Source organism: endosymbiont of Ridgeia piscesae (assembly GCF_001443665.1).
Lineage (GTDB): Bacteria > Pseudomonadota > Gammaproteobacteria > Chromatiales > Chromatiaceae > Endoriftia > Endoriftia persephonae.
Window position 1 is genome coordinate 1 of record NZ_KQ557115.1, and the last position, 110,660, is coordinate 110,660.

The following is a 110,660-nucleotide window of genomic DNA, read 5'->3' on the forward strand; positions in this document are numbered from 1 at the left end:
CTCCACTACATCTTTCCTTTTCTGATCACGCTGTTCTTTTATCGTAGCCATGGAAAGCAGTATACACTGCCAATACTTTCGGAACGATTAATATCTGTCGGCGCAGACCTTCGCTGAGACCCGTGATTACGCCGTTGAGGCTGGCGACGGCCCAGTACCAGTGACCCTGCTGCTGGATGAGGCGGACGAGGTGATCGACTACCGCATCGCCGAGCGGATCTTTCGTGGCAGTGCCGATCTGCATATCTACCCGGGCGGCGATCACGCCTTCCAACACATGGATGAGGCGGTGGCGATCATCGCCAGGCTGCACGCCGGGATTGCTGAGCGCAAGCGTGTTGCCGGATAGCAGCGTCGCGGCCTGGCGGCTGTTCAGTCGTCGCTCTTGTGCAGCACTTCGCCTGCCTGATTGACTACCTCCACCCCTACCGGGATGCCTTCGCGGATGCTGGCAGTGACCACGCAGAAGTCCTCGAACAGGTCCATGCAGCGCTCGAGTTTCTTTGTTTGCAGCAGTTCGTCACCGGCGGTGATGCGCACATCCATGCGACCGACCCGCAGGCGTCGCTTCTCGTTGCGCACCATGGTGCAGGTGACCTCGGTCTGCACGTTGCGGTCGGGTACCTCCTCCTTCGCCAGGCAGAACATCAGGCTGGCGCTGAGGCAGTTGGCGGCAGCTGCCGCCAGCATGCGCGAGGCGTTGGGGCCGTTGCGTTCGCCGAGTGGCGGAGGCTCGTCCATCAGCACATCCTCGGCCTTTTTAATGTCGAACTTGACGCGGAAAGCGTAGTCCTCTTCCTGCTCCAGGTGGATGGTAAATTTGCCAACTTCCGACATGGTTCTATCCTCGTTTGGTTATTTGGTTGCCGAGTGGCCCTTCAGCGGGGGCGCGTCGGGATTGAGTGATTATCGATGAGCTGTTGCCAGGCTGGGTGGCGGTGGATCAGTTCCAGTGCATCGTTGAGCAGCTGTTTGCCAGGCTCGGTGCGGTGCCAGGTGGAGGCACCGGAGGGGTGCGGCAGGGGGATCAGATCAGCCGGGCTGTCATTGAGATCGATCGAGTGGCACTGGCCGATCACCTCGGTGAGTCTATTGAAGTGGCAAAATTGCTCGATCGCCAGCTTGCCGACCGGGATTAGCAGGCGTGGCTGCAGCAGTTCGAACTCGCTCCGCATCCAGTCGGCGCAGTGGGCGATTTCCTGCTTGTTTGGCACTCGGTCGCCTCCCTTTGGCTTTTTGCCTGGAAAACAGCGGCAGACCGCCGCCATGTAGACCTGGCTGCGAAACTGCGCCTCACCCATGCCGATCTGCTGAAACCATTTGAACAGGGTCTTGCCTGCGGTCCAGGCGAAGGGGTGACCGGCCGGGCCCTCCCGGTCGCCGGGGGCCTGGCCGATCAGCATCACCGCTGAGAGTGCCGGCTGGCCTGTGACCACCGGGCCGATCATCTGCGGACAGCGCTGGCAGGCGCGAAGCTGCTGTTGATGGTGTTGCAGGGCTTGAAGCGTGCTCATACGGAGAGTAGTTTTCGCTTTTTGGTTCTGGTGAATCGAGAGTGATACAGACCTTGCTTGGTTTCGGGCTTGCTGCTCTGTTCGGGGCGCTGTTTATCTGGCTATTGCCCATTGTACTGATCCTGCGCTCAGACAAAACGGCTGGTGTAGAGAAGCTGCTGTGGCTGCTGGTTGTGCTGTTTGTCTCCTGGTTTGCCTGGATTCTGTATGCGCTGTTTGCCCCGCTTGGGCCGATCGACAAAAGGAGAGTGTGAATGAAAGCGGTAGTGATGCCTGCACCTGGTGGTCCTGAGGTGCTGTTGTATGAGGATATCCAAGAGCCGGAGCTGGAGTCACCGAGCCAGGTCAAGGTGCAGATCCGGGCGGCCGGGGTCAATCCGGTGGACACTAAGATACGCAGCCGCGGGGTATTTATGGCCGACGGCCTGCAAGCAGTGCTGGGCTGCGATGCGGCTGGGGTGGTGGTCGAGGCGGGCGAGGCTGTGCAGCACCTTGAGGTTGGCGATGAGGTCTGGTTCTGCAACGGTGGTCTGGGGGGCAGCCACGGCAACTACGCGGAGTTTGCGGTGCTCGATGCCTGTCTGGTGCGCAAGAAGCCAACTACCTTCAACTTCGAGCAAGCCGGTGCGGCGCCGCTGGTGTTGATCACCGCCTGGGAGGCCCTGTTTGATCGGGGGCGTCTGGCTGAGGGGCAGACAGTGCTGATCCATGCCGGAGCTGGTGGGGTGGGCCATGTGGCGATCCAACTGGCCAAGTCGGTTGGGGCGCGTGTGCTGACCACGGTCAGTTCGGTGGAGAAGGCTGACTTTGTGAAGTCTCTGGGGGTGGATGAGGCAATCCTCTACACGCAAGAGGATTTTGTCGAGGCAGTGGACCGTCTCACCAAAGGGCGGGGCGCCGATCTGGTGCTCGATACGGTGGGGCCAGATGTGTTCGCCAAGTCGATTCCGACGGTGGCCCACTACGGAGATCTGGTGACCCTGCTCGATCCGGGTGGTGAGCAGGTCTGGAAAGAGGCGCGCAACCGCAACATCCGCGTCGGATTTACCCTGATGCTGACGCCGATGCTGCGTGATCTGCCTGAGGCACGAGACCATCACGGCGAGATATTGGAGCAATGCGCCGAGCTTGCGGATAGCGGCAAGCTGGATCTGCGGGTTAACCGGGTGATGCCGTTGGGGGAGGCGGCTGAAGCTCATCGCCTGGTCGAGGCGGGGCATACCCGGGGCAAAATTGTATTGATTCCTTGAGTGTTTCGACGCTAAAAAGTCGCTGTTTTTCTCTCTTCGCGTCTCCTGTGTCGCTGAGAAAGTGAGCTGAGGAGAGGCGTTTTTTCGCGATAATTGCCAGGCTTGAGCGCACAGTTTGAGTGCCAGGAACGAAATTCTTATAGATTTCGCTGAGAATCCGGGTAGAATTGTATATAAATAAAAGCTAATACTCTTACACTGGTTCTTGGTTTTGGCTTGTCTCCTGTGGGGCTGGGAGGCAGGCCATCGGGTCGGGCCGTCGTGTGTGGCGCATCGCAGTTTGACGATACAGCAACAGGGAAGCATCAAAGTCGTAATTTAGTTTAGTTGCCGAACAGTTAATTGTGACCGAACCCGAACCCGAACCCGAACGGAGACGATGATCATGGCAGGCAATCTCGACCCGATAGATCGGGTACGCATAATTCGACAGGAGCTGACCAAGATGGCAGCTGGCGGGACGATGGAGATGACGTCTGATTCATCCTGCGCGCTTCTGCGTAACTACTTCGACTTCCTCGAACAGCAGTTGTCAGATGCCGGAGCGATTCCTGATGTAAGCCAGATCCAGGAGATGCTGCTGGAGGTCTCGGAGTTTATTCGTTCCGGGAAGACGGGCTACTACTCTGACGAATACGGTCGGATTCTCAAGCGACTAGTCAGTATCTATGCCGGTGGCTTCAGCTCCAGTAGCAGCAGCGCCTTCACGCTGACCTCGGCAAACTATGCCGATGTGGTGGAGGCGATCAGTAACCGCTTTCCCGGTTACGACTACACCGAGGCGATGGGACAGTTGCTTGCCTATATGGAGCAGCTTTTCGCCAACCGCAAGTCAGACTGGAAGACCATCTACGAGCACATCATTTCCATGCCCGAATCGGTTGAAGCCAAGCGCCTGATCAAGGCTGCGCGCTTTGAGGAGATCCGGCAGTGGGCGGAGGAGGGGGCGGGAAACCTGTTTGGTATCCGTGCGGATCTGCTGGAGGTGATCGGGCAGCTGAGCGCAGAGATCGATCAGTTGAACGCCGATATCGAGCACCTCGGGCGGGCTTGGCGAACCGGCCGGGTGGTAAGTCTGGCGGCCCGGCGCAAGGCGAATAAAGTGCCGGCCCTGATCGAGGCGAGGGAGCGTGTGATTCATCAGCGAATGGATAAACAGAACCTGGTTGAGCTGATCGAGTCGAATATCGAGGAGTTCGAGATGCTGCTTCGGGGTGCCCGCCGGGCGTTCTTTTTTCACATCGTTTAGGGGCGTCTGGGTGGGGTGTTTGGAAACTGCCCCAGATAGTCGGCCCGCCACCAGTTGCCGCTCTCCAGCCGCTCCTGACCGCTGGTGAAGCGGTACCGATAGACCAATACCCGCAAATAGCGCGGAGGCCTATCGGAAAAGGGATTATGCGCCAGCAACCCAGTCACTTCCGGTGTGTTCTTCCACAGCCGCAACATCAGCCTGTCAAACCAATAGAGCATCTCCGGTGCCTGGGTCGGTACAAACCAGACCATCCAGTCGAGCCGTGGTTGATGCGGAATGATGAAGGCCGGCTGCCGATCGAGAGGCCCCGGCTTGTAGCGAAAGCGATAGGCGTGCCACTCGATTCCATCCTGACTTCCTTCGATCCGCAGTTCATGGCGTTCCCGCTGCATGGTTGGAAAGACGTGGTAGACGTTGCCCAGACCAAACTGATGGCCGGTAAGCGCGATACTGGCGAGTGGTTCCGGCAGACTCCGGCCTGAGATCATCTGGTATCCGAGACTCAGGCTGACCAGTAGGATGAAGCCGGCGGTCAGGCCGCTTATCAACGGCACGAAGCGACTGTGACCTGAATGCTGAGGCAGAGGGGGTGAAGCCGTGCGCCACTTCGCCGGTAACAGGCGCCGGACAAAATGGTCATCTAGCAGGAACAGGCAGAGCAGGATCGTCAGCAGGTTGATGAAATTATGGTTGCTGGTGGCGATGATGCCGATCTGCACCAGGATGGTAGACAGCGCGGCAAAGATGCGAAAAGGTCGTGGCAGGAAGATGAAGAACGGCAGCAACAGCTCCGAGAAGAGCACCAGCGCAGTGGCCGTCATCAGCAACCCCTCCGGTAGCTGGTGGGCGTACCAGGCACCGATATGGGGAAGCGGCTGGGTCTCGAAATAGTATTCCAGGGTGGTCAGGCTACCCCAGCTGGGATCGCCGCTGAGGATTTTGGAGAGGCCGGAGAGCAGGCGCAGGCGGAACAGCAGCCAGTGGAACAGAAAGATTACCAGCCGGGTTGGCCGATCGACCAGGAAGATTGACAGGAAGCCCACCTCCAGCAGTAAATAGTCCCACTGGAAGTTGAGGAAAAACTGCCCTGCTTGGGTCAGGGAGAGATAGATAACGAACAGCAAAACCAGCATGGCGCGTGGCCGGATGCCGGCAAGCAGCAGCAGAGCACAGAGTGAACCGGCCCAGCTGGCAGCCTGCAGCGCCCCGTCGTGGCTGGAGAGCCAGAAAATATTGGGGATCTGCCACCAAGCGGCATAGCCTTGTGCGGCGAAGCTGTTCCGCAGCAGTTCCTGGAATGGCAGGATACCGTTGCTTCCCACCAGGCCGACGATCTGGCCCGACAATGAGTAGAAGGCAGCGAGATAGATCAGCGCCAGCAGCTTGATGAAGAGGCGCGAAATCAGCCGATAGTCATCGTCTACCTGAAAGATGCGTTGCATGGGCGCGTTCATTGCTGACTCGGCCTTGTCTTACTCTGAGTTTTGGTTGTCGTGGTCTAATCGTTACAATCGCCCCCTCTCCAGTTTAGATCGCCGTGCAGGCGGCAAGGTGATAAAGAGTGTCTCAGCCGCTGCTCTACTCGATCATTGAATCTCCCACACACCCGGATTTCGCTCCCCTTTACCAGCGTTTGGGGCTGGAAGTGCTCAGCTTCAAATCCATGCGCAAGGCGATCAGCCAGTTGAAGGGGCGAGCGCCAGATATTGTTGTCTGTGAGTTCTTCTATGGTTATGGCAACAACTACGCCGGGGTGAATATCAGCAATCTCGACGTGTTTCTCTTCAGCCTGCAGAAGTATGCCCCGCAGGCTCAGGTGATCGTGATGGTTGAGCCGGCCGAGCGGCACTATGTGGATAAACTCAATGAGATCTTACCGCTGCATGAGGTGCTGAAGCACCCGGTTGACAAGCCGCGGATGGAGGCGCTGGTGCGGTCGCTTATTTGATCGGCAGGGGAAGCAGAGTCGCGACCTGTGGCAGATTATTCAACAATTCTGCTGGCTGCCGATAGCCTGATTGTCCCATCCATCGACAGAGGTGTAGGCATGATCGACTCCATTGGCGCCGCCCAGCAGGCGGCTCGGCCGCAGCAGGGTGACACAAACTCCCAGCTGGTGACGGCGATGCTGAAAAAGCAGAAACAGGTGACTGAGGAGCAGGGTCAGATGGCGATAGAACTGCTTAACTCGGTCCCTAAACCGCACGGTGCCCTTGGGCAGAATGTGGACGTCAAGGTCTGAACCGCTGCCGATAAAATTCGGTTTCAGCTGGCCGCTCAGCGGGTCTGCTCCACTAACAGCACCACGCCATCCACGCCGATGACCTTGATCTGGCTGCCGCCCGGGCAGTCGTTGCCGCGGATCTTCCAGGTGGTGTCGTCGACGCGGATCTTGCCTTCCCCGTTGATGATCGGATCTTCCAGGGTAAAACTCCTCCCCAGATATTGCTCGCCACGCCGGTTAAGGGTCGGCTGATCAGTCTGGATCGGATGGCGTAGCAGAAAGCTGCGGGCGGCGAGGATGCTGGCGACGCTGAACAGGGCGAACCCCAGCAGCTGGTAGTGCCAGCCGAGTTCGGGGAAGGCGAGCAGCAGCAGCCCGACCAGACCGGCGGCGAGCCCCATCCAGATCAGAAACACTCCAGGCGAGAAGATCTCCAGGATTACCAGCAGCACGCCGAGGATCAGCCAGTGCCAGTAGTCGAGTTGCTGTAGCAACGCCATCAGGCATCTCCCCGCTTGCCCAGCGCCTGCTTCACCAGTTCGCTGATGCCGCCGATTGAGCCGATCAGGCTGGAGGCCTCCAGTGGCATCATGATCACCTTCTGGTTTTCTGCCGAGGCGATACTCTGCAGCGCCTCGGTGTACTTCTGTGCGACAAAGTAGTTGATCGCGTTGATGTCACCCTTGGCGATCGCCTGGGAGACCATCGCGGTGGCGCGAGCCTCCGCCTCGGCGAGTCGCTCGCGGGCCTCCGCCTCGCGGAAGGCCGCCTCCTTTTCGCCTTCGGCCTTGAGGATCGCTGCCCGTTTTTCGCCCTCGGCACGCAGGATCTCCGCCTGGCGGGTGCCCTCCGCCTCGAGAATCTGGGCGCGCTTATCGCGTTCCGCCTTCATCTGTCGCCCCATCGACTCCACCAGATCCTGCGGCGGGGCGATGTCCTTGATCTCGATGCGCGTCACCTTGATGCCCCAGGGGGTGGTGGCATCGTCCACCACGGTGAGCAGCTGAGCGTTGATCGTGTCGCGCTGGGAGAGCAGTTCATCCAGATCCATCGAGCCCATCACGGTACGGATATTGGTCATGGTCAGGTTGAGGATCGCGCGTAAGAGGTCGTTCACCTCGTAGGAGGCCTTCGCGGCGTCGAGCACCTGGAAGAAGACCACGCCGTCCACCCTGACCATCGCGTTGTCCTTGGTGATCACCTCTTGGGAGGCCACGTCGAGCACCTGCTCCATCATGTTCTGCTTGTTACCGACCTGGTCGATCACCGGCACGATCAGGTTGAGGCCTGGGCGCAGGGTCTTTGTATAGCGGCCAAACCGCTCCACCGTGTACTCCATCCCCTGGGGCACCCGTTTGGCGCCAAGCACCAGCAGAGCGATGGCCAATGCGAGTACTGCCAATACAAATACATCCATGCTGTTCTCTCCGTTGGTTGAAGCCGAGTCATCAAGATGGGGGATTTTGCGGTGAAATACAATGGTCGAATTGGTTTCGGCGACGACCGTCCTGCGGGTGTAGAATTGCCAGCTATGAGTGACTATGCCAAACCACCCAAGTCCCTGCTGCGCAAGGTCGGCCGGGCGATTGCTGACTACGAGATGATCCGTGAGGGTGACCGCATCCTGCTCGGGGTTTCCGGCGGCAAAGACTCGCTGTCGCTGCTGCAGATCCTCAGTCATCTGCAAACCTACGCGCCGGTGAAGTTCGAGTTGGGGGTGATCACCGTCGACCCGGAGGTTGAGGGGTTCGATCCCGCGCCGCTCAAAGCCTACTACGATCGGCTGGGTGTGCCCTGGTTCTACCGTGAACAACCGATCATGGAGGACGCCAAGAAGAGCATGGACGGTGACTCTTTCTGCTCCTACTGCGCGCGCATGAAGCGCGGCATCATGTACTCCACCTGCCGCCAGCAGGGCTACAATGTGTTGGCACTGGCGCAGCATCTCGACGACCTGGCGGAGAGCCTGCTGATGTCGATCTTCCACGGCGGCCAGCTGCGCACCATGAAGGCGCACTATCGGAATGACGCAGGCGATATCCGCATCATCCGTCCGCTGGTGTACTGTCGTGAGAGTATGACCGGCGCGTTCGCCCGGGATGCGGGGCTGCCGATCATCCCCGACAGCTGTCCCGCCTGTTTTACCGCCCCCTCCCAGCGTGCCCAGATGAAACAGCTGCTGGCGATGCAGGAGCGGCAGAACAAGCATCTCTTTCCCAACATTCTGCACGCGATGCGGCCACTGATGGATGAGACGCCATGAACCTTGCCAAGATCCTTATCAAGACCGGCGTGGTGCGTTCCGGCATGAGCTTTGGTGATGCGCTGCAGGAGTGTGTGGACAAGGATGTGCCGGGCATCCCCTATGTGGATGCGGAGGGCCGCATCGCCGGTCGTTTCTCGGTGCGCCACGCATTTCGCGAATGCTGCGTGCCGCGTGATCTGATCCTCGGTGGTCATCTGCTGGGGGATGACATTGACCACATGAATCTGCCCGAGGTGCACGCCGAGGAGGTACTCTCCGCGCCGGTTGAGAACTACCTGCTGGAGGATGCGATCCGCCTGCACTGCGACTCCCATGCGGTGCGGGCACTGGCGTTGATGGAGCAGTTCAACACCGGCTATCTATTTGTCACCGATGCGGATGATAACTACCGGGGCGTGATCACCCGCATGGGCATAGCCAAACTCCTCACTAGCCGCGAGTGCAGCGACATATGAACGAGTCGGCGACACTGTTTACCGGAGAGATGCAGTTCTCCGCTGCGATCCTGCTGTTGGCCTATGTGCTGATCTTCTCCGAATGGATGCACCGCACCCACGCGGCGATCCTCGGCGCGGTGGTGATGATCGGCGTTGGCATGGGGCTCGGCTTCTACTCCCAGGAGGCAGCGCTACAGGCAATCGATGCCAATACCATCTTCCTGCTGGCGGGGATGATGATGCTGGTTTCGATGCTGCGCCCCACCGGCGCCTTCGACTATGCTGCGGTGCGTATCACCCGCCTCGCCCAAGGTGATCCCCGGCTGTTACTGATCTACCTCTCGCTGTCGGTGAGCCTGATCAGCATGATCCTCGACAACGTTACCACGGTGATTGTGTTCGCCCCGCTGACGGTGCTGATCTGCCGCCTGCTGAAGCTCAACCCGATGCCCTACCTGATGGCCGAGGCGATGCTCTCCAATATTGGTGGCGCCTCGACCCTGGTGGGTGATCCGCCCAACATCATGATCGGCAGTGCCGGTGGGCTCAACTTCAGCCAGTTTCTGCTGCACATGGGGCCGCCGATTCTGTTTGTTTGGCTCGGCACGGTGGGGCTGCTGCTGTTTCTGTTCCGCGAACAGCTGCGTCCCGGCGGGATCCAGGCGCGTGAGCTGGTAGAGACCCACGCGATCAAAGACCCCCTGGCGCTGAAGAAGATCCTATCGGTGTTGGCGCTGGTGATCCTGCTCTTCTTCGTCCACCATCACTTCCACTTCTACCCCGCCTATGTTGCCTTCATCGGCCTGGCGCTGGCGCTGCTGCTGTTGGCCCCGGAGCCAGAGGCGCTGTTCGGTGAGGTCAACTGGTCGGTGCTGATCTTCTTCTGCGGGCTCTTCATCATCGTTGGCGGGGTTGAGGCCTCCGGCCTGCTCGACCTGCTGGGTAGCCGGCTGGCCGGCCTCGCCAGCCAGCCGGGCAGGCTGCTGCTGGCCGGGTTGCTACTGATGTGGGCAGCGGCAGCGCTGAGCGCGGTGGTGGACAACATCCCCTTCACCGTCACCATGATCCCGATCATCCTTGGTTTGGAGAGCCACGGTGTCAACATCACCCCGCTTTGGTGGGCGTTGGCGATCGGCGTCGGTCTGGGCGGCAACGGCACCCACATCGGCGCCACTGCCAACCTGATTGCGGTCAGCGAATCGGAGAAGTGCGGCATCGACAGCGCCCGTATCTCCCCCGTCCAGTGGATGCGCATCGGCATCCCTATCACCCTCTTTAGCCTGCTGCTGGCAAGCGTCTTCTACACGCTCTTTTTCGAGCTTTTTGAGGGTTAATCGCGCGTTTCTCCAGCCGGGTAGATCCAACCCACACTTTCTCCGGAACAATTATGTCGCCATTATTCTTGATTAAATTGCTTGGTTATCTATACCTAAGTAGTAACGATACGAGGATGATAATTATGCATATTCGAACCACCACAGATCCAATTACTCTGCATGAGGTGCGCAACCCTGAGATGCACCCCTGTGTCTATGAGGGGGATGGCGACAATGGCCTAGAGATCTATTTCGAGACAGAGGCCAACAAGCGTACCTATCTGGCAATGGAGCTGGAGGATCGCAAGGTAGTGCAGGGCAATGACAGCGATGACTATGTAGCTGAAGGTTAGGCCTGGGGAGGCAGTGATGTTAAGACGAGTCTATCTGTTGTTTCCGGGGCGTAAGTTTGCTGAACGGGCGGTGGTCGATCTGACCGGGATGGGAGTGGCGAGGCGTCATATCCACACCATCGCCCGTCAGGATGTGGATATCGAAGGGCTGCCCGAGGCGAGCGTGCGCCAGCGCAGTGACTTTGCGGCCACGCTGGAGCAGTGGTTTTGGGATCTTAATCTGCTGCTCTTCTTTGCCGCGTTGCTGGTGCTTATTGTCGCAGCCTTTAGCGGCAGTGTTGGCGTGACCCTGGCGGCGCTACTGGTGATGGGGTTGACCTATCTGGCGGGCCGCCACTTTGTGCGCCATCTGCCCCACGCCCATCTCGATGAGTGCCGTACGGCAATCCGCCATGGCGAGATCCTGCTGCTGGTGGATCTGCCCCGCGAACGGGTTGCTGAGGTTGAATGCAGCATGCGCAAGCGCCATCCTGAGGTGGAGGTCGGCGGCGTCGGTTGGACCCTGGATGCGCTGCAGATCTGAGCAAGCAGGAGATGGTTGGCGGGTATTTGGTTGTTGATGACGTCGCTCTCCTCCAGGAGGTAAGTAGTGGGAATCACGCATGGGGACGGTTCTGCTACGGAACCTTCCTGGGGAGAGCGCTATGGCAATCAAAAAGCTGCTGCTGTGTTATGGGGTTCTGGCGATAAGCCTGACGGCTGAGGCGGGGCAAGAGGTAGAGCCAGCCTACGAACCGCCCAAGGCGGTCTACGACTTCTATCTGGACGATCCGGCAAAGATGGGCAGTGCGCTCTACTGGGTCCGCTCACTGATCAACCCGCTGATGGACTCCCCCTACGACATGGCGCCGGAATTCATGGAGATCAAGGTGGTGGCGCATGGCACCGAGATCGTTACCCTGGCGAAAAAGAACTACGAGCGTTACCGGACAGAGGTAGAGCGGATGCGCTACTACGCCTTGCTGGGTGTTGAGTTCAAGGTCTGTGGTATGGCTGCCAGCGACTATGGCTATAGCGTCGAGGAGTTCCACGATTTTGTTGAGGTGGTCCCCTCCGCCTTCGCCGAACTGCTGCACTGGCAGCGACAGGGGTATGGGCTGATTACGCCGCGGGTCTATATCCGCCAGCAGAGCCTGGAAGAGATTCGTTGATCATCAGCGCCCCGCCTGCCATCGGTGCTCGGCCAGCGTGCTGTGCCACACTGGCCGCGTTGGCAGGCAGGGTGTTACCTTATGCTGCACTTGTTCCAGTCGACAGGGAAAAAGGATGCAGAGAGTAAAGCTTGTCTCGTTGCTGCTGCTATTGCTGGGCATGCAGGGATGTGCCGCAGTGGTGGTTACTGGCGTCGTGGTCGGTGCTGCCGTTGAGGTGGCCGAGATTCCGTTCGAGGTAGGCGGTGCGGTGATCGACATGGCGACCGACGATGACGATGATGACTAAGGAGCCTCTGAACAAGTCATGAACTCGTACCTTGCATCCAGAATATTCAGCTTTTTCGTTGCAAATCTCGGCAACGGCTCCTTGCGTTGCTCTACCTCCTGCATCCATGCAGTCGTTCGCAATAGCCAGTTATCCCCTATATTCCTGTAGGAGGGGAGCGTGAGCAGGGAGCGGTAGCTTTACGTGCAATTTGCGCCTCTGAACATCCTGAATTGCGATCCACTTCGTTCAGACTTATTCAGAGGCTCCTAATGCCGAGCTATCCACCCCCCACTGCTCTGATTCTCCGGCTTTATTCCGCTGTTATGCCGCTATGTCGCAATAGTGCATCGATCTGCGGCTCCCGCCCGCGGAAGGCGGTGAACAGCTCCATCGCCTGCTTCGAGCCGCCCTGCTCCAGAATCTCCTGCAGGAAGGCCCGCCCTGTCTCGGCGTCGAAGGTGCCCCGCTCTTCGAATAGGGAGAAGGCGTCGGCGGAGAGCACCTCTGCCCACTTGTAGCTGTAGTAGCCTGCCGCGTAGCCGCCGGCGAAGATGTGGGAGAAGCCGTGGGCGAAGCGGTTCCAGGTCGGCGGGATGACCACCGAGACCTGCTGCCTCACCTCATCGAGGATCTCATAGATGCGTCCGCCGTGGGCCGGCTCGTACTCCCGGTGGATGCGGAAGTCGAAGATCGAGAACTCGAGCTGGCGCACCATCTGCATCGCCGACTGGAAATTCTTCGCCGCCTTCATGCGTTGGTAGAGGTCGTCGGGGATCGGTTCCCCCGTCTCCCAGTGGCCGGAGATCAGGTTAAGCGCCTCGCGTTCCCAGCAGAAGTTCTCCATGAACTGGCTCGGCAGTTCCACCGCGTCCCTGGCGACGCCGTTGATGCCGGCCACCGCCGGGTAGTCGATGCGGGTCAGCAGATGGTGCAGGCCGTGGCCGAACTCGTGGAACAGGGTCTCAACCTCGTCGTGGGTGAACAGCGCTGGCTGCTCGCCCACTGGCGGTGAGAAGTTGCAGGTGAGGTAGGCCACCGGGGTCTGATCGAGCTGGTCGGTGAAGAAGCGGCTGGCGCAATCGTCCATCCAGGCGCCGCCGCGCTTTTTCGGTCGCGCGTAGAGGTCGAGATAGAACTGGCCGCGTAGCTGGCCGTCGGCGTCGCGAATCTCGAAGAAGCGCACATCCGGGTGCCAACTGTCGACCCCCTCGATCGCCTTGATCTGGATGCCGTAGAGCTGCTCCACCACTGCGAACATACCGGGCACTACCTTGGTCTCGGGGAAGTAGGGCTTGAGCTCCTCCTGGCTGATGTTGTGGCGGTGTTGGCGCAGCTTCTCGCTGTAGTAGCCAATGTCCCAGGCCTGCAGCTCCAGAATGCCATGTTCCTCACGGGCGAACAGGCGCAGCTCTTCGAGCTCGCGCTGGGCCTGGGGGCGGGAGCGCTCGGCTAGGTCGTGAAGAAATGCCATCACCGCATCGGTTGAGCGGGCCATCTTGCGCGCCAGGGAGCGCTCGGCGTAGTTGGCGAAGCCGAGCAGCTGGGCCTGCTCATGGCGCAGCGCCAGGATCTGCTCCATCAACTCGCTGTTGTCGAACGCCTTGTCATGGGGCCCCTGGTCGGAGGCGCGAGTGGCGAAGGCCTCATAGACCTCGCGGCGTAACTCGCGGTCATCGGCGTAGCTCATCACCGGCAGATAGGAGGGGAACTCCAGGGTCAGTAGCCAGCCGCTCGTGCCGCGCTGTTCGGCGGTCTGCTTGGCCAGCGCCAGAGCCGACTCGGGCAGGCCGGCCAGGGCCTCGGGGTCGTCGATCCGCTTGCTCCAGGCGTTGGTGGCATCGAGCAGGTTCTCCTCATATTTGCTGGTGAGCTGGGAGAGCTGCTGGCTGATCGCCTTGAAGCGTGATTTTTCGGCCTCGGGCAGATCGACGCCGGAGAGGTGAAAATCCTTGAGCGCGTTGTCGAGCAGCTTGCGCTGTACCGGATCGAGGCTGGTGTCTTCCTCCGCGACCGCTTTGTAGGCGGCGCAGAGTTTGGCGTTCTGCCCCATCTCGGTGCCATATTCGCTCAGTTTTGGCAGGCAGGCGTTGTAGGCGGCGCGCAGCGCATCGTTATTGACCACCGAGTTCATGTGGCTGACCGGTGACCAGGCGCGGCTGAGTTGGTCATCGAGGATCTCCAGCGGCTCGATCAGGTTGCCCCAGGTGAAAGGTTTGGGCTGGCGCAATAGGCGTTCGGTCTCGGCCCGGTTGTGGGCCAGCAGCTGGTCGATGGCGGGCTCGACCAGATCAGGGGTGATGCGGGAGAAGGCGGGCAGGCCTTCCATCTCGAGCAGGGCGTTGGACATTCGGTAGGCTCCGTAAGGGATCTGTCAGCGGGGCACAGGCCCCGTGGGAAATCTGCGGCGATTCTATAGCTTTTTGGCTGCCTGGTCCCCGTGGGGATTCGCGGGTTTAGCCGACCGTTAGTCGTCGATGAAGCTGGGGCGTTCCTGCAGCGACTGGTTGCTCTGCATGGCGTGGAGGGTCTGCTCGGGGGTGAAGGGGAGGCCGGTGAGGATGTCACACAAGTAGTGGCTGTAGAGCGGGTTGCGGAAGTTACCGTAGCCGCTCTTCATCACCCGCTTCCATTTCGCTATCTTGACCGCCTTGAGGCCTTTTTTACCGCCATAGGCGTAGACCTTGTAGCGGCGTTCGCCGCAGTGGAAGCCTTCGAAGGAGGTGTTGATGGCGCCGCTGGCGGAGCGGATCACAATCAGGGTGCGAGTCACGCCATCCTTGCCCAGTTGCAGGGCGCTGCGGTCGATGAAGTAGCGAAAGCGGCTGTTGGGGTCATCGACCTGGAACTCCACCAGGTTCTCTGCCTTGGGCAGTTCGGGTAGCTTGGTCGCCTGCTCCTTCCAGACGGTCTCCTCCAGATCGGGCCGGGCCTGGGGATCGGCCTCATCGATGAAGGGGCGATCCTTGGCCTGCAGGGGCAGCGCCAGGCTGGCGAGGATGAGGGTCTGGATCAGGATCGGGTGGCGCATGGTTCGATCAGCTCTGGAGATTGTTTGAGTGTGACAGTGGTGGGACGCTGGAGTTCGGCCGATTCTAGCAAAGTTCAGCTGAGCAGTCGGACGCCGAGCATCCAGCTGGCGATGCCGCCGGCAAGAAAAAAACTGCTGATGGCGGCGAAGGCGATGCGCTTGTAACGGGTGACGAGCTTGAATTCGGCGTGGCTGGAGATGATGAAGGGGCGGCGGCTGGCACCGGTGTTGCTCAGGGTGTGTAGGTTCTGGCGGTTGGCGGCGGCCTCCTCCCGGGTTGCCTGGCGATGGGCCTGGCGGCGCGCCTGATCCCACTCATCCAGGTCGATGCGACTGTCACCGTTGCGGTCGAAACGCGCTAGCAACTCGGGATGATCCTGCTTCCACTGGCGCAGCAGGTCGCTGGCGTGCGCCTTGATCAGCGCCTGGCGGTCGGTCTCGTCAAAGGATTTAAACAGGCCGATGGCATAGAGCGGATCGCCGGGGTAGATGGTCTCTTCGGTGTAGCGGTAGTGCTCACCCAGATGGCCCTGTTCACTCAGCGAGAGGGCGGCGCTGAACAGGCCGGCGAGGCTGGAGCCGCCGCCGCTACGGGCCGGCATGGCGGTGGCGAAGCTGGAGCCACCGTACCAGACCTGCCGCTCGCTGGGGGTGATTTGCGCCCCGTCGGGGTCGATGATGCACTGGCCGGTGGGATCTTTGATCAGGAACAGGCCATCGCTGCTGCCCTGCTGGGAGGTGCGCCAGCCTTTTTCGTGGCGGCGTTCGATGCGGTAGCGATACCAGCAGCAGGGGACGTGGGTCAGTGGGGTGAGGATCGGCTCCCCCTGCATCGCTGCGGCAGTGCCGTTCAGCTCCACATAGCCCTGGTGGGCGGAGCGGATCAATGAGGTGGGGGTGTCTTCGATGATGCGCGCGCGGGAGAGGTTGCGGAAGGCGAACCAGAGAGCGGCGAGACAGAGCAGCGCTAAGCTGTTCACCCAGATCCAGAACGTCAGTTCCGGCATGGTGAGGATGTCGTGGTGCATGGTGCTAGCTAAACAGTGCGCCCATATTCACGTCCTGCTTCTCTGCCCCGCTGAACTCTAGTAGTTCGGCCGGTTTGAAATGGAACATGCCGGCGATGATTACATCGGGGAACTGTTCGATGCGAACGTTGCTGTTATTGACGCTCTCGTTGTAGAACTCACGCCGGTCGGCGATGGTGTTCTCCAGTCCGGTGATGCGTGACTGCAGGTGCAGGAAGGAGTCGTTAGCCTTCAGATCCGGGTAGTTCTCCGCTACTGCGAAGAGATTGCCGAGGCCGATGCGCAGTTCGCTCTCAGCAGCGCCAACTGCCCCCACGTCGCCTTTTTCCCGGGCCTTGAACACCGCAGCGCGCGCCAGCATCACTTTTTCCAGGGTTTCCTGCTCAAATTTCATGTACTGTTTGCAGGTCTCGACCAGTTTTGGTAGCTCGTCGTGGCGCTGTTTCAAGAGGATGTCGATGTTTGACCAGGCCTTGCTGACGCCGTGTTTGAGTCGAACCAGGTTGTTGTAGATCATGATCCCGTAGAGTACGGCAGCGATGGTCATGCCGATCAAGACGAACAGTACAATCTCCATTGTGTTCCCCCAGCTGAAAGAGTTCTATGCCTAATAATATCCGCTCGTTCGAATCCCGCACCCCCCAGATCGACGACGACGCCTGGGTGGATGAGACCGCAGTGATCATCGGTGATGTGAGTGTCGGTCCGCAATCGTCGATCTGGCCGATGAGTGTGCTCCGTGGCGATGTGCACCGTATCACTGTTGGCGCCGCAAGCAACATCCAGGATGGTTCGGTGCTGCATGTCTCCCACGACAGCGCCTATCTGCCGGGTGGGCTGCCGCTGTTGATCGGCGACCGGGTGACGGTGGGGCATCAGGCGATCCTGCATGCCTGCACGATTGGCGATGGCTGCTTTATCGGCATGGGGGCGAGAATCCTTGATGGCGCGGTGCTCGACCCCGGTGCCATGGTTGGTGCAGGCTCGCTGGTGCCGCCAGGCAAGCACCTCGAAGGAGGCTATCTGTGGGTCGGTTCGCCCGCCCGCCGGGTGCGGGTGCTGAGCGAACAGGAGCGGGAGTTTCTGGACTACTCCGCGCAACACTATGTGCGGCTGGCCGGGCGGCATCGGCTGGGTAAGCCGTAGGAATGCCGCTGAGAGGCTTCCTAGCCTCTCAGCTGGGCGATCACCGATTTGGTGTGGGGCAAGATGCCGCGCCACAGGCGGAACGATTCGGCGGCCTGCTCCACCAACATGCCGAGTCCATCCAGGGCGCGGCTCGCCTTGTGGTCGTAACCCCACTGCTGGAAAGCTGTGACCTGGTCGCTGTAGAGCATGTCGTAGCACCAGCCGCCTTTTGCCAGCACGCTATCGGGGATCTGTGGCACTGAACCCTGCAGCCCGGCGGCGGTGCCGTTGATGATCAGGTCAAACTCCATTCCCTCCAGCTCGTCCAAGCCGCAGCCGGCCACCCGCCCCAGTTCGGCGACACCTGTGGCGAGGGAGTAGGCCTTAGCGGCGGTGCGGTTGGCGATGATCAGGCGCTTCGGTTTGGCTTCCAGCAGTGGCCGCAGTACCCCGCGCACTGCACCGCCGGCACCGAGGATCAGCACCCGGCTGTCCGCCAGTTCAAAGCTGTGGTTGTGACTCAGATCGCGCACCAGGCCGACACCGTCGGTGTTGTCGCCACGCAGCTGGTTGTTCTCCAGGCGGATCAGCGTGTTGACCGCGCCGGCGGTGTGGGCGCGCTGGCTCAGTTCGTCGGCCATGCGCCAGGCCTGCTCTTTGAACGGTACGGTGACGTTGAGCCCCTTCCCACCCTCGGTAAAAAAGCGCTTCGCATCACCTTCGAAATCATCCAGCCTGCCGAGCAGGCGGCCATATTCGATCGCTTCACCGGTCTGTCTGGCGAAGGCGGCGTGGATTAGCGGTGACTTGCTGTGTTCGATGGGGTTGCCGATGACGGCGTAGCGGTCGCTCATGTTGATCTGCTCAAGCGTTGAGCCACTCGGCCGCCTGTCTGGCGAAGTAGGTGAGGATGCCGTCGGCGCCGGCGCGTTTGATGCAGAGCAGCGATTCCATCACCACCGCCTGTTCGTCGAGCCAGCCGTTCTGCGCGGCGGCCTTGAGCATCGCGTATTCGCCGCTCACCTGATAGGCGAAGGTGGGTACCATGAACTCATCCTTGATACGTCGGACGATGTCGAGATAGGGCATGCCTGGCTTCACCATCACCATGTCGGCGCCCTCCTGCAGGTCGAGGGCGACCTCGTGCAGCGCTTCGTCGCTGTTGGCCGGATCCTGCTGATAACTGTATTTGTTGCCGCCGCCAAGGTTAGCGGCGGAGCCGACTGCATCGCGGAACGGGCCGTAGAAGCTGGAGGCATATTTGGCGGAGTAGGCGAGGATGCGGGTGTGGATGTGACCGTCACTCTCGAGAGCGGTGCGGATATCGCCGATGCGTCCGTCCATCATGTCGGAGGGGGCGACCACGTCGGCACCGGCGGCGGCGTGGGAGAGGGCCTGCTTTACCAGCACCTCCTTAGTCTCGTCGTTGAGTACGTAGCCGGTGGCATCGATCAGGCCGTCCTGACCGTGGGTGGTGAAGGGGTCGAGCGCCACGTCGGTGATGATGCCGAGATCGGGTACGGCATCCTTGAGTGCGCGCACGGCCCGTTGTGCCAGGCCATCCGGGTTGAAGGCCTCGCGGGCATCCTCGGTCTTTACCTGCATAGGGGTGACAGGGAACAGAGCCATCGCGGGCACGCCCAACCCATAGATGGTCTTTGCCTCTTCGATCAGCAGCTCAACGCTCATCCGTTCCACACCGGGCATGGAGGGCACCGCCTCCCGCTGGCCCTGGCCTTCGAGCACGAATACCGGATAGATGAAGTCGTCGGGGCTCAAGCGGCTCTCGCGCATTATGCGGCGGGAGAAGTCGCTGCGGCGCATGCGGCGCATGCGGGTGGCGGGAAAGGGCGAACGGCTACTTGAGTTCGGCATGGATTCGGTCCCCTGACGGTTTGGGTAAACCCCATAAGATACCCTATGATGCGCGCTTTTAACCAATTCTGAGGCATTGAAGGGCATGCAGAAGTCGCACAGATCTCCCTACATTTATGATGTCGAAGAGGCCACCTTTGAGCAGAAGGTGATCGATGCCTCCAATCAGCAACCGGTGATGGTCGATTTCTGGGCTGAGTGGTGTGCCCCCTGTATCTCGCTGGCACCGGCGCTGGAGCGGGTCATCGATGAGCTCGAAGGCGTGGTGCGCCTTGGCAAGGTGGAGGTGGATGACAATATGCGCCTGGCGGGCCGCTTTCGTCTGCGGGGTTTTCCGACGGTGATTTTGTTCCACCACGGGGAAGAGTTGGGGCGCTTTCACGGTTCACGGGCGAGTCACTGGCTGCGACAGTGGATTGAGGAGCATTTGGGCGACTATCTGGCGCAGCGCAGCGCCTGATTGGCTGGTCGAGATAGGGTGAGGAGAGAGGAAAAATCTGCGGGAGTAGGGGAATTTAAATCACAAATGATTGTCTCATGAAAGTGTGGGCTCTTTTATGAGGTTGTTGGTTGTTCAGTTATTTCTTTGTTAACAATTAGTTACGAGTTCGTGGCTGGTTTTTGCGGGGGTGTGAATTTTTTTTTCGCACAGGCTAAAGGTTTATTGATGGGCGCCGATCAATAAGGGCAACAGACAGACATTGAATGTGATCCTCCTCCAGCGCAAATATTGCGCTACTCTAAGGTCCAACTCCTCCCCGGTTGGGCCTTTTTTTGTCCGTTTTCCAGCGTCCCTGATGCAGCGGGGGAGTCTCGAGGAGTGACTTCTTGTGGCCCTCTGGGTTGAATATTTGGTGGGGTTGCAATGCAAGAAGAGGTAAGGCGGCAACCACTTCAGATGCTTGAGTCTTTCCCCTGATTTCCTCGAAAAATATCGAAAAAGTGCGGATTGTTCCTCTATTTTGGGGAGAAGCGAGTGGTATTCTGCATATCCGATAAATGATCAGTGCTGGCTGGGAAGGCAAGTTGTACTGACATAGAGGAGAGCCTTAGGCTTGACTGACTCAAGATCTCAGGATGATTCCGGTCAGTGCGTCACGGATTGATGTGGGCTGGGCGAGCCCCTGGGTGGCGCCATGTAGAATCATGTCGATCTCCCCGCCACAGCACAGACGCACCTGTAGCGCATTGCGTGCAGGTGGATGGTTACTGCGATTGGCGCTGGTCGAGACGAGTGGACGACCGCTGGCACGGCAGAGAGCCGCCGCCAACGGATGGTTGGTTACCCGCACCGCGATGCCCGAGTGATCGCCGCGCAGCCAGAATGGCAGTGTCGGGGCCGCAGGCAACACCCAGGTGTGGGGGCCGGGCCAGCTCTGTACTACCGGCTCTAGTTGTTGCGATGGCAGTTGGTCGATGAAGGGCTGCAGTTGATTGAAGTCGGAGGCGATGAGTATCAGCCCCTTGCTGACTGGCCGCTGCTTCAGGCGTAGCAAGCGGAATACCGCCTGGGGATTGAGCGGGTCGCAGCCGAGTCCGAAAACCGATTCGGTTGGATAGGCGAGAATACCGCCACCAAGGATCACCCTGGCGGCTTGACGTAACCGCCAGGGATGGATGGATGGATTAGCGGGCAAGGTCGGCTTGGAGTTTGGCATCCTTTTCGATCACGCCTTTGGCGTTGGCTTCGCGTTCGGCACGAATGCGTGTTGCCAGCTCGGTATCGCCCAGCGCCATGATCTGAGAGGCGAGATAGGCAGCATTTTTTGCGCCGGCCTTGCCTATGGCAACGGTTGCGACGGGGATTCCACCGGGCATCTGCACGGTGGAGAGTAGTGAATCCATGCCCTTTAGCGGACCAGCGTCGAGCGGGACGCCAATGACCGGTTTCAGGGTTGCGGCGGAAACCGCACCCGCGAGATGGGCGGCGAGGCCAGCGGCGGCGATGAACACGGCGCAGCCGCGCTGATCGGCGTTCTTCACGTAAGTGTGGGTGGTATCGGGGGTGCGGTGTGCGGAGGTGATCTTCACTTCATAGGGGATCGCCAGGGCGCGAAGCACGTCCAGGGTGGATTGCATAACGGGCAGGTCCGAATCGGATCCCATTAGTACGGCTACAAAGGGCTTGTTCATTGGATCAGGTTTTTTATCTGTTGGAAGGCGGGAGAAGATACCCGAAAGCCTATTTTATGACCAGTGTGAACTGCTTTGTGAAGCACTGGGTTGATTGTTGGACGCGAAAAAATTGTTGTTCCACGCATAGCCTGGCTAGCTTGGGCTAAAGCGCTGCCGGAACTTTTGGAGAAGATCGATGGTACATTTTCGGCGCATGCTGGGGGGCTTCATTCTCGTCATGAGTGTCATGGCAGAGGTGATGGCGTCTGGAGTCGAGTACAGCAAGGAAGAGATGGCGTGGCTGAAAGCACACCCTCAGTTGCGGGTCGGCATCATCAATACTAACTCGCCTATCCTTTACCTTGGTGAGGCTAACCAGCCGCGGGGCGTGGCGGCAGACTATCTTCGCTTTGTCGCCGAGAAGGCGGGGGCTGGGCTGAAGGTGGTGCGCTTCAATGAGGTTTCGGCGATGGAGCGCGCACTCAAGGATGGAGAGATCGACATGGTCGGAGCCACCACCTGGTCGGTGGATAGGGCGTCGAGCATGCGCTTCACCCAACCCTATCTCTCGATTCCGGGAGCGATCTATACCAGAAAAAACGGCCCACTACTGACCCCTACTGAGATGGATGGGCGTGCGGTGGCCGTTGTTCGCGGCGGTTTTTGGAGTCGTTGGGTCAATGAGCGCTACCCCAATATCCGGCGGGTTGAGGTATCTGGTGCTCTGGCTGGCTTGCAGAGCGTCAACAATGGTTTGGTCGACGCTTATCTCGGAGATATCGCCTCGTCGCGCTATCATCTCAAGCGTCAGGGGATTGACCGGCTGCAGGAGTATGGCGCGATCGGTGGTCTGTTGAATCTGGTGATGGCGGTCGACAGCAACCAGGCCCTGGTGGCTTCGATTCTCGAGAAAAGCATTGCGCTGATCACGCCAGAAGAGCACGGCAGCATCCGTCGGCGCTGGTCCAACATCGGCGAGGCGCCAAGCCTCACAGATAACGAAACGGTGCGGGGCGCATTGATTATTGTTCTGCTGCTCGGCTGGTTTGTCGGGTGGTATCTGGCGTTTCGCTGGTTGGTCAAGCGCAAGGTTTCGCGGCGCACCAAATCGATGAAGAGCTCGCTGCTGCGTCGACGCAAGATCGAAAAGGAGATGAAGCATGAGCGTGAGCAGCTGAAGACCTTGATTCGGCGCGCAAAACGGAAGATTCGGTCGATTCAGGGGCGGTTGAACCTGCTCTCTGAAGCGCTGCCTTTCGGCTTCTGGGAGTGGGACCTGAAACGCAATCGCTATCGCTGGGACAAGGGTATGTGCCGGCTTGCAGGGGAGCTGCCGGGTACCTTCGGCGGCACCCCCCACGAAGTCATCTCCAAAATTCATCCTGATGACCGAGATCGAGTGGTGGATCGGTTGACCCGGGCGATGTCGAAAAACGCAGTGAGTAGTCTTGAATATCGGCTGCTGCGTTCTGATGGTAGCGTGATCTGGGTCGTTAACCACTACCGCACAATCCGCAACTCACGGGGGTGCGTGGTGAAACAGGCCGGTGTGACCTATCAGCTCTCTGAGCACCTCCAGACCAAGCTGGAGCCCCAGCCCGAGCCGTCAGAACAGGTCAAGCCTGACGACCTGCAGCCAAAGGTCGGGCCGCGGCCGACGCAGAAACCGCAGCTGGTCAAGGATGAGCCTGTCACCAGTCAAGAAGAGGGGCAGGCGCCGGAAGGCACTACGAACGCTGGTGTGGGTTCTGCCTATCAGGGGCTTTAGGGGCTCCCAGAATGAATTTGGGCGAGCAGAATTAGGAGGCCAAATTTTCTGCTGCAAGAAGAAAATCGCAGGTAATAGCTGGCCTATTGCCAAGATTTCCCACGCAGCAGTAGGAAATTTGGGCCGCAAGGCTGCCGTCCATGATTTGTTCAGGAGCCTCTTAACTCACTCCCCAACCATCTTTCTCATATCGCCAATCATGGATAGCAGGGTTTTTCCTGCTATCTTTTGAATCGGCTTCACTTCCTTTCCTTGTTGGGGGATTAAGAGGATGAGGTGGACACTCTACTCTCTGCTGTTTCTGTTAATCACGGTATCGGCGTCTGCTGAGGAAGGGATCTCACCCACTGAACGGGTAACACTCTCCATGGATGCGGTGATGCAGGTGCTGAATAACCCGAATCTCAACCGCGAGCAGCGGCGCTTGGCAGTGCGTGACGTCGTGCGCAGCCATTTCGACTATCGGGTAATGTCGAGAATCATTCTGGCGATCAACTGGCGCAAGGCCACTGACGAACAGCGGGATCGGTTTGAACGCTATTTCAGGGAGCTGATGGAAAATACCTACTTCTCAGCGATCGATAACTATAGTGGGGAAGAGGTGCGCATCGGGCGGGAAAAACGCCAAGGAAAGCGTGCGGTGGTGCAGACTATGCTGATCACAAAATCAAAGCAGATCCCCATCGATTTTAAGCTGCTATCCAAAAGCAATGATTGGGCTGTCTATGATGTGGTCATCGAGGGGGTCAGCCTGATCAGCAACTATCGTGTCGAGTATCGGGGGCTGGTGAAACGAGAGGGCATGGAAGGGCTCCTCTACAAGCTTGAACGCAAAGCACTTCAGCTAAAAAAGGGCGCAAAGACTGACACCGTCGAGCCCGCCTCATGATGCTAGACTGAAAGGCGTGTTGAGCTGTAAAGGTTGATTGATCTGCTGAAGCTCAAGCGATAGATTGACCTGCCGGATCGATTACGTCTTTGTTCCAGAAAGCTTTTGCTGGCCTGGATCTGTATATCAATGGAGATGCCGTATGCTGAAGAAAACCACCCTCTCTGTCGCCCTCTCTCTGCTTTGGTCTTTGTCTGCCGGCACTATCGCGGCAGAAGAGGTTGCTGAACCTGCATCTACAGTGGGCGAGATGTCGCAGGTGCAAACGAATGCCACGGCTGATGATGCGAGTGAGGCAGCTGTAACTCCGCCGGTGACCGACAATTGGGAAGCGCGTTGGGAAGCGCGGACGAAGCGTTATGAAATGTTGCGCAAACGTGCGCTGGAGTCTGGTGTGATGCTGCCGAATCGGCCGCCTTGGGAAGAGCATCGGGGCATGATGCCGGAGTGGACCTCCATGGAAGAGCGCATGCAACGCATGGAGAAGCTACGCGATATGTCTCCTGAAGAGCGGGATGCATACCGCAATGAGCGTTACCAGGAGATGCGAGAGCGTGCCGCAGCTATGGGGCGAGAGATGCCAGAGACACCACCCTGGAAGGCAAGAGAAGATGCGTGGGCTGCCGCAGAGGCGGAGTGGAAAAAGCATCAGGAGGTCATTGATGGGATGACCCCGGAACAGCAGGCGGCCTGCCGTGCCATGAAACGCCGTCACATGCGAGGTGGCCGGGGCGGTTGGGGGCCTATGATGCATGGGCCCGGCATGGGGCGTGGCAATCCGCAGGGTTTTGGGCCGGGGCCGTATGGCGCCATAAACAATTTCTGGAGCCCTGACTACTGACTTGACAGCACCCGGGTACGCCCGGGTGACCCGCTCTATTTCTGGGCTTTTTTCGCCAGGAATGCGGCCTCGCCTTTTTGCAGATACTTCCATGGCAGAGGCAGCAGCGAAGGCACCTTTGCACAATAGCTTCGATAAACATCACCATGAAAGGCGATGAGCTTCTGCTCCTCCAGTCTGGATCCCAGCACAAAGTAGAGTGTTATCAGGATCGCTGAGAGCAGATAGGCGCCATTCATCGACTGGGACCACACAATCACCAGCCCAAGGCTGTACCAGGGATGCCGAACAAAGCGGTGCAGAGGCGATATCGTGAATGCTTCCTGATCGATCTGAGTGCCGCTTCTCCTGTCCGACAGCTGTCGCAGACCGATGAACTCCTTGCTGTCGTAATAGCGTAGTGACCAGAAAAAACCCGCGATTGCCGCCAGTGATGTGCCGCCACTCAGCCAGCGACCGATGCCCTGCCACTGCCAGAGCATCTCGTCAGACCAGCTGTAGAGTAGCGCCAGTGGTGGAATTAGCAGCAGCACTGCCAGCAGGTTGAAGAGTAGCCGATACCAGGCTGCCAAGGCGGGCCAGCTGCCGATTACCCTCTGTTTGAAGCCAAGTGAGGCGAACAGGGAGTGCAGTGCAAAATAGGCCAACCAGGCCAGCGCAAGCATGGTGAGGTGTTCCGTTGGCTGCATTGCGCTACCGGGTGTTGCCTAGTCTGGCTAAATGAGATGCGGTAGTGCAGCTATCCAACAAACTTGCCGCTTTGCAGGCGTTGTGCCTCCATCAATTCCAGTTCTCGGGAGCCGGAGATGACGATCTCGTGGTCCGGCACAAAGTCGAGTTCCGGATCGAGCCGCTGATAAGGCACAGCGTTGAGGATCACCTTCATGGCGTTGATGCGGGCTTGGTGCTTGTCGTTGGAGCGGATGATGGTCCAGGGTGCGTGAGTGGTGTTGGTGCGGCGCAGCATCTCATACTTCTGATTGGTGAAGTCATCCCAACGATCCTGCGCCTGTACGTCGATCTCAGAAAGCTTCCACTGCCGTAAAGGATCGCTCTTGCGCCGTTCAAAACGCCGCGCCTGCTCCTCCTTGGTGACCGAAAAATAGAGCTTGACCAGGATCGTACCCTGGCGCACCAGATCCTTCTCAAAACCGGGGCAGCCGATCATGAAATGTTCGTACTCTTCTTGGGTGCAGAAGCCAAAGATTGGCTCCACTACGGCGCGGTTGTACCAACTGCGATCGAACAGTACCACCTCGCCGCCGGATGGACATTCGCGCACATACTTCTGGAAGAACCATTGGGTACGCTGCTCTTCGGTGGGTTTGCCCAGCGCCACCACTCGGTAGTGTTTTTCGTTCATATAACGGGTGACGCGGCGGATGGTACCGCCCTTGCCGGCGGCATCGCGTCCCTCGAAGAGGATGATCATGCGGGTGCCGGTCCGCTCCAGATACTGTTGCATCTGTATCAGTTCAGCCTGATAGGGTTTGAGCGCCTCCTCCCGTTCGAAGCGCCGAATCGCCTTTTTCTGATTCTTCTTCTGCCTGGCTACCTCGTCCCGTAACTGCTTCTGTTCATGCAGGAGTTCTGAAAGCCTGATCGGTTGATCATTGTAGAGGACAAACTCGGGATTCTGGATTTCATCATACATGATACTGCTCCTGCTCAGGGACGATACGTGGGCGCGTAAACTAGGGCGACCCAAACGATTAAGTATAGCCTTTTTTTATTTGTACCCCAGTGTCGATAGCTGAGATTAGACTCGATACGCCGATTCAATCTGCTCCCGGGTCAGCACGCCGAGAATCCGCTGGCCGCCCCCTTTTTTACGTCGCGCGACATAGAGTGCCTCGGCGCCGCTTGAGTCGAGCCGTTCCACCGCCTCCTGCAGGGTTGCCTGCAGGGAGATATCGGCGAGCTGCAGGCGGCGCGCGGGAATCTCCATCAGATCGATCTCCTCCTCCATGGCCTCTTCGGCATAACGGGCCAGATCAGCGGCGTAGATCAGATCGGAGGGGGTTCCGTCGGTCTCAACAAGAAACCACTCGGGTGCTTCTGCCAAGAGGGAGATCAGTGCCTCGCGATGATTTCGGGAGCGGCAGTGGACCAGCTTCTGGCTCATTACCGATGCGACACCGATGCGGCGCAGGGATTGCATCACTGGATCGGTGCGGTAGTTGAGGCCGCTCGATTCAAGGATCGCAATGAACAGAGATTTCTTCTGAAATATTTCACCACTGGTAAGACCGGCAATGACGATGGCGAGCATGCCAGGCATCACCACCTGAGGGCTGTTGGTGAGCTCGATGATCGCGGTTAGCGCCGCCAGCGGCGCCTGCAGGCTGGCGCCCATCATCGCCCCCATGCCGATCAGGGCATAGAAACCGGGGTCTGCGGTTGGAGTATTGAACAAAAGTGTCGGCAGCTCGGCAACAATCCCACCGATCGCCGCGCCGATGAAGAGTGCAGGGCCGATGATGCCGCCGGGGATACCCATGCCAATGCTGGCGGAGGTGGCAAAAATCTTGGCCAGTACCAACAGGATTAGCAGCTCCATGCCCAGTTCGCCGAGTAGGATGCTCTGTGCCGTGTCGTAGCCAATACCGAGGACCTGTGGCAGAAACAGGCCGATGCCGCCAACCAGGGCCCCGGCAGTGGTGGTTCTGACCCAGAAGGGCCAGGGTTTGCTGATCGCCGATGTTTTCTGTACCAGCTGAATAAACAGGGCCGAGGCGCTGCCGGCAACAATGCCGAGCAACGCCACCACGCCCAGCTCGCCAATCGAACTGAGCTGGAAATGCGGCATGGAGAAGGCACTGTCGCTGCCAAGAAAATAGACCGCCACGCCATTGGCGCCCACCGCCGCAAGGATGATCGGGATAAAGCTGCTCGGTGTGTACTCCATCATCACCACCTCGAGTGCGAAGATCACACCGGCCAGAGGGGTGTTAAAAGAGGCCGCGATGCCGGCGGCGGTGCCGCAGCCCACCATGGTACGGATGCTATTGTTGGGCAGAGAGAAGTGCTGGCCGAGCAGTGAACCGGCTGCTGCGCCAAGGAATACATGCGGTCCCTCCCGCCCTACCGAGTGGCCGGAACCGATGGCAACCGCGGCACCAAAGAACTGCAGCAGAAACTCTCGCAGCCCCAGGTGTCCCTGATGATAGGCGAGACGCTCGATCAGCCGGGCGATCCCCAACACGTGTAAGCCGCGGGCAAAGTGGTGGAAGATCAAACCGATCAGCAGTCCGCCCGCCACCGGCAGCAAAAATCGCAGCAGCGCGGGAAGGCCCTCATAGTTTTCCGCCAGATTGCCTGGCAGCAGGCTGCCCTGGGTACTCTCGACAAGTATTCGAAAGACGACGATCACAGCGCCGGCAATGACCCCGGTGATCAGCCCCAGCAATGCTAGCAGGAGCAGCGCATCCGGGCGCGCCAGATGCAGGCGAGTATGGTGGAGCCAGTCGTTGAGCGGTTGTCGCATCTGCTTCTGCATCTCTGATGTATCATGCCGCAGTCAGGCAGCAGTCGGTAGTAACCTTAACGGAGGGGCGGGAAGTTGTCAGCCAAGCAGAAGATGAGATTGAATGATTCGCAGGCCTATCAGACCAGCACAGAAATAGATTTCATGGAGCGGCTGTTGCCGTTGCATGGAGCGCGCGTACTGGAGTTGGGGTGTGGTGCGGCCTGGACGCTTCGAAAACTGGCAGAATGCTATTCCGATTCCCAGTTTATCGGTACCGAAGTGGATGAGATACAACACCAGAAAAATCTTTCGCATGCAACGGTGAACCTCGAGTTTCGCCTCGAGGGTGCGCAGGCGATCAGCGAGCCGGAGCAGAGCATCGATCTGGTCTGCATGCTGAAGTCCCTCCACCATGTGCCGATTCAGCTACAGCTGCCGGCGATGCAGGAGATCCATCGGGTACTCAAGCCGGGTGGCATGGCCTGGATCTGCGAGCCGGTCTACAGTGGCGCGTTCAATGCGATCATGAGCCTGATTCATGATGAAAAGCAAGTTCGTGAACAGGCCTTCGATACACTGCGTCAGGTGGTGCAGAACGGCCTGTTTGAGCTGCACGCCGAGCACTTCTTCAATGTGCCCGGCAGCTACAGCTGGGCGGAATTCGAGCAGCGCTTCCTCAATGTCACTCACACAAAGATCGACCTCAGTGACGGACGACTTGAGCGGGTGCGGGACGAATTTGCACGCCACCTGGAGGGCGAGCGGGCCGCCTTTCTCAAGCCTCACCGGGTCGATCTGTTGCGCAAACCGCTGGGCTGATTGGTCAGAGATGTCTTGGCTTGCAGCAGTGATACAGATCACCAATAGCGATGGCTGATTGATCTGGGTCAATACTGGATCATTAAAATTTTAGGTATATCTAATATTATTTGCTGATGGCGGCCCTTCTCTGCTATAAATGAGAATCATTATTGTTATTGATGTTTTTTACAATGGTGCTTCTGATGGTTGAGAGAGTGTGTGACAATCAATCGATTAGCCTAGTCTCGCTGCCGGTGGGGGCGCGTGCCAGGATCAAGCGTGTCGAGGGAGGCCGGCAACTGTTGCGTCGCCTGATCAGCCTGGGTCTGCCGTTGGGCGCCGAGATATCGGTATTACAGCAACGTGGGCGGGGTGTCGTGGTGGCAAATGGGGGTATCCGGGTGGCGCTGGGAAGCGGCATCGCCGATAAGCTGATGATGGCGCCTCTGGATGCCGACTGAGAAGGGCTGGAACTGAGCGATGGGCTGTAGTGAATGTGGTGACGGGCGGAGCAAACCCCGCTCTGGGGGCGAGTCTCGGTTGACTATCGCGTTGGCGGGCAATCCCAACTGCGGCAAATCAGCCCTCTTCAACGCCCTGACCGGAATCCGTCAGAAGACCGGCAATTGGCCCGGCGTGACGGTGGATCGTAAAGAGGGGCGCTTCAGTCTCGATGGCGAGGAGGTCAGCGTCATCGACCTGCCAGGCATCTATTCGCTGGACGCCACCACCCTGGATGAACAGGTCACGCGGGACTACCTGCTGTCTGGCGATGCCGACCTGATCGTCAATATCATCGACGCCTCCAACCTGGAGCGTAACCTCTACTTCACCGTGCAGATGCTCGAGATGGGCGTGCCGGTGCTGATTGCGCTCAACATGATGGATGTGGCGCGCAAGCGCGGTATCTGCATCGATACCGAAAAGTTGAGTGAAGAGACCGGCTGCCCAGTGATACCGATCGTTGCGGTCAGCGGTGAAGGTCTGGAGCAGCTCAAGCAGGGGGTGACACAGCTACGCCGGGGCGAGCTGAGTGGTGGTTTTGCGCTGGCTCATGATGAGGCAGTGGAGCAGGCGCTGAGTGATCTTGATCCCCTGATGCACGGCCAACATAAGACCGCCAAGCGGCGCTGGCTGCTGCTGAAGATGCTGGAAGGAGACAGCTTCGCCCTCGATCAGGCGGATGATGCACTGAAACAAAAAGTCGCCGAATGGCAGCAGGCGATTGAGCAGCGCGCCGGTGAAGAGACCGACATCCATATTGCCGACAGCCGTTACGGTCATGCCCACGCACTGTCGCAGACGGTATTGAAGGAGCAAGGGCGGGTCGGCAAGACTCTGAGTGATCGCATCGACCGGGTCGTTTTGAGCCGCATCCTGGGCATCCCGGTTTTTCTTGCGGTGATGTACCTGATGTTCCTCTTCGCGATCAACATCGGCGGGGCCTTTATCGATTTCTTCGATGGCATTGCCGGTGCCATCTTCGTCGATGGCCTGGGCCACTGGTTGAGCCAGCTCGGGCTGCCCGAGTGGCTGGTGGTGGTGCTCGCCGATGGCGCTGGCGGCGGCATCCAAGTGGTGGCAACCTTTATTCCGATCATCGCCGCCCTCTACCTGTTCCTTTCGGTGGTGGAGGATACCGGCTACATGGCGCGCGCTGCGTTTGTCATGGATCGTTTCATGCGTTCCATCGGCCTGCCGGGCAAGGCCTTTGTGCCGCTAATCGTCGGCTTTGGCTGCAATGTGCCGGCGGTGATGGCAACCCGCACCCTGGAGAACGAGCGCGAGCGCAAGCTCACCATCCTGATGAATCCCTTCATGTCCTGTGGCGCACGGCTACCGGTCTATGTGCTGTTCGCCACCGCCTTTTTCCCGGCCAACGGCCAGAATCTGGTGTTCGGCCTCTATCTGATCGGCATAGTTGTTGCGATTCTCACCGGTCTGATCATGAAGAAGACCCTGCTCTCCGGTGAGAGCACTGGCTTTATGATGGAGTTGCCCCCCTACCATCTGCCGACCCTCAAGGGTGTGGCGCTCCGCACCTGGGATCGGGTACGTCTCTTCATCAAAGAGGCGGGGCGGGTGATTGTGCTGATGGTGCTGGCGATCAATGTGCTCAATTCCCTGGGCACCGATGGTTCATTTGGCAACGAGGATAGTGAGCACTCTGCCCTCTCAGCAGTCAGCAAGACGCTCACCCCGCTGTTTTCACCAATGGGGATCGAACAGGAGAACTGGCCCGCCACGGTGGGTATATTCACCGGCGTGCTGGCGAAGGAGGCGGTGGTGGGCACCCTCGACTCGATCTACACTAGCCTGGCTCGGCAGGAGGCGGGGGATACTGGCGGCGGGGAGCCGTTCGACTTCTGGGCGGCGATCGCTGAGGCCGCCGCCACAGTGCCGGAGAACCTGGGCGAGGTAAAGAATCAGCTGCTCGATCCGCTCGGCCTGCAAGTGGGCGACCTGAGCGATGCCCGTAGAGCAGCGCAGAAGCAGGAGGTGGAGGTGGATGTATTCGGTGCGATGGCGGCCCGCTTCGATGGCCAGGCTGGAGCCTTCGCCTATCTGCTGTTCATTTTGCTCTACTTTCCCTGCGTGGCGACTATCGGCGCGATCGTGCGCGAGGCGGGCAGTGCCTGGGCCGCCTTTGTTGCGGCCTGGACCACGGGTGTCGCCTATGTCAGTGCCAGCCTCTTCTATCAGATCGCCAGCTATTCGCTGCACCCTGCCAGTTCGACCGCCTGGATCAGCTCACTGTTGTTGCTGGTGGCGATGGTGATTGTCGGTCTGCGGATCTGGGCGCGACGGGATCTGAGGGCGCTGTTGCGGCGGGTACGGGCATGATCCTCGCCGAGATTAAAACCTATCTGAAGCAGCGTCGGCAGGCGAGCCTGGCCGACATTGCGCTGCATTTCGATATTGAGCCGGGTGCGGCGCGTGGCATGCTGGAGCAGTGGATTCGCAAGGGCAAGGTGGAACGGCTTAGCGCGCAGGCGGCCTGCGGTTCGAGCTGCAGCAAGTGTGATCCGGCTACCACTGAGCTCTATCTCTGGAAGGATGCGGCGGATCGGCCGGCCGCCGATCCGATCCGTTTCAATCCAGGTTGCCCTTCACAATGAGGTGCCTGCGTCGCCCGCGGCGCAGCGCTAACGTTTCAGCTTGATTATCAGGGTCTTGATCTGATTCTGTCGCGCCAGCGCCAGGTCGTGATTGAGCGCCTGACGGTTCGGGTAGGGGCGACTGCGCACCCGGTGGTAGGTCTGATTGTTGTTGATGCTGACCCGCTGGATCTCTGCCTCGATGCCGATCAGCGCCAGTCGTGCTTTCATCCGGTCGGCGTCGGCGAACTTGCGAAATGAACCCATCTGCAGGATGTAGGCGCTTTTGTCTTTTGCCACTGGGCGCGTTTCAACATGCGCCTTCTGCACTGGGGGTGGTATGGCCGCAGGTGGTGCGGGCTCCGGAGTGTTGATCTCCTCCTCCGGGATCAACACCTCCATCTCCGGCAGGATGGTGTAGAAATCGAAGTGGGGCTTGGGTGTCTCTGGCGGCTTCGCTGGTGCTGATCTGGGCTCGGCGACCGGTTGCTTGCTAACCCCAGGGATCTGCCCGGCCGCCATCTGCGGACCATACTGCAGCCATACCAGCCCCATCACGAAGGCGCCACTGATCAGGCCGGAGAAAAACCAGAGTCCACAGCTTCGCTCTGACCTTTTCCGCTCCTTGGGAGTGGCCCGATGCTTGAAGTCCGCCATCGTCTACATGCTCTCTGGAGCCGAGACTCCCAGCAGGTTGAGTCCGTTGCGCAGTACCTGGCGTGCCGCCAGGATTAGCTTGATACGGGCGTCGCGCAGTGCCTCGTCCTCGATCAGGAACTTGTGGGCGTTGTAGTAGGTGTGGAAATCGTTGGCCAGCTCCCGCAGATAGTGGGTCAGTAGGTGAGGCTCCTCGTTGAGAGCCGCCGTCTCCACCACCTCCGGGTAGCGGGAGAGGCTGCTGAGCAGGGCCTGCTCGTGAGCCTCGCTGAGCCGCTCCAGGTTCTCGGTGCCGGCGCTGGGCTCGACTGAGATCTCCTTGTCGGCTGCCTGCTTCAGTACACTGCAGACCCGGGCATGGGCATACTGCACATAGTAGACCGGGTTGTCGCTAGACTGGGACTTGGCCAGATCCAGGTCGAAGTCGAGGTGCTGCTCGCACTTGCGCATTACATAGAAGAAGCGGGCGGCGTCGGCCCCTACCTCTTTGCGCAGCTCGCGCAGGGTGACGAACTCGCCGGAGCGGGTCGACATCTGTACCTTCTCGCCGCCCCGGTAGAGGATGGCGAACTGCACCAGCAGCACGTCGAGCTTGCTGGGGTCGTCCCCCACTGCCTGCATCGCTGCCTTCACTCGCGGCACATAGCCGTGGTGGTCAGCGCCCCAGATATCGATTACCCGCTCGAAGCCGCGCTCCAGCTTGTCCATGTGGTAGGCGATGTCGGAGGCGAAGTAGGTGGTCTGGCCGTTGTCCCGCACCACCACCCGGTCCTTTTCGTCGCCGTAGTCGGTGGATTTGAACCAGAGTGCGCCGTTCTTTTCATAGACGTGACCGGAACCACGCAGGCGCTCGATTGCCTTATTCACTGCGCCGGACTCGGTAAGGCTGCGCTCGGAGTACCACTCGTCGTAGTTGACGCCGAACAGCGAGAGGTCGTCACGGATGTCGTTAAGGATGGTGTTGAGCCCCAGTTCGAAGACGAAGCGGTAGCGGTTGTCGCCCAACAGCTGTTTGGCGCGGGCGATCAGGGCATCGATATGCGTTTCTTTGTCGCCGCCATCGGGTTCGTCGGCGGGGATATCGGCAAACACGTCGTCGGCGCTCTGCTTGTATGTCTCGCCGTGATCCCGGTGCAGGGTGGCTGCGATGTCCCAGACGTAGTCGCCTTTGTAACCATTCGAGGGAAAGGTCAGCCGCTCATCGCAGAGCTCCAGATAGCGCAGCCAGACCGAGGTGCCGAGGATATCCATCTGCCGGCCGGCATCGTTGACATAGTATTCGCGATGTACGTCGAAGCCGACTGCAGCGAGCAGATCCGCTACCACTGAGCCGTAGGCGGCGCCGCGGCCGTGGCCGACGTGTAGTGGGCCGGTTGGGTTGGCGGAGACGAATTCCACCTGCACCCTCTTGCCCTGGCCCAAGTTGCTGCGACCGTAATCCGGTCCCTGCTCCAGGATTGCCGGGACCAGGGCGTGATAGGCGTCGGCGCTGAGGTAAAAGTTAATGAAGCCGGGCCCGGCGATCTCGGTCTTTTCGATCATTGCCGAGGCGGGCAGGGCGGCCATCAGCTTCTCCGCCAGATCCCGGGGCTTACTGCGGGCGGGCTTGGCCAGCACCAGCGCGACGTTGGTGGCGAAGTCGCCATGGCGGGGATCGCGCGCGCGCTCGATGGTGGGGGAGGGCACTGCGTCGGCGGGGATCACGCCATGGTTGGCGAGTTGTGCCAAGGCGGTGGAGACCAACTGCTGGATCTGGTGCTTCATCTTCTTCCTGTTTGTATGAAAGGGGTCGGAGTCGACCCGGGGACGGAGCGGTGGAGGGGGGTGACAGACCTACGTTTTGTCGGCCCCCTCGTGGAGTCGATCACGGCTCCGAACCCTTTGAGATCAAACGATCAATAATAGCAGGAATGAGGTGTGGCGGGGCGACGCAAAATCGGATTGTGGTGGCCGGCGATATTACCGGCCACCGCCGTGTCTCGGTCAAAGTTTGAAATGGTTGGTCAGTTCTTTCAGCTGATCGGTCAGCTGGTGCAGTGTATTCACCTCGGCGTCGACCTGGCAGGCGTTTTTAGCCGAGGTCTGGGACAATTGACTGATCCCGGTGAGGCTCCGGTTGACCGCGCCCACCATCTGGCCCTGCTGTTCGGAGGCGGCAGCGACCTGGGTGTTCAGGCTGTTGATGGTTTCCACCGATTCCGTGATATGGGTCAGGTGATCGGCAACTTCGCCGGCCAGGGCAAGTGTGGCGTCAGCGCTGGAACGGCTCTTGTCCATAGCCTGTACCGTGGCGCCGGTCGTCTCCTGCAGACGGGTAGTCATCTGCTGGATCTCCTCTGTGGACTCCTGGGTGCGGCCGGCCAGGGTCCGCACCTCGTCCGCCACCACTGCAAAACCCCGGCCCTGGTCGCCGGCCCGTGCCGCTTCGATAGCAGCGTTCAGGGCCAGTAGATTGGTCTGTTCGGCAATACTGCGAATGACTGCCAGCACACTACCGATCTCTTTACTGTCGGCCGTCAGTTGGTAGAGTGCTTCGGTCGCTTGCTGAACCTCTTGTGACAATTGTTGCGTTACCTGCATGTTTTTCTGCATCAGATCCTGCCCGGCTCGGGTCGTATTAAGCGTGTCGTCTGTTGCATCGGCGGCGCTGGTAGCACTGCGGGCAATTTCCTGGGTGGCCATGGACATCTGCTCAACTGCATTGGCTACCTGGACCGTTTCCTGTTCCTGTTGTGCCAAGGTGGCGCTGCTGGTCCGGCTGACATCTGCCAACTGCTGCGCGCTGCCGGTAAGCTGGTCGCCGAGAGAGCTGATGTTGCCGACGGTGTGCTGCAGCTTTTCCACAAAGAGATTGAATGCCTGCCCGATGCGAGCCGTTTCGTGTTCACCTTCGGTGTCGAGTCGTTGGCTCAGATCGCCATCACCGGCGGCGATCTCCTGCAATGCGTCGATTACGGCTTCGAGCTTGTTGCCGATGGTGGCGCGATATACCAAGTAGAGGGTGCCGAGCATAACCGTGGCCAGCAGGAGCAGTGTGAGCGTCAGGTAGTTGCTAATGCGGGCGCCGTTGGCGAGTTGCTCGTCGATGGGCATCTCGATCTCGAGCACGCCGCGGACATCGCCTTTGCGCCAGTCGTTTTTCGGGGTGTCCGGATGGGAGTTGTGGCAGGCAACACAGATGTCGGCAACCATGAGATCGGCGATGCCGACCCGGACGAATGTACTGTCGCCCCGCTGTTCGGTGCGTGTGACCGGTGTGTCAGGGGTTTTGATCAAGCGCTCCCAGGCATCCCGTTGGAAGCTATCCAGGGTGCGGCTCTTCCGGTTGGGAAAGGGGAAAGCCGAGTAGAGTTTGATTTGGGTGCCCTGGTCTTTCAGCAGGGCGCTGAGGTCGTGGATCATGGTGGCGGGCAGGGGAATGCTATCGGACTCGCTGTGGTGATTGATGGAGGCATTGAGTCCGCCCTTGCCCACTACCTTTCCGATTACGTTGCGGGTGTAGTAGCTGCGCAGGCTCTTGAACTGGTTGACCATGGTCTTGGCCACCGCCAGGGCTTCCATTTCGGCATTCTGTTTTACCAATATCGGGGTGTACCAAGTGATCAGTGCCAGTCCAATGGCGAAGACACCTAGAATCGGAAAAAAGAGTCCCCAAAACAGGCTTTTTCTCATGGCAACGCTCCTCCCCGCCCCACAGGTTTATGCACCTCATACGCTCGGCAGCGGCAGCGAATTCTTAAACTGGTCGGGTGCGAATGGATAAAAAAGGGTGCAGTGAAGCGTCGCCAGTTTGCTGTCCAGACTTGATCAGAGGCTCCCTAAGCTACTCACACCCAGATGAGATGGAAAAAGAAAAGGTGGCCCGCACCTCGCACTGCACCGCCTATTTGCAACAGCGTAGAGTGATCGAGGTGGGTGAGATCGAACAGATCTTCACCCAGCGCTAGGATCTGCAAGAAGAGCCGCGAGGCGATGACGGGCAGATCCATAACGCCAGATGAGGCGGTGGATTTAGGTCCTGAAGTTTGTCGTCAGGGTCTCGAGCCGTTGCGCCACCCCTACCAATCCTGCGCCAGAGCGGGCGGTCTCCTGAGCAATGCGCGCGCTCTGTTCGGCCACCTGATTGATGGAGCTGATGTGTTGGTGGATCTCGTTGGTCGCAATGCTCTGCTGTTCGGCACTGGTGGCGATCTGGTTGTTCATCTCGGTTATCGAGTGGACCGAGTCGGCGATCGCTGTCAGGGATTCGCCGGTGCGGGCGGCCTGATCGACGCTCTGTTCTGCTCTTTCACGGCTCTCTTCCATGACTCGTACTGCCTCGCTGGTGCCGTTCTGCAGTTGTTCGATCATCGCCTGGATCTCGCTGGTGGACTCCTGCGTGCGTCCCGCTAGGGTGCGCACCTCATCTGCCACCACCGCAAAGCCCCGTCCCTGCTCGCCTGCCCGAGCCGCTTCGATAGCGGCATTCAGGGCCAGCAGGTTGGTCTGTTCAGCAATTCCCTTGATCACGTCGAGCACAGAGCCAATATTGCCTGCATCCGTTTCCAGTCGGTGGATTACTGCAGAGGCAGATTCAACTTCGGAGGCGAGTCCACTGATGCATTGGATGGATTTCTCGACAACATTTCTGCCTTCGTCGACGGCACTGTTGGCCTGACGTGCCGCCTCGGCTGCGTTGACGGCGCTGGTCGCAACCTGCTGCACACTGACCGCCATCTGATCCATCGCCTGGGCGACCTGGGCGGTTTTCGCCTGCTGACGTTGCATGCCCTCGCCAGACTCACGGGTGGCTTGAGAGAGTTGGCTAGCAGAGTCAGAGAGTTCGCCGATGGAGCTGTGGACCTGGCTAATCAGATTTCCCATCTGCGTGCGCAACTCGGACGCGGAGGTTGCCAGATCGCCAAACTCGTCGTCACGCGGCTCGATGGTGACGGGGGTGAAGTCGCCACTGGCAAAACGTTGCAGACAGGTAGAGAGCTGCCGGGTTGGTCTGACGACGGTCTGCTGGATGATCAGGAGCATTGCAATCGCGACCATAGCGGTTGTGATTCCAGACAAAATCAGGCTCCAGACCATGGCCGACTCTCCATCCGCCTTGAGCGTCTGGGTCTTGTCCTGTGCGTCGGCTGCGATCAGTTTGGCGGCCTTTGTCAGTCGGTTGGTAGGAGGCCTGTCTACTCCCTTGACCGCCATGTCGCCCGCCTTGGGGTCGAAGCCAGTTGCCTTGAATTGTGCAAGGCCATCTCGATAGGTGGAGCGGAGGGCTTGATGGTCTTCAATAAAGGCCTGGATCAGGCGTTGGGCCTGTGGATTCTGCAGCGATTTGGCGAGCTTGTAGGCGCGTTCGCTGATCTGTTTCTCCAATGCCTCAAAACGGCCCCAGTATTTACTCATGGAGTCGGACTGGTGGCCGCGCAGCAGTACGTTTTTCCACTCCTGCACCTGTTTTTTGAAATCGGACTGCAGAAGCAGTGCCTCACGTTCATTTCTGAACTGCACACTGATGGCGTGATCGTAGGCGTTGAGCACATGTGAAAGGGTAAAAAAACCGTACGTTGTCGCCACTCCGATAAGCATAGCGCCGAGGCTTAGCAACAGGATCATGCGGGTTTTCAGGCTATGGAGATTGAATGGCATCAGGAGGCCCCGTTTTCGCTGGAGATGAAGCAGAAGTTGCCAACCATTGGCGTCTGATGCGGCTTTTTCTTGAGTGGTACCCTTGAATGGTGTTTGAGATGTGCGCTTGGTGGGTGGTCAGAGCATCTCCTGCGGATCCACATCGATCGACCAGCGTACCCGCCTGGCTTCGGGGAGATCGCGGAGCTGCTTTAGCCAGCCGCTCAGCCACCCCTGCAGCAGACGACGCTCGCCCGCCTGGATCAGCAGCTGGGCGCGAGTGCGGCCGGCGCGCCGCTCCATCGGTGCGGGTACCGGCCCCCACAGCTCGATGCCTCGGCTCTGTGCTGCCTGTCGCCCCAGTTCGGCCGCACGCTGTAGAAAAGCGAGCGGCAGCTCGGCCTGATTCGCCTCAGCGCGTAGCAGTGCCTGGTGGCTGAACGGCGGTAGCTGTGCCAGCTGGCGCTCCTGCAGCGCCTCCCGGGCAAACGCGGCATAGCCTTGCTGCACCAGCGTCTGCAGCAGCGGATGGTCCGGGTAACGGGTCTGGATCAACACCCGTCCTGGGTGGTCGCCGCGACCGGCGCGGCCCGCGACCTGGATGATCAGCTGGGCGGTGCGCTCGGGAGCACGATAGTCGGCGCTGAACAGCCCCTGGTCCACATCAATGATCCCGACTAGTGCGACGTTCGGAAAGTGGTGCCCTTTAGCCAACATCTGGGTGCCGATCAGCAACGGATAGTCACCCCGCCGGATCGCCTTGAGATAGTGCTCCAGGCTGCCCTTGCGGCGGGTCGAGTCGCGGTCGATGCGCGCCAGTGCAACCTCGGGAAAACGTCTCTGCAGGAGATCTTCGATGCGCTCTGTGCCCTGCCCCAGTGGGCGTAGCTCACTGCTGCCGCAGTCGGGGCAGTGGGCCGGCTGGCGACGTTGATGACCGCAGTGGTGACACCAGAGCAGGTTGGATGACTTGTGTAGGGTCATGCGGGCATCACAGCGCGGACAATCGGAGATCCAGCCACAGGCATGGCAGGTGATCACCGGGGCGAAGCCACGCCGATTGAGAAACAGCATCGCCTGATTGCCCTGTTCAAGTGTCGCTGCGATCTGCTCGATCAGCTGGGGCGAGAGGCCGGCCTCGAGCCTTATGCGGCTGGTGTCGAGCAGGCGGATCTCGGGCAACTGCGCGCTGCCGGCGCGGGTCGGCAGTGACAGCTGTTGATAGCGTCCCAGCTCGACATTTTGCAGGCTCTCCAGGGAGGGGGTGGCGGATCCCAGCAGCAGCGGACAGTTGTTCTGCTGAGCCCGTACTACGGCCAGATCCCGGGCGGAGTAGCGGAACCCCTCCTGCTGCTTGAGCGAAAGATCGTGCTCCTCGTCGACGATGATCAGGCGCAGCCGGGGCAGCGGGACGAAGATCGCCGAGCGGGTGCCGATGATCAGCTGGCTCTCGCCGAGCCGTGCGGCGTGCCAGCCCTCCTCCCGCTCGCCCTCGGAGAGAGCGGAGTGGAGGCGGGTGATGTGACATCCAAGGCGTTGCTCGAAGCGGCGTGTCAGCTGCGGCGTGAGGCCGATCTCTGGTACCAGCACCAGCACCTGGCCATCCCCGGTGAGCAGCTGTTCGATCAGTTTGAGATAGACCTCTGTCTTGCCGCTGCCGGTGACCCCGTCGAGCAGAAAGGCCTGAAACCCCCCGAAGGCGCTGCTGACCCTCTCCACTGCCTGCTGCTGATAGGAGGTGAGCGTTGGGCCGCTGACTGGAGTGTCTGGCGGCTGCGTGGAGTGTAGGGTGCAGGGTTCGATCCAGGCCTTCTGCTGCAGGCTGCGCAATGCCGAGAGCGTCTCACCGAACTGCCGCTTCAGCTGCTCTCTGCTAAGCCCTGCGGGATGTGTAGCAAACAGCTTCAGCAGTTGCCGCTGACGCGGTGCCCGAGTGAGTGAGTCGGGATCCTGCTGCTCTCCCAGTGCAGAAATTCGCCAACCCTCCGGCCGAGCGCGTTGGATACTGCGGCCGCTGCGCAAGCGGCTTGGCAGGGCGTGAAAGATCACGTCGCCCAATGGGTGCTGGTAGTAGCTGGCGGCCCAGCGCAGCAGCTTGAGATCAGCCTCCAGCAGCAGGGGGCTCTCGTCAAGCTGTTGCAGGGCGGGCTTCAGCCGTGAGTGGTCGACCGCCGATTCGCTGCTGTTCTCAAGCAGGATGGCGCAGCGCTTTTGGCGGCCAAATGGCACCAGAAGACGCACTCCAGGTTGCGCCTGGAAGGGGGCAGGGTCTGGCGGGAGATAGTCGAAGCTCTGATCGAGCGGACCGGGCAGGACGACGCGGAGAAAGCGCTGAGGTTGCATGAGGCGGAGCCTAGCATGGCCTGTTGTTTTTTCGCCAAAAAACCTTGCTACGCTTGAGTGTCGAGAGGACGCTTATCCACACTTCCTGTGGATAAAGTTGTGGATTTTCTCTGTGAAAAACTCCTAAGGTCGCGAAAACAAAGGCTTTCGGGAAATTGCCCGATTATTGGTCAAAAGTGTTAAATCCATAAATATCAATGAGATAGGTCTGCTAATCGCTGTATGCGCCAATCTATTGACAAATGCGAGGCTGTTGTGGAATGGCGTGTGAATAAACACCCTCATCCGATCCTCAAGGCGTATTCGGCTGCGTTCCCTATCTTGTTGTTGTTAGACAACTTATGACCCCTGTGGGAATATGCTTCGCTGCCAGCGAGGAGCACAAAAAGTGCTCCGTGGTGGTTTTTTCATCTTTATCCGCACTTTTGAGGTGATTGATGTCAGCCTGGCAGCAGATTGCAGAACAGATCGCCCAGGTCACAGGTGAAGCCTTTGATCCGCTGCCGCCGAATGGTATCGGCGGAGGCTGTATCAACACTACGCAACGGCTACGCGATAGCGAGCGCAGCTTTTTTCTCAAACTCAATAGCGCCTCCCTGATCGCCATGTTCGAGGCGGAGGCTGATGGTCTGCAGGCGCTGGCAGCCAGCGGTACGCTTCGGGTGCCGCGCCCGATCTGTCACGGCGTCGCGTCCGGGCAGGCTTATCTGGTGTTGGAATATATCGAGATGGGCCATGCCGGCGGCAGTAGTGCCGCCCTAGCCGGGCGTCAGCTGGCGCAGATGCATCGCTGCAGCGATGCCCGCTTCGGCTGGATCAGGGACAACACCATCGGCTCCACCCCGCAGCAGAATGCCCCGCACCACGACTGGATCCATTTCTGGCGGGCGCAGCGCCTCGGCTTTCAACTTCAGCTGGCGGAGCAGAACGGCTACGGTTGGGTCCTGCAGCCGCTGGGCGAGCGTCTGCTGGAGCAGTTTCCGGCGCTGATCGAGCATGCCCCGGTCCCCTCGCTGCTGCATGGCGACCTGTGGGGCGGCAACCTCGCCTACGATCAGGCAGGTAATCCGGTGATCTTCGATCCAGCGGTCTACTACGGTGATCGTGAGGCGGATCTGGCGATGACCGAGCTGTTTGGCGGGTTCAGCCTGGATTTCTACGCCGCCTATCAGGAGGCCTGGCCCCTCGATCCAGGCTATCCGGTGCGCAAGCGCCTCTACAACCTCTACCACATCCTCAACCATCTCAACATGTTTGGTGGCGGTTATCTGGGACAGGCGGCGGGGATGATGGAGGGCCTGCTGGCTGAGATCGGCTAGCCCCAAAGTTGCGTCTGGTGCCGGCAGCGTCCCTGCTATTTCAAGGTTTCGGGGCGGAAAATGGATAAAAACCCCGGATCAAAGCGAGCAACTCCAATAGAATAGGGCCCGCCATGAATATTTATCTGATTGCTGTGGGTAACCGCATGCCCCGTTGGGTGGATGAGGGTTACCAGGAGTATGCTCGCCGCCTGCCGGGCGAGTGTGCGCTCAAACTGGTAGAGATCGCCCCAGGCCACCGCGGCAAGGGGGCGGATATTCGCCGCACCTTGAGAGATGAGGGTGAGCGCATGCTGAAGGCGATCCCCAAGGGGTGCAGGGTAGTGGCGTTGGAAGTGGGGGGGCGCAGCTGGAGCACCGAGGCGCTGTCGCAGCAGATGGAGAGTTGGATGGCCGATGGCCGGGATCTGGCGCTGCTGGTGGGTGGTCCGGAGGGGTTGGCGCCGGCGTGTCAGGCGTGTGCCGAGCAACGCTGGTCGCTCTCCGCCCTGACCCTGCCCCATCCGTTGGTGCGGGTGCTGCTGGCAGAGCAGCTCTACCGCGGCTGGAGCCTGTTGCGCAACCACCCCTACCACCGGGCTTGATTAGGGCCTGTCCACACTAAGAAAATCGTCGCGTTGCCGCCTGAAATCAGGCCAGGCAAGGCGCAAGGAGAGAAGTTTAGTGAGACTAAATAAGCGACGAGCAATGCCTGGCCTGATTTCAGGCACAATCCGAAGGGACGGGGCCATTTTTCCGCAATCCGGCATTACCGCTCATTTGTGCAGACTAACCACACGGCATTCGCGGTGCTTTGTCTTGCGAAAAAATGGCCACCGTCGCGGTGATTTTCTTAGTGTGAATAGGCCCTAGGATGGCGGCAGCGCAGATCATTCTCGCCTCCCGCTCACCACGGCGCGCGGAACTGCTGCGGCAGATCGGCGTCGATTTTGAACAGATCGATGTGGAGGTCGACGAGACACCGTTGGCCGGCGAGGCCCCGCAAGCGTATGTGTTGCGTCTGGCGCGGCAGAAGGCGGCTGCGGCGCGCCGCGCCCAGGGCCAGCAGCTGGAGCTGCCGGTATTGGCCGCCGACACGGCAGTGATCGTCGATGGGCAGATCCTTGGCAAGCCGACTGACCGGGCCGATGGCATCGCCATGTTGCAGCAGCTCTCGGCGCGCAGTCACCTGGTCCTCAGCGGAGTGGCGTTGGCCGATGCGCGGGGCGAACAGGCGATGCTCAGCCAGAGCCGGGTGACCTTCCGCGCGTTGGCGTTGTCAGAGATTGAGGCCTATTGGGAGACCGGCGAGCCGCTGGACAAGGCCGGGGCCTACGGGATCCAGGGCCTGGCCGCACTGTTTATCACCGAGCTGCAGGGTAGCTACTCCGGGGTGATGGGGCTACCGCTCCACGAGACCGGTGAGCTGCTGCGGCAAGCAGCGCTGCCTCTGTTGGGCAACAATAATAGTAACGGGTAGTGTCTGAATATGAGTGAAGAGATCCTGATCAATGTGACGCCCCCTGAGACCCGCGTGGCGGTGATCGAAAACGGCGTGGTGCAGGAAATCATCATCGAGCGCACCGGCAATCGGGGGTTGGTCGGCAACATCTATAAAGGCAAGGTGTGCCGAGTGCTGCCGGGCATGCAGGCGGCGTTTGTTGATATCGGCCTAGAGCGCGCCGCCTTTCTGCACGCCTCCGACATTAACCATGCCAATGGTGGCAGAGGCAATGGTAACGGCGAGTCGCGTTATGAGTCGATCAGCGAGCTGCTGCGGGAGGGGCAGCCGGTCATCGTGCAGGTGCTAAAGGACCCACTTGGTACCAAGGGCGCGCGCCTCACCACCAACATCTCGATCCCATCCCGCTATCTGGTCTTCATGCCCTCACTGGGCACTGTTGGCATCTCACAGAAGATCGAGGATGAGGCGGAGCGCGCCCGCTTGCGCGAGCAGCTCAGCGCCTTGCCGGACGAGGAACGGGTCGGCGGCTTCATTGCCCGCACCGCAGCGGAGGGGGCTTCCAGCGAGGCGTTGCAGGCCGACATGCGTTTTCTCTCGCGGCTGTGGGCCTCGATCCAGGAGCGGGTGCGCAACGCCCAGGGCGTCGAACTGGTGCATGAGGATCTGCCGCTGGCGCTGCGCTCGCTGCGTGATCTGGTCGGGCCCGATGTGGAGAAGGTGCGCATCGACTCCCGCTCGACGCACGGCAAGGCGATCGAGTTTGTGCAGCAGTTCATCCCAGAGATCAAGCGGCAGGTCGAATACTATCCCGGCGAGCGCCCGGTGTTCGAGCTCTACGGCGTGGAGGATGAGATCCAGAAGGCGCTGGAGCGTAAGGTGCAGCTCAAGTCGGGCGGGCATCTAGTGATCGACCAGACCGAGGCGATGACCACCATCGACGTCAATACCGGCGCCTTTGTCGGCCATCGCAACCTCGAGGAGACCATCTTCAAGACCAACCTGGAGGCGGCCCAGGCGATCTGCCGCCAGCTACGGCTGCGCAACTTGGGCGGCATCATCATCATCGACTTTATCGACATGACCGACCCGGAGCATCGCCGTCAGGTACTGCGGGCGTTGGAACGCTGCCTCTCCCACGATCATGCGCGTACCCACATCACCGAGGTCTCCTCCCTGGGGCTGGTGGAGATGACCCGTAAGCGCACCCGTGAGTCCCTCGAGCACATCCTCTGCCAGCCCTGCCCCTGCTGTGCCGGACGTGGTTCGACCAAGACCGCGGAGACGATCTGTTACGAGATCTTTCGCGAGATTCTGCGCGAGGCGCGGCAGTTCGATGTGGAGTCGCTACTGGTGCTCGCCTCTCAGGAGGTGATCGACCGGCTGCTCGACGAGGAGGCGAGCCATCTGGCGGAGCTGGAGCAGTTCATTGGACGACCGATCAGACTACAGGCGGAAGTACTCTATGGCCAGGAACACTTCGATGTGGTCCTGATCTGACGCCTGTGCGATGTCCAAGCGCCTAAAAATCCTCGCCTCTCCCATCTCTTATCTCGGCTGCAGCGTGATCATCGCGCTGGCGATCCTGCTTAGTCTGCTGCGCCTGATCCTGCCGCAGCTCGACCTGGAGCCCCTACGGGAGGATATCCAGGTGCTGGTGAGTGAGACGGCCGGGGTGCCGGTGCAGTTCGAGCAGGTCAACGTGAAGATCCTTGGTCCCCATCTTGCACTGGTTCTCAGGCAGGTCGATCTGATGGATGAGCAGGGGCGCGAGACCCTGCTGCGGGTTGGTGAGGTGCGGGTCGACCTCGATCTGGTCGGCAGTCTGCTGGCAGGTGAGATACGCCTCGGCCATGTGGAGCTGCGCGACACCCGCCTGCTGCTGGTGGAGCGATCGGATGGCCGGATTGAGCTGCAGGGTGGGCTCACATCTTCGGCGTCTGGGCAGGGCGATCTGAGGTTGCCGTTTCTGCGCCACAGCAGCCTGCGCCTGCTGGAGTCAGAATTCTACTGGGTCAAGGAGAGCGGTTCAGTCCCGCCGCTGCGCATCTACGATATCGATATGGAGCTGCGTAACCGGGGCAGGGAGCACCAGTTCATCCTCAGGGCCGGGCTCGATAGCAAGAGCCAGGGTGAGATCCGCCTGATCGCCGATCTGCATGAGCGGGGCGGAAAGCAGCTCCTCCTGGATGGCCAGATCTACCTGTTAGCAGAGGGGTTGAACTTGGCGCATCTGCCGGCTGCGCTGCAGCCGGCTGGTCACCAGGTGGGGGATGGGGCGCTGCGACTGCAGTTGTGGGGCGATGTGGAGCAGAGCCGGCTGCAGCAGGTGACGGGTGACTGGGAGCTGCGGGATCTGCTGATCTCCGGAGGAGAGCCAATTCAGCATCTGGGGCTGGAAAACCTCTCGGCCAAAATCGACTGGCGGAAGTTGCCGCAGGGCTGGCGCCTCGACCTGAATCATTTGACCCTGGTGCGCAACAGTCGGCTCTGGCCGCCGGGTCGGTATAGTCTTGAGTGGGTACGCGACCGGCAAGCGGTGCGATTGCGCGCCGGAGCCGACTATCTCTCTGTAAAAGATGTGTCGGAGTTTGCTGCGCTGTTTCTGGCGCCCGATGCCGAGGCATTCAAGGTGCTGCTTGGGCTCTCTCCACAGGGTGATATGAGCCGCTTCCGCTTTGCGCTGGACCTGCCCGATCAGGGCCCACCACGTTGGCAGACCCGAGGCCGCCTGACTAGCTACAGACATACTGCCTGGCAGCAGATACCGGGGCTGGAGGGGCTGCGGCTGGAGTTCGCTGGTGGTGACCAAGGTGGCAGGGTGTGGCTGGAGTCGGACCAGTTTAGCGCCGATTTCGGTGACCTGTTCCGCACCCCGCTGCAGGCGAGCCGACTCAAGGGCGAACTGGAATGGCACCTCCGCCCCGGTGAGATGCTGCGCCTCAGCAGCTCCCATCTTTACATGAAAACCCCTCATGTTGAGACACTCTCTCGACTCGATATTCAGGTGCCCTTGGCGGGCGGTGTGCCGCTGCTCGATATGCAGACCGACTTCTGGAATGGTGATGGGGCGGAGAAGAGTCGCTACCTGCCGACCCGGATCATGCCGCCGGAACTGACCGACTGGCTCGACCGGGCCATCGTCGGCGGTCAGGTGACTGCCGGCTCGTTTCTGCTCTATGGGCCGCTCGATCGCTTCCCTTTTACCGGCCAGGAGGGGCGCTTCGAGGTGCTGTTCGGTGTTGAACAGGCGGTGCTGGACTATATGCCGGAGTGGCCGCGCATCGAAGAGGCCACTGCCGAGGTCCACTTCCTCAACAATAGCCTGAAGATTCGACTCTATGAGGGGCGTCTGCTCGACAGCCAGCTCACCACCGGCCGGGTGGTGATCGATGAGCTGGATCGGGCCGACGAGGTGCAGATTCGCGTGAGCCTGGAGGGGCCCTTCAACGATGCCGCCAGGGTGTTGGGCGAAACTCCTCTGAAGGCTCATTTCGAGCGATTTCTCAAGCAGCTGAAGCTGGGCGGAGAGTGTCGTTTGAGCCTCAATTTCAACGTGCCGCTGCTGGAGAGCAAACCGTTTCGTTTCAACGGCGTGGTCGATCTGGAAAACGCCAGGCTGGGTGTGGAACAGTGGGATCTGGCGCTGGAGTCGGTCGAGGGGCGCCTGGTCATCGATCAGCACAAGCTACAGGGGCAGGATATCCAGGCGCGGCTGTTTGGCGAGTCGGTACAGGTCAACGTGTTGCCACAGACGGATGCAGATGGGCCGCGCAGCCGTGTCGAGATCGCCCTGCCACTGCGGGTGGAACAATTGCAACGACAGTTTCCGCAGCTGGCGGACTACCCACTCACAGGTAGCAGCGAGGCTCGTCTGGTGCTCGATATCGCCCACGCCGAGGCTGCCGAAACGCCACTGCGCCTGTCGCTTGAGTCGGAACTGCGAGGCCTGGCTGTCGATCAGCCGCAGCCGCTGGGTAAGCAGGCTGGAGAGCGTCGCCCGCTCAAGTTGTTGTTTGAGTTTCAGGCCGATGAACGGTTTGAACTGCAGGCGGAGTATGGTCCCAAACTGAAGGCGCATCTGGCGGGGCGGGCGGAGGGGCGGATCGAGCGCGGCGAGATCGTCGTGGGTGGTGCAGCGCCACGCCTGCCAGCACAGCCGGGGCTGCAGGTGCGAGGCCAGCTCAACGAGCTTGATCTCGATCAGTGGGTGCGGCAACTGTCGTCCCACTGGCAGAGTCCTGGGCATCAGGAAGGCCTGCTCGAATCCCTCGACCTGCAGGTCGAGCAGCTCAAGCTGGCGGGGGTCGAACAGCGCGATGCCCATCTGCAGATCACACAGATGGATGATGCCTGGTGGTTGCAGCTGCAGTCGGACAAGATGGATGGCGGCCTGCGCATCCCAACGGTGCTTGAGAGCGAGCCACTGTATGGGCGATTCAAGCTGTGGAGCCTCGAGACCTCGCACTGGTTTGCTGATGAGCCGGAGGCAGAGCAGGTGTCGGTGGTGCCCTCTGCAGTGGTTGACCCGCGACAATTGCCGGGGCTCAATCTGGAGGTGGAGCAGCTGCAGATCAACGGACGAGCGTTTGGTCGGGTAGAGATGAAGTGGAGTAAGACCCCGGATGGGCTGCAGCTTGATCGCTTTGCGCTGAACGGTGAGCGCCTGGAACTGCTCGCCACCGGCCACTGGTCGAGACGCGGCAGCGGAGACAGCAGCGCCTATCAGGTGACGGGGAATGCCGCCAATTTGGGGCAGCTGCTATCGGATCTGGGGATCAGTGCCACCATCGAGAAAGCCTCGCTGGCACTGCAGGCCAATCTGTGGGCAGAACGGTCACCGCTGGACCTTTCGTTGGCGGATCTGGAGGGTGAGTTTTCCCTGAATGTGGGACCAGGCTCGGTGCCTGATGTGGACCCTGGCATGGGAGGGGTGATTGTGCTGTTCAGTCTGCGCGGCCTGATCAACCGTCTGACTCTCGATTTCAGTGACATCACACCTGGGGGCTTTATCTTCGAGGGTATCAGCGGCCAGTTCGATCTGAAACAGGGCAATGCCTATACTGAAAACCTGCGGCTGGAGAGCCCGGTGGCGCGTATCGACATCAGCGGTCGTACCGGATTGAAGGCACAGGACTATGAGCAGCTGGTGAGGGTCACGCCGCGGGTCAGTTCGACCCTGCCGCTGTTCGGGGCGCTGGCACTCAATCCGTCGGTGGGGATCGCCCTGATGATTGCGCAGCCGCTGATCGGCGAGGGGGTCGACAGGATTGCCCGGGTGGAGTACCGGGTCAGCGGCAGCTGGGACAAGCCTCGTTTCGAGAAGATCGAACGTACTCCGGTAGCGGAATTTGATGAGACAGAGCTGCCATAGGGGGCCGGTAGCCTCTAATCTGCCATCGGTCTGGGCCTGTGCTGGTTCGCCTCAAGCCAATGATGCTATCCTGCGAGCTTTTCGGGGAGACCCGCAACATGACCAGAGATAATCTGGTCTGCCGGCCCGGCCACTGGACAACCGCCTGTCTGCCGGGGCACGGCAGGAGAGAGCGTTTCACAGGTAGTTTATGAGTCAGAACAGAAGCAAGATCGCCGCCATCCAGATGGCAACCAGCCCAAATGTCAGCGCCAACCTGCTGGAGGCTGAGCGCCTGATCGCAGAGGCGGCAGAGAGTGGTGCCGGTCTGGTTGTGTTGCCGGAGAACTTTGCCTTCATGGGCGAGCACGACCGGGATATGTGCACCCTTGCTGAGGCGCAGGGTGACGGTCCACTGCAGGAATTTCTCAGCCAGATGGCGAGCCGCTATGGGGTCTGGATCGTCGGCGGCACCATCCCGATGCGCGCTGAGGTGGCCTCCAAGGTGCGCGCCGCCTGTATCGTCTTCAACAGCGCGGGCCAGCAGGTGGCGCGCTACGATAAGATTCACCTGTTTGATGTGGACCTGCTGGAGGCAGACGAGCACTATCAGGAGTCGGCCACCATTGAGGCCGGTGAGCGGGCGGTGGTGGTAGATAGCCCATTTGGCCGGCTCGGCGTGGCGGTCTGCTACGACCTGCGCTTTCCCGAACTGTTCCGCCGTCTGCTTGAACTGGGGGCGGAGGTATTTGTCATCCCCTCCGCCTTCACCGCGATCACCGGCAAGGCCCACTGGCAGACCCTGGTGCGCGCCCGCGCCATCGAAAACCTCGCATTTGTAGTAGCCGCGGCCCAGGGCGGATACCATGTAAATGGCCGAGAGACCCACGGCCACAGCATGATCGTCGATCCCTGGGGCACGATTCTGGCCCAGGTGCCGCGCGGCACCGGCTCGGTGAGCTGCGTGCTCGACCGGGACTATCAGGATACAATCCGCCGCAGCTTTCCGACCATCAAACACCGTCGCGACGAGATCGTTTGAGCTGCCGCCCCACCTCTCTCTTTCACTACAGCTTGAGTGCCTCGGCGATGCGTCGCAGGCCGTTGGAGAAGCATGTCTGAACTGATTCAAATCGCCAACCAGTCGATCCTCGAACCTGCCGGCCTAGCCGAGCGGGATCTCGAACGGATGCTGGCAGAGCTGAACGGCAGCGGCGTGGATGCCGCTGACATCTACTTTCAGTCGAGCCGACTGGAGTCCTGGGTGCTGGAGGATGGGCTGATCAAGGAGGGCGCCCACAACATCTCCCAGGGTGCCGGCATCCGCGCCATCAGCGGTGAGAAGACCGGCTTTGCCTACTCCGATGAGCTGCAGTTTCCGGCTCTGATTAATGCCGCCAAGGCGGCCCGGGCGATCGTGCGCAGCGGCACCGAGGGCTCAGTGAAGGTCAGCAGTGTGCCGGGGTCGCGACAGCTCTATGCGCCGATCAATCCGCTGCCGAGCCTCAGCGAGGCAGAGAAGATCGAGCTGCTGCGGCGGGTCGATGCCGAGGCGAGGAAGCAGGATCCGCGAGTCAAGCAGGTGATCGTCAGCCTGGTGGGGGCCCACGACGTGGTGATGGTGGCCGATCTCGAGGGTCGCCTGAACGCAGACGTACGGCCGCTGGTTAGGCTCAACGTGCACGTCATCGTCGAGCAGGGCGAGCGTCGCGAGCAGGGCTCCAGCGGTGGCGGCGCCCGCGGTAGCTTTCAGTTCCTGCTCGATGAGGAGCGCGCGCTTGGTTACGCTCGTGAGGCGGTGCGCCAGGCGCTGGTTAACCTGGAGGCGGTGGCCGCGCCGGCCGGCGTCCTGCCGGTGGTGCTCGGTCCTGGCTGGCCCGGGGTGTTGCTGCACGAGGCAGTGGGCCACGGTCTGGAGGGGGATTTCAATCGCAAGGGCACCTCCGCCTTCAGCGGTCGACTTGGCGAACAGGTCGCCTCCAGCTGTTGCACGGTTGTGGACGATGGCACCCTGCCGGGGCGGCGCGGCTCGCTCTCCATCGACGACGAGGGGGTGGAGAGCCAGGACACGGTGCTGATCGAAAACGGTATCCTCAAGGGCTATATGCAGGATCGCCACAACGCCCGCCTGATGGGGGTGGAATCGACCGGCAACGGCCGACGCGAATCCTACGCCCATCTGCCGATGCCGCGCATGACCAACACCTATATGCTGCCTGGTGAGCACGATCCGCAGGAGATCATCGCCTCGGTGGAGCGGGGGCTGTATGCGGTCAACTTCGGTGGTGGCCAGGTGGACATCACCTCAGGGCGCTTTGTGTTCTCCGCCAGCGAGGCCTACCTGATCGAAAACGGCAAGGTGACCGCGCCAGTGAAGGGCGCCACCCTGATCGGCAATGGCCCGGAGGCGATGACTCGGATCAGCATGGTCGGCAACGACCTAGAGCTCGATCCAGGCATCGGAGTCTGCGGCAAAGAGGGGCAGAGTGTGCCGGTGGGCGTTGGCCAGCCGACCCTCAAGCTGGATGAGCTGACCGTGGGCGGGACCGGTACCTGAATGCAGTGCCAGCACTTGCCGATCCTATCGAAACAGACAGAATCAGATCTAAGCAGATGAATGATATTGAACAACGTCAGCAGCGCCTGGAAGCCACCGTCCAGGAGGTATTGGCCGAGGCCAAACGCCAGGGGGCCAGCGCCGCCGAGGCGGGTGTCAGCAGCGACGCGGGGCTCTCCCTGACGGTGCGCCTGGGTGAGCCGGAGACCATCGAGCACACCCGCGACAACGGCATGGGGGTGACCGTCTATTTCGGCCAGCGCAAGGGCTCCGCCAGTACCTCGGACATGAGCCCGGCGGCACTGCGCGAGACGGTCAGTGCCGCCTGCAACTTCGCCCGCTACACCTCGAAGGATGAGTGCGCCGGTCTGGCCGATGCCGAGCTGATGGCCAGCGAGCTGCCCGAGCTGGATCTCTGCCACCCTTGGGAGCTGCCGGTGGAGCAGGCGATCGAGATTGCCTTGGCCTGCGAGAATGCCGCCCGCCAGCGTGACCCGCGCATCAGCAACTCCGAGGGGGCGAGCCTCGACAGCCAGCTGGGGGTGCAAGTCTACGGCAACAGCCATGGCTTTATCGGCGGCTACGCCGGCACCCGCCACAGCCTCAGCTGCGCGGTGGTGGGGGAGCAGGATGGCGAGATGCAGCGCAACTACTGGTACACCCTGGCCCGCGATGCCACCCAGCTTGATTCCCCCCAGCAGGTCGGCGAGGCAGCCGCCGATCGCACCCTGGCGCGACTTGGGGCGCGGCGTATCCCGACCCAGCAGGCTGCGGTGCTGTTTCAGGCCGACGTGGCGGTGGGGCTGCTGCGCAGCTTTATCGGCGCGATCCGCGGCTCGGCGCTCTATCGCAAGGCGAGTTTCCTGCTCGATCATCTCGATCGCCAGATCTTTCCAGAGAATATCCGTATCCATGAACTGCCCCGGTTGCGTGGCGGTCTCGCCAGCAGCGCCTTCGACAACGAGGGCGTCGCTACCCGCGAGCGGGACTTCGTCAGCGATGGCATCCTGCGCAGCTACGTGCTCGACAGCTACGCGGCGTGCAAGCTGGGGATGCAGACTACCGGCAATGCCGGCGGCGTGCGCAACCTGCGCATTAGCAGCGGTAGCCTGGATCGACAGGGACTGCTGCAGAAGATGGATACGGGCCTGCTGGTCACCGAGCTGATGGGCCAGGGTGTCAACACCGTTACCGGCGACTACTCGCGCGGTGCTGCCGGCTTCTGGGTCGAGGGCGGAGTGATCCAATACCCGGTAGAGGAGATCACCATCGCCGGCAACCTGCGGGAGATGTTCATGGGGTTGCTGGAGGTGGGTACCGATGTAGAGACCCGCACCTCGGTACAGAGCGGCTCCTGGCTGATTGAGCGGATGATGATCGCCGGCGAATAGCAAAGGCGATAATCAAATAGGCCAGTTTGGGATACTGGATTGCCGGGTTGGTTGGGATGGATTGAGCTGCTGCCTGCCCGATAACGGATCAGGAAAGATCACAGGAGGACAGGGATGTTCGAATCAGTCCTCGAGATCGTGATTTATCGATCAGGGCTGTACCTCAGCTCTTACATCTTTCGCAGTCTACTGCCGGGACCGGGCGATGGCGTGTTGTCACGGGGTTTGATTGCCTTTTCAGTGATGCTGGCGCTGGTCCTCTTCAAGGGCCGCTATCTGTAGAGTGGTTTGTCAGAGACCACACTCCGCTGTTCCCCGTTCGGTTGGCTGTCTCCCGCTCAGACCAGATAGATTGTCGCCAACCCGAGAAACGCCAGGAATCCCACCACATCGGTGACGGTGGTGAGTAGTACGCCGCCGGCCAGCGCTGGGTCGATGCCGAGTTTCTCCAGAGCAATCGGCAGTACCGCCCCGGCCAGGGCGGCGAAGATCAGGTTGATGGTCATCGCCGCAGCAATCAGCAGCGCGATACTGCTGTCATTAAACCAGAGGCCGGCGGCTACCCCCACCACCACCGCCCAGATGGCGCTGTTGATGGTGCCCACCGCCAGCTCCTTGGCCAGCAGCCAGCGGGCGTTTTTATGGGAGAGCTGCCCCAGCGCCAGGCCACGGATCGCCAGGGTCAGGGTCTGGGTGCCGGCAATGCCGCCCATGCTGGCGACGATCGGCATCAGCACCGCCAACGCCACGATCTGGTCGAGGGTCGCCTCGAACTGACTGATCACCCAAGAGGCGAGGAAGGCGGTAAGCAGGTTGACGCCGAGCCACAGCGCGCGGCGCTTGGCGCTGACCATCACCGGTGCAAACATATCCTCGTCTTCAGAGAGACCGGCCTGGCCCATGAACTGGTGCTCCCCCTCCTCACGGATCACGTCGACCACGTCGTCGATAGTGATACGGCCGAGCAGTCGGCCGTTCTCGTCCACCACCGGCGCCGAGATCAGGTCGTGCTGTTCAAAGCGGTTGGCCACCTCGCGTTTGCTCCAGTGGGCCGGGATCGGCTGCATGTCGAGGGACATCACCTCGGCCACGCTGTCGTCCAGATCGTGGGTGAGGATAGTGGAGAGGTGCAAAACGCCGAGATAACGATGGTCGCGATTGACCACGAATACTTTGTCGGTGTCCCGCGGTACATGCTCGCCGATGTGGCGCAGGTAGCGCTGCACCACGTCGAGGGTGACCTCGGCGCGTACCGTCACGGTATCGACGTTCATCAGGCCGCCAGCGCTCTCTTCAGGGTAGGCGAGTACCGTCTCGAGACGTTCCCGGTGCTGCTGATCGAGGGAGTCGAGCACCTCCCAGGTGATGTGGCGCGGCAGTTCCTTGACCAGGTCGGCCAGATCGTCGGTGTCGAGGCCAGCGGTGGCGGCCACCAGCTCAGCGGAGTTCATGCGGCTGATCAGATCGTCGCGAACCTCATCGGTGACCTGTAGCAGGATCTCGCCATCGGTGGTGTCATCGAGCAGCTCCCAGACGATCTCGCGTTGTGGCAGCGGCAGCGACTCCAGCAGGTGTGCCACCTCGGCGGGACGCAACGCATTCAGCATGCGCGCTGCCTGCTGTAGCGCGCCACTATCGAGCACGTCCTGCAGGAACAGCAGGCGGTTGTTGTCTGAGTTGTTCTGCAGGCTTGGTGGCATGAGGACGTCAGCTCGGGCTGGAAGCTAGATCAATCCGGATGATCCGGAAGGCCGGGGCGCAGTTTAACAAGGGCCGCTGCGGGGTGAAACCTTACAAATAGAAAGTGTATCTGGGCTAGTGAAACAGTTCCGCGAAGAGGGTGGCTGCCGGCTTGTTGTGCATCTGCTGCAGAAATGCCTGGGCCTGGCGGGTGAGGCGCGGCAGATCGCTGGCGCGGACGACCTGGCGGGTCTCCAGCAGGGCGCCGGGTTGCATGCTCAGCTCGCGCAGTCCCATGCCGAGCAGTAGCTGGGTGAACAGCGGGTCGCCAGCCATCTCGCCGCACATACTGATCGGGATGCCAGCGTTATTGGCGGCGTGGATGGTCATCTGGATCAGTTGCAGCACCGATGGGTGGAGCGGGTCGAACAGGTAGTTGACCGACTCATCCATGCGGTCCACCGCCAGGGTGTACTGGATCAGATCGTTGGTGCCGATGGAGAGGAAATCGAGCTGGCGAGCGAAGCTGGCGGCGGCAATGGCCGCGGCGGGGATTTCGATCATGCCGCCGACCGGCATTGTCGCGTTGAACCGCAAGCCCTCGCGGCTCAGCTCCTGCTTGGTCTGTTCGAGCAGCGCCAGGGTCTCCTGCAGCTCGGCGATGCAGGAGAGCATCGGGATCATCAGCCGCACCTGCCCCTCGGCGGAGGCGCGCAGGATTGCCCGCAGCTGCGGTAGAAACAGATCGGGCTCCTTCAGGCAGAGGCGGATGGCGCGCAGGCCGAGGGCCGGATTGTTGGAGGGTGGACAGTTGGGGTCGCTGCACTCGATGGTCTTGTCGGCGCCCAGGTCGAGGGTGCGGATGGTGAGGGGAGCGCCGTTGAGGCCACGCACCGCGCTCAGATAGGTTTCGAGCTGCTCCTCCTCGCTGGGCGGGGTGGTGCGGTTCATGTAGAGGAATTCAGTGCGGAACAGGCCGACGCCATCGGCGCGGTTGGCGAGGGTGGCGGTGATATCTTCCGGCAGCTCGATATTGGCCAGCAGCAGGATGCGCTGGCCGTCGCGGGTGATCGCGGGCAGATCGAGGTTGCGCCGCAGTTCAGCCTCGCGGGCCGCCTGGGCGATGATGCGCTGCTGGTAGTGTTGCAGGATCTCCCGGGTGGGGTCAGCAAGTACCACGCCGGCCTCGCCGTCGACGATCAGGGTTTCGCCGGCGCGCAGCAGTTGACTGGCGTGGTGCACGCCGAGCACTGCGGCGATGCCGAGGCTGCGGGCGAGGATTGCGGTGTGTGACAGTGGTCCGCCATACTCGGTGACAAAGGCGATCACGCCGCGGTTTTTCAGCATGATGATGTCGGCCGGGGTCAGATCCCGCGCCACCACGATGTGGTTGGTCAGGTCGCTCGGCGCCTCATCCCGTCCGGTACCCTGCTGCAAGGCGATCTGGATCTGTCCCACTACATGCTCGACATCGTCCCTGCGGGTGCGCAGGTAGGGGTCGTCCATCTCGTCAAAGACCCGCACCAGCTCGTTGCGGCGGCGCTGCAGCGCCCACTCGGCGGCGTACTGGTGAGTGCGGATCAGCTCGATCGGGGCCTGGCTGATGGCGCTGTCGTCGAGCATCAGTAGATGGGTGTCGATAAATGAGGAGATGTCCTCGGCGGTGCCGATGGGGAGGTGCTGGCGCACGGCGCGCAGTCGGTCACGGGCGGTATTGAGTGCCTTGCGGAAGCGTTCTACCTCGGCTTCGACCATCTCCTCGGGGATTAGTCGCGGTGCGATATCGAGTGGCCCGCGCTGCAGCAGGAAGGCGGCGCCTATGGCCACCTGGCGGGTGGTGCTGATGCCGATGCCGTGACTGGAGAAGGTCACTCACTCTCCCCGAACCGCTCATTGATCAGTAACTCCAGAGCGGCTATCGCCTCTGTCTCGTCCTCGCCGTTGACCTCGACCTCCAGCGCGGTGCCCTGGCTGGCGGCGAGCATCATCACCCCCATGATGCTCTTGCCGTTGACTCGCTGGCCGTTGCGCAGCAGCTGGATGCTACTGCCGTAGCGGCTGGCGCAGTTGACCAGTTTGGCGGCGGCACGGGCGTGCAGACCAAGGCGGTTGATGATGATGATCTCCTTGTGGATCATTGATTGGGGGTCTCCGGCTTGCGCTCGGGGCAGCAAACGATGCCGTCGATGCCGCCGCTGACCGCCTTTCTGGTCAGCTCTTTGAGGTTCATGGTAGCGTAGTTGAAGACGCGCACCAGCATCGGTAGGTTGATCCCGGCGATCACCTGCACCTGGTCTTCGCGGCGCAGTTTGTAGGCGATGTTGCTGGGGGTGGAGCCGTACATGTCGGTGAGGATCAGCACCCCATCGCCCTGGTTGAGCTGCTGTATCAGCTGCTGTGCGCGCTGCCACATGGCGTCGGGATCGCTCTCGGTGCCGACCTCGAGGGTGGCGGTGGCGAGCGGGCAGACCTCCATCATGTTGGTGGTGGTCTTGAGCAGAGCACGGCCGATCTCGTTGTGGGTGATGATCAGCAGGCCGATGCTCATGACAGTTCCCGATGGCGGCTCAGCACGTTGCGCCCCTGTTGTTTGAAGTGACGGTAGAGCTGGTCGGTGATGTAGACCGAGCGGTGCTGACCGCCGGTACAGCCGATGGCGATGGTCAGATAGCTGCGGCCATCGGCTTCGAAGCGGGGGATCCAGGATTCGAGGAAGCGGGTCAGATCCGCCTGCATCTGGCTGCTCTCCTCGCTGCTTTCGAGAAAATCGGCGACCGGGCCGTCGAGGCCGGTGAGTGGCCGCAACTCGGTCTGCCAGTGGGGGTTAGGCAGGCAGCGCACGTCGAAGACAAAATCCACGTCCCGCGGCACACCGTGTTTGAAGCCAAACGATTCAAACAGCAGGGAGACCTGGCGGCTGCCTCCGGTGACCCGGCCGCGGATCAGGTCGCGCAGTTCATGCAAGTTGGTGTGGGTGGTGTCGATGCGTAGGTCGGCAGTGCTGGCGAGGGGTTCGAGCACCTCCTGCTCTTGGCGGATCGCTTCGTCAAGTGAGTGGTCGTCGTCGGAGAGCGGGTGTTTGCGGCGTGTCTCGCTGAAGCGCTTGATCAGGGTCTCCTGTTGCGCCTCAAGGAAGATCATCTCGCAGTCGATGCCCTGCTCGCGCATCTTGGCGACCATCTCAGGCAGTTTGGCAATGTGAGATGGCTGGCTGCGGGCGTCGATGCCGACTGCAGTATGGCGGAAAATCGGCTCTGGGTCTTCCACCAGGTGGTTAGAGAAAGCCTCCAGCAGGCAGATCGGCAGGTTGTCGATACAGTAGTAGCCGAGATCCTCAAGGGTGTGCAGGGCGATGGTTTTACCCGACCCCGAGAGGCCGGTGATGATGAGCAGTCTAATACCGGTAGCCATGTTTCTTACATCTTGAAATTTTGAATGGCAGGCGGCTAGGTTAGCGCAATCCGGGGCAATTTTGAAAAGGAGTTAGCCCTTTTCATGTGGGCTAGTGGAACTCTGCTGATTAGCTTCGATATAGCCGCGTTGGCGCTCGCTGAACTCTGCTGCCGCATCGTAGCCGGTGACCCGTAACAGGTGTTGGCGCACCGCTGTCTCCGCCAGGATTGCAAGATTGCGACCGGCGGCCACTGGCAGGGTAGTCTGTGGAATCTCGACGCCGAGCAGGCGCTGGGTTGAATGGCTGCCCTCGAGTCGGTCCAGGTGTGAGAGTTCCTGTTCATTCATCTGCTGTAGATCGATGATCAAGTGGAGGTTTTTGACCGGCTTCACCGCGCTGTTGCCAAACATGGCGCGAACGTTGAGCAGTCCCAGTCCGCGCACCTCGAGAAAATCCTGCAGCACCGGTGGGCAGCGTCCCTGCAGGGTGTGGGCGTTGATGCGAGTGAACTCGGTGATATCGTCGGCGATCAAGCGATGGCCGCGAGAGATCAGCGCCAGCGCCAGTTCGCTCTTGCCGATCGAGGCATCGCCGCTGAGCAGCACCCCTTTACCCAGCACCTCGATGAACACGCCATGGATGTTTTTGGGCTCGGCATGGGAGGGCTGGGCCGGCTGGAAAGACGGCTGGAGATGCGCCAGTAGGCGCTGGATAACCTGGGCGTCGGGTTCGCTTGTATAGATGGTCGGGGTGTTGCTGTCGGCGGCGAGGGTGCGGCAGGCGTCGGTGGGGACTAAGCCGTCGGTAAAGATCAGGGCAGCCGGACGGCTGGCAAACAGCAGTTCAAGGTAGTGGCGGTAGCCTTTGCTGCCGAGGGACTCGAGCAGGTGACGCTCAGGCGGGCCGATCACCTGGATCGGTTGTGGGCGGGCCAGGTTGAGCGGCCCCACTAGGGGGGCGTCGCCCTCTGCCTGGATGGCCCGTTCCTCACCATTGCTGTACCAGGTGAGATTGAGTTTCGCGCTCAGTTGGGCGAACAGTTCGCGGATGGTGGTGGCGGGTGTCATTGCTGGCTGGGCTCGGGGCTTGTCTGCTGGATCAGCTCGATCACCTCGGCTGGGCTGCGGCACTGGCGCAGACGATCACAGAATGCTTTATCTCCGAACAGGCTGGCGAGCTTCGACAGTAGCTGTAGATGCTCCTCGGTGGCCTCCTCGGGTACCAGCATGGCGAAGGCGAGGTCGACCGGCTGGTTGTCGATGGCGTCGAAGTCGACCCCCTGGGTGGTCTGGATGAAGGCACCGACCGCTCGCTTGATCTGTGCCATGCGGGCGTGGGGGAGGGCGATACCCCGCCCCAGCCCAGTGCTGCCAAGGCGCTCCCGTTGTAGCAGGGCATCGAATACCATGTCCTGGCTAAGCTCGGAATCGGTGGCGGCGAATAGCCCGCCAAGCATCTCCAGGCTGCGTTTTTTACTGCTGATTTCGACGCCGCACAGGATACGCTGTGGGTCGATGAACCCTTCGGGAAACATCTTGGCCTTGTCCCTGTTCAGGGCTGCTCTGCGTCAGCGTACTTGTTGATGTGATTGCCACGATGGCTTTGCAGCTTCTCTTTATGCTTGATGACCTGTCGGTCGAGCTTGTCGATCAGTGCGTCGATGGCCGCGTACATGTCCTCTTGGACCGAGTCGGCAAACACGTTGCCGCCGTTGAGGTGGAGGGTGGCTTCCGCTTTCTGCCTGAGTTTCTCTACGCTGAGGATCACATGCACATTGGTGACGTTGTCGAAATGGCGCTCCAAGCGCTCAAACTTGCTGTCAACATAGTTACGCATCGAATCGGTGATATCGATATGGTGACCGGTCAGGTTGATTTGCATAATTAACTCCTGTTTCGGGAGGGATGCGCCGGAGATGCGGAGCATCCTCTTATTTGTCCGGTTGTCACACCAGACGCTTTCGCTCATTCGATGGGGGTATGCCCATCGATTCGCGGTATTTGGCCACAGTGCGGCGGGCGACATTGATACCCTGCTCGCTGAGTATCGTGGCAATCTTGTTGTCGCTGAGCGGCTTGTTGGGTGTTTCGGCGGCAACCAGTTTCTTAATGATGGCACGTATTGCGGTAGCCGAGCACTCGCCGCCGACACTGGTACTGACATGGCTGGAGAAGAAATATTTGAACTCCAGGGTGCCGCGGGGCGTGTGCATATATTTCTGGGTGGTAACCCGGGAGATGGTCGATTCGTGCATCTCCAGGGCTTCGGCGATGTCGCGCAGCACCAGCGGTTTCATCGCCTCCTCGCCATGTTCAAAAAAGGCCTGCTGGTACTCGACGATCTTGCTGGCGACCCGCAGGATGGTTTCGTTGCGGCTCAGCAGGCTCTTCAGGAACCAGCGCGCCTCCTGCAGGTGGTTCTTCAGGAAGGTATTGTCGTCGCTCTGATCGGCGCGACGGATCAGTTTGGCGTATTCGGCGTTGACCCGCAGGCGTGGCATGGTCTCCGGGTTGAGCTCCACATGCCAGCTGTTGTTGCGCTTGGTGACAAACACCTCGGGGATGACATACTCCGGCTCGGTATCGGCGATCAGGGTGCCGGGGCGCGGGTGGAGTGAGCGGATCAGCTGGTTGATCGCCGACAATTCATGGTCATCGATCTTCATCTTGCGCTTGATCTGCGCCTGGTCCTGGGCCGCCAGCAGCTTAAAATGTGTGCTGCACAGCTGGATCGCCTGCTCCAGATAGGCTGTCTCCGGGGGCAGCTGATCGAGCTGGATCAGCAAGCATTCCTGCGGGCCGCGGGCGGCGATGCCGGGGGGGTCGAAGGCCTGAACTCGGTGCAGCACTGCCTCCACATCCTCTAGGGCCACCTCCTCCAGATCGACCGTGGAATGGATCTCCTCGATGCTGGCCTGCAGATAGCCGTCGGGGCTGATGCTGTCGATGATGGTCAGCGCGATCGCCTGGTCCGAGGGGCAGAGGCGGGTCAGGTTGAGTTGCCACAGCAGGTGGTCCTGCAGTGAATCAGATTTGCTGCGCTGGCAGAGGAAGTCGGTATCGCTGCCCTCGCCGCCGGCGGGAGCTGGCGGCGAGTAGCTGTCGTAGACATCGCTCCACTCGGTGTCGACGGGGAGGTCCTCGGGCATCTCGGGGCTGTTGGTTTTGACCTCCCGTTCGTTGTTGATGTCGTTGCCATCCGCCGGAGTTTGCTGCGCGCTTTCGCTGCTGGGATTCTCCTTGCGCTCTGCGGCAGTTTGCTCAAACTCCTCTTCGGCTTCCAGCATCGGGTTGGTGTCGAGGGCCTCCTGTATCTCCTGATTGAGATCGAGCGCGGAGAGCTGTAGCAGACGGATCGCCTGCTGCAGCTGAGGCGTCATGGTGAGGTGTTGGCCGAGTCGAAGCTGAAGTGTCTGCTTCATCTATCCATGGTCAAGTTGGTTCTCGTACGCAATTTATGTGCCTTTTCGGTTTCATTCTAGTCAAAAGCAATAGCAGGTGGAACCTCGGCTTGATCGGGAGTTGCCGTGGGTCATGTATTTGTAAACCGGCCCGGCAAAGGAGGTGCGGTCGGCCCTGCGCCGTGCTACATGGTGAAGTTTTCGCCGAGATAGACGGCGCGCACCTCGGGGTGTTTAAGGATCGCCTCCGGGGTGCCCTCTTCGAGCACCTTGCCGTTGTTGATGATGTAGGCGCGGTCGCAGATGTCGAGAGTTTCGCGCACATTGTGGTCGGTGATGAGCACCCCGATATCACGCTCCTTGAGGTGGTTGATCACCGCTTTTATGTCGATAACGGCGAGCGGGTCGATGCCGGCGAAGGGCTCGTCGAGCAGCACGAAGCGGGGTTTGATGGAGAGCGCGCGGGCGATCTCCAGGCGGCGACGCTCGCCGCCGGAGAGGCTCATCGCCTGGCTGTTGCGCAGATGGGTGATGCCGAACTCCTGCAGCAGTTGGTCGCAGCGCTTGTTGCGGGCGCTACGCGACAGCTCCTTGCGGCTCTCGAGGATGGCAAGGATGTTCTCCTCTACTGAGAGACGGCGGAACACTGAGGGCTCCTGGGCGAGGTAACTGATGCCGAGACGGGCGCGGGTGTGCATCGGCAGGTCGGTGAGATCCTTTCCGTTAATGCGAACACTCCCACCGTCGGCGGGCACCAGGCCGACGATCATGTAGAAGCTGGTGGTCTTGCCAGCACCGTTGGGCCCAAGCAGTCCAACCACCTCGCCACTGGCGACCTCCAGGGAGATATCGTCGACCACGCGCCGGCCACGGTACTGTTTGGCCAGGTTTTCGGCGTAGAGGCGTGTCATGGGTCGTGCTTTTGTGATTCGATCACCACCCGGACCCGCTGTTTGCCCTGTGCGCTGGCGCCGGCCTTGACCAGGCTGCGGCTGCGCAGGTAGGTGATGCGGTCGCTGCTGAACTCATCCTTGCCCTGCAGCAGTACTGCTTCGTCAAACAGGTAGATCTCATCTTTCTTGATGAAGTAGGTGATCTTTAGGGCGTGGCCGCGGGCCTCTTCGTGGCTCTTGTCCATCTGCTGGCGGAAGCGCACCGGCTTGCCGACGGCGACGATTTTTTCGGTCTCACCCTGGCGGCGGTGGATCCACATCTTGTCGGCCTCTAGCCGCATGCTGCCCTGGCTGACCACCACGTTGCCGATGTAGATGCTGACACCGCTGGCCTCGTCGATCTCCACGCTGTCGGCCTCAAGATAGATCGGTTGCTCCCGGTCACCGCTCAGCGCCCTAGCCTGCAACGGTAGCAGGAGCAGCAGAAGCAGAAGTGACACGCTGTTAATCGATTTCATGATAGCCACGTACCTCGGAGAGTAGCTTGATCTTAACCGGTTCCAGAAGTTGCCCTTGTAGCCCGACACCATGCAGCCAGTCGCCCTGGCTGGTAATTTGTACCCGTTGTTTGGTGCTGACATAGCCGCTGTCGGGATGAGCCCACAGGTCGCTGGTAGTGATCTGGTAGGGGCGTTTGCCGTTGCTCGCAGCGTGATCGATCTGTACCTCACCGGGCATGAAGATCTTGTTGTTATTGCCGTAGAGGGTGGCGCTGGTTGCGGTGACTCTCCACGGCGCTGCGCCGGCTGCGTATTGCCAGAATATGGGGTGCTCGAGTTCGGTAGTGTCATCATCGGCGAAGTGGCGCATCGCTACGCTTTTCAGGCGATGCTGTGGCAGGCCATCCTGGTTGTATCTGACAGAGACCAGATCGCTGGCGTAGTAGTCGGGGTAGTGGAGTTCGGCCTGTTCCGGGCGGCTCTCCTGTTCGCCGATGGTGCTTAGCCACCAGCCAAAACCGGCGAGTGCGACGATCAGTAGCAGGCTGGTGAGCAGTGGATACTTCACAAGACGTCAGAGATAGCTCTGCAGGACACGCTGTAGATGCCCCTGGGCATCCATCAGCAGTTCGCAGACATCTCGCGCCGCGCCGCGACCGCCGGCATGCGGGGTCAGCCAGTGGGCGTGTTGAGTGACAAACGGGTGGGCGTCGTTGACCGCGATTGCCAGCCCTACCAGGCGCATGATCGGCAGATCCACCACATCATCTCCGACATAGGCGATCTCGGCATCGCTGAGGCCGAGTTTATCGCGCAGCTCTTGGTAGGCGGGGCGCTTGTCGAGCTGGCCCTGGTAGACGTGTTTGATGCCCAGGCTTTGCATTCGCAGGCGTACCACCTCGGAGCTGCGTCCGGTGATGATGCCGATCTCGACGCCGCTCTGCTGCAGCATCTTGATACCGTGGCCGTCGCGGGAGTTGAAGGCTTTATACTCCTGGCCGTCGTCACCGAGGAACAGGCTGCCATCGGTGAGCACGCCGTCTACATCAAAGATGACCAGTCTGATCCTGCGCGCTTTTTCCTGAATGTCCTGCACCTGTTTTCTCCTTCAGGGAGCCGCTGAATGAATCATGGGCGGCAGCCTTGTGGTCCAAGTTCCCCGCTGCTGCGTTGTACCCCAAGGGCATTCCTTGCGGGGCAAAATCTTGGCAATAGACCAGCTATTATCTGCAATTTCTTCCTTGCAGCGGTAAATGTGGCCTCATAATCCTGCTCGCTTGGATTCATCCAGAGGCACCCTAGACGACGCCGGCTCGTAGCAGGTCGTGCATGTTGAATGCGCCGATCAGTCGCGCGGCCGCGTCGACCACAAAAAAACCGTTGATTTTCTTCTCATCCATGATCTGCAGTGCCTCTGCTGCCAGCATCTCGGCCGGCACGGTGGCGCCGTGCGGGGTCATCACCTCCGACACCAGTGTATCGCGGATGTTCAGTGGTCTGTTCAGGGTGCGTCGCAGATCGCCGTCGGTGAAGATGCCAATCAGCCGCTGCTCGGTATCCACTACGGCGGTCATGCCAAGCCCCTTCTCTGACATCTCGATCAGCGCCTGCTGTAGGCTGGCGTTGGCGGCCACCTTCGGGATCGCCTGGTCGCGGTGCATGATATCGCCAACGTGCAACAGCAGGCGTCGCCCCAGGCTGCCGCCGGGGTGCGACAGGGCGAAATCCTCGGCGGTGAAGCCGCGTGTCTCAAGCAGTGCGACTGCGAGGGCGTCACCCATTACCAGCGCCACGGTGGTGCTGGCGGTGGGCGCCAGGCCGAGCGGGCAGGCCTCTTTGTCGACGCCGACATCGAGGTGCACGTTCGCCTCCCGCGCCAGGGTCGAGCCGGGGTTGCCGGTCATCGCGATTAGCGGTGCGCCGAGGCGTTTGATCAGTGGCAGGATGGTGAGCAGTTCGCCGGTCTCGCCGGAGTTAGAGAGGGCCAGCACCACGTCCTGTGGGGTGATCATGCCGAGGTCGCCGTGGCTCGCCTCGCCGGGGTGGACGAAGAAGGCGGGGCTGCCGGTGCTAGCAAGGGTGGCGGCGATCTTGCTGCCGATGTGCCCCGATTTGCCCATGCCAGTCACCACTACCCGGCCACGGCAGTCGAGGATGAAGGTGCAGGCGCGCTCGAAGGCGGTGTCGATGCGTCCGGCTAGTGCGGTCACTGCGTCGGCCTCGGTCTCGATCACTGCCAAGGCCAGCTGGCGCAGCTTTTCTGCATCCTCGCGGGGGAGCGGTCGATTGTCTCGCATACCTGATCCTGTTGGAAATCGTTCTGCTGTCTGCCGGTCGGGAAGGGCTTATCGCAGGCTATTAAATATGAAGAGTTGATAGCCGACAAATGCCGCCACCAACAGCAATCCTTCGAAGCGGGTGAGTCGGCCGTTCTTGCCAAAGCTGTAGCCCAAGGCGAACAGCGCCACGGTCAGGCCGAGCATCATCGGCTGATCGCGGGTCAGGGCGGCCGGGTCAAACGGGCCGGGGGCGAGCAGGCCGGGCAGGCAGAGTACCGCCAGCAGGTTGTAGAGGTTGGAGCCGACCACGTTGCCGATGGCCAGGTCGTCTTCGCCCTTGAGGGCGCTGGTGATGCTGGCTGCCAGTTCCGGCAGGCTGGTGCCCAGGGCGACGATGGTGAGGCCGATCACCAGGTCGCTGATACCGAAGGCGGTGGCGATGTTGACCGCCCCCCACACCAGCATGCGTGAACTGATTAGGAGTGCAATCAGCCCCAGCGCGAGCCACAGCAGCGCCATCTTGGTGGGCATGTCGTGAGGGATTTCGGCGTCGAACTCGCCTACCATTGGATCACTGGCGGAGCCGGTCCTGGCAGTGTGGATCATCCAGGCAAGCAGCAACACCAGTCCGCCCAGCAGGATCATGCCATCAAACTGGCTCAGCTCGCCGTCGAGCATCAGTAGGAACGACAGCAGGCTGACCGCCAGCAGCACCGGGTATTCGCGCCTGAGTACGCCGGAGTGGACGGTGAGCGGCACAATCAGTGCGGTGACGCCGAGGATCAGTCCGATGTTGGCGATATTGGAGCCGAGTGCGTTGCCGATGGCGAGGCCCGGGTTGCCATCCAGGGTGGAGACGGCGGAGACGATGATCTCCGGGGCGGAGGTGCCGAAGCCGACGATGGTCAGGCCGATCAGCATGGGGGCGACGCCCAGGTTGCTGGCGAGGGCAGCTGCGCCTGAGACGAACCGGTCGGCGCCCCAGACGAGGATGGCAAGGCCGATGAAGATGGCGGTGAGGTCGAGCAGCATCTGTTTCTATAGTATTGAGGGTCGGGAGTAGAAAGCAGTGGGGATTTTTCCAGACCCCGCAGGGAAAGTCCAAGCTGGCGGCTGCAGCTATCGGCAAGGGTGGTAATTGTTGTCGTATTAGGGGTTGACGGGGCGGGTATTGTCATTAGATAATTAGTACATGCTGATTTTGTGTATACGAAATCAGACTCCTCCATCCTCCTTTTGGTGGTTATTATTAAGGCGCAACGTCACCCGTTGCGCTTTTTTTTTGCGAAGGCAGAAGGATGGGGTTGTACGGCGCGATATGTTGCTGTAAGATTCGCGCTCTTTTTCAGATGACAATTGTTTCTCCACTGGAGCAACTTGGAATGACAACCGTTAGTGCAAAGCCGGATGAGGTACGTCGTAACTGGTACCTGATCGATGCGACCGATAAGACCCTTGGTCGCTTGTCCAGCGAGATTGCGCGCCGCCTGCGCGGCAAGCATAAGCCGGAATACACGCCCCATGTGGATACTGGCGACTACATCGTTGTAGTCAACGCCGAGAAGATCCGTGTGACCGGCAACAAGCTGAAGGATAAGATGTATCACCATCACACGGGATACATTGGTAACCTGAAGTCCATCAGTCTTGAGAAGCTGCTGCAGAAGGCGCCTGAAAGGGCGATTGAGCACGCAGTCAAAGGCATGATGCCCAAGAATACACTGGGTCGCGCCATGTTCAAGAAGCTGCGTGTTTTTGCAGGCCCAGAACACCCACATCAGGCTCAGCAGCCACAGCCGCTGGAAGTCTGATAGTTAGAAGCCCAGGTATATATAGAATGTCAGAGACTCAAAACAGCACCGGGCGCCGCAAAAGCTCCGCCGCCCGCGTATTTCTCTCCGCTGGCAGCGGTAAGATCGTGGTCAACAATCGTCCGCTCGACGAATATTTTGGTCGTGAGACAGCGCGTATGGTGGTGCGTCAGCCGCTCGAGATGGCGGAGATGGCGGACAAGGTTGATGTGAAAGTAACTGTCCGCGGCGGTGGTACCACCGGCCAGGCAGGCGCTATCCGTCATGGTATCGCACGTGCCCTGAACTCTTATGATGAGTCTCTGCATGTCGCGTTGCGCAAGGCGGGCTTTCTGACCCGTGATGCTCGTGCCGTCGAGCGTAAAAAGGTTGGTCTGCACAAGGCGCGCAAACGCCCGCAGTTCTCCAAGCGCTGATTTTTCAGCCCCCTTCTTCTGGGGGCTGCATCCCGTCTACTGGGGATTCGTCTAACGGCAGGACAGCGGACTCTGACTCCGTATGTGGAGGTTCGAATCCTCCATCCCCAGCCAACATCAAAAGCCCGCTTCGGCGGGTTTTTTCTTGCCTGGCGTTATTAACCCGGCAATTAGATATGATGCATGTATAGGTCGGGCCGTGCCCGACATTATCTGTGATTTTAATGGCTTGCATGTGGCGGCCATGGGCCGCCCTATATCCATGTTAATGGTGTGGATAATAACTCGAGGCCATCATCCGCCTCGGAATCCCGTAAATATAGAGTTGTAGGATGTGCTGAGCGTAGTGAAGCGCGTCGGCTGTGATCGATGCGGATCGCTTGGTTTGCTGCATCCTGAGTTGCTGCGGGTTGCTTGCCAGGTGTGTGACCTAGGGTTGGTGTTGGAGGAACTTGTGGGTTTTTTCGCCGGTTGTTTTGTTGGAATGCTTTCTTATGTCGATGGATATCTTTAGATGTTTTATGTGGAATATTCGCTATCTAATTGATGTCCTTTGTTAAATGGCTCTTGGTATCTGGTTGTGCCTTTTTTGCAACAGCTGGATAAAAGTGTAGTAAAAAAGCAAAAAAACCTTGCATTCGGTTTTTTGTCGGCATAGTATTTCCCCACGCAAACTGTTTTTAACAACAACTCGCGGGAGTTATACAAATGAAGAAAGTCCTCTCTCTGGCTATCGCCGCTGCTCTGGTCGCTCCTATGGCTGCCATGGCTGACGCCACCGTTTACGGCAAGGTTCGTGTTGCCTCCACCAAGATCGATGCCGATGTTGCCGATTCTTGGGGCATGTACGACGAATCTTCCCGTCTGGGCATCAAGGGCTCTGAGGATCTGGGCGACGGCCTGAAAGCCATCTATAAGATGGAGTTCGGTGTTGCTACCGGTTCAGCTTTCGGCGGCCTGAGCGGTCGTAATGCCTATGTCGGTCTGGCTGGTGGTTTTGGTACCGCTCTGGCTGGCCGTCACGACACTCCTATGAAGATGTCCACCGGCAAGTTGGACCTGTTCGCCGACACCATTGGTGACTACGACATGGGCGGCACCCACATGGGCATCATTATGGATCGTCGTGTTGACGGCGCCATCGCCTATGTCTCTCCTTCCATGAGTGGCTTCACCGTTGCCGGTGCTGTGGTTCAGACCACTGCTACCGATGACTTCCAGGATGCCATCTCTGTGGCTGCCATGTACAGCAATGGTCCTTGGTACGGTTCCTTGGCCTACGAGGCGCTGGACGGCGATATGACCGGCGGTAACGACGAGAAGCAGACCCGTATCGGTCTGGGTATGCTGGGCATGAGTGGTTTCTCCGCTACTCTGGTCTATGAGACGCGTAGTGACATCGGTGGTACTGCTGATTCCGATACCACCGCCTACACCCTCAACGGTGCCTACAAGATGGGTGCTCACACCATCAAGGCTGCTTACAACAGCATCGACGGTGATGGCGCCTCCAGTGGTGCTGACGCTGACGGTTACGCGCTGGGCTACCAGTTCAACTTCTCCAAGCGTACCGATGCTCAGGTGCTCTACACCAACAAGGACTTCGACGCGGCTACTGCTAACGACAAGTCCAAGTTCAGCCTGCAACTGAACACCAAGTTCTAAGTCTGACTTAGTCTTGAGTTGAAGACGGGGCCTTCGGGCCCCGTTTTTTATTGCCGCAAGATTGATTGGCGGACAAAAAACCGGCGGGATGCGCCGGTTGCTCAGATTAGGCGTGGGCAGTCAGGCGGTAATTGTCTTTGTGCCCTCTTCGGTGCCAAGGATCAGTACATCGGCCGGGCGTAGGGCGAAGATGCCGACGGTGACCACCCCTGCGATGTTGTTGATGCGCTGTTCCATCTCGATCGGCTTCATGATCTCCAGGTTGTGCACATCGAGGATGACATTGCCGTTATCGGTGATGAAGTCTTCGCGCCAAACTGGGGTGCCGCCGAGCTTGACCAGCTGTCGTGCCACATGGCTGCGCGCCATCGGAATCACCTCAACCGGCAGCGGGAATCTGCCAAGAATGTCGACCAGCTTGCTGCCGTCGGCTATGCAGACGAACTTCTTGCTGGCACCGGCGACGATCTTTTCTCGGGTCAGCGCACCACCGCCGCCCTTGATCAGGGCGAGGTTGTGGTCGGATTCATCCGCGCCATCAACGTAGAGTTCGAGTTCGCCGGCGGCGTTCAGGTCCATCACCGGTATGCCGTGCGATTTCATGCGTTCGGTGGAGACTTCAGAGCTGGAAACGGCACCATCGATCTTGCTCTTGATGGTGGCCAGATAGTCAATGAAATGATTGACCGTTGATCCGGTGCCGACGCCGATGATACCTCCATCCACGTACTCCAGTGCGGCCTTGGCCGCGAGTTTTTTCATATCATCTGCATTCATTTAGGGGGCTCCTGTCGAGAGGCTAAAAGGTTGGGAGGCGGCAAAAACTGCGCCCTCCCTATAGAGAGGACGACTCAGCATTGGTCTGCCTGTATACGGTTCGACCATCTTGCCTGTAATCTGCTAGCACGAGGTTTGGCGCTTGTGTCATCTTGATCAGCGCTGTTGCTTGTGCAACTTTGGAAAAATATGATACCGGCGCAATCCTGCCATGTCAGGTGTGTTGTAGATTTGGAAGTAAATTATGCCTCAGAAATACATCGAGAGAATCCTGCGTGCGCGTGTCTATGATGTCGCCCAAGAGACCCCGCTGGAGAGAGCGAAGCTGCTGTCGTCCCGTTTGAACAACGGCGTGTTTCTTAAGCGGGAGGATCTGCAGCCGGTTTTTTCTTTCAAGCTGCGCGGGGCGTATAACAAGATTTTCAACCTGACTCCGAAGGAGCGGGAGCGCGGGGTGATTGCTGCTTCGGCGGGCAATCATGCGCAGGGCGTGGCGCTCGCTGCACAAAAGTTGAATATTCAGGCATTGATCGTGATGCCACTAACGACCCCGCCGATAAAGGTACAGGCGGTTAAAAACCTCGGTGCAAAGACGGTATTGATCGGTGATTCCTACGATGATGCCTATGCACACTCCCAGGAGCTTGTAAAAGAGAAGGGGTTAGTCTTTATCCATCCGTTTGATGATCCAGACGTGATTGCAGGGCAGGGGACGATTGCGATGGAAGTGCTTCGACAGCATCCGCAACCGCCGGAGGCGATCTTTGTGCCGGTCGGTGGTGGTGGCCTGATTGCGGGAATTGGCGCCTATGTGAAGTATGTGCGTCCTGAGGTGAAGGTGATCGGTGTAGAGCCCAATGATGCACCGACGCTTTATAAAGCGCTAGAGGCCAATCGTCGGGTCATTCTCAAGCAGGTGGGGATTTTCGCTGATGGTGTGGCAGTCAGGCAGATTGGCAAAGAGACCTTTCGCATCGCCAAGCAGGTAGTGGATGAGGTTGTGTTGGTCAGTTCAGATGAGATCTGTGCGGCCATCAAAGATATTTTTGATGATACGCGCGCGATTGCCGAGCCTGCTGGCGCGCTATCGGTTGCCGGCATGAAGGCCTATGTGAAGCAGCATGGGATAGAAGGGAAGTCGCTGGTAGCCATCGAGAGTGGCGCAAATATCAACTTTGATCGCTTGCGGCATGTGGCGGAGAGGGCTGAAGTGGGTGAGCGGCGCGAGGCGCTGTTTGCCGTCCAGATTCCTGAGCGTGCTGGGAGTTTTCTGCGTTTCTGCAAGATGCTTGGCAAGCGTAGCATCACTGAGTTCAACTACCGTTATTCCGATGCTACAACGGCACAGATCTTCGTTGGCATAGAGTTATCCGGCGGCGACCAGGAGCGGGAGGACCTCCTGGAGCGGTTTCGTGGTAGTGGTTATGCCATCGTCGATATGACTGATAATGAGACGGCCAAGTTGCATATTCGCTATATGGTGGGTGGGCATGCCCACGGTATAGTGGATGAGCAGTTAGTGCGATTCGAGTTTCCCGAGCGTCCTGGCGCGTTGCTGTTTTTTCTAAGCAGCCTTGGGCGCCGGTGGAATATCAGCCTGTTTCATTACCGCAATCATGGTTCTGCATTTGGGCGAGTGCTGATGGGCATACAAGTGCCCACTCGTGAAAGGGCGGAGTTTAAGCGTCTGCTTAATGGCTTGGGCTATCCTTTTTGGAAGGAGAGCGAGAATCCGGCCTATAGATTGTTCGCGGGGGTGGATTGAGCTTTCTGGCTTGCTCATCAGCCCCCCCCGTTTTAATGGGGGGCTATAGGCTGCCTGTGTGGATGTTGAACCGCTACAGACTATCGGCCCTTTGCTGAAGCTTTTTTACGAGGTTTTACTTTCCGCGGCTTGGAAAAACGTTGTGCCGTTCCCTTCTTTGTCGCCTTCTTCTTGGCGGTTTTCTTTGCCACCTTCTTTTTAGCAGCGACTTTCTTCTTAGCGGTCTTCTTCGTCACCTTCTTTTTGGCGGCGATCTTTTTCTTGGCGGTTTTTTTCGCCACCTTCTTTTTAGCAGCGATCTTCTTTTTGGCGATCTTCTTTGTGACTGGAGACTTTTTGCTGACTACGGATTTTGAAGCAGTGGCCTTGCGCTTAATGGCAGCTTTCTTCTTGACTGCTTTTTTCTTCGCCATGTCTGTTCCTCCAGAGGAATCTTGTCACAATATGGCCTGAGTATAATTCAGGAGAAGATAAAATCCAGAATGGATGGGCTGTTTCACTAATGAATACAGGTTGTTGAGACGTAATGCTTTGCTGGGTGGGGAATGAGCGTTGCTCCGTGCTCAAGTATTGGTTGCCAGATTGGGCGGAGATGGTTTGTGTGCGCCGACTCAGTCAGACGGAAGGAAGTCTATAGACTCTTTTTTCTGTGATAACAGCATCGAGGGGGATGTCCCAGTGGTTTGCTGTGAGGGTTTGCTCACTCTTTTGGAACTCATGGGCCAGGCCGATCAGCTTGGGTCCTCGCCAATGGCTTCGCTGCGTTTTGAATGAAAAAGTCCGATCGTAAAAACCGCCTCCCATGCCCAGTCGGTTGCCCTGTAGATCAAATGCAACGAGTGGAACAAAGACAAGATCGAGCAGCCAGGGAGAGAGGCTGTTTCGATGCGGAAAGGCGGGTTCGGGTATACCAAAGCGGTTGATCGTTTGCGGGGATTGGTGTCGGAACTCAGAGAAGACTAGGCGATTGGCAGGGCGATGCGTTAGCACGGGAAAGTAGCATTGCTTGCCCATTGCGAACGCCTGATCAACCAGCGGTGCTGGATCCATCTCACCATTGACGCCGATATAGAAAGCGATGCGCTTTGCCTTGAGGAACCTAATCTCACGAGAGGCGCGATTTGCCATGAGCCGTGCGTGTGCCGAAATTGTCTGGGGCGTGAGCTGGCGTCGTTGGGCACGAATCGATTGACGGAGCTTATGGAGGTTCATGATGAAGAGTTGGGGTAGACACCTCCCGCAAATGCCGTCGCGGACCATTGTTCTTGAACCGGTAGGTTCAAGTGGGAACAACAGCGGCCTTCTAAGGCTTTCCGCTGGTGTGCGGACATGCACACTGAAGACCCGCATTATGCTCCCAGGGCACTAATTAGGCTCAAGAAAATACCCGGGCCACTAACGCGCACCACAGGAGGTGTCTGAGTGAAAGGCTAAACCGAAATGGCTCAAAGTTCCAGTTGATTGCTCGAATTGATTGCGATCTCGATTTTTGTCTGAAGATTTTGGAGGCGTTTCGAGATCACCTGGACAGCGTCCGATTTTGTCTCTTTGGCGCGCAGCAGTTCGTGCGCGATATTCAAGCCGGCCATCACGGCGATGCGTTCGGTGCCGATCACCCGGCCAGCTTGGCGGATCTCACGCATCTTGGAGTCGAGCAGACGTGCGGCGGAGATCAACTCCTCCTGCTCCTCGGGCGAGCAGGAGACCCGGTACTCCTTTTCGAGTATCAGAACCTTGACCGGCCTTTGTGAGTCGTTCACTGTGCGGATTCCATCGATTTGAGGCGGGTGATCATTGCCTCGACCCTGTTTCGTGCCAGTTCCGTCTTCTCGATCAGGGCAGCGCGCTCTGCAACCAGGCTCTCCTGGCGGGCTCGCAAAGACTTGTTCTCGTTACTCAGATGGGTGCAGGCGCGAATCAGCTCGTCCACTTGGGATTCGAGTTTTTCTAAGTCGACTTCCGCATTGTCGATGGAATCATTCTGGCTCATGCAGACCAATATAGAGTGCCCCCCTTTAAGGGTCAATCTTCCGGCACTCATGATATGATCGCCACCTTGACCGGCTTGTGCATCGGCAGAAAACCTCATGAATTCGCTCCCAGAACCACCCGACTATTCCCGCTTCGATCAGCTGCTCTCATCCTTGCATCTGCAGGTGGGCGCGGCAGAACTGCATGGTGTGATCTCCGCGCTGCTGTGTGCGGCACACACTGATGCCCACGTTGCTTGGTTTGAAGAGCTGTTTAGTGAGTTGCCGAACGGAGACCTGCTGGTCAAGGAAATGCGTCGGTTACTCGGCCAACTCTACCAGATAACTGAGCGGCAGATTGGCGACGAAGGTCTCGCTTTTGCCCCTTTCCTTCCTTCTGAAGATGTGCCAATCGAAGGGCGCGCGCAGGCGCTTTCAGAGTGGAGTCAGGGCTACCTGTTTGGTCTCGGCATGGCAGGAGTGACCGAGGAGAAACTCGCAGAGGATGGTCGTGAGGTAGTGGCGGATCTCACCGAGCTGACCCGGCTGGATTATGAACAGATCGAGTCTGGTGAGTCTGCCGAGGCGGATCTGATGGAGCTGACCGAGTTCGTCCGTGTGGGCGCGCTGCTGGTGCGTGAAGAGTTACGCCCGGAAGAGGAGGCATCGCATGAGGCCGGCTGAGTTCAAGCGTCGACGTAAGCAGCTGATGCGGATGATGGGGGCGGGTAGCATCGCGATCCTGCCCACCGCGCCAGAGTCGGTACGTAACCGCGATGTGCACTTTCCCTACCGCGCCGATAGCGACTTCTACTACCTCACCGGCTTCCCCGAGCCGGAGGCGGTGGTGGTGCTGATCCCTGGTCGCAAACAGGCGGAGTACATCCTCTTCTGTCGTGAACGCGACCCCAAAAAAGAGCAGTGGGACGGCTCCCGCGCTGGCCAGGAGGGCGCAGTTGAAACCTATGGCGCCGACGACTCCTTCCCGATCGGCGATCTGGACGACATCCTGCCGCGTATGCTCGAGCAGTGCGAGCGGGTCTTCTACTCGATGGGCTGCAATGCGGAGCTGGACCAGCGTCTCTCCAGCTGGATCAGCCGCATCCGCTGCCAGTCGCGCAGCGGCCTGCAGGGGCCGCTGGAGATCGTCGCCCTCGACCACTACCTGCATGACATACGTCTCTACAAGAGTCGCTCCGAGATCAAGGCGATGCGCGATGCGGCGCGTATCTCTGCGCGGGGGCATAAACGGCTGATGCAACGCTGCCGTCCCGGTCTCCGGGAGTACCAACTGGAGGCAGAGTTCATCGCCGTGTGTGGTGATGCGGGGGCGCGCTACCAGGCCTACCCGCCAATCGTCGGCGGTGGTGACAACGCCTGCGTGTTGCACTACATCGACAATCAGGATCCACTCAAGGAGGGCGATCTGGTGCTGATCGATGCCGGCTGCGAACTCGACTACTACGCTTCCGATATTACCCGCAGCTATCCGGTGAATGGCGTCTTCAGCAAACCCCAGCGGCAGCTCTACGAACTGGTGCTGGCGGCGCAGAAGGCGGCGATTGCGCAGGTCAAACCCGGCAACTCTTGGGAGGCGCCGCATCAGGCGGCGGTGCGCGCCATTACTCGCGGACTGATCAAGCTCGGCCTGCTGAAAGGGACGCCGGCCAAGCTGATCCGCGAGGAGAAGTACAAAAAGTTCTATCCACACAAGACCGGCCACTGGCTTGGCATGGATGTGCATGATGTGGGTGACTACAAAGTCGATGGGGAGTGGCGGCTGCTAGAGCCCGGCATGGCGCTCACCATCGAACCCGGGCTCTACATCCCGGCCAACAGCTCCGGAGTGGCCAAAAAGTGGTGGGGCATCGGCATTCGCATCGAAGATGACCTGGTGGTCACCAAGGATGGTCATGAGATCCTCTCCAAAGATGCGCCGAAAGAGATTGATGAGATCGAGGCCCTGATGGCGGAATAAGATGCAGATTGACTACGATATTCTGATCGCCGGCGGCGGCATGGTGGGCGCTAGCCTCGCCTACGCATTGGCAGGTAGCGGCCTGCGAATCGGCGTGATCGAGGCCTGGCCGCTCGACTCCGATGCCCAGCCCAGCTACGACGACCGGGTCATCGCCCTCTCCTGGGGTAGCCGTCGGATCATGGACGGCATGGGCCTCTGGCCACTATTGCAGCCCGAGGCGGAGCCGATCACCGGGATCCACATCTCCGAGCGGGGCCAGTTTGGCTTCGCCCGCCTCAACAACCGCCAGGAGGGGGTGGAGGCGCTTGGCTATGTCGCCACTGCCCGCGCCATGGGTGCGGCCCTGCAGAAGGGACTGCAGGAGCAGGCGGACGTCGAGTGGCTCTGTCCGGCGACCCTGCTCAGTTTCTCGGTGACCGACGATGGTGTGGAGGTGCGGCTCGACCAGGCCGGCGCCGAGCAGCGTGTCGGCGCGCGCCTGCTGGTGGCAGCGGATGGGGGCGACTCGCCGGTGCGCGGCCGGTTGGCGATCCCGCTGCAGGAGCGCAGCTACGGTCAGACTGCGATCATCGCCAACGTTACCGCCGAGCGGCCACACCAGGGCGTCGCCTACGAACGCTTCACCGATAGCGGGCCGCTGGCGATGCTGCCGATGACCGAGGGGCGTTGCTCGCTCGTCTGGAGTGCCCGCGACGATCAGGTTGCCGATATCATGGCCCTTGATGATGATGCGTTTCTGCAGCGGTTGCAGCACCGTTTTGGCTATCGGCTCGGCCAGCTGCAGCGGGTCGGGCGGCGTGTCGCCTATCCGTTGCGCTACCGCCAGGCGATGGAGTCGGTGCGCCCGCGCGTCGCGTTGATCGGCAATGCCGCCCACGCCATCCATCCGGTCACCGGCCAAGGCTACAACCTCGGCCTGCGTGATGTGGCGGTGTTGGCGGATCTGCTGGCCGATGCGGCCCGTGAGCGGAGCGATCCTGGTGAGATGGCGCTGCTCAACCGCTATACCGAGTGGCGTCACCAGGACCAGCGGCGGGTGGCGCTGATCACCGACAGCCTGGCGCGGCTCTTCGCCAACCCGTTGCCACCACTGCGTTTTGCTCGCAACCTGGGGTTGCTCGGCCTAGATGCCCTGCCCGGTCTGAAGCACTTGGTGGCACGCCAGTTCATGGGGCTGACTGGTCGCTTGCCGCGGCTTGCAAGAGGGATCCCCCTAAGATGAATGAGACGAACAAAAACGCCTTTGATCTGATCGTCGTCGGTGGCGGCATGGTGGGCTCCGCGCTGGCCTGCGCGGTGGCCGAACAGGGCCTTCAGGTCTGTGTACTGGAGGCACGGGAACCGCAGCGGCAGTGGCCCGCCGACGAGATTGACTTGCGAGTCTCCGCCCTGACCCGGGCCTCGCAGCGCATTTTGGAGAATCTGGGGGCCTGGGGGCGGATGAGCCAGTTGCGCATCAGCCCCTACAGTGAGATGCGCGTCTGGGATGCCGACGGCTTCGGCAAGATCCACTTCAGCGCCGCCGAGGTGGGCGAGGGCAACCTCGGCCATATTGTCGAAAACCGCGTCACCCAGCTGGCGCTGTGGGAGCGGCTGGCGACCTTTGCCAACCTCACCCGCATCTGCCCGGCAGCGCCGGTGAGCGAGCTGAGCCTCGGTGAGAACCCTGCGCTGGTGCTGGAAGATGGCCGCCGGTTGCAGGCGGATCTGGTGGTGGCGGCGGACGGTCGGGATTCGCAGATCCGCCAGCTGGCCGCCATCGGCACCAAAGGCTGGGACTACGACCAGCACGCCATCGTCGCCACCATCCGTCCACAGCAGCACCACCAATTCACCGCCTGGCAGCGTTTCATGCCCACCGGGCCGCTGGCGTTTCTGCCGCTCGACGATGGGCGCTGCTCCATCGTCTGGTCCGCTGCGCCGCTGCAGGCCCGTGAACTGATGGCGCTGGACGATGCCGCCTTCTGCCGGGAGCTGACCCGCGCCAGCGAATCGATCCTCGGCGAGGTATTGGAGGTCGGGCCGCGGGGCTGTTTCCCGCTGCGTCTCGGCCATAGCGAGACCTATATCCGCGAGGGGCTGGCGCTGGTGGGGGATGCGGCCCACGCGATCCATCCGCTGGCCGGGCAGGGGGTGAATCTGGGCTTCCTCGATGCCGCAACCTTGGCCGAGGTGCTGATCGAGGCGCGCTCGGCCGGGCGGCCGATCGGCGCCTTTGCCACTCTGCGCCGCTATGAGCGGGCGCGTAAGGGGAGCAATATGGCGATGCTGGGGGCGATGGATGGTTTCAAACGGCTCTTCAGCAACCAGATTCTGCCGCTGAAACTGGCACGCAACCTAGGCCTGAACCTCGCCGATCACGCCGGGCCGCTGAAGCAGTTGATGGTGCGTCGTGCGATGGGCATGGTCGGCGAGCTTCCCGCGCTGGCCCGTTGAGCAGTTAAATAGATATAGGGCGGCCCGCGACCGTCGCGTGGTATCGATTGAGATCAAGAAGAATGTCGGGCCGTGCCCGACCTACACATGCGCCATCTTCGATTGCCGGGCGAATAGCCTAGTTTTATACCGGAATCTACGCTGCTGACGGCCTGGCAAGGCTTACTCGACAGCGGTATAGTCCTTGGCTCGACCCGATACCCCGTGGGAGAGCTCGGCAGAGGCCGACGCCGAAGGCGCAAATCCGCCCGGAATCGCTCAGGCAAAAGGACCGCGGGGAGTGGGAGCTAGGCTCCCGGGTCGACTCTGGAGAGCGGTCATGAGACCCACCGACGGGGCAGGGGCCGGTAAGCCGGTTTCAAACTCTCAGGTTTTGGACAGAGGGGCGGCGCGGGACACTGGTGTTCCGCGCCGCCTTTTTGCGTTTTGGCCGGGAGAATGCCGATGGGGAAACAGACACCGCTCTACCAGAGCCACCAGAAGATGGGGGGGCGTATCGTGCCCTTCGGCGGCTGGGATATGCCGCTTCACTACGGCTCGCAGCTCGACGAGCACCACCAGGTCCGCCAGGATGCGGGGATGTTCGATGTCAGCCATATGTGCGTGGTTGATCTCAAAGGCGCCGGCGTGCGCCCCTTTCTGCAGCGACTACTGGCCAACGACGTGGCGCGTCTGCAGAGCCCGGGCAAGGCGCTCTACTCCTGCATGCTGAATGAACAGGGCGGGGTGGTGGACGACCTGATCGTCTACTTCCTGCGCGACGACTGGTATCGCTTAGTGGTCAATGCCGGCACCAGCGATAAGGATCTGGCCTGGATGGAGCTCCATGCGGCCGACTTCAAGCTGCAGATCATCCCTCGGCGTGATCTGGCGATGATCGCGGTGCAGGGTCCCAATGCCTGCGAAAAGGCGCTGCCGCTGCTGCCGGCTGAGATGCGGGATGCCGTCGCCGCACTCAAACCCTTCAATGCCGCTCCCGGCGAGAGCTGGTTTGTCGCCCGCACCGGCTACACCGGCGAGGATGGTTTCGAGATCATGCTGCCTGCGGCACAGGCCTCCGGGCTCTGGCAGCAGCTGGCGGATGCCGGGGTTGCCCCCTGTGGGCTGGGTGCGCGGGATACCCTGCGGCTGGAGGCGGGGATGAACCTCTATGGCTCCGATATGGACGAGGTGCAGTCGCCGCTTGAATCCGGTCTCGGCTGGACCGTTGCCTGGGAGCCAGCCGAGCGCCAATTTATCGGCCGCGAGGCGATCGAGGCGCAGCGCGATGACGCGCACAAGCAGCGTTTTATCGGGCTGCTGCTGCGCGGCCGCGGTGTGCTGCGCAATCACCTCAAGCTGTTCGATGGTGAGCAGCAGATCGGCGAGATTACCTCTGGTGGCTTCTCCCCGACCCTGCAGCGCGCCATCGCCCTGGCACGGGTGAGCGCAGGGATCGGCGAACACTGCGAGGTGGAGATCCGTGGCAAGCGGGTTGCCGTTGAGGTGGTTAAACCGCCCTTCGTGCGTAATGGCAAGGTCCTCGTATCAGTATAGAATCTAGTCTCCAAACTCTATCCAGATAAAGAAGGAAACAAACATGAGCAACACACCGAGCGATCTGCGCTACAGCAAGTCTCACGAATGGGTGCGCAACGAGGGTGACGGTAGCGTTACGATCGGCATCACCGAGCATGCCCAGGAGCTGCTGGGCGACATGGTGTTTGTCGAGCTGCCTGAGGTGGGCGATAGCCTCGATATTGAGGATGAAGTGGCGGTGGTCGAGTCGGTCAAAGCGGCGTCTGATGTCTACAGCCCGGTGGCCGGTGAGGTGATTGCGGTCAATGAGGCGCTCAACGATACGCCGGAGGCCATCAATGACGATCCCTACGGCGATGGCTGGATCTACAAGGTGAAGCTGGCGGATGCGGCCCAGCTGGATGCGCTGATGGATGCCGAGGCCTACCAGGCGCAGGTCGCCGAAGAAGAGTAACACTGGAGCGGATATGCCGTTTATTCCCCATAGCGAGGCCGAGACTCGCGAGATGCTCGCCGCCATCGGCGTCAGCGATCTCGATGCCCTGTTCGATGAGATCCCTGCGAGCCTGCGTTGCGGCGGGCTGGAGCAGATCCCGGAAGCGCTGTCGGAAATGCAGGTGGGTCAGCTGATGGGCAGTCGCGCCCGCCAGGATGGTCAGCCGCTCTGCTTCATTGGCGCCGGTGCCTACGACCACCACATTCCGGCGGCGGTCTGGCAGCTGGTCTCCCGCGGCGAATTTTACAGCGCCTATACCCCTTATCAGGCGGAGGCGAGCCAGGGCACCCTGCAGCTGCTCTACGAGTATCAGTCGATGATGAGCGCGCTGACCGGCATGGATGTCTCCAATGCCTCGCTCTACGATGGCGCCTCCGGTCTGGCTGAGGCGGTGTTGATGGCGGTGCGGGGGAATCGCAAGTCCAAGTCGAAGCGCATTCTGATGCCACGCAGTCTGCACCCCGCCTATCGCCGGGTGACCGACAATATCGTGCGCAATCAGGGCATCGAGCTGGTCGAGGTTGGTTTCGACGGCAATACCGGGCAGATCGACCAGGCGGCGCTGGAGGCCCATGCCGGCGAAGACTTCGCCGCGCTGGTGATCCCCCAGCCCAACTTCTTCGGCGTGCTCGAGCCGGTAGATGCGCTGGTCGACTGGGCCCATGCCAACGGTATGCTCGCCATCGCGGTGGTCAACCCGCTGGCGATCTCGGTGCTGCAGCCGCCCGGTGAGTGGGGTGAGTCGGGGGCCGATATCTGCTGTGGCGAGGGTCAGCCATTGGGCATCCCGCTCGCTTCCGGCGGCCCCTATTTTGGCTTCCTCTGCTGCAGTCAGAAGCTGGTGCGGCAGATGCCGGGGCGCATCATCGGCCGCACCGTCGATCTGGATGGCAAGCCTGGCTACACGCTGACCTTGCAGGCGCGGGAGCAGCATATCCGCCGCTCCAAGGCGACATCCAACATCTGTACCAACCAGGGTTTGATGATCACTGCGGCGACCATCCACATGGCGCTGCTGGGGGCTGAAGGGCTGGAGCGGGTTGCCGCCGCCAGTCATCAGAACACCCAGGCGCTGAGTCAGGCGCTCTGTCAGCTGCCGGGGGTGGAACCGATCTTCTCTGGTCCGATATTCCATGAGCGGGCGCTACGTTTGCCACTGCCGGTGAAAAACGCACTGCGCTCCCTCGCTGCCCACAATCTGCTGGGCGGCTTCGACCTCGGCGACGACTACCCAGAACTGGGCGAGGCGCTGTTGGTCTGTGCCACCGAGAAGCACACGGAAGAAGAGATCGCGCAGTACCAGAACAAACTACAGCGGGTGATCCAGGCCCAGACCAAGCCGGGCTGTAAGCTGCAGCCGAAGGATTGGTAGCGCCGCTGGCGGCGCGAACAGAATGACAGATACTTCGCGTCGCGAGCGGCGCTCCTACGGAAGAGATAGAGCAGAGCGAAACTGATGTTGATCTACGAACAGTCATCCGATGGTCGCCGGGCGGTGGCCCAAGCGCCTCTTCAGCGGGCCTCTCTGCAGACCATTCCTGCAGAGTTTCGGCGCAAAAAATCGGCCGTCCTGCCGCAAGTCTCGGAGATGCAGACGGTGCGCCACTATACGCGGCTGTCGCAGAAGAACTTCTCCATCGACACCCAATTCTATCCGCTCGGTTCCTGCACCATGAAATACAACCCGCGTGGCTGTAACGAGCAGGCGATGTTGCCGGGCTTCCTCGCCCGCCACCCCTATGCGCCGGAGAGCCGCAGCCAGGGTTTTATGGCCTGCCTGTTCGATCTGCAGGAGTTGCTCAAGGAGGTTACCGGTATGTATGCGGTGTCGCTCTCGCCGGCAGCCGGCGCCCAGGGTGAGTTCGCCGGGGTGGCGATGATCCGCGCCTACCACGATGCTCGTGGCGACCGCGAGCGGTGCGAGATCCTGGTCCCCGACGCAGCGCATGGCACCAATCCCGCCTCGGCGGTGATGTGTGGTTACAAGGTGCGCGAGATCCCGACTGGGGCCAACGGCGATATCGATCTGGAAGCACTGAAACAGGTGCTGGGGCCGCAGACTGCCGGCATCATGCTCACTAATCCCTCCACCCTGGGCGTGTTTGAGCGGCGCATCGAGGAGATTGCCGCGCTGGTGCATCAGGCGGGGGGGCTACTCTACTACGACGGTGCCAATCTGAATGCGATTCTCGGCAAGGTGCGTCCCGGCGACATGGGTTTCGATGTGATCCACATGAACCTGCACAAGACCTTCTCCACCCCCCATGGTGGCGGTGGTCCCGGTGCCGGGCCGGTGGGGGTGAGCGAGCGGCTGGAGCCCTATCTGCCGGTGCCGATGGTAGCGCGAGATGGTCAGGACTACGTCTGGCTGAGCGAGGCGCAGCGCCCCGATTCGATCGGCCGTCTCTCCGTCTTTGCCGGCAACGCCGGCATTCTGCTGCGTGCCTACATCTACGCCCGCATGCTGGGGCGCGAGGGCATGCATCGGGTGGCAGAGTTCTCCACGCTCAACGCCAACTACCTGATGAAACGCCTCACCGAGGCAGGTTTTGATGCTGCCTATCCGCAGAGGCGCGCCAGCCATGAGTTTATCCTCACTCTCAGGCGCCAGGCGAAAGAGCTGGGCGTGAATGCGATGGATTTTGCCAAGCGCATGCTCGACTTTGGTGTGCATGCCCCCACCACCTACTTCCCGCTGCTGGTGCCCGAGTGTCTGCTGATCGAGCCCACCGAGACCGAGACTCGCGAGGAGCTGGATCACTTCGTCGAGGTGCTGAAGCAGATTCAGCAGGAGGCGGAGACGGATGCGCAGCGGCTCAAGCAGGCCCCCTATTCGCTGCCGGTGCGATGCCTCGATGATGTGCGCGCCGCCCGCGAGCTGGATCTGGCGTGGCGGCCGGGCGGGGTGTGAAACGGACTCCCTCTGCTGCTATGGATTGTCCGGCACTTAAATATGGCAGACGCATGGGTCGGGCTGTGCCCGACACTATTCGTGATTTCAATCGCTTTCAGATGGCGGCCGTGGGCCGCCCTATCTCCGTAACTCACAGCCTTTTGTCGGCGGTCGTCGGCAGGCCGCCCCCCACCAAACAGGAAATTCTATGTCTGCACTGATCTGCGGCTCGTTCGCCTTCGACACCATCATGGTCTTCCATGACCACTTCAAGAACCACATCCTGCCGGAGCAGGTACACATCCTCAATGTCTCTTTTCTGGTGCCCGATATGCGCCGTGAGTTTGGTGGCTGTGCCGGCAACATTGCCTACAATCTGAAGCTGCTGGGCGGTGACGGCCGTCCGGCCGGTACTGTAGGGACCGACTTTGGTCCCTACGCGGAGTGGATGGATGGCAACGGCATCAGCCGTGATCAGATCAAGGTGATCGACGACGCCTACACTGCCCAGGCCTACATCACCACCGATAACGACGACAACCAGATCACCGCCTTCCATCCTGGCGCGATGAACCATGCCCATGAGATCGATGTGAGCCAGGTGGAGGGTGTCAGCCTTGGCATGGTCTCGCCAGATGGCCGTCAGGGGATGATCGATCACGCCCGGCAGTTTGCCGAAGCGGGCATTCCTTTCATCTTTGACCCGGGTCAAGGTATGCCGATGTTCGATGGCAATAATCTGCTTGAGTTCGCCGAGCAGGCCAGCTGGCTCGCCTTCAACGACTACGAGGCGCGCCTGATGGAGGAGCGCACTGGCAAGACGCCGGAGCAGCTGGCGGAGATGGTCGAGGCGGTGATCGTCACCCGCGGTGGCGAGGGTTCCCATATCTACACCAAGGATCGCTGTTTCGATATCCCGGTGGCCAGCGCCAAGGCGCTGCTCGATCCCACCGGTTGTGGCGATGCCTTCCGTGCCGGGTTAGTCTACGGCCTGATGAACGGCATGGACTGGGAGACCACCGGACGCATTGCCTCGCTGATGGGGGCCTACAAGATCGAGCAGGCGGGGACCCAGAACCACGTCTTTACCCGGGAGGAGTTTGCCGCCCGCTTCAAGCAAGCGTTCGACTACTCCTTCGAATAGCTAATCAGGAACAAGATGAGCGGACACTTCAACGACAGCGGCTTCGTGCCGCTCAACATCGCGGTGCTGACCCTGTCGGATTCACGCACAGAGGAGACCGACAAGTCGGGGCTGATCCTCAAGGAGCGCGCCCTGGAGGCGGGGCACCGGGTGGTGGAGAAGGCGATCGTGCCGGACGATGTCTATCAGATGCGGGCGATCGTCTCGCGCTGGATCGCCGACGACGATGTGCACATCATCATCAGCACCGGCGGCACCGGCATCACCGGCCGCGACAGCACCCCGGAAGCGCTGCAGCCGCTGTTCGATAAGTCGATCGAGGGCTTTGGTGAGCTGTTCCGCACCATCTCCCTGGAGGAGATCGGCGCCTCGGCGATCCAGTCCCGGGCGATCTCGGGGCTGGCCAACGGCACCCTGATCTTCTGCCTGCCTGGCTCCACCGGTGCCTGCCGTACCGGCTGGGACAAAATCCTCAAGGAGCAGCTCGACCACCGCACCCGTCCCTGTAATTTTGCCCAGATGTTCCCTCGCCTGCTGGAGAGCTGAGGCATACTTAGATCGATCCTTTCCGGAGATTGCATTGCCATGAGTAGTTGTGACTGTGACCATCACGCCGCAGGGCCAAAGCTGAAGCCCATCGAAGAGGCGCTCGAGTTTCTGCTGCAGCGCGCCAAGCCGATCAGCGATATCGAGAGCATCCCCACCGGTGAGGCATTGGGTCGGGTATTGGCCGCTCCGGTGGTCAGTCAGGTGACGGTGCCGCCTTGGAATAACAGCGCGATGGATGGCTACGCGGTGCGGGTTGCTGATCTTGATGGCGAGCGGCCACGGCTGCCAGTCTCGCAGCGTATCCCCGCCGGTGCCTGCGGCAGTGAGCTGGAGCTGGGTACCGCGGCACGCATCTTCACCGGCGCGCCAGTACCGTCGGGTGCCGATGCGGTGGTGATCCAGGAGGTCTGCGAGGTCGATGGCGAGGATGTAATCATCACTGAGTGCCCCAAGCCGGGTGCCAACATCCGTCTCGCCGGTGAGGATATCGAGCAGGGCGCCGAGGTGGTTGCCGCCGGTACCCGCCTGGCGCCGCAACATCTGGGGCTGGCCGCCTCGGTCGGCGTGGCCGAGCTACAGGTCTATCGTCGCCTCAAGGTGGCGGTGTTCTCCAGCGGTGATGAGCTGGTGATGCCGGGCGGCGAGCTCGGTCCGGGGCAGATCTACAACTCCAATCAGTTCACCCTGGGGGGGCTGCTGCAGACGCTGGGCTGCGAGGTGGTGCAGCTCGGCATCGTCGAAGATACCTTCGATGCCACTTGCGAGGCGCTCTCCCGTGGTGCGGAGATGGCTGATCTGGTGGTCGCCTCCGGCGGGGTCTCGGTGGGTGAGGAGGATCACGTCAAGCCAGCGGTGGAGAAGCTCGGCTCTCTCGATCTGTGGAAGATCGCGATCCGCCCCGGTAAACCGCTCGCCTTTGGTCATATCGGTGAGACTCCGTTCATCGGCACGCCCGGCAATCCAGTGTCGCTGTTTGTCACCTTCTGTGTCTTCGCCCGTCCCTACATTCTCCGATCCCAGGGGGTGGCGGGAGATCTGCAGCCGAAAGAGGTGAGTGCGGCGGCGGCCTTCGACTGGAAAAAGGCGGAGAAACGCCGCGAGTATGCCCGTGCTCGACTGGTCTCGGGTGCGGCGGGGGAGTTGCAGGTGGAGCTCTATCCAAGTCGCTCTTCGGGGGTGCTCAGCTCTGTCGCCTGGGCCGATGGGCTAGTGGTGATCCCGGAGGGGCGTACCTTCAGTCGTGGTGAGCCAGTCCGCTTTATTCCTTACACTGAGTTGATGTCATGATCCAGATACGCTTTTTTGCCCGGCTGCGCGAAATGCTGGAGGTGGAGTCGGAGCAGATGGAGTTGGCGGGCGTGGCGACCATCGCAGATGTGGTGGAGCAGCTACAGCAGCGCGGAGGTGTCTGGCAGCAGGCCTTCGGTGGTGGCAATACGGTGATGATGGCGCTAAATCAAGAGATGGCCTCGGCTGAGAGTGCGGTCGCCGATGGCGACGAGGTGGCCTTTTTTCCGCCAGTGACCGGTGGCTGAGGCGTGGCGATGAACGAGATCCGGGTGCAGAGCGAGCCGTTTGACCCCAATGTCGAGGTCGACCTGCTGCGTAACCATAGCCCCTCGATCGGTGGTGTGGTCAGTTTTATCGGTCAGATGCGCGATTTCAACGACGGCGATGCGGTGCTGGCGATGACCCTGGAGCACTACCCGGGCATGACCGAGAAGGCGTTGGCCGCGATCGTCGATGAGGCCAATGCGCGCTGGGAGTTGATGGGGGTACGGGTGGTGCATCGGGTCGGGCGGATGTTGCCAAAGGATCCGATTGTGTTGGTGGCGGTGGCCAGCTCGCATCGTGGCGAGGCCTTCCAGGCCTGTGAATTCATCATCGACTATCTGAAGACCCGCGCACCCTTCTGGAAGCGTGAGGAGAGCGTCGAGGGTGCTCGCTGGGTCGATGCGCGGGAGAGTGACGATCACGCGGAGGCGCGCTGGAAGGGGTGAACGCTCCCAGCGCCTGTGGATTTTGCTTCAATTTGCCAGGCTTTCGGCGAGGATTTGCCGAGTCTCGCCGCTTGCCTTGGCCATTACCTCTTCGATCTTGCCGCCAAACAGCCGTGACATCAGCCCGGTATTTACCTCAGCAACCCGCACCTCACCCTGAGATGTCTCGTAGATGCTGATGCGGCAGGGCATCAGGGCCGAGACACGTTTGTTGCTATCCTTGCTGAGGATTTCGTAGGCGTATCCCGGCTGGCAGAGTGACAGCACCTTGATCCGGTTGATGCCCTTGTAGCCCTCCTTGTCGAGTGATTTCTGGATGTTGTAGACCTTGGGCTGGACCCAGCCGTGGGCGGTGATTGAGTCACGGATGGTGGTTACGGTCTGCTCAAAATCGAGCGGGCTGTTGTGAACGCGGATCATCGCCTGTGGTAATGTGATCCAGAGGGTGCCAGCGGTGAGCAGTATCCCTGCAAAAAGGCCGCCGGCGAAGGTGAGATAGCGGGATTTCATGCTGCACCTCCCGGTTGTTATCGTGAAGGCAAAAGCGCATTGGCTTCTCTGCTACATAATTATATTAGAAAATTTTAATTATTCTATTTGCAGGCACCTTCTCTCCGATTTTCATCGGAGAGCGTACGATGTGGAATCGCTTCATGGACGGTATTGGGGCTGATCTCTGTGATGCGGCTGGATGAGAGTGTCCGATTGTCGGTGGAGTCGTGGATGAATATGGTGGAATCATGCAAGCTTGGCGGCTTGCGATTCACCTGGGAGGACTGCCCAGGATGGGGAGGGCAGGCACAGGCCGGGGCTGCTCCACCCCGGCCTGCGGATCTATTTTTGGCTGTGAAGCATCGCCTGTTCGAAGATGCTGCGTTTGATCCGGCTGCGAATCGGTTCAGGCAAGCTGCTCCAGGTCTTGGCTACCTCCACGCTCTCTGGGTCCAGTTCAGAGCTGGATTTTTCGCCAAACATGAGCCAAGCGGGGTTGACGTCCAGCACGGCAGCGATTTGATCGATCTTGCGTGGACGCAGACTTTTGCCGTTTTCGATCTTCTGGATCACAGCCTGGTTGGTGCCGGCCCGGAGGGCGAGTTCCTCCTGCGTCCAGCCGCGTTCCCGGCGTTTCCTGCGAAGTCTTGAGCCTAGTGTGTCCATAGAGCGAGGAATGTAGGTTTCAAAGTATTGTGCATGTGCGTATGCCATATTGGTTCCCTGTCGTGGTCGAGGTCAGTTGAGCAATTCGGTCTGACCTAGATAACGACCTGAGAATCAAAATCTTGACACTCTGCAAATTGTTGACGCATTCTTTGTGAAGCTCATTCCAGTAGACCAAAATAGTGAGAACTGGTTCACAAAATACTATCACATGGATAGTAGCTGATAACGTTTTCGCTAGTCGTTTAGGTGGTTTGAGAATTTTTATTCCTTAAGGATCTGACAAGATGTTGACCTACCCCGAAATTGATCCTGTTGTGTTCGCCTTGGGCCCGCTCAAAGTGCACTGGTATGGGGTCATGTATCTCATCGCCTTTTGGTTTGGATGGTGGCTGGGGCGGCTGCGTGCCGCGCGAAAAGACAGTGGCTGGACCCCGGAGCAGGTCGATGATCTGGTTTTTTATATCGTCCTGGGTGTGGTGTTAGGGGGGCGGCTTGGTTACATGCTCTTTTATGGTTGGCCTCGCCTGATCGAAGATCCGCTGATGTTGCTGCGGGTCTGGGAGGGAGGGATGGCCTTCCACGGCGGCCTGCTGGGGGTGATTACAGCGATGTGGCTGTTTGCCAGGAAGCACAACAAGCCTTTCTTTGAGGCGACAGATTTCCTGGCGCCGCTGGTGCCGACTGGGTTGGCAGCGGGGCGGATTGGTAATTTTATTAATGCGGAGCTGTGGGGAGCGCCCACAAGTCAGCCTTGGGGGATGCAGGTCTCCTGCCAGGTGGCGCCCGACCTTTGTAGCCGGGTGGGGAGCTTGGCGGAGGGGCTCTATTCAGTTCCGGTGCATCCGAACCAGCTCTATGAATTCCTGCTGGAGGGGGTGTTGCTGTTTCTGGTTCTCTGGCTCTTCTCTCTGCGGCCCCGGCCGCGCATGGCAGCCTCTGGCTTGTTCCTGCTCAGTTATGGCATCTTCCGCTCTCTGATCGAGCTGGTGCGGATGCCGGATGCGCATATCGGATATCTGGCGTTTGACTGGCTAACCATGGGGCAGTTGCTGTCACTGCCGATGATTATTGCAGGGGCCATCCTTATTCTGTTGGCCTATCGCAATCGTGGAAATCTGGAAGGCTGAAATGAAACAATATCTTGATCTGATGCGGCATGTGCGTGACCAAGGCGTCACCAAGGGCGATCGCACCGGCACCGGCACCTGCAGCGTGTTCGGTTATCAGATGCGTTTTGATCTCGCTGAAGGCTTTCCGGCACTGACCACCAAGAAGCTCCACCTGCGCTCGATTATCCACGAACTGCTCTGGTTCCTGCAGGGCGACACCAATATCCGTTACCTGAAGGAAAACGGAGTCAGAATCTGGGACGAGTGGGCGGACGAAAACGGCGATCTGGGGCCGGTTTACGGTTACCAGTGGCGTTCCTGGCCCGTACCTGACGGTGGCAGTATCGACCAGATCAGCCTGCTGCTGGAGCAGCTGAAGAGTAACCCCGACTCCCGCCGCCACATCATTACCGCCTGGAATCCGGCCGATGTGGAGCAGATGGCGCTACCACCCTGCCATTGCCTGTTCCAGTTCTATGTGGCGGAGGGGCGGCTCTCCTGCCAGCTCTATCAACGCAGTGCGGATATCTTCCTGGGGGTGCCCTTCAATATCGCCTCCTATGCGCTGCTGACCATGATGATGGCGCAGGTCAGCGGACTACAGCCGGGGGCGTTTATCCACACCTTTGGCGATGCCCACCTCTACTCGAATCATCTGGAACAGGTGGAGTTGCAGCTTGGCCGTGAGCCGCGCCCCTTGCCGACCATGCGCATCAATCCTGAGGTGAGAGACCTGTTCGCCTTCCGGTATGAAGATTTCGAGCTGCTCGACTATGATCCACATCCGCACATCAAGGCGCCGGTAGCAGTTTAAGCGGCGCGCCTGTAAGATGCGGCGACATGCAAGCCGCCGCCCCGAAAATCTCCATCATCGCCGCGATGGCGCGGAACCGGGTTATCGGCCGTCACAATCGGATGCCCTGGCATTTGCCGGCGGATCTCAGGCACTTCAAGGCGCTGACTATCGGCAAGCCGATCGTGATGGGACGCAAGACTTGGGAATCCTTGCCTGGCCTGCTGCCCGATCGTCCGCACATCGTGGTTACCCACAACCCAAGCTACCACGCCGAAGGTTGCGCCCTGGTGCACTCCATCGACGAGGCGATAGCGGTCGCCGGTGAGGTGGAGGAGATTATGGTCGTCGGTGGCGGGGCATTTTATGCGGAGATTCTGCCGCGGGTGGGGCGGATCTATCTGACCCTGGTGGATGCCGAGATCGAGGGTGATACCCTGTTCCCCGATCTCGATATGGCCGAGTGGGTCGAACGCTCGCGTGAGCGTCACCTCGCGGATGAGAAGAACGCCTATCCCTACAGTTTCATCGTCCTCGAGCGGAAATGATCACTGTTGGGTAGGAGTAGGAGCGCCGCTTGCGGCGCGAAGCCTGCCTATTCGCGCTGCGAGCAGCGCTCCTTCCGTTGTTTCTGCTTTAATCCTCGCCCTGCTCGCTGCCGCCGCCTTGGGGCGCATGCTCCAGGATCCGGTCGGCCATGCGTGAGAAGGGTAGGCTCTGGATCCACACCGTGCCGCTGCCGCTGAGGGTGGCGAGGAAGATGCCCTCGCCGCCAAACAACATCGACTTGAGTCCGCCTGACATCTCGATGCTGTAGTCGATGCCCTCGGTGAAACCAACCAGACAGCCGGTATCGACCCGTAAGGTTTCGCCGTTCAGCTGCTTCTCCACTACCGTGCCGCCGGCCTGGATGAAGGCGGTGCCGTCCCCCTCCAGGCTCTGCAGGATGAAGCCCTCACCACCGAACAGGCCGCTGCCGAGCTTTTTTGTGAAGGCGATGCCGAGCTTGGTGCCGAGGGCGGCGCAGAGGAAGGCATCTTTCTGGCAGATCACCTTACCGCCGAGGGCAGCCAGGTTGAGCGGTATCACGCTGCCGGGAAAGGGGGCGGAGAAGGCGACCCTGCGCTTGCCGGCGGAGCCTGAGTGGGTGAAGTGGGTGGTGAACAGCGACTCGCCGGTGATCATGCGTTTGCCGGCGCTGAATAGCTTACCGAAGATGCCCTGGTCCGGGTTGGAGCCGTCGCCCATCTTGGTTTCGAAGCTGATCTCCCGCTCCAGGTAGGTCATGGCGCCCGCCTCGGCGATCACCGTCTCGCCCGGGTCGAGCTCCACCTCCACCAGTTGCAGGTCATGGCCAAGGATCTGGTAATCAATGTCATGGGCTCGCATCTCGATTCTCCCAATTGTTGTTTGTCGGCTGGAGGGGGTGTCCCGCCCGCTATTCGTCGCCTGGGGTCAAGCTGGGTGTGCAGTCGCTCTGCTGCACGGTTGGCGGTTTCTTCTTGTGCGGCCGCAGTGCGGTGAGTGTGCCGCCCCAAAGGCAGCCGCTGTCGACGCACCAGGTGTTATCTGTGTGCTGGTAGCCCAGGGTCGACCAGTGACCAAAGATGATTTGATCGTTGCGGCTGGCGCGCCCCGGCACTTTGAACCAAGGGAGCAGTGACGGATCTGCGGAGCCTGGTGCGCCCTTCTCACGCAGCGCCAGTTGGCCATCCGGGGTGCAGAAGCGCAACCGGGTGAAGCAGTTGGCGATGAAGCGCAGCCGGTCGAGGCCCCTGAGATCGTCTGACCAGCGGTCCGGTTCGTTGCCATACATGGCGTGACAGAATTCATGGAAGCGAGGCCCCTGCAACGCGGCCTCCAGCTCCCGCGCGCGCTGCATTGCGGTAGGGATATCCCACTGCGGTGGCAGTCCGGCATGGATGATGCTGTAGCCGCGTTTTTTGTTGTGGTACATCACTCGCTGATGGCGCAGCCAGTGCAACAACTCCTCGCGGTCTTTAGCGAGCAGAATTGGCTCTAGGCTGCCGTGTTTGTAGTGGCGCTTGTTGCCTTGGGAGAGGGCTAGCAGGTGCAGGTCGTGATTGCCGAGCACGGTGACTGCGCTGCGCCCAAGTGATTTGACAAAACGCAGTACCTCGAGGGATTGAGGGCCGCGGTTGACTAGGTCGCCGGCAAACCAGAGACGGTCTTTGGCAGGATCAAAACGGATCTGCTCGAGCAGCCGCCGTAACTCGTCGTAACACCCCTGAATATCGCCGATTGCCCAGACCGCCATAGCCTTCCTGATGCTTGTGGAAAAGGCGTTCGATTATACCGTTTCTCTGCCAGGCTGGGAGGGGATGCGTTTGCGCAGGTCGATAAAGCGAAACCAGCCGTTGCCGCCGGCCTCGCGGTTGTGCACGACTTCCAGTTCGGGGCAGCGCGACAGCAACTGCTCGAATACCACGTTGGTGCGGGTGGCGACCAGCCCCAGCAGTGGACTGATGGCGCGCCGCAGTGGCGCCAGCTGGCTGGGGCGCAAGAATTTGTCGAAGATGTGGATCTGCCCGCCCGGGCGCAGCACCCGACAGGCCTCCTGCAGCGCCAGCTCCGGTTTGGGCACCACCGCCAGGATCAGGTGCATCACCACCCGGTCAAAGCTGGCGTCGGCGTAAGGCAGCTGCATCGCGTTGCCTTGTTCCAGTTTGATCTCCACCCGATGTTGCTCAGCGCGGCTGCGTGCCCGCTTGAGCATCGCTGGAGTCAGGTCGATGCCGGTATAGCTCGGTCCGGCTGGGAGATGGGGGATATCAAGGCCGCTGCCGATGCCGGGGATCAGGATCGATTCGTGCCCCGCCCCGCGCAGCGCCAGCAGGCTCTCGCAGCGTTTATCGTGAAACGCGCGATCGACAAACAGATCGTAGATCGGCGCCCATAGGGTGTAGCTGTATCTGAGGCTCAATGGAGGCTGCCGGGGCGCTGCAGCACAAACAGCGGGATGCTCGCCTCGAAGGGGTTGCCCTCCGGATCGACCATCTCGTAGCTCCCTTCCATGCTGCCGACCGGGGTGTCGAGCACGGTGCCGCTAGTGTAGCGGAATGCCTCTCCCGGGTTGAGATGAGGTTGTTCGCCTACCACGCCATCCCCCTTGACCTCCTGAATCTTGCCGTTGGCATCGGTGATGATCCAGTGGCGCTTCATCAGGCGGGCGGCCTGCAGCCCATCGTTGCGGATGGTGATGGTGTAGGAGAAGACATAGCGGCGCGACTCGGGGTTCGACTGCGACTCTACGTAACGGGTTTCAACCTCGATGTCGATCAAGTTAGTGCCTGGTTTCATCAATTTGGTATTCAAAAAGGGGGCTCCCAAGATTACTGAGCACGGCCCTTGAGCGCAATGCTCCTGGGGTCAAGAAACACATCGTATGGCCGATTAAGTCTCAATAGGAACAGAAATCTGGAGATATGTGATGCGCTGCTGTGTAGCCTTGATAAGTTTGGTGTTGGCGATGCCGCTGGCCGCCTTGGAGCCGGGCCAGGAGTTGGTGGCTGCCGCCGCCGCGGGTCGGGTGGAGAAGGTGCGGGATCTGCTTTCCCAGGGGGTCGATGCCAACAGCAAGTATCCGACCGGGCGCAGCGCGATTCAGCTGGCGGCATTCAACGGCAACATCAAGACGGTGCGATCCCTGCTTGCCGCTGGTGCCGATCCTGCCCTGGCTGATGCCCGTGGCATTACACCACTGATGGATGCGGCGGCGTTTGCTCACCCCAAGGTTGTGGGGTTGCTGATCCAGGCCGGGGTGGATGTGAATGCCAAGGACAGTACCGGCAACTCGGCCCTGAGTCTGGCGAAAAAGGGCGGACACAGTCGGGTGGCTGAGCTGCTCACCGCGGCGGGGGCGGTGGAAGAGGCTGCTCCGGAGGAGGGGGCCGAGGGTGAGACAGACACGGCAGAGCAGGGTAAGGCGGACGAAAAGAAATAGTCGTGGCCATTTTGGCTTGTTCTGAACCTTATACCCTGCATTTTTTAGGGATTAAACTTCCTGAGCTGGCCGTTAACCGGTCAGCTGTGAACTGAGTCGTGGTTCCTAAAAATGATGACACCGTACACTGGTATCCAACAATAACGAGGAGGGTTTAAGATATGCAGAGAGACTCAACAATAAGTCGCAAGCCCGATTTCCTGATTACCCTGGTGGCAGTGGTGTTGATCGGGGTGCTGGTCACTATCTCATTCCAGTTCTAATGCGGCGGCCATCAGGGCCGCTGATCTGAAAATGGCCTGAGAGACAAGTCGTAACGCCCACCCAGGGGGGAGTGCCGTAGGCACTGGGCGCGGGTGGCGAGTTTCTCAGGTCATCCTCAATACCTGCCGGCGTCGCCGGTGCGACACAGTGTCCCGATTCCCAATCATCCCGGCTGATATGATAGATTGCCGCCTTTTCAATCATCAGGTGGCAGGCTATGAGTGAAAGGCGACGTGTCGGTGTGGTCGGTGTCGGATATCTGGGCCGTTTTCATGCCCTCATCTATTCGCGTATGCCTGACGTGGAGCTGGTTGGGGTGGTGGACAACGACTGGGAGCGGGCGCAGCAGGTGGCTGAAGAGGCCGGCTGCGATGCGTTGCGCGACCCCGGTGATCTGCTCGAACGGGTCGATGCGGTGAGTGTGGTGGTGCCCACCAGCCTGCATCTTGAGATCGCCCGGCCATTTCTCGAGCGCGGTGTCGCGATGCTGCTGGAAAAACCGATCGCCTCCACGGTAGAACAGGGCGCCGAGATTGTGCGTCTTGCTGAAGCCTCCGGGGCGCTGCTGCAGATCGGCCATCTGGAGCGCTTCAATGCCGGGGTGATGGCGCTGGCAGAGCGCATCAGCAAGCCGCGCTTCATCGAGGCCCATCGCATGGGTGAGTTTGTCGCCCGCGCCACCGACGTGGATGTGGTCTCCGACCTGATGATCCACGACATCGACATCATCCTCTCTCTGGTGGACTCGGAGATCAGCTCGATCGCCGCGGTTGGCACACGGGTGTTGACTTCGCACATCGATATCGCCAATGCCCGGCTGGAGTTTGTCGACGGTACCGTCGCCAACGTCATCGCCAGTCGCGTCTCCGAGCAGACCATGCGGCGCATCCGGGTGTTTGCGGAGAACCGTTACGAATCCCTCGACTTTGTCGGTCAGACCATCGATACCGCCTACCCGCAGCCAAAGTTGGGTGAGGCCTGGCCGGAGATCGTCAAACAGCGTATCCAGGTGGAGCCGGTGAAGCCGCTGGATGCGGAGCTGCGCGCCTTTATCGATAGTGTGCGTGACGGTACGCCGCCACTGGTTGATGGGCGTGTTGGGCAGAAGGCGCTGGAAGTGGCGATGCAGGTGAAGGAGAAGATACTCAACAGTTAACCGGCTGTTGAGTCTATTCAGTTGATGCTGAGGATGCGGTTCTCCGCCATGCGGATCGCCATCGCCACCGCCTGCTGCAGACTGCCGGGGTTGGCGTCGCCACTACCGGCCAGATCGAGGGCGGTGCCGTGGTCAACCGAGACCCGCACCACCGGCAGCCCCAGGGTGATGTTGACCGCCTGACCAAACCCCATGTGCTTGAGCACCGGCAGACCCTGGTCGTGATACATCGCCAGCACCACATCGGCGCGTCGTAGATACTTCTGGGTGAACAGAGTGTCTGCAGGCAGCGGGCCGGTGAGCCTGATGCCCTCGGCTCGAAGTGATTCAAGCACTGGTTCGATGACCTCGATCTCCTCGCGCCCCAGATGGCCATCCTCGCCAGCGTGGGGGTTGAGGCCGCAGACCAGGATGCGTGGTCGGGCGATACCACAGCTGCCGCTCAGATCTCGCACCAGGGTGCGGATTACCCGCTCCAGACGCTCGCGGGTGATCTGTGTGCTGACCTGGCTGAGCGGCAGATGCGTGGTTGCCAGGGCCACCCGCAGCCCCTCGGTGGCAAGCATCATCACCGCCTCGCTCTGGCAGAGCTGCGCCAGATATTCGGTATGGCCGGTAAATGGATGGCCCGCTTCGTTGATCACCCCCTTATGTACCGGGCCGGTGACCAGTGCCTGAAAGTGGCCATCGAGAGCCTGCCGAGTGGCGACCCGCAGAGTCTCCAGCACATAACCCGAGTTGGCGCTGTCGAGCCGGCCGCACTGCTCCTCCCGAGCCAGCGCCACCGACAGCACCGGTAGGCTGCCGGGAGGGTTGGGGGTGGCGGGGGTGCGTGGATCGAAGCGCGTGATCTGCAGTGGCAGACCGAGCAGCGCGGCGCGGCGTTGCAGCAGTTGCGGGTCGGCCACCGCCACCAACTGCCCCGCCATCGGTTGCTGCGCCAGCATCACGCAGAGATCGGGACCGATGCCGGCGGGCTCGCCGGGGGTGAGCGCGATGCGCGGTAGCATCATGGGAGTGGCTCCAGGTGGATCTCCACATAGGCCTCGTCGCGCAGCCGGCGCAGCCACAGCTCGATCGCCTCATCCGACTTCTGTTTGCGGATCGACTTGCGTGCATTGTCGCGGGCGATCTGCTCGGTGTTGTCGTGGTTGCGTCGCTCCAACAGTTGCACGATGTGCCAGCCGAAGGGGGATTTGAAGGGTTCGCTGATCTCGCCGGCGGCCAGCGTATCCATCTGTTGCTCGAATGCTGGCACCGTGTCGCCGGGATTGAGCCAGCCCAGGTCGCCACCCTTGATTGCCGAGGCCTTGTCGTCGGAATGGGCGCGCGCCAGCGGCTCAAAGGGCTCGCCGTTAAGAATGCGCTCACGCAGGCCCTGCAGACGGCGTTTTGCCTCGGAGTCAGAGACGATCTCGTTGGTGTTGATCAGGATGTGGCGGGCATGGGTCTGGCTGACCAGGTGACGCTTGGCGCCTCTGACCTCGACCAGCTTGATGATGTGGAAGCCGGAAGCGTTACGCACCGGGTCGCTGATATCGCCGGGTTCGAGCTGGTCCATCAAGTGGGTGAAGATAGAGGGCACCCGGGCTGCCTCTATCCAACCCAGGTCGCCTCCCTCAAGGGCCTGGCGGCCATCCGACTCACGGATCGCGGTGCTGCTGAAGTCGGCGCCTTCACGCAGTTCCAGGACCAGCTGTTCGGCCTTGCCGCGTGCCGCCTGCACATCCTCGGGCGCAGCCCCCTCGGGGGTGGCGATGAGGATGTGCTGTATGTGAAAGGCGGCGCGCTGGCGGCTGGAACCCGCCTCGCGCGCCATATGGCTCCGCACATCCTGTTCGGTGATGACGATGCGGTTGACCACCTCTTTCTGGCGCAGGCGGTTGATGATGATTTCGCGACGCAGCTTCTCGCGGAAGTGAGTGAAGTTGATGCCGTCGTTCTCCAGGGTCTCACGCAGCTGGTTGAGGCTGATGTTGTTGTTACGCGCGATGCTGGCGATGGTCCGCGACAGGGTGGCGTCGTCGACCGTGATGCCGAGGCGGGTGGCGGTCTGCAGTTGCAGTTGATTGGTGATCATGCGCTCCAGCACCTGCTGTTCGAGGATCGCCTGGCTTGGCAGCTGGGTACCCTGCTGGGTCAGTTGCGCGGCGGTCTCCCTAACGCTGCTGTCGAGTTCGCTGCGGGTGATGATGTCGTCATTGACCAGCGCCACAATGGCGTCGAGGGCGTTAGCCTGCAGGCCGAGGCTGGCCAGCATCAGCAGGACGGCAGTCAGTAAGTGCTGCGGGTGGAGGGTTGGTCGCATCGGTATTTACTCTGGTTGATAGCCGAAGATGGAATCTTTCAGGGTCTGCTCGGCACCACGGCCGAAGGCACCCAGTCCGTTGAGTACCAGCTGCAGCATTATGCGCTTATCGGCCTTCTCGTCGGCGTCGGTGACATAGCTCTGAAATACAGCGCGCAGCCGCCAGCAGCAGCGCCCGCCGTAGTCCAGACCGATCACTTGGTTCATGCTGCGTCGGTGGAGTAGCGACTGTTTCAGGGCGGCGATGGCGGTAAGCCTATAGCTGAAGGGCCAGTAGAGAGAGAAGTCGACGTCTTCGATGGTGTTGCGTTGGTAGTTGTAGCCGAGATTGAATAGGTGCTGTTCGCGATCCTTATAGTGGATACCGGCGCGGGCGCGGTCGAAACGCCCGTCCTCCAGGTTGGAATCCCAGCGCAGGATGGCGGAGCTGCTCCACTGGTTACTGATTTGGGCGCTGAGTTCGCCGACGATGGCCGATTCGCTGTCGGTTTCGCTGGTGATGTCCGGTAGTTGCACCTCGCGGTCGTGGAAGTAGAAGATCTGGCCGATGCTGGCGCGCAGTCGCTGGCGGCCGCTGCGCTGCTCCAGCAGCCGTGAGCTGAGCCCAAGGCTGAGCTGGTTGGCGTCACCAACCCGGTCGGAGCCGCTGAAGCGGTTGTCACGGAACAGGTTGGCGAAGCTCAGGTCGAGTTCGGCTGAGTCGAAGTTGGGGATCTCACTTTGATCCTCGAACGGCGTGTAGAGGTAGTGGATTCGCGGCTCCAGGGTCTGTTGGGCGGGCAGGCCGAACCAGTCGCTGTCACGCTCGAAGATCAGCCCGCCATCCAGGCTGAAGCTGCTGCTGGTGTAGGAGGGCGAGTCGTTACTGCCGCTATTCTGGTCCAGTTGGTAGCTGGCGTGGTTGAGTGCGAAACGCGGAGTCAGGTGCCCCCAGCTGCGACGCAGCGGCAGACTGATGCTGGGTGATAGGCTCAGGCGGTGGCCGCGCACCTTTTCGGAGTGGTCGAAATAGACATACTCGGCCTGCACATTGAACAGACTAGCGTTGTCAAAAAGCGCGTTGGCATAGTTGGCCCGCAGTTGTGACAGGCGTGCGTAGGGGCGATCTGTGGCGGCGATGCTGCGATCGACTGTCTGGAAGTTCTGCAGGCGTGCCAGCAGTGACCAGTTTCTGTCCTGGTAGCGGAGCTCGCCGCGGCGTTCGATGTGACGGCTGCTGGTGATCGTCAGGCCGCTGCCGAAGTCGGTGAGGTAGTCGATGTCGCTGACCGCGTTGGCGCGGATCTCACTGCTCCAGCCAGGGGCAAACTGATGGTTGAACTCCAGGTTGAAGGCGCCGCGATGGCCGGGGCGGTTGTCTTCCTGGTCGTTGAGGTATTCGGCTTCGACCAGACCCTTGTAGTCTGCGCCGAGAAAGCGCAGTTCGCCGCCCAGCATCAGGCCACGTTTGCTCATTAGCCGCGGGTAGAGAGTGGCGTCGTAGTCGGGTGCCAGATTGAGGTAGTAGGGGGTGGTCAGCTCGGTGCCGCCACGGCTGGAGCTGCCCAGGGAAGGGGCGAGGAAGCCCGATTTACGCCGGTCGTCGATGGGGAAGGAGTAGTAGGGGGCGTAGAGAACCGGCACCCCGGCCAGCTTCAGCGTGGCGTGGCGCGCCACGCCAACCCCCTCCTCACGGTCGAGTTCCAGGCTCTCTGCTTCCAGCTGCCAGTCGCTTTGTCCGGGTCTGCAGCTGGTGTAGCTGACGTCTTCATAACGGGAGTGGTTGTCGCCGTCGAACTCGGCGCGGCTGGCGTTGCCACGGGCGTTGCGTTCGGGAAAACGGTACTCTACCTGCTCCAGCCAGCCCTGGTCGCTGTTCAGATCGAACTGGCCCTGCTCTCCGCTGGCGCGCAGGCCGGGTCGCTGGAGCAGGATATCCCCCTCCAGTTCCAGCAGATTCTGCTCACGCTGGTGTAGCGCCTGCTGCGCCTCCAAGTAGGCCTCGTTGCGGCGCACCTTGACGTTGCCCTGGAACAAGGTGGTGTTACGCTGCTGGTCGAGCTGCAGCGCATCGGCCTCGATGCGGGTGGCGTCGGGGGCGGCGGCAGGCAGAGGCGGTGGCGGCAGCTGCTGTTTTCGATCAGGGTGGGCGCAGTAGTCCCAGTCGATGCCCTGATCGATGCGCTCCCCTGCGGCCTGGATGGTGGGTGTCCACAATAGGCAGTGAACCAGGAACGGTAGCAGTGGTCGGAGGGTTGGTCGGTTCATGCCGGGTGGTTTCGATATTGGATGGCGGGCAGTGAGATTTGTCATTTCCGCAGGTGAGTCTCGGGCCTAACCTGACAGCCCTAGCCGAGGCGAGGCATCCTTTACCACCCTGACCCCACATATGGTATGGGCGGCATAAAGTCGCATAGAATCGGCGATTCTTCAATGATTTCAACGCGGAGAGTGTTCCAAGTGGCATCTGTTCGACGCCGTTTTCTTCTTACCCTGCTGATTCTTGTGCTCACTATCGTGGCGGTGTTTGGCTTGGTGAAGACGCGCCCCCGACCGCAGGCCGAGTTCAGCGCGGTGGTGCTGAGCCGTGTTGAGGTGATCGAGGCGGTGCAACGGGCGCTGCAGCCGCAGCTGCAACTGACCGGCGTGCTGCAGCCCTGGCAGTTGGCGCGGCTCGGTTTTGAGGTCAAAGGCGAACTGCTGGAGCGGCGGGTCGAGCCGGGGCAGCGGGTTCGACAGGGGGAGCTGCTGTTGCGCCTTGATGATGCCGACTACCGCGATGCGCTGACAGAGGCGCGGGCACAGCTGCGGGAGACTCGTGCCGGTATCGAACGTGATCAGCGTCTGCTGAAGCTGGCGCAACAGCAGCGGCAGCTGGCCGAGCGGGAGTTCCAGCGTCTGGAGCGATTGGGCCAGGACTCCCTCGCCTCCGGCTCAACCCGCGACAGCGCGCGCCAGCAGCTGCTCAAGCTGGAGAGTGATGCAGCGCGGCTGAGTTTTGGCATCGACAGTGGCAAGGCACGGCTGGCCCAGCAACAGGCGGCAGCAGCGCGGGCTGAGCGCAATCTGCAGCGCAGCCATCTGCTCGCCCCGTTTGATGGGCGGGTCAACCGGGTAGAGGTGGAGGTGGGCGACTACCTGCAGCCCGCTAGTCTGGTGGTGGAGCTGATCCGCGATGACTATCTGGAGTTGTCGCTGGAGGTGAGCACCGACATCGCAGCGGTGCTGAGGTTGGGGCAGTCTCTGGCAGTGGAGCTACCGGATGGGCCGCGCCAGGCTGAGCTGGTGGCTTTGCAGCCGGTGCCCGATGCGCGCACCCATACCCACCCGATTCGACTGAAGCTGCTGGGGGCGGGGCTGCTACCGGGCATGCTCGGGCGCGTCGCGCTGCCGCTGCGGAGCTACTCTGACGCGATCCTGGTGCCGGTCTCGGCACTGCTGCGCGAGGCGGGACAGGCCTGGCTGTTTGTGGTGAATGAGGGGCGGCTGGAGCGGCGTGCGGTGGAGGCCGGGATTGTTGATCAGGGTTGGCAGCTGATCGAGGCAGGGCTGCAGCCCGGTGAGCTGGTGGTGGCGCGGGATGTGGAGGTGCTGAGCGACGGCCTGGCTGTCGAGACCGAGCGTTTGGAGTCAGCGCCTTGATTGAATTTGCCATCCGCAACCCGCTGATCGTCAACCTGCTGCTGGCGCTGGTGCTGTTGGCCGGGGTGCAGTCCTGGTATGCCATGCCGCGGGAGATGTTCCCTACGGTGGAGCAGGACAAGGTCAACATCCGCACCCTGTTCGAGGGGGCTTCGCCAGAGGAAGTGGAGCGCCAGGTGACGCTGCCGATCGAGCAGGAGATCGACGGCCTGGCGGATATCGAGGTGATCAGTTCCACCAGCAACGAGGGCAACTCGTCGATCTTGGTGGAGCTGCACAGCGGCGCCGATATGGACGACTTCCTGCGCAAGGCGCAGAACGCCTTGGATCAGGTGGATGACCTGCCCGAGGAGGCGGAGGAGCCGGAGCTGTCGCGGCTGGAGACCCGTTTCCCGGTGATCTCGGTGAGCCTGTATGGCGAAATCGCTCGTGGCCGGCTCTACCAGATCGCTGAGCAGATCAAGGATGAGCTGATCGAGATCCCCGGTGTCGCCTCGGTGGGGGTGGCGGGGGACCGGGAATGGGAGCTGTGGGTGGTGGCCGATCCGCAGCGGCTGGCGGCGCGAGGGGTGGCGCTGGCCGAATTGGCCCGGGCGCTGCGGCAGAATCTGCGCGACCTGCCCGGCGGCACGCTCAAATCCGAGACCGGTGACATCCGCCTGCGCGGTATCGGCGTGGCGCCCGATCCGCAGCAGATGGCGGCACTGGTGCTGCGCAGCAATGAGGCGGGTGGTCAGCTGCGGCTGGGGGATCTGGCCCAAGTCGAGCTGCGCCTGGAAGAGGTGCAGACCCTGGGGCGCTTCAACGGCCAGCCCTCGGTCAATCTGACCATCAACAAGACCAGCGAAGGCTCCACCATCGAGGTGGCGCGGCTGGTGCGTGAGTTTGTGGCGCAGCGCCAGCCGCAGCTGCCGGTGGGGGTGCATCTGGGGCTGTTCAGCGATCTCTCGGTGTATGTGAAGACCCGCCTGGATACGGTCAAATCCTCCGGGCTGGTGGGGCTGACACTGGTGCTGCTGGCGCTCTATCTGATGCTCAACTTCCGTATCGCCTTTATCACCGCGCTGGGCATCCCTGTCTCCTTTCTGGTGGCGGTGATCTTGCTCCACTATCTGGACTACAGCATCAACATGGTGTCGCTGTTCGCCTTCCTGATCGCCCTGGGGCTGATTGTGGACGACGCGATCATCGTCAACGAGAATATCTATCGCCACCTGGAGATGGGCAAGAGTCCGGCGGTGGCGGCGCGCATCGGCACCAAGGAGGTGTTCTGGCCGGTGGTCGCTTCCACCACCACCACCATCGCCGCTTTCATGCCGATGTTCGCGGTGGGCGGCACCATGGGGGCCTTCATTGCGGTGATCCCGGTGGTGGTAACCGCCTCGTTGGCTGGTTCGATGCTGGAGGCGTTTGGTGTGTTGCCCTCCCATGCCAAGGAGTGGCTGACTCGGGCCAGAGAGCGGCGCCAGGGGCGTATCGATTGGGCGGCGCTGAACCAGCGCTATACGCGTCTGCTGCGCTGGAGCCTCGACTACCGCTATCCGGTGGCGATGCTCAGTATCGGCATCCTTGCGCTGACCATCGCCTTCGCCGCCACCCGTATTCCGTTCCTGCTGTTTGGCCATGTGGATGTGGGGCAGTTTTTTATCAATGTTGAGACCCCCAGCACCTATAGTATCGAGGAGACCTCACGGCTGGCGGCGCGGCTGGAGCGGGAGATCTACGCGACTCTGGATGAGGATGAGCTGGATACTCTGTTGACCAATGTTGGCGTCATGTTTATCGACTTCCACAGGGTGCGCTTCGGCAGCCGTTATATTCAGCTGATCGTCGATCTGAAGAAGCAGCGGCCGCGGGGTTTTATCGAGCGCTGGATCGCCCCGGCAGTAAGCCTGAAATTTGCATGGGAGGGGAGTCGTGAGCGCAGTTCGCCGGAGGTGATCGATCAGCTGCGCAAACGCCTGGCAGGGATTCCGGGGATCCGCCGCATGTCGGTGCTGCGCCCTCAGGGTGGGCCGGCCGGGGCGGATATCGAGATCGGTGTGGTGGGTAGCGAGGTGGCGGTGCTGCGTGAGCAGGCGGAGCAGATCCGCAGCTTTATCGAGTGGCTGCCCGGTAGTTCCGATGTGCGCCAGGATATGGACCCGGGCAAGCTGGAGTATCGTTATGCGCTGAACGAGCGCGGGCGGCGTCTGGGGCTGACCCAGCAGCAGCTGGCGGATGCGGTGCGCACCGGTTTTCTTGGCCTTAAGGTGCTTCACGTCAGTTGGAACGACAAGCGCATCCCGGTGCGGCTGATCTATCCTGATGCGCTGCGTCATGATGCGGCAGCGCTGGAGCGGCTGCCGATTACCCTGGAGGATGGTCACACGGTCTATCTGGGGGATGTGGCGCAGATCGAGCAGGCGCGGGGCTTCAATAGCATCAACCGGCGTGACCTGCAGCGGCTGGCTACCATCACCGCCGAGGTCGATTCAGAGATCACCACGCCGAATAAGGTGATTGCGCAGGTGAAGGCTGAGTTCACCGCGTTGCCGGAAGGCTACAAGCTGATCTTCCTCGGTGAGAAGAAGAAGGCGGAGGAATCGATCGCCGGCATGAAGCGGGCGCTGGTGATTGCGTTGGCGGTGATCTTTTTCATCCTGGCGGCGCTGTTCAAATCACTGCTCGATCCGTTGGTGGTGATGTTCGCGATCCCGTTCGGTTTTATCGGCGTGGTGGTGGGACATCAACTGTTCGGCTTCCATCTACAGTTTCTCTCGCTGATCGGCTTTCTCGCTTTGACCGGCATCGTGGTCAACGATTCGCTGATCCTGATCGACTTCGCCAAGCGACTGCGGCGTAAGGGTTGGGAGCGCAAGGCGGCGCTGGTGGAGGCGGGCAGGGTGCGGATCCGGCCGATCCTGCTGACCACCATTACCACCTTTCTCGGCATCTCACCGCTGATCTTTTTCGCCACCGGGCAGACCGCGTTTCTCGCGCCGATGGCGGTGAGCCTGGGGTTTGGGCTGCTGTTCGCCACCGGGTTGATCCTGCTGACGCTGCCCTGTTTCTATCTGATTGCGGATGATCTGCGGGGGGCGATGGGTCGTGATGCGTCGTCATAGGTCGGGCTCTGCCCGACATTCGGCGGCCACGGCCCGCCCTATATCCGTGCGGTTTGATTAGTTGTGATTTGTCGTGGTCTCATACGCGGAGCCCCGGCAGCTCAGCCGCGGCAGATCACCTGCACGGTAAACTTTGCTGCGTACTCGGCGATATCTGGGCGCTTTTTGTAGCGGGTTTCGTAGGAGTTGCGGGTAAAGAACTTGATCTGGTTGGTCTTCAGCAGTTTCTTGATCTCTTTTGCCTTGAGGGCGAAGTGGACGTTGGGGGCGAGTGCGCCACTGTAATCGGCCTGGCGCAGCGCGATCTCGTTGCTCTGCAGGATGCCGGTGACCAGGCCATTGCGGTCGAGCATCGGACTGCCGCTGTTGCCGGGCTGCACCGGCAGGGTGATTTGAAACAGCCGGCCATCGCCGCGGATGCCGGTCAGGGCGCTGATGCTGCCGCCGTTGAGACTGATTGGCTGGTGGAGGATCTCTGGTAGCGGATAGCCGACGCTGAGCATCTCCTCGCCGAGTCGCACCGAGAGGTCGTTATTGATGAAGCGGGCATGGTTTTTGGTTTTCAGGCCGGTCTCCAGTACCGCGATGTCGCTCAGCTTGTGGTTGAACTTTAGCCTGGCGCGATGCTCCTTACCATCCTTCAGAATGCTGATGGTGAGGCACCCGGCAACCTGTTCGTTGCTGGCCAGCACCTGGCCCGAGTGGTTGAGGAAGAAGCCGCTGGCGGTGGAGACCAGCTCCAGCCCCTTCTTGCTGGTGAGGTCTTCGAAGCTGAGTGGCTTTGACGGCTGCTGCGCGAGATAGTTGAGCATACGCTGGCCGCGTTCGCGGAACAGTTCATCGAAGTAGTTGAGCATCGCCTCGGAGTAGGCGTTGTAGAAGGCGTTTTCGTCGGTGATCAGGGTCGAGATGGCGCCTTGCTCAATCTTGCGCCGGTCGACCAGTTCGCCATCCTGGGTGTAGAGCTCGGCGTCGATGGTAGTGTGGTAGACGTTGAGGTGGTCGATGAAGGCATCACCCGAGAGTTTCAGCAGGTACTGGGTCGGCTTCTCCAGAGAGAGTGCCTGCGCCTTGCGGAAATATTTTTTCGCGATGATCACGGCGGCCTGCTTCAGATCCTGCCCCGGATGGTGAATAAACTCAGCGGATCGGCTGAGCGGCAGACGGATCTGCTCGTCGTACTCTTTCTTGGGCACGTAGATGGTGATGGTGCCATCGACCGGGTAGAGGATGCCTGGCGTGGTGTCGGGCATCAGGTCGGCGGTCTTGGTACGTGCGATGGAGCAGGCCTGCAGCATCACCGCCATCATCAATAGAGTCAGTATCCTCACAAGTCAGCCCCCCCTTACTAACCATGTGACTGTTTTGATGAGCCTAATCTACAGAAAAGCTCGGCGTAAACCGAAACGGCCGGGGTTTTAGTGTGAGGGGTGTCTCGTTTCTTTTGGCCTTTTTCCACGGTGTTGTGCGAGCAGGCGCTGGCTTTGCATCAGGCATAAAAAAGCCCCGGTTGTTGATCATCGACCAGAAGCCATTGTTGCCAAAGTCGGTGGTGCCGGTTGGTCACTGTGTGTCGGCACAGGTGTTGTTGACGCCAGGTCGATGAAGATCTTCCAGGTGCCACCGCCAATACCGCCAACCGGGATGGTGATGCCTCAAAGTTGTAGCCTGCCGCTCCCCGTTGTTGAACGCCGTTATCCGAAGTTGTCAAAAACTTTCGATAAATTACACGCAAATTAAGCGCCAGATGTCTGCATGTGTTGTGTTGTGTTGTGTTGTGTTGTGTTGCTGTAAGTATTCTGTGGGGAGAGAAAAGCTGAACGATCATTGTTCTTGTCGTGAATACAAGGTTGGAACAGGAATTGCCGTGCCATAATTGGCAATTGACCCCTGTTTTTGTGACAGAAGTGGCACGCCAGGCGGCGATGAGCCCGATAAATGGCCTGTAGGTGGCTTTGAGTGGAACTTTAATTCACCTCGCGGAGATTGTGGGGGGGGGTTCGGTGACCCTGTTCACGACGTGGGAGGAAAATCCTTGTGGGAACGTGATTATTTTTTAGGATGGACGGGTTGTAAGCGTTTTTACTTGAAGCTGAAGTGATTAAAGGGGCAGAAAGGATGCTGAAGGAGCGGAATGCCCTGGTTGTATCCGTAGGTGACAGGACGCCGTTTGACGGTTTGGAGCTCTACGGCTGGAACCTGGTTAGAGCCGATAATCTGGATGACCTGCCGAAGCTGGTGCGCAGGCATCACTGCACCGTTGGACTGCTCTACTGCGATCAGTGTGATTGGGGTGAAATCGCCAAGGCTTGGGGGCATGTGGCGCGGGTCTCAGGCTCTGTCTCCTGGATTGCGGTTATCAACCATGATGACATGGAAGATGACGAGTTACGCTCGCTGATCGCGCGCAGCTTTTTTGACTTCTACACCCTGCCGATCAACCCCGAGCGCTTTCATGAGGTGCTTGGCCACGCCCACGGTATGGCCGAATTGCGGCGCGGTATGCGCCACGAGCCGGGCACCGAAGAGATTGATTTCAAGATCATCGGCCGCAGCAAGGCGATCAGCAAACTGTTTGCGCTGATTTACAAGGTTTCCGAGACTGATCTGCCAGTGCTGATCAATGGTGAGAGTGGCACCGGCAAAGAGCTCACCACGCAGGCGATCCATGCCCACTCGGTGCGCGCCAGCGGCCCCTGTATCGAGGTCAACTGCGGCGCAATTCCTCCTTCACTAATCCAGTCGGAGCTGTTTGGCCACGAAAAGGGCGCCTTCACCGGTGCTGCCAAACGCAAGATCGGGCTTATCGAGGCGGCTCACGGTGGCACCCTTTTTCTCGACGAGATCGGCGATCTTCCCCTAGAGATCCAAGCGCATTTGCTGCGTTTCCTGCAGGAACAGACGATTCGGCGGCTTGGCAGCACCAGCAAGATCCATGTCGATGCGCGGGTTGTGGCGGCCACCCATGTGGATCTGGAGAAGGCGGTGGCGGATGGTCGTTTCCGCGAGGATCTCTACTACCGGATCAATGTGTTACCAGTAACTGTGCCTCCCTTGCGTGAGCGGAAGGGCGACGTGGAGGTGCTTGCCAGGCATTTCTTGTCGACGCTCGATAGTGATCTGGTGCGTCACGTGAACGGATTCAGTGAGGCAGCAATCCGGGCGATGAACGATCATCGCTGGCCCGGAAATGTCCGTGAGCTTATCAATCGGGTGCATCGGGCAGCGATTCTTTCTGAAGGGTCGGAGATCTCTGTCTTCGATCTGGGTCTGGGGGATGATGAGTCGCAGGGGCGGCGGATCCACTCCCTAGATGAGGCTCGGGCCCAAGCGGAGAAGCGCGCCATTCGCCAGGCTTTGGCAGAGACTGGTTATACTGTTTCCCATGCTGCCAAGTTGCTGGGGACTTCCCGTCGTACCCTCTATCGTCTGCTGGAGAAGCACCAGATCCCATCGGATCCGTCAGGAATCGATGGCGATAGCGGCCTGTTGAGCTGAACTCCCTATCCCAGAATTTCCAAGCTGGGAGGGTGAAAGCCAACAATGGCTGATCTACTCGACCAGTTTTATTCAGAGGCTCCCTAATCAAAGCCTTTCCATAACTATCCAGTACCCAGCCTGTCGTAGGAGCGGCGCCTTTACCGTGAAACAGCTTTAAATCAAACGTTTGCAATCGCCTCGAGGGCACCGCTCCTACTTTTAGGCCTCTCTTGAGAGAGGGCTGAATAGTCATGCCTTTTCTTGACATATCTCCCTGTGCTTCGATGAGGAGTGTGCCGTAGTTGGCCCAGGATAGGGCGTAGTAGCGGTTTTATGAATACGAATTTGATTCCCTAGCGTGAAACTGGAAAAAATACCTTAGCTGCAGATGTTGCAAGTCATTGAAAGTTAGCCTCCTGCTTTTGATTGGCGCGATGTTTGCTAATGGCAAGTGAGGCTAGAGTAGTAGTGAGGCTGAAGCCAAGGCCTCAAAGGAGATACAAAATGAAAAAAATTATCGTTGGAGCAACACTCTTCTGGGTAGCTGTTTTCTCCGGGGAAACTGTCGCGGTGGATGCGACAGGTACCGCCTCCATCAATGTGTTGCAACCGCTAACAATTTCAACCATTGATCATATGGATTTTGGCGGCAGCGTTATAGCTCCCAGTAGTGGTGTTGGTGATGTCTATAGTGACACTCATGATTTCACTATCTACGGAAACAGTGGCGAAAGCTTTGCTTTTTCTGTTGACCCGAATGCAAATTGTGGCACTCAGACACTGGTGACCCTGTCACTGACGGCAGATGCAGACAATCCGACCGTCTTTAACGAAGCCAACAAAGCCGATGTATTGGTTGGCGGCACTCTTACTGTTCTTGTTGGTGCTCAGGGAGTATACAACTGCACCTTCAGTGTTACGGCCAACTACGAATAGTGAGAGGGAATTGCTTGTCCACCCGGTCTGGTGTCCCGGTCGTCGAACGGGATGGGCTTGTCATGAGTCGTTGTCAAAATGGCTGGTTGATGGCCCTGCTCATCTGTGCCCTGTTCGTCTGGGATTCGGCCTGGTCAGTTGGTGATTTTGGTGTTGATGCGGAGCCAATCCTGCCGCTTACGATCAGCAACACCCAGGATATGGATTTCGGCACCGTGGTTCGTGGTAGCAGTGATACTCTGTTTGAAATCAGCAGAGATGGAGGGGTCGACATCAACTTTGGTGATGGATTCTACCTGTCGGGCGCCCATCCAGGCAGTTTCAGCATTGATGGGGATGAGGGAGAGGTTGTACTGGTCCAGAGTGGTATAGATACAGACGGGTGTGATGGCCCTAACGATGCGGTGAACCTTCAGAGTGTCACTCCCTATCTGCAGCAGGTGACGCTGCCATTGACTCTTGATGTCACGGGCTCAGTACTGGTGAAGCCCTCTGCTGAAGGCAGCTACACCTGCCACTATAGGATCACTGCTGATTATATGTAGATGCCCTAAGTGATGTTGCGGTGCTTTGTGTCACCTGATTACTTTTTTTCGAACTGTTCGCGTATCGTTCTGCTGGGAATGGTTATCCTTCAGCATTTAACTGAATGCTATTGAAAGAGGTGACAGGCATGACCGGTCGTACGGTTCCCCTTTGTATGCTGCTTAATTGGGTTTTACTCACTGCTTTGGTCAGTTTTGTACTGCCTTTGACTGCTTATGCAGGGGCTATGGCTGTTTGACCCTAAGCGGGTGGTGTTCGATGGACGTAAACGCAGTGCGGAACTGCTGGTGATTAACCGGGGGGATCGTGCCGCGACCTATAAGATCTATTTCCAGGAGATGCGGATGACAAACACGGGTCACCTGGATGTAGTCGATGACCCGGCTGAGGCAGAGAAAACCTCCTCCGCGCTGTTGCGCTATTCACCACGGAGGATGACGTTGGAGCCTGGCAAGATGCAGTCGGTGCGACTGTTGCTGCGCAAGCCGCGTGACCTGGAACCGGGTGAATACCGTTCGCATCTGACTATTGAGGAGCTTCCCGATGCCATGGCAGGCACCGACGTGGAGCAGCTTGCTGATAATCGGGGAGGGGTGAAGGTGCGGATGGTGGCGCGCCACTCAATAACCATCCCTGTGATTGCGCGTCACGGCATGCTCGATGCGTCTCTCGAACTGAAGGCGCTCAAATATCTGCCCCCAGACAAGAAAAAGCCACGGTCGCGAATTGCGCTGAACCTGCACCGGCAGGGCACCCGTTCACTCTATGGAAGCATCAATGTCTATCACCAACCGCGGCAGGGGGAGAGGCGTTTGGTCGGTTACATCAAGGGAGTGGCTGTCTATATGCCGTTGCAAAAACGGTCAATCATCGTGCCGTTGCAGGAGATGAGCTCAGAAAGACTGCGGGATGGGGTCTTGAGGGTTGAGTTTACAGAGACTGGCAGACAGGGAGTTAAGGCAGCCGCTGAGTTGACAATTCATTGACCCGCCCGTTTGTTCAATCTCAATACCAGAACCGGGCTCGTAGAGGGGGTGGCGCTGCTTGCCGCCGGTGCTGTTGTGCTTCTGTTTGTCTTCTCTTCGACCCGCACGCCACCCTTGGAGGAGGATGGATTAAGCAGTGACCAGCTGAACATACCATCCAGGCCGGAAACGCCGGCGCCTGTCGACGGTGATGCCCGGATTTTACGCTTGGTGGATGACAAAGGAGTGCTGAGTGATGGCTTGATCGGCTATCTGCATCAGGGGGAGCTCCTGCTGCCGCTTTCCGGAATCAGTTATGCGATGGGCTATCCGATCCAGGTCAGCTCCCGCGCAGGGCGTGCTGAAGGCTGGTTTGGCGAACCGCCACAGCGTTTTGAACTTGACTACAGTCAGGGGCTGGTGTGGGTGGATGGGCGGCGTTTCAGGCTGGAACGGGAGCGGATCGAACTGCATCTGGACGACATCTTTGTGCATCCTAGCCAGCTGCAGCAGTGGTTTTCGCTGCATCTCTCAGTCGATCTAGATGCTGCGCAGGTCAGACTGGTGTCTGATCAGTTACCCGTCAGGCGCCACAGGGAAGCGCTGCTTGAGGGGCCTGTGTCCCGGCCGACGGAGGTTGATGATGGCAAACGACCCCTGTCCGTGAGTTATCCTTTGGGTGATGGGGGCAGCGATGCCCCACTGGCTGGAGAGGCCGATAATCTACCGCCTGGGCGCTCTCTGCCTGCGCCGGTGCTACCCTCGGCAGCTCCAAGCCCTGCGGCGGTGGAGGCAAATGTGCCGATAGACTCACCCAAGCCAGGGCCGGCCGGGCGTCAATTTGCCTACTTGCCGGATGTCTTTGCAGATCATCAGTTCACCCATCGCCGAGATGTCAGCCGCATTACGGATCAGCCAGGCAGGAGGCGGGA

The 110,660-nt window shown here is 60.2% G+C and carries 111 protein-coding genes, 1 tRNA gene, 1 other RNA gene and 2 riboswitches (1 of these 115 running past the window's edge); of the genes, 61 read left to right on the forward strand and 52 right to left on the reverse strand.

All coding sequences use genetic code 11. The annotated features are described in order from the left end of the window. Positions 1–94 precede the first annotated feature (94 nt). On the forward strand, positions 95–349 hold the full coding sequence (locus Ga0074115_RS00005; RefSeq protein ID WP_269747015.1) for a YqiA/YcfP family alpha/beta fold hydrolase: 255 nt from the start codon (positions 95–97) through the stop codon (positions 347–349). 23 nt (positions 350–372) lie between these two features. Here Ga0074115_RS00005 and Ga0074115_RS00010 read toward each other — a convergent pair whose 3' ends face one another. Together Ga0074115_RS00010 and Ga0074115_RS00015 are read right to left on the reverse strand one after the other, a co-directional pair. Further along, a complete protein-coding gene (locus tag Ga0074115_RS00010; RefSeq protein WP_005958451.1) occupies positions 373–837 on the reverse strand; it encodes an OsmC family protein in 465 nt (154 codons plus the stop codon). Positions 838–878: 41 nt separating this feature from the next. Continuing rightward, entirely contained in the window at positions 879–1,514 is a 636-nt protein-coding gene (locus tag Ga0074115_RS00015; RefSeq protein WP_198295018.1) for a uracil-DNA glycosylase family protein, read from the reverse strand. A 41-nt stretch (positions 1,515–1,555) separates the two neighbouring features. Here Ga0074115_RS00015 and Ga0074115_RS00020 point away from each other — a divergent pair, with 41 nt between their 5' ends. From Ga0074115_RS00020 to Ga0074115_RS00030, 3 genes are all read left to right on the forward strand, one after another. Then, a complete protein-coding gene (locus tag Ga0074115_RS00020; protein WP_060528085.1) occupies positions 1,556–1,768 on the forward strand; it encodes a PLDc N-terminal domain-containing protein in 213 nt (70 codons plus the stop codon). Further along, entirely contained in the window at positions 1,769–2,764 is a 996-nt protein-coding gene (locus tag Ga0074115_RS00025; RefSeq protein WP_057955524.1) for a zinc-dependent alcohol dehydrogenase family protein, read from the forward strand. Positions 2,765–3,149: 385 nt separating this feature from the next. After that, the gene (locus tag Ga0074115_RS00030) at positions 3,150–4,013 is read left to right on the forward strand and encodes a hypothetical protein (RefSeq protein ID WP_232432821.1); all 864 of its coding nucleotides are present in this window, start codon (positions 3,150–3,152) and stop codon (positions 4,011–4,013) included. Here the strand turns inward: Ga0074115_RS00030 and Ga0074115_RS00035 are convergent. Next, the gene (locus tag Ga0074115_RS00035) at positions 4,010–5,458 is read right to left on the reverse strand and encodes a lipase maturation factor family protein (protein WP_158294663.1); all 1,449 of its coding nucleotides are present in this window, start codon (positions 5,456–5,458) and stop codon (positions 4,010–4,012) included. The two genes, Ga0074115_RS00030 and Ga0074115_RS00035, sit on opposite strands and share 4 nt — an antisense overlap. A gap of 119 nt (positions 5,459–5,577) precedes the next feature. Between Ga0074115_RS00035 and Ga0074115_RS00040 the strand changes: the two genes are divergently transcribed. Both Ga0074115_RS00040 and Ga0074115_RS00045 read left to right on the forward strand, forming a co-directional pair. Further along, the gene (locus Ga0074115_RS00040) at positions 5,578–5,964 is read left to right on the forward strand and encodes a hypothetical protein (protein WP_057955522.1); all 387 of its coding nucleotides are present in this window, start codon (positions 5,578–5,580) and stop codon (positions 5,962–5,964) included. A gap of 27 nt (positions 5,965–5,991) precedes the next feature. Beyond that, entirely contained in the window at positions 5,992–6,258 is a 267-nt protein-coding gene (locus tag Ga0074115_RS00045) for a YjfB family protein (protein ID WP_005965759.1), read from the forward strand. 35 nt (positions 6,259–6,293) lie between these two features. On the opposite strand, the gene Ga0074115_RS00050 is transcribed toward Ga0074115_RS00045, so the two are convergent. Next, positions 6,294–6,740: an NfeD family protein gene (locus Ga0074115_RS00050; protein ID WP_057955521.1), complete on the reverse strand. Its 447-nt coding sequence runs from the start codon at positions 6,738–6,740 to the stop codon at positions 6,294–6,296. Next, on the reverse strand, positions 6,740–7,657 hold the full coding sequence (locus Ga0074115_RS00055; RefSeq protein ID WP_006474622.1) for an SPFH domain-containing protein: 918 nt from the start codon (positions 7,655–7,657) through the stop codon (positions 6,740–6,742). The genes Ga0074115_RS00050 and Ga0074115_RS00055 overlap by 1 nt, the downstream gene beginning before the upstream one ends. A 114-nt stretch (positions 7,658–7,771) precedes the next feature. Between Ga0074115_RS00055 and Ga0074115_RS00060 the strand changes: the two genes are divergently transcribed. The 7 genes from Ga0074115_RS00060 to Ga0074115_RS16415 all read left to right on the forward strand — a co-directional run bounded on the left by Ga0074115_RS00060 (position 7,772) and on the right by Ga0074115_RS16415 (position 12,052). After that, the gene (locus Ga0074115_RS00060) at positions 7,772–8,503 is read left to right on the forward strand and encodes a PP-loop family protein (RefSeq protein WP_057955530.1); all 732 of its coding nucleotides are present in this window, start codon (positions 7,772–7,774) and stop codon (positions 8,501–8,503) included. Continuing rightward, entirely contained in the window at positions 8,500–8,961 is a 462-nt protein-coding gene (locus Ga0074115_RS00065; RefSeq protein WP_057955519.1) for a CBS domain-containing protein, read from the forward strand. The genes Ga0074115_RS00060 and Ga0074115_RS00065 overlap by 4 nt, the downstream gene beginning before the upstream one ends. Next, positions 8,958–10,277, forward strand: coding sequence for an ArsB/NhaD family transporter (locus tag Ga0074115_RS00070; protein ID WP_060528086.1), 1,320 nt, complete (start codon positions 8,958–8,960; stop codon positions 10,275–10,277). The genes Ga0074115_RS00065 and Ga0074115_RS00070 overlap by 4 nt, the downstream gene beginning before the upstream one ends. A 125-nt stretch (positions 10,278–10,402) precedes the next feature. Beyond that, positions 10,403–10,612 (forward strand): hypothetical protein, encoded by a 210-nt coding sequence (locus Ga0074115_RS00075; protein WP_006474625.1) that lies wholly within the window; start codon positions 10,403–10,405, stop codon positions 10,610–10,612. A gap of 16 nt (positions 10,613–10,628) precedes the next feature. Next, positions 10,629–11,135 carry a hypothetical protein gene (locus Ga0074115_RS00080; RefSeq protein WP_057955516.1) on the forward strand — a complete coding sequence of 169 codons (507 nt, stop codon included), beginning with the start codon at positions 10,629–10,631 and terminating at the stop codon, positions 11,133–11,135. A gap of 121 nt (positions 11,136–11,256) precedes the next feature. After that, entirely contained in the window at positions 11,257–11,763 is a 507-nt protein-coding gene (locus tag Ga0074115_RS00085) for a DsrE family protein (protein WP_232432822.1), read from the forward strand. Positions 11,764–11,878: 115 nt separating this feature from the next. Then, positions 11,879–12,052, forward strand: coding sequence for a hypothetical protein (locus tag Ga0074115_RS16415; protein WP_198295019.1), 174 nt, complete (start codon positions 11,879–11,881; stop codon positions 12,050–12,052). Positions 12,053–12,344: 292 nt separating this feature from the next. Here the strand turns inward: Ga0074115_RS16415 and prlC are convergent, their stop codons facing one another. The 4 genes from prlC to Ga0074115_RS00105 all read right to left on the reverse strand — a co-directional run bounded on the left by prlC (position 12,345) and on the right by Ga0074115_RS00105 (position 16,637). After that, positions 12,345–14,381: an oligopeptidase A gene (gene prlC, locus Ga0074115_RS00090; RefSeq protein ID WP_060528087.1), complete on the reverse strand. Its 2,037-nt coding sequence runs from the start codon at positions 14,379–14,381 to the stop codon at positions 12,345–12,347. Positions 14,382–14,498: 117 nt separating this feature from the next. After that, on the reverse strand, positions 14,499–15,062 hold the full coding sequence (locus Ga0074115_RS00095; RefSeq protein WP_057955513.1) for a CNP1-like family protein: 564 nt from the start codon (positions 15,060–15,062) through the stop codon (positions 14,499–14,501). 74 nt (positions 15,063–15,136) lie between these two features. Further along, on the reverse strand, positions 15,137–16,090 hold the full coding sequence (locus Ga0074115_RS00100; RefSeq protein ID WP_057955512.1) for a GIDE domain-containing protein: 954 nt from the start codon (positions 16,088–16,090) through the stop codon (positions 15,137–15,139). 4 nt (positions 16,091–16,094) lie between these two features. Next, positions 16,095–16,637, reverse strand: coding sequence for a LemA family protein (locus Ga0074115_RS00105; RefSeq protein WP_232432842.1), 543 nt, complete (start codon positions 16,635–16,637; stop codon positions 16,095–16,097). Between the two features lie 56 nt (positions 16,638–16,693). On the opposite strand from Ga0074115_RS00105, the gene Ga0074115_RS00110 reads away from it, so the two are divergent. Continuing rightward, the gene (locus Ga0074115_RS00110; RefSeq protein ID WP_057955510.1) at positions 16,694–17,236 is read left to right on the forward strand and encodes a gamma carbonic anhydrase family protein; all 543 of its coding nucleotides are present in this window, start codon (positions 16,694–16,696) and stop codon (positions 17,234–17,236) included. A gap of 20 nt (positions 17,237–17,256) precedes the next feature. On the opposite strand, the gene aroE is transcribed toward Ga0074115_RS00110, so the two are convergent. Further along, positions 17,257–18,072, reverse strand: coding sequence for a shikimate dehydrogenase (aroE, locus tag Ga0074115_RS00115; RefSeq protein WP_057955509.1), 816 nt, complete (start codon positions 18,070–18,072; stop codon positions 17,257–17,259). Positions 18,073–18,082: 10 nt separating this feature from the next. Further along, on the reverse strand, positions 18,083–19,093 hold the full coding sequence (hemB, locus tag Ga0074115_RS00120) for a porphobilinogen synthase (RefSeq protein WP_057955508.1): 1,011 nt from the start codon (positions 19,091–19,093) through the stop codon (positions 18,083–18,085). 85 nt (positions 19,094–19,178) lie between these two features. Between hemB and Ga0074115_RS00125 the strand changes: the two genes are divergently transcribed. Next, complete coding sequence (locus Ga0074115_RS00125; protein ID WP_057955507.1) at positions 19,179–19,553, forward strand: thioredoxin family protein; 375 nt, start codon at positions 19,179–19,181, stop codon at positions 19,551–19,553. 604 nt (positions 19,554–20,157) lie between these two features. Here the strand turns inward: Ga0074115_RS00125 and Ga0074115_RS00130 are convergent. Beyond that, on the reverse strand, positions 20,158–20,751 hold the full coding sequence (locus Ga0074115_RS00130; RefSeq protein WP_082626746.1) for an L-threonylcarbamoyladenylate synthase type 1 TsaC: 594 nt from the start codon (positions 20,749–20,751) through the stop codon (positions 20,158–20,160). Then, positions 20,720–21,226 (reverse strand): 5-(carboxyamino)imidazole ribonucleotide mutase, encoded by a 507-nt coding sequence (gene purE / locus Ga0074115_RS00135; protein ID WP_057955506.1) that lies wholly within the window; start codon positions 21,224–21,226, stop codon positions 20,720–20,722. Before purE ends, Ga0074115_RS00130 begins: the two co-directional genes overlap by 32 nt. Before the next feature lie 178 nt (positions 21,227–21,404). On the opposite strand from purE, the gene Ga0074115_RS00140 reads away from it, so the two are divergent. From Ga0074115_RS00140 to Ga0074115_RS16510, 3 genes are all read left to right on the forward strand, one after another. Continuing rightward, entirely contained in the window at positions 21,405–22,976 is a 1,572-nt protein-coding gene (locus tag Ga0074115_RS00140) for a transporter substrate-binding domain-containing protein (RefSeq protein WP_057955505.1), read from the forward strand. Positions 22,977–23,247: 271 nt separating this feature from the next. Beyond that, positions 23,248–23,865: an MlaC/ttg2D family ABC transporter substrate-binding protein gene (locus Ga0074115_RS00145; RefSeq protein WP_232432823.1), complete on the forward strand. Its 618-nt coding sequence runs from the start codon at positions 23,248–23,250 to the stop codon at positions 23,863–23,865. Between the two features lie 142 nt (positions 23,866–24,007). After that, positions 24,008–24,706 carry a hypothetical protein gene (locus Ga0074115_RS16510; protein ID WP_232432824.1) on the forward strand — a complete coding sequence of 233 codons (699 nt, stop codon included), beginning with the start codon at positions 24,008–24,010 and terminating at the stop codon, positions 24,704–24,706. Positions 24,707–24,741: 35 nt separating this feature from the next. On the opposite strand, the gene Ga0074115_RS00155 is transcribed toward Ga0074115_RS16510, so the two are convergent. The 3 genes from Ga0074115_RS00155 to Ga0074115_RS00165 all read right to left on the reverse strand — a co-directional run bounded on the left by Ga0074115_RS00155 (position 24,742) and on the right by Ga0074115_RS00165 (position 28,205). Then, a complete protein-coding gene (locus Ga0074115_RS00155) occupies positions 24,742–25,395 on the reverse strand; it encodes a methyltransferase family protein (protein ID WP_057955503.1) in 654 nt (217 codons plus the stop codon). Between the two features lie 50 nt (positions 25,396–25,445). Continuing rightward, complete coding sequence (gene ppk2, locus Ga0074115_RS00160) at positions 25,446–26,360, reverse strand: polyphosphate kinase 2 (protein ID WP_006474637.1); 915 nt, start codon at positions 26,358–26,360, stop codon at positions 25,446–25,448. Positions 26,361–26,465: 105 nt separating this feature from the next. Next, positions 26,466–28,205: a chloride channel protein gene (locus tag Ga0074115_RS00165; protein ID WP_057955502.1), complete on the reverse strand. Its 1,740-nt coding sequence runs from the start codon at positions 28,203–28,205 to the stop codon at positions 26,466–26,468. Between the two features lie 81 nt (positions 28,206–28,286). On the opposite strand from Ga0074115_RS00165, the gene Ga0074115_RS00170 reads away from it, so the two are divergent. The 4 genes from Ga0074115_RS00170 (at position 28,287) to Ga0074115_RS00185 (ending at position 32,095) form a co-directional block, all read left to right on the forward strand. Next, positions 28,287–28,994: a class I SAM-dependent methyltransferase gene (locus Ga0074115_RS00170; RefSeq protein ID WP_057955501.1), complete on the forward strand. Its 708-nt coding sequence runs from the start codon at positions 28,287–28,289 to the stop codon at positions 28,992–28,994. Positions 28,995–29,179: 185 nt separating this feature from the next. Further along, entirely contained in the window at positions 29,180–29,437 is a 258-nt protein-coding gene (locus tag Ga0074115_RS00175) for a FeoA family protein (protein WP_057955527.1), read from the forward strand. Between the two features lie 19 nt (positions 29,438–29,456). Next, a complete protein-coding gene (gene feoB, locus Ga0074115_RS00180; RefSeq protein ID WP_057955500.1) occupies positions 29,457–31,820 on the forward strand; it encodes a Fe(2+) transporter permease subunit FeoB in 2,364 nt (787 codons plus the stop codon). Next, complete coding sequence (locus Ga0074115_RS00185) at positions 31,817–32,095, forward strand: FeoC-like transcriptional regulator (protein ID WP_057955499.1); 279 nt, start codon at positions 31,817–31,819, stop codon at positions 32,093–32,095. Before feoB ends, Ga0074115_RS00185 begins: the two co-directional genes overlap by 4 nt. Before the next feature lie 27 nt (positions 32,096–32,122). Here Ga0074115_RS00185 and Ga0074115_RS00190 read toward each other — a convergent pair whose 3' ends face one another. The 5 genes from Ga0074115_RS00190 to Ga0074115_RS00210 form a co-directional block, all read right to left on the reverse strand. Further along, positions 32,123–32,731, reverse strand: a complete 609-nt coding sequence (locus tag Ga0074115_RS00190) for an SPOR domain-containing protein (RefSeq protein WP_060528088.1) — start codon at positions 32,729–32,731, stop codon at positions 32,123–32,125. A 3-nt stretch (positions 32,732–32,734) separates the two neighbouring features. Further along, complete coding sequence (gene argS, locus Ga0074115_RS00195; protein WP_060528089.1) at positions 32,735–34,495, reverse strand: arginine--tRNA ligase; 1,761 nt, start codon at positions 34,493–34,495, stop codon at positions 32,735–32,737. Positions 34,496–34,714: 219 nt separating this feature from the next. Beyond that, the gene (locus Ga0074115_RS00200; RefSeq protein ID WP_060528090.1) at positions 34,715–36,403 is read right to left on the reverse strand and encodes a methyl-accepting chemotaxis protein; all 1,689 of its coding nucleotides are present in this window, start codon (positions 36,401–36,403) and stop codon (positions 34,715–34,717) included. Between the two features lie 339 nt (positions 36,404–36,742). After that, positions 36,743–38,368, reverse strand: a complete 1,626-nt coding sequence (locus Ga0074115_RS00205; protein WP_057955497.1) for a methyl-accepting chemotaxis protein — start codon at positions 38,366–38,368, stop codon at positions 36,743–36,745. Positions 38,369–38,485: 117 nt separating this feature from the next. Further along, a complete protein-coding gene (locus Ga0074115_RS00210) occupies positions 38,486–40,690 on the reverse strand; it encodes a primosomal protein N' (protein WP_057955496.1) in 2,205 nt (734 codons plus the stop codon). A 437-nt stretch (positions 40,691–41,127) separates the two neighbouring features. On the opposite strand from Ga0074115_RS00210, the gene Ga0074115_RS00215 reads away from it, so the two are divergent. The 9 genes from Ga0074115_RS00215 (at position 41,128) to Ga0074115_RS16080 (ending at position 53,033) form a co-directional block, all read left to right on the forward strand. Beyond that, a complete protein-coding gene (locus Ga0074115_RS00215; protein ID WP_057955495.1) occupies positions 41,128–42,009 on the forward strand; it encodes a fructosamine kinase family protein in 882 nt (293 codons plus the stop codon). Positions 42,010–42,122: 113 nt separating this feature from the next. After that, positions 42,123–42,593: a 23S rRNA (pseudouridine(1915)-N(3))-methyltransferase RlmH gene (rlmH, locus tag Ga0074115_RS00220; RefSeq protein WP_057955494.1), complete on the forward strand. Its 471-nt coding sequence runs from the start codon at positions 42,123–42,125 to the stop codon at positions 42,591–42,593. Between the two features lie 269 nt (positions 42,594–42,862). After that, a complete protein-coding gene (locus Ga0074115_RS00225; protein ID WP_057955493.1) occupies positions 42,863–43,468 on the forward strand; it encodes a Maf family protein in 606 nt (201 codons plus the stop codon). Between the two features lie 9 nt (positions 43,469–43,477). Beyond that, positions 43,478–44,950: a ribonuclease G gene (gene rng / locus Ga0074115_RS00230; protein ID WP_060528091.1), complete on the forward strand. Its 1,473-nt coding sequence runs from the start codon at positions 43,478–43,480 to the stop codon at positions 44,948–44,950. Between the two features lie 10 nt (positions 44,951–44,960). Further along, the gene (locus tag Ga0074115_RS00235; RefSeq protein ID WP_057955492.1) at positions 44,961–48,824 is read left to right on the forward strand and encodes a YhdP family protein; all 3,864 of its coding nucleotides are present in this window, start codon (positions 44,961–44,963) and stop codon (positions 48,822–48,824) included. A gap of 190 nt (positions 48,825–49,014) precedes the next feature. After that, the gene (locus Ga0074115_RS00240) at positions 49,015–49,845 is read left to right on the forward strand and encodes a carbon-nitrogen hydrolase family protein (protein ID WP_057955491.1); all 831 of its coding nucleotides are present in this window, start codon (positions 49,015–49,017) and stop codon (positions 49,843–49,845) included. Positions 49,846–49,917: 72 nt separating this feature from the next. Continuing rightward, on the forward strand, positions 49,918–51,360 hold the full coding sequence (tldD, locus tag Ga0074115_RS00245) for a metalloprotease TldD (RefSeq protein WP_057955490.1): 1,443 nt from the start codon (positions 49,918–49,920) through the stop codon (positions 51,358–51,360). 56 nt (positions 51,361–51,416) lie between these two features. After that, positions 51,417–52,751 (forward strand): metalloprotease PmbA, encoded by a 1,335-nt coding sequence (gene pmbA, locus Ga0074115_RS00250; protein ID WP_057955489.1) that lies wholly within the window; start codon positions 51,417–51,419, stop codon positions 52,749–52,751. A gap of 114 nt (positions 52,752–52,865) precedes the next feature. After that, complete coding sequence (locus Ga0074115_RS16080) at positions 52,866–53,033, forward strand: hypothetical protein (protein ID WP_157292593.1); 168 nt, start codon at positions 52,866–52,868, stop codon at positions 53,031–53,033. Between the two features lie 56 nt (positions 53,034–53,089). Here the strand turns inward: Ga0074115_RS16080 and mgtE are convergent, their stop codons facing one another. The 15 genes from mgtE to Ga0074115_RS00325 all read right to left on the reverse strand — a co-directional run bounded on the left by mgtE (position 53,090) and on the right by Ga0074115_RS00325 (position 65,929). Beyond that, positions 53,090–54,451 carry a magnesium transporter gene (mgtE, locus tag Ga0074115_RS00255; RefSeq protein ID WP_057955488.1) on the reverse strand — a complete coding sequence of 454 codons (1,362 nt, stop codon included), beginning with the start codon at positions 54,449–54,451 and terminating at the stop codon, positions 53,090–53,092. Positions 54,452–54,566: 115 nt separating this feature from the next. Further along, on the reverse strand, positions 54,567–56,303 hold the full coding sequence (ptsP, locus tag Ga0074115_RS00260) for a phosphoenolpyruvate--protein phosphotransferase (protein ID WP_057955487.1): 1,737 nt from the start codon (positions 56,301–56,303) through the stop codon (positions 54,567–54,569). Beyond that, complete coding sequence (locus Ga0074115_RS00265) at positions 56,300–56,569, reverse strand: HPr family phosphocarrier protein (protein ID WP_057955486.1); 270 nt, start codon at positions 56,567–56,569, stop codon at positions 56,300–56,302. Before Ga0074115_RS00265 ends, ptsP begins: the two co-directional genes overlap by 4 nt. Further along, a complete protein-coding gene (locus tag Ga0074115_RS00270) occupies positions 56,566–56,979 on the reverse strand; it encodes a PTS sugar transporter subunit IIA (RefSeq protein WP_057955485.1) in 414 nt (137 codons plus the stop codon). Before Ga0074115_RS00270 ends, Ga0074115_RS00265 begins: the two co-directional genes overlap by 4 nt. After that, positions 56,976–57,830, reverse strand: a complete 855-nt coding sequence (gene rapZ / locus Ga0074115_RS00275; RefSeq protein ID WP_060528115.1) for an RNase adapter RapZ — start codon at positions 57,828–57,830, stop codon at positions 56,976–56,978. The genes Ga0074115_RS00270 and rapZ overlap by 4 nt, the downstream gene beginning before the upstream one ends. 84 nt (positions 57,831–57,914) lie before the next feature. After that, positions 57,915–58,892, reverse strand: a complete 978-nt coding sequence (gene hprK, locus Ga0074115_RS00280) for an HPr(Ser) kinase/phosphatase (RefSeq protein ID WP_057955483.1) — start codon at positions 58,890–58,892, stop codon at positions 57,915–57,917. After that, positions 58,889–59,359, reverse strand: a complete 471-nt coding sequence (gene ptsN / locus Ga0074115_RS00285) for a PTS IIA-like nitrogen regulatory protein PtsN (RefSeq protein ID WP_057955482.1) — start codon at positions 59,357–59,359, stop codon at positions 58,889–58,891. Before ptsN ends, hprK begins: the two co-directional genes overlap by 4 nt. Positions 59,360–59,376: 17 nt before the next feature. Then, positions 59,377–59,706 (reverse strand): ribosome hibernation promoting factor, encoded by a 330-nt coding sequence (gene hpf, locus Ga0074115_RS00290; RefSeq protein ID WP_057955481.1) that lies wholly within the window; start codon positions 59,704–59,706, stop codon positions 59,377–59,379. A gap of 64 nt (positions 59,707–59,770) precedes the next feature. After that, the gene (locus tag Ga0074115_RS00295; RefSeq protein ID WP_057955480.1) at positions 59,771–61,246 is read right to left on the reverse strand and encodes an RNA polymerase factor sigma-54; all 1,476 of its coding nucleotides are present in this window, start codon (positions 61,244–61,246) and stop codon (positions 59,771–59,773) included. 164 nt (positions 61,247–61,410) lie between these two features. Then, positions 61,411–62,136 carry an LPS export ABC transporter ATP-binding protein gene (gene lptB, locus Ga0074115_RS00300; RefSeq protein WP_057955479.1) on the reverse strand — a complete coding sequence of 242 codons (726 nt, stop codon included), beginning with the start codon at positions 62,134–62,136 and terminating at the stop codon, positions 61,411–61,413. Further along, entirely contained in the window at positions 62,133–62,618 is a 486-nt protein-coding gene (gene lptA / locus Ga0074115_RS00305) for a lipopolysaccharide transport periplasmic protein LptA (RefSeq protein WP_232432825.1), read from the reverse strand. The genes lptB and lptA overlap by 4 nt, the downstream gene beginning before the upstream one ends. Positions 62,619–62,622: 4 nt before the next feature. Next, entirely contained in the window at positions 62,623–63,186 is a 564-nt protein-coding gene (gene lptC, locus Ga0074115_RS00310) for an LPS export ABC transporter periplasmic protein LptC (RefSeq protein WP_057955477.1), read from the reverse strand. A 6-nt stretch (positions 63,187–63,192) separates the two neighbouring features. Next, positions 63,193–63,714 (reverse strand): 3-deoxy-manno-octulosonate-8-phosphatase KdsC, encoded by a 522-nt coding sequence (gene kdsC, locus Ga0074115_RS00315; RefSeq protein ID WP_057955476.1) that lies wholly within the window; start codon positions 63,712–63,714, stop codon positions 63,193–63,195. 202 nt (positions 63,715–63,916) lie between these two features. Next, positions 63,917–64,915: a KpsF/GutQ family sugar-phosphate isomerase gene (locus tag Ga0074115_RS00320; RefSeq protein ID WP_057955475.1), complete on the reverse strand. Its 999-nt coding sequence runs from the start codon at positions 64,913–64,915 to the stop codon at positions 63,917–63,919. A gap of 48 nt (positions 64,916–64,963) precedes the next feature. Continuing rightward, positions 64,964–65,929 (reverse strand): calcium/sodium antiporter, encoded by a 966-nt coding sequence (locus Ga0074115_RS00325; RefSeq protein WP_057955474.1) that lies wholly within the window; start codon positions 65,927–65,929, stop codon positions 64,964–64,966. 350 nt (positions 65,930–66,279) lie between these two features. Here Ga0074115_RS00325 and rplM point away from each other — a divergent pair, with 350 nt between their 5' ends. From rplM to Ga0074115_RS00345, 4 genes are all read left to right on the forward strand, one after another. Further along, complete coding sequence (rplM, locus tag Ga0074115_RS00330) at positions 66,280–66,708, forward strand: 50S ribosomal protein L13 (protein WP_039959702.1); 429 nt, start codon at positions 66,280–66,282, stop codon at positions 66,706–66,708. Between the two features lie 26 nt (positions 66,709–66,734). Continuing rightward, positions 66,735–67,124 carry a 30S ribosomal protein S9 gene (gene rpsI, locus Ga0074115_RS00335; protein ID WP_005959869.1) on the forward strand — a complete coding sequence of 130 codons (390 nt, stop codon included), beginning with the start codon at positions 66,735–66,737 and terminating at the stop codon, positions 67,122–67,124. Positions 67,125–67,164: 40 nt separating this feature from the next. Continuing rightward, a tRNA-Gln gene (locus Ga0074115_RS00340) sits at positions 67,165–67,238 on the forward strand. A gap of 594 nt (positions 67,239–67,832) precedes the next feature. Then, positions 67,833–68,789, forward strand: a complete 957-nt coding sequence (locus Ga0074115_RS00345) for a porin (protein WP_060528092.1) — start codon at positions 67,833–67,835, stop codon at positions 68,787–68,789. A 120-nt stretch (positions 68,790–68,909) separates the two neighbouring features. Here the strand turns inward: Ga0074115_RS00345 and rpiA are convergent, their stop codons facing one another. Further along, positions 68,910–69,566 (reverse strand): ribose-5-phosphate isomerase RpiA, encoded by a 657-nt coding sequence (rpiA, locus tag Ga0074115_RS00350; RefSeq protein WP_057956621.1) that lies wholly within the window; start codon positions 69,564–69,566, stop codon positions 68,910–68,912. 244 nt (positions 69,567–69,810) lie between these two features. Here rpiA and ilvA point away from each other — a divergent pair, with 244 nt between their 5' ends. After that, a complete protein-coding gene (gene ilvA / locus Ga0074115_RS00355; protein WP_057956622.1) occupies positions 69,811–71,331 on the forward strand; it encodes a threonine ammonia-lyase, biosynthetic in 1,521 nt (506 codons plus the stop codon). Between the two features lie 80 nt (positions 71,332–71,411). Here the strand turns inward: ilvA and Ga0074115_RS16515 are convergent, their stop codons facing one another. The 5 genes from Ga0074115_RS16515 to Ga0074115_RS00380 form a co-directional block, all read right to left on the reverse strand. Next, a complete protein-coding gene (locus Ga0074115_RS16515; protein ID WP_232432826.1) occupies positions 71,412–71,744 on the reverse strand; it encodes a hypothetical protein in 333 nt (110 codons plus the stop codon). A 202-nt stretch (positions 71,745–71,946) separates the two neighbouring features. Then, a complete protein-coding gene (locus tag Ga0074115_RS00365) occupies positions 71,947–72,543 on the reverse strand; it encodes a 5-formyltetrahydrofolate cyclo-ligase (RefSeq protein ID WP_057956634.1) in 597 nt (198 codons plus the stop codon). Positions 72,544–72,561: 18 nt separating this feature from the next. Next, positions 72,562–72,748, reverse strand: a non-coding RNA gene (gene ssrS / locus Ga0074115_RS00370) — 6S RNA. 28 nt (positions 72,749–72,776) lie between these two features. Further along, positions 72,777–73,091, reverse strand: coding sequence for a cell division protein ZapA (locus tag Ga0074115_RS00375; protein WP_057956624.1), 315 nt, complete (start codon positions 73,089–73,091; stop codon positions 72,777–72,779). Further along, positions 73,088–73,420, reverse strand: a complete 333-nt coding sequence (locus Ga0074115_RS00380; protein WP_408642699.1) for a TIGR02449 family protein — start codon at positions 73,418–73,420, stop codon at positions 73,088–73,090. The genes Ga0074115_RS00375 and Ga0074115_RS00380 overlap by 4 nt, the downstream gene beginning before the upstream one ends. Between Ga0074115_RS00380 and Ga0074115_RS00385 the strand changes: the two genes are divergently transcribed. From Ga0074115_RS00385 to moaE, 13 genes are all read left to right on the forward strand, one after another. Continuing rightward, entirely contained in the window at positions 73,419–73,985 is a 567-nt protein-coding gene (locus tag Ga0074115_RS00385) for a UPF0149 family protein (protein WP_057956626.1), read from the forward strand. The genes Ga0074115_RS00380 and Ga0074115_RS00385 overlap by 2 nt on opposite strands. Next, positions 73,972–75,279 (forward strand): aminopeptidase P N-terminal domain-containing protein, encoded by a 1,308-nt coding sequence (locus tag Ga0074115_RS00390; RefSeq protein ID WP_060528093.1) that lies wholly within the window; start codon positions 73,972–73,974, stop codon positions 75,277–75,279. The genes Ga0074115_RS00385 and Ga0074115_RS00390 overlap by 14 nt, the downstream gene beginning before the upstream one ends. Position 75,280: 1 nt before the next feature. After that, positions 75,281–76,504: a 2-octaprenyl-6-methoxyphenyl hydroxylase gene (ubiH, locus tag Ga0074115_RS00395; RefSeq protein WP_057956627.1), complete on the forward strand. Its 1,224-nt coding sequence runs from the start codon at positions 75,281–75,283 to the stop codon at positions 76,502–76,504. After that, positions 76,501–77,718 carry a UbiH/UbiF/VisC/COQ6 family ubiquinone biosynthesis hydroxylase gene (locus Ga0074115_RS00400; protein ID WP_057956628.1) on the forward strand — a complete coding sequence of 406 codons (1,218 nt, stop codon included), beginning with the start codon at positions 76,501–76,503 and terminating at the stop codon, positions 77,716–77,718. The genes ubiH and Ga0074115_RS00400 overlap by 4 nt, the downstream gene beginning before the upstream one ends. A 195-nt stretch (positions 77,719–77,913) precedes the next feature. Then, positions 77,914–78,002, forward strand: a riboswitch (glycine riboswitch). 12 nt (positions 78,003–78,014) lie between these two features. Beyond that, a riboswitch (glycine riboswitch) is annotated at positions 78,015–78,109 on the forward strand. 53 nt (positions 78,110–78,162) lie between these two features. Further along, positions 78,163–79,254 (forward strand): glycine cleavage system aminomethyltransferase GcvT, encoded by a 1,092-nt coding sequence (gene gcvT, locus Ga0074115_RS00405; RefSeq protein WP_057956629.1) that lies wholly within the window; start codon positions 78,163–78,165, stop codon positions 79,252–79,254. A gap of 43 nt (positions 79,255–79,297) precedes the next feature. Further along, positions 79,298–79,690 (forward strand): glycine cleavage system protein GcvH, encoded by a 393-nt coding sequence (gene gcvH, locus Ga0074115_RS00410; RefSeq protein ID WP_057956630.1) that lies wholly within the window; start codon positions 79,298–79,300, stop codon positions 79,688–79,690. Between the two features lie 13 nt (positions 79,691–79,703). Continuing rightward, positions 79,704–81,104: an aminomethyl-transferring glycine dehydrogenase subunit GcvPA gene (gene gcvPA, locus Ga0074115_RS00415; protein ID WP_057956631.1), complete on the forward strand. Its 1,401-nt coding sequence runs from the start codon at positions 79,704–79,706 to the stop codon at positions 81,102–81,104. 84 nt (positions 81,105–81,188) lie between these two features. After that, positions 81,189–82,643: an aminomethyl-transferring glycine dehydrogenase subunit GcvPB gene (gcvPB, locus tag Ga0074115_RS00420; protein WP_057956632.1), complete on the forward strand. Its 1,455-nt coding sequence runs from the start codon at positions 81,189–81,191 to the stop codon at positions 82,641–82,643. 190 nt (positions 82,644–82,833) lie between these two features. Continuing rightward, entirely contained in the window at positions 82,834–83,769 is a 936-nt protein-coding gene (locus Ga0074115_RS00425) for a carbohydrate kinase family protein (protein ID WP_060528094.1), read from the forward strand. A 15-nt stretch (positions 83,770–83,784) separates the two neighbouring features. Further along, positions 83,785–84,315: a molybdenum cofactor biosynthesis protein B gene (gene moaB, locus Ga0074115_RS00430; RefSeq protein WP_057956743.1), complete on the forward strand. Its 531-nt coding sequence runs from the start codon at positions 83,785–83,787 to the stop codon at positions 84,313–84,315. Between the two features lie 39 nt (positions 84,316–84,354). Then, on the forward strand, positions 84,355–85,605 hold the full coding sequence (locus Ga0074115_RS00435; RefSeq protein ID WP_057956742.1) for a molybdopterin molybdotransferase MoeA: 1,251 nt from the start codon (positions 84,355–84,357) through the stop codon (positions 85,603–85,605). Beyond that, positions 85,602–85,853, forward strand: coding sequence for a molybdopterin converting factor subunit 1 (gene moaD / locus Ga0074115_RS00440; RefSeq protein WP_057956741.1), 252 nt, complete (start codon positions 85,602–85,604; stop codon positions 85,851–85,853). The genes Ga0074115_RS00435 and moaD overlap by 4 nt, the downstream gene beginning before the upstream one ends. A gap of 9 nt (positions 85,854–85,862) precedes the next feature. Beyond that, a complete protein-coding gene (moaE, locus tag Ga0074115_RS00445; RefSeq protein ID WP_057956740.1) occupies positions 85,863–86,318 on the forward strand; it encodes a molybdopterin synthase catalytic subunit MoaE in 456 nt (151 codons plus the stop codon). Between the two features lie 27 nt (positions 86,319–86,345). On the opposite strand, the gene Ga0074115_RS00450 is transcribed toward moaE, so the two are convergent. Together Ga0074115_RS00450 and Ga0074115_RS15570 are read right to left on the reverse strand one after the other, a co-directional pair. Next, entirely contained in the window at positions 86,346–86,828 is a 483-nt protein-coding gene (locus Ga0074115_RS00450; protein WP_057956739.1) for a DUF302 domain-containing protein, read from the reverse strand. Between the two features lie 324 nt (positions 86,829–87,152). Continuing rightward, a complete protein-coding gene (locus tag Ga0074115_RS15570) occupies positions 87,153–87,524 on the reverse strand; it encodes a helix-turn-helix domain-containing protein (RefSeq protein WP_101841477.1) in 372 nt (123 codons plus the stop codon). Between the two features lie 239 nt (positions 87,525–87,763). On the opposite strand from Ga0074115_RS15570, the gene lgt reads away from it, so the two are divergent. From lgt to folA, 3 genes are read left to right on the forward strand one after another with little or no spacing between them, the layout of a single operon-like run. After that, positions 87,764–88,606 (forward strand): prolipoprotein diacylglyceryl transferase, encoded by an 843-nt coding sequence (gene lgt / locus Ga0074115_RS00460; RefSeq protein ID WP_057956738.1) that lies wholly within the window; start codon positions 87,764–87,766, stop codon positions 88,604–88,606. A gap of 1 nt (position 88,607) precedes the next feature. After that, positions 88,608–89,402 (forward strand): thymidylate synthase, encoded by a 795-nt coding sequence (locus Ga0074115_RS00465; RefSeq protein WP_057956737.1) that lies wholly within the window; start codon positions 88,608–88,610, stop codon positions 89,400–89,402. A 26-nt stretch (positions 89,403–89,428) separates the two neighbouring features. Continuing rightward, complete coding sequence (gene folA / locus Ga0074115_RS00470; RefSeq protein ID WP_057956736.1) at positions 89,429–89,929, forward strand: type 3 dihydrofolate reductase; 501 nt, start codon at positions 89,429–89,431, stop codon at positions 89,927–89,929. 88 nt (positions 89,930–90,017) lie between these two features. Here folA and Ga0074115_RS00475 read toward each other — a convergent pair whose 3' ends face one another. The 4 genes from Ga0074115_RS00475 to apaG are packed head-to-tail and all read right to left on the reverse strand — an operon-like array spanning position 90,018 to position 92,702. After that, positions 90,018–90,770, reverse strand: a complete 753-nt coding sequence (locus Ga0074115_RS00475; protein ID WP_057956735.1) for a TIGR00266 family protein — start codon at positions 90,768–90,770, stop codon at positions 90,018–90,020. Positions 90,771–90,819: 49 nt separating this feature from the next. Further along, entirely contained in the window at positions 90,820–91,659 is an 840-nt protein-coding gene (locus Ga0074115_RS00480; RefSeq protein ID WP_057956734.1) for a symmetrical bis(5'-nucleosyl)-tetraphosphatase, read from the reverse strand. Positions 91,660–91,692: 33 nt separating this feature from the next. Next, on the reverse strand, positions 91,693–92,325 hold the full coding sequence (locus Ga0074115_RS00485) for a class I SAM-dependent methyltransferase (protein WP_057956733.1): 633 nt from the start codon (positions 92,323–92,325) through the stop codon (positions 91,693–91,695). Beyond that, positions 92,322–92,702, reverse strand: coding sequence for a Co2+/Mg2+ efflux protein ApaG (gene apaG, locus Ga0074115_RS00490; protein ID WP_006474858.1), 381 nt, complete (start codon positions 92,700–92,702; stop codon positions 92,322–92,324). Before apaG ends, Ga0074115_RS00485 begins: the two co-directional genes overlap by 4 nt. A 130-nt stretch (positions 92,703–92,832) precedes the next feature. On the opposite strand from apaG, the gene Ga0074115_RS00495 reads away from it, so the two are divergent. Both Ga0074115_RS00495 and Ga0074115_RS00500 read left to right on the forward strand, forming a co-directional pair. Next, positions 92,833–93,345 (forward strand): ankyrin repeat domain-containing protein, encoded by a 513-nt coding sequence (locus Ga0074115_RS00495; protein ID WP_232432827.1) that lies wholly within the window; start codon positions 92,833–92,835, stop codon positions 93,343–93,345. A 481-nt stretch (positions 93,346–93,826) separates the two neighbouring features. Further along, a complete protein-coding gene (locus Ga0074115_RS00500; protein ID WP_057956731.1) occupies positions 93,827–94,765 on the forward strand; it encodes a Gfo/Idh/MocA family protein in 939 nt (312 codons plus the stop codon). 17 nt (positions 94,766–94,782) lie between these two features. Here Ga0074115_RS00500 and pdxA read toward each other — a convergent pair whose 3' ends face one another. The 3 genes from pdxA to Ga0074115_RS00515 are packed head-to-tail and all read right to left on the reverse strand — an operon-like array spanning position 94,783 to position 99,320. Continuing rightward, entirely contained in the window at positions 94,783–95,778 is a 996-nt protein-coding gene (pdxA, locus tag Ga0074115_RS00505) for a 4-hydroxythreonine-4-phosphate dehydrogenase PdxA (protein ID WP_057956730.1), read from the reverse strand. Further along, positions 95,775–97,073 (reverse strand): peptidylprolyl isomerase, encoded by a 1,299-nt coding sequence (locus Ga0074115_RS00510; RefSeq protein WP_060528095.1) that lies wholly within the window; start codon positions 97,071–97,073, stop codon positions 95,775–95,777. The genes pdxA and Ga0074115_RS00510 overlap by 4 nt, the downstream gene beginning before the upstream one ends. A 6-nt stretch (positions 97,074–97,079) precedes the next feature. Further along, on the reverse strand, positions 97,080–99,320 hold the full coding sequence (locus tag Ga0074115_RS00515) for an LPS-assembly protein LptD (protein WP_232432828.1): 2,241 nt from the start codon (positions 99,318–99,320) through the stop codon (positions 97,080–97,082). A 192-nt stretch (positions 99,321–99,512) separates the two neighbouring features. Here Ga0074115_RS00515 and Ga0074115_RS00520 point away from each other — a divergent pair, with 192 nt between their 5' ends. Continuing rightward, positions 99,513–100,694: an efflux RND transporter periplasmic adaptor subunit gene (locus Ga0074115_RS00520; RefSeq protein WP_232432829.1), complete on the forward strand. Its 1,182-nt coding sequence runs from the start codon at positions 99,513–99,515 to the stop codon at positions 100,692–100,694. Further along, complete coding sequence (locus Ga0074115_RS00525; RefSeq protein WP_060528097.1) at positions 100,691–103,801, forward strand: efflux RND transporter permease subunit; 3,111 nt, start codon at positions 100,691–100,693, stop codon at positions 103,799–103,801. The genes Ga0074115_RS00520 and Ga0074115_RS00525 overlap by 4 nt, the downstream gene beginning before the upstream one ends. Positions 103,802–103,902: 101 nt before the next feature. On the opposite strand, the gene Ga0074115_RS00530 is transcribed toward Ga0074115_RS00525, so the two are convergent. Further along, complete coding sequence (locus Ga0074115_RS00530; protein WP_057955451.1) at positions 103,903–105,132, reverse strand: S1 family peptidase; 1,230 nt, start codon at positions 105,130–105,132, stop codon at positions 103,903–103,905. Between the two features lie 787 nt (positions 105,133–105,919). Between Ga0074115_RS00530 and Ga0074115_RS00535 the strand changes: the two genes are divergently transcribed. The 5 genes from Ga0074115_RS00535 to Ga0074115_RS00555 form a co-directional block, all read left to right on the forward strand. Further along, positions 105,920–107,299, forward strand: coding sequence for a sigma-54 dependent transcriptional regulator (locus Ga0074115_RS00535; RefSeq protein ID WP_057955452.1), 1,380 nt, complete (start codon positions 105,920–105,922; stop codon positions 107,297–107,299). A gap of 486 nt (positions 107,300–107,785) precedes the next feature. Then, entirely contained in the window at positions 107,786–108,217 is a 432-nt protein-coding gene (locus tag Ga0074115_RS00540; protein WP_057955453.1) for a DUF4402 domain-containing protein, read from the forward strand. A 62-nt stretch (positions 108,218–108,279) separates the two neighbouring features. Then, positions 108,280–108,762, forward strand: coding sequence for a DUF4402 domain-containing protein (locus Ga0074115_RS00545; RefSeq protein ID WP_057955454.1), 483 nt, complete (start codon positions 108,280–108,282; stop codon positions 108,760–108,762). A 216-nt stretch (positions 108,763–108,978) separates the two neighbouring features. Next, complete coding sequence (locus Ga0074115_RS00550) at positions 108,979–109,749, forward strand: fimbrial biogenesis chaperone (protein WP_057955455.1); 771 nt, start codon at positions 108,979–108,981, stop codon at positions 109,747–109,749. Between the two features lie 9 nt (positions 109,750–109,758). Further along, positions 109,759–110,660 carry the 5' portion of a carboxypeptidase-like regulatory domain-containing protein gene (locus tag Ga0074115_RS00555; RefSeq protein ID WP_232432830.1) on the forward strand. Its footprint extends 2,800 nt past the window's final position, so the window shows 902 of its 3,702 coding nt (coding positions 1–902); it begins with the start codon at positions 109,759–109,761; its stop codon lies beyond the right edge, outside the window.

Coding starts and splice junctions, on each gene's coding strand:
- Ga0074115_RS00010 (WP_005958451.1), bottom strand. CDS start 837: ATGTCGGAAGTTGGCAAATTTACCATCCACCTGGAGCAGGAAGAGGAC.
- Ga0074115_RS00015 (WP_198295018.1), bottom strand. CDS start 1,514: ATGAGCACGCTTCAAGCCCTGCAACACCATCAACAGCAGCTTCGCGCC.
- Ga0074115_RS00025 (WP_057955524.1), top strand. CDS start 1,769: ATGAAAGCGGTAGTGATGCCTGCACCTGGTGGTCCTGAGGTGCTGTTG.
- Ga0074115_RS00030 (WP_232432821.1), top strand. CDS start 3,150: ATGGCAGGCAATCTCGACCCGATAGATCGGGTACGCATAATTCGACAG.
- Ga0074115_RS00035 (WP_158294663.1), bottom strand. CDS start 5,458: ATGCAACGCATCTTTCAGGTAGACGATGACTATCGGCTGATTTCGCGC.
- Ga0074115_RS00050 (WP_057955521.1), bottom strand. CDS start 6,740: ATGGCGTTGCTACAGCAACTCGACTACTGGCACTGGCTGATCCTCGGC.
- Ga0074115_RS00055 (WP_006474622.1), bottom strand. CDS start 7,657: ATGGATGTATTTGTATTGGCAGTACTCGCATTGGCCATCGCTCTGCTG.
- Ga0074115_RS00060 (WP_057955530.1), top strand. CDS start 7,772: ATGAGTGACTATGCCAAACCACCCAAGTCCCTGCTGCGCAAGGTCGGC.
- Ga0074115_RS00065 (WP_057955519.1), top strand. CDS start 8,500: ATGAACCTTGCCAAGATCCTTATCAAGACCGGCGTGGTGCGTTCCGGC.
- Ga0074115_RS00070 (WP_060528086.1), top strand. CDS start 8,958: ATGAACGAGTCGGCGACACTGTTTACCGGAGAGATGCAGTTCTCCGCT.
- Ga0074115_RS00075 (WP_006474625.1), top strand. CDS start 10,403: ATGCATATTCGAACCACCACAGATCCAATTACTCTGCATGAGGTGCGC.
- Ga0074115_RS00080 (WP_057955516.1), top strand. CDS start 10,629: ATGTTAAGACGAGTCTATCTGTTGTTTCCGGGGCGTAAGTTTGCTGAA.
- Ga0074115_RS00085 (WP_232432822.1), top strand. CDS start 11,257: ATGGCAATCAAAAAGCTGCTGCTGTGTTATGGGGTTCTGGCGATAAGC.
- Ga0074115_RS16415 (WP_198295019.1), top strand. CDS start 11,879: ATGCAGAGAGTAAAGCTTGTCTCGTTGCTGCTGCTATTGCTGGGCATG.
- prlC (WP_060528087.1), bottom strand. CDS start 14,381: ATGTCCAACGCCCTGCTCGAGATGGAAGGCCTGCCCGCCTTCTCCCGC.
- Ga0074115_RS00095 (WP_057955513.1), bottom strand. CDS start 15,062: ATGCGCCACCCGATCCTGATCCAGACCCTCATCCTCGCCAGCCTGGCG.
- Ga0074115_RS00100 (WP_057955512.1), bottom strand. CDS start 16,090: ATGCACCACGACATCCTCACCATGCCGGAACTGACGTTCTGGATCTGG.
- Ga0074115_RS00105 (WP_232432842.1), bottom strand. CDS start 16,637: ATGACCATCGCTGCCGTACTCTACGGGATCATGATCTACAACAACCTG.
- Ga0074115_RS00110 (WP_057955510.1), top strand. CDS start 16,694: ATGCCTAATAATATCCGCTCGTTCGAATCCCGCACCCCCCAGATCGAC.
- aroE (WP_057955509.1), bottom strand. CDS start 18,072: ATGAGCGACCGCTACGCCGTCATCGGCAACCCCATCGAACACAGCAAG.
- hemB (WP_057955508.1), bottom strand. CDS start 19,093: ATGCCGAACTCAAGTAGCCGTTCGCCCTTTCCCGCCACCCGCATGCGC.
- Ga0074115_RS00125 (WP_057955507.1), top strand. CDS start 19,179: ATGCAGAAGTCGCACAGATCTCCCTACATTTATGATGTCGAAGAGGCC.
- Ga0074115_RS00130 (WP_082626746.1), bottom strand. CDS start 20,751: ATGCCAAACTCCAAGCCGACCTTGCCCGCTAATCCATCCATCCATCCC.
- purE (WP_057955506.1), bottom strand. CDS start 21,226: ATGAACAAGCCCTTTGTAGCCGTACTAATGGGATCCGATTCGGACCTG.
- Ga0074115_RS00140 (WP_057955505.1), top strand. CDS start 21,405: ATGGTACATTTTCGGCGCATGCTGGGGGGCTTCATTCTCGTCATGAGT.
- Ga0074115_RS00145 (WP_232432823.1), top strand. CDS start 23,248: ATGAGGTGGACACTCTACTCTCTGCTGTTTCTGTTAATCACGGTATCG.
- Ga0074115_RS16510 (WP_232432824.1), top strand. CDS start 24,008: ATGCTGAAGAAAACCACCCTCTCTGTCGCCCTCTCTCTGCTTTGGTCT.
- Ga0074115_RS00155 (WP_057955503.1), bottom strand. CDS start 25,395: ATGCAGCCAACGGAACACCTCACCATGCTTGCGCTGGCCTGGTTGGCC.
- ppk2 (WP_006474637.1), bottom strand. CDS start 26,360: ATGTATGATGAAATCCAGAATCCCGAGTTTGTCCTCTACAATGATCAA.
- Ga0074115_RS00165 (WP_057955502.1), bottom strand. CDS start 28,205: ATGCAGAAGCAGATGCGACAACCGCTCAACGACTGGCTCCACCATACT.
- Ga0074115_RS00170 (WP_057955501.1), top strand. CDS start 28,287: ATGAGATTGAATGATTCGCAGGCCTATCAGACCAGCACAGAAATAGAT.
- Ga0074115_RS00175 (WP_057955527.1), top strand. CDS start 29,180: ATGGTTGAGAGAGTGTGTGACAATCAATCGATTAGCCTAGTCTCGCTG.
- feoB (WP_057955500.1), top strand. CDS start 29,457: ATGGGCTGTAGTGAATGTGGTGACGGGCGGAGCAAACCCCGCTCTGGG.
- Ga0074115_RS00185 (WP_057955499.1), top strand. CDS start 31,817: ATGATCCTCGCCGAGATTAAAACCTATCTGAAGCAGCGTCGGCAGGCG.
- Ga0074115_RS00190 (WP_060528088.1), bottom strand. CDS start 32,731: ATGGCGGACTTCAAGCATCGGGCCACTCCCAAGGAGCGGAAAAGGTCA.
- argS (WP_060528089.1), bottom strand. CDS start 34,495: ATGAAGCACCAGATCCAGCAGTTGGTCTCCACCGCCTTGGCACAACTC.
- Ga0074115_RS00200 (WP_060528090.1), bottom strand. CDS start 36,403: ATGAGAAAAAGCCTGTTTTGGGGACTCTTTTTTCCGATTCTAGGTGTC.
- Ga0074115_RS00205 (WP_057955497.1), bottom strand. CDS start 38,368: ATGCCATTCAATCTCCATAGCCTGAAAACCCGCATGATCCTGTTGCTA.
- Ga0074115_RS00210 (WP_057955496.1), bottom strand. CDS start 40,690: ATGCAACCTCAGCGCTTTCTCCGCGTCGTCCTGCCCGGTCCGCTCGAT.
- Ga0074115_RS00215 (WP_057955495.1), top strand. CDS start 41,128: ATGTCAGCCTGGCAGCAGATTGCAGAACAGATCGCCCAGGTCACAGGT.
- rlmH (WP_057955494.1), top strand. CDS start 42,123: ATGAATATTTATCTGATTGCTGTGGGTAACCGCATGCCCCGTTGGGTG.
- Ga0074115_RS00225 (WP_057955493.1), top strand. CDS start 42,863: ATGGCGGCAGCGCAGATCATTCTCGCCTCCCGCTCACCACGGCGCGCG.
- rng (WP_060528091.1), top strand. CDS start 43,478: ATGAGTGAAGAGATCCTGATCAATGTGACGCCCCCTGAGACCCGCGTG.
- Ga0074115_RS00235 (WP_057955492.1), top strand. CDS start 44,961: ATGTCCAAGCGCCTAAAAATCCTCGCCTCTCCCATCTCTTATCTCGGC.
- Ga0074115_RS00240 (WP_057955491.1), top strand. CDS start 49,015: ATGAGTCAGAACAGAAGCAAGATCGCCGCCATCCAGATGGCAACCAGC.
- tldD (WP_057955490.1), top strand. CDS start 49,918: ATGTCTGAACTGATTCAAATCGCCAACCAGTCGATCCTCGAACCTGCC.
- pmbA (WP_057955489.1), top strand. CDS start 51,417: ATGAATGATATTGAACAACGTCAGCAGCGCCTGGAAGCCACCGTCCAG.
- Ga0074115_RS16080 (WP_157292593.1), top strand. CDS start 52,866: ATGTTCGAATCAGTCCTCGAGATCGTGATTTATCGATCAGGGCTGTAC.
- mgtE (WP_057955488.1), bottom strand. CDS start 54,451: ATGCCACCAAGCCTGCAGAACAACTCAGACAACAACCGCCTGCTGTTC.
- Ga0074115_RS00265 (WP_057955486.1), bottom strand. CDS start 56,569: ATGATCCACAAGGAGATCATCATCATCAACCGCCTTGGTCTGCACGCC.
- Ga0074115_RS00270 (WP_057955485.1), bottom strand. CDS start 56,979: ATGAGCATCGGCCTGCTGATCATCACCCACAACGAGATCGGCCGTGCT.
- hprK (WP_057955483.1), bottom strand. CDS start 58,892: ATGACACCCGCCACCACCATCCGCGAACTGTTCGCCCAACTGAGCGCG.
- ptsN (WP_057955482.1), bottom strand. CDS start 59,359: ATGTTTCCCGAAGGGTTCATCGACCCACAGCGTATCCTGTGCGGCGTC.
- hpf (WP_057955481.1), bottom strand. CDS start 59,706: ATGCAAATCAACCTGACCGGTCACCATATCGATATCACCGATTCGATG.
- Ga0074115_RS00295 (WP_057955480.1), bottom strand. CDS start 61,246: ATGAAGCAGACACTTCAGCTTCGACTCGGCCAACACCTCACCATGACG.
- lptB (WP_057955479.1), bottom strand. CDS start 62,136: ATGACACGCCTCTACGCCGAAAACCTGGCCAAACAGTACCGTGGCCGG.
- Ga0074115_RS00320 (WP_057955475.1), bottom strand. CDS start 64,915: ATGCGAGACAATCGACCGCTCCCCCGCGAGGATGCAGAAAAGCTGCGC.
- Ga0074115_RS00325 (WP_057955474.1), bottom strand. CDS start 65,929: ATGCTGCTCGACCTCACCGCCATCTTCATCGGCCTTGCCATCCTCGTC.
- rplM (WP_039959702.1), top strand. CDS start 66,280: ATGACAACCGTTAGTGCAAAGCCGGATGAGGTACGTCGTAACTGGTAC.
- rpsI (WP_005959869.1), top strand. CDS start 66,735: ATGTCAGAGACTCAAAACAGCACCGGGCGCCGCAAAAGCTCCGCCGCC.
- Ga0074115_RS00345 (WP_060528092.1), top strand. CDS start 67,833: ATGAAGAAAGTCCTCTCTCTGGCTATCGCCGCTGCTCTGGTCGCTCCT.
- rpiA (WP_057956621.1), bottom strand. CDS start 69,566: ATGAATGCAGATGATATGAAAAAACTCGCGGCCAAGGCCGCACTGGAG.
- ilvA (WP_057956622.1), top strand. CDS start 69,811: ATGCCTCAGAAATACATCGAGAGAATCCTGCGTGCGCGTGTCTATGAT.
- Ga0074115_RS16515 (WP_232432826.1), bottom strand. CDS start 71,744: ATGGCGAAGAAAAAAGCAGTCAAGAAGAAAGCTGCCATTAAGCGCAAG.
- Ga0074115_RS00365 (WP_057956634.1), bottom strand. CDS start 72,543: ATGAACCTCCATAAGCTCCGTCAATCGATTCGTGCCCAACGACGCCAG.
- Ga0074115_RS00385 (WP_057956626.1), top strand. CDS start 73,419: ATGAATTCGCTCCCAGAACCACCCGACTATTCCCGCTTCGATCAGCTG.
- Ga0074115_RS00380 (WP_408642699.1), bottom strand. CDS start 73,420: ATGAGGTTTTCTGCCGATGCACAAGCCGGTCAAGGTGGCGATCATATC.
- Ga0074115_RS00390 (WP_060528093.1), top strand. CDS start 73,972: ATGAGGCCGGCTGAGTTCAAGCGTCGACGTAAGCAGCTGATGCGGATG.
- ubiH (WP_057956627.1), top strand. CDS start 75,281: ATGCAGATTGACTACGATATTCTGATCGCCGGCGGCGGCATGGTGGGC.
- Ga0074115_RS00400 (WP_057956628.1), top strand. CDS start 76,501: ATGAATGAGACGAACAAAAACGCCTTTGATCTGATCGTCGTCGGTGGC.
- gcvT (WP_057956629.1), top strand. CDS start 78,163: ATGGGGAAACAGACACCGCTCTACCAGAGCCACCAGAAGATGGGGGGG.
- gcvH (WP_057956630.1), top strand. CDS start 79,298: ATGAGCAACACACCGAGCGATCTGCGCTACAGCAAGTCTCACGAATGG.
- gcvPA (WP_057956631.1), top strand. CDS start 79,704: ATGCCGTTTATTCCCCATAGCGAGGCCGAGACTCGCGAGATGCTCGCC.
- gcvPB (WP_057956632.1), top strand. CDS start 81,189: ATGTTGATCTACGAACAGTCATCCGATGGTCGCCGGGCGGTGGCCCAA.
- Ga0074115_RS00425 (WP_060528094.1), top strand. CDS start 82,834: ATGTCTGCACTGATCTGCGGCTCGTTCGCCTTCGACACCATCATGGTC.
- moaB (WP_057956743.1), top strand. CDS start 83,785: ATGAGCGGACACTTCAACGACAGCGGCTTCGTGCCGCTCAACATCGCG.
- Ga0074115_RS00435 (WP_057956742.1), top strand. CDS start 84,355: ATGAGTAGTTGTGACTGTGACCATCACGCCGCAGGGCCAAAGCTGAAG.
- moaD (WP_057956741.1), top strand. CDS start 85,602: ATGATCCAGATACGCTTTTTTGCCCGGCTGCGCGAAATGCTGGAGGTG.
- moaE (WP_057956740.1), top strand. CDS start 85,863: ATGAACGAGATCCGGGTGCAGAGCGAGCCGTTTGACCCCAATGTCGAG.
- Ga0074115_RS00450 (WP_057956739.1), bottom strand. CDS start 86,828: ATGAAATCCCGCTATCTCACCTTCGCCGGCGGCCTTTTTGCAGGGATA.
- Ga0074115_RS15570 (WP_101841477.1), bottom strand. CDS start 87,524: ATGGCATACGCACATGCACAATACTTTGAAACCTACATTCCTCGCTCT.
- lgt (WP_057956738.1), top strand. CDS start 87,764: ATGTTGACCTACCCCGAAATTGATCCTGTTGTGTTCGCCTTGGGCCCG.
- Ga0074115_RS00465 (WP_057956737.1), top strand. CDS start 88,608: ATGAAACAATATCTTGATCTGATGCGGCATGTGCGTGACCAAGGCGTC.
- folA (WP_057956736.1), top strand. CDS start 89,429: ATGCAAGCCGCCGCCCCGAAAATCTCCATCATCGCCGCGATGGCGCGG.
- Ga0074115_RS00475 (WP_057956735.1), bottom strand. CDS start 90,770: ATGCGAGCCCATGACATTGATTACCAGATCCTTGGCCATGACCTGCAA.
- Ga0074115_RS00480 (WP_057956734.1), bottom strand. CDS start 91,659: ATGGCGGTCTGGGCAATCGGCGATATTCAGGGGTGTTACGACGAGTTA.
- apaG (WP_006474858.1), bottom strand. CDS start 92,702: ATGAAACCAGGCACTAACTTGATCGACATCGAGGTTGAAACCCGTTAC.
- Ga0074115_RS00495 (WP_232432827.1), top strand. CDS start 92,833: ATGCGCTGCTGTGTAGCCTTGATAAGTTTGGTGTTGGCGATGCCGCTG.
- Ga0074115_RS00500 (WP_057956731.1), top strand. CDS start 93,827: ATGAGTGAAAGGCGACGTGTCGGTGTGGTCGGTGTCGGATATCTGGGC.
- pdxA (WP_057956730.1), bottom strand. CDS start 95,778: ATGATGCTACCGCGCATCGCGCTCACCCCCGGCGAGCCCGCCGGCATC.
- Ga0074115_RS00510 (WP_060528095.1), bottom strand. CDS start 97,073: ATGCGACCAACCCTCCACCCGCAGCACTTACTGACTGCCGTCCTGCTG.
- Ga0074115_RS00515 (WP_232432828.1), bottom strand. CDS start 99,320: ATGAACCGACCAACCCTCCGACCACTGCTACCGTTCCTGGTTCACTGC.
- Ga0074115_RS00535 (WP_057955452.1), top strand. CDS start 105,920: ATGCTGAAGGAGCGGAATGCCCTGGTTGTATCCGTAGGTGACAGGACG.
- Ga0074115_RS00540 (WP_057955453.1), top strand. CDS start 107,786: ATGAAAAAAATTATCGTTGGAGCAACACTCTTCTGGGTAGCTGTTTTC.
- Ga0074115_RS00545 (WP_057955454.1), top strand. CDS start 108,280: ATGAGTCGTTGTCAAAATGGCTGGTTGATGGCCCTGCTCATCTGTGCC.
- Ga0074115_RS00550 (WP_057955455.1), top strand. CDS start 108,979: ATGCAGGGGCTATGGCTGTTTGACCCTAAGCGGGTGGTGTTCGATGGA.